Source organism: Bradyrhizobium pachyrhizi (genome assembly GCF_029714545.1).
Classification (GTDB): domain Bacteria; phylum Pseudomonadota; class Alphaproteobacteria; order Rhizobiales; family Xanthobacteraceae; genus Bradyrhizobium; species Bradyrhizobium pachyrhizi.
Map to the genome: position 1 here is coordinate 2,043,961 of NZ_CP121667.1, position 112,116 is coordinate 2,156,076.

Annotated in this window: 112 protein-coding genes and 10 pseudogenes (2 of these 122 cut by a window edge); 66 read left to right on the plus strand and 56 right to left on the minus strand. The window is 60.4% G+C overall.

Translation table 11 applies throughout. From position 1 onward, the window contains the following. From QA639_RS09315 to QA639_RS09345, 7 genes are all read left to right on the plus strand, one after another. Nucleotides 1-265, plus strand: the 3' portion of a protein-coding gene (locus tag QA639_RS09315) for a DUF3618 domain-containing protein (RefSeq protein WP_283089614.1). The gene continues 704 nt to the left of window position 1, outside the view; only the last 265 of its 969 coding nucleotides appear in the window; its start codon lies off the left edge, out of view; its stop codon occupies nt 263-265. Next, complete coding sequence (locus tag QA639_RS09320) at nt 262-804, plus strand: hypothetical protein (protein ID WP_283089615.1); 543 nt, start codon at nt 262-264, stop codon at nt 802-804. The genes QA639_RS09315 and QA639_RS09320 overlap by 4 nt, the downstream gene beginning before the upstream one ends. Next, nucleotides 801-1,196: a phage holin family protein gene (locus tag QA639_RS09325; RefSeq protein WP_283089616.1), complete on the plus strand. Its 396-nt coding sequence runs from the start codon at nt 801-803 to the stop codon at nt 1,194-1,196. The genes QA639_RS09320 and QA639_RS09325 overlap by 4 nt, the downstream gene beginning before the upstream one ends. Then, nucleotides 1,193-1,963 (plus strand): hypothetical protein, encoded by a 771-nt coding sequence (locus QA639_RS09330; protein ID WP_283089617.1) that lies wholly within the window; start codon nt 1,193-1,195, stop codon nt 1,961-1,963. Before QA639_RS09325 ends, QA639_RS09330 begins: the two co-directional genes overlap by 4 nt. A gap of 25 nt (nt 1,964-1,988) precedes the next feature. Then, complete coding sequence (locus tag QA639_RS09335) at nt 1,989-2,453, plus strand: YidB family protein (RefSeq protein ID WP_283089618.1); 465 nt, start codon at nt 1,989-1,991, stop codon at nt 2,451-2,453. Nucleotides 2,454-2,480: 27 nt separating this feature from the next. Then, on the plus strand, nt 2,481-2,741 hold the full coding sequence (locus QA639_RS09340) for a GlsB/YeaQ/YmgE family stress response membrane protein (protein ID WP_028337221.1): 261 nt from the start codon (nt 2,481-2,483) through the stop codon (nt 2,739-2,741). A gap of 68 nt (nt 2,742-2,809) precedes the next feature. After that, the gene (locus QA639_RS09345) at nt 2,810-3,658 is read left to right on the plus strand and encodes an NAD(P)/FAD-dependent oxidoreductase (protein ID WP_283089619.1); all 849 of its coding nucleotides are present in this window, start codon (nt 2,810-2,812) and stop codon (nt 3,656-3,658) included. A 40-nt stretch (nt 3,659-3,698) separates the two neighbouring features. Here QA639_RS09345 and QA639_RS09350 read toward each other — a convergent pair whose 3' ends face one another. Then, nucleotides 3,699-4,967, minus strand: coding sequence for a DUF892 family protein (locus tag QA639_RS09350; RefSeq protein WP_283089620.1), 1,269 nt, complete (start codon nt 4,965-4,967; stop codon nt 3,699-3,701). 370 nt (nt 4,968-5,337) lie between these two features. Between QA639_RS09350 and QA639_RS09355 the strand changes: the two genes are divergently transcribed. Next, nucleotides 5,338-5,490, plus strand: a complete 153-nt coding sequence (locus tag QA639_RS09355) for a hypothetical protein (protein ID WP_160321700.1) — start codon at nt 5,338-5,340, stop codon at nt 5,488-5,490. Between the two features lie 57 nt (nt 5,491-5,547). Here the strand turns inward: QA639_RS09355 and QA639_RS09360 are convergent. After that, a pseudogene (locus QA639_RS09360) lies at nt 5,548-6,195 on the minus strand (YihY/virulence factor BrkB family protein). 380 nt (nt 6,196-6,575) lie between these two features. After that, entirely contained in the window at nt 6,576-6,791 is a 216-nt protein-coding gene (locus tag QA639_RS09365) for a hypothetical protein (RefSeq protein WP_283089621.1), read from the minus strand. Nucleotides 6,792-6,956: 165 nt separating this feature from the next. Between QA639_RS09365 and QA639_RS09370 the strand changes: the two genes are divergently transcribed. From QA639_RS09370 to QA639_RS09415, 11 genes are all read left to right on the plus strand, one after another. After that, a complete protein-coding gene (locus QA639_RS09370) occupies nt 6,957-7,589 on the plus strand; it encodes a phosphatase PAP2 family protein (protein WP_038377906.1) in 633 nt (210 codons plus the stop codon). Then, nucleotides 7,576-8,181 carry a cupin domain-containing protein gene (locus QA639_RS09375; protein ID WP_283089622.1) on the plus strand — a complete coding sequence of 202 codons (606 nt, stop codon included), beginning with the start codon at nt 7,576-7,578 and terminating at the stop codon, nt 8,179-8,181. Before QA639_RS09370 ends, QA639_RS09375 begins: the two co-directional genes overlap by 14 nt. Beyond that, nucleotides 8,178-8,525, plus strand: coding sequence for a DUF3147 family protein (locus QA639_RS09380; RefSeq protein ID WP_028337215.1), 348 nt, complete (start codon nt 8,178-8,180; stop codon nt 8,523-8,525). Before QA639_RS09375 ends, QA639_RS09380 begins: the two co-directional genes overlap by 4 nt. Further along, on the plus strand, nt 8,522-9,004 hold the full coding sequence (locus QA639_RS09385; protein ID WP_283089623.1) for a hypothetical protein: 483 nt from the start codon (nt 8,522-8,524) through the stop codon (nt 9,002-9,004). Before QA639_RS09380 ends, QA639_RS09385 begins: the two co-directional genes overlap by 4 nt. Before the next feature lie 157 nt (nt 9,005-9,161). After that, entirely contained in the window at nt 9,162-10,223 is a 1,062-nt protein-coding gene (locus tag QA639_RS09390) for an ROK family protein (protein WP_283089624.1), read from the plus strand. 147 nt (nt 10,224-10,370) lie between these two features. Further along, nucleotides 10,371-10,547, plus strand: a complete 177-nt coding sequence (locus QA639_RS09395; protein ID WP_283089625.1) for a hypothetical protein — start codon at nt 10,371-10,373, stop codon at nt 10,545-10,547. A 333-nt stretch (nt 10,548-10,880) separates the two neighbouring features. Then, nucleotides 10,881-11,042, plus strand: a complete 162-nt coding sequence (locus QA639_RS09400) for a DUF2934 domain-containing protein (protein ID WP_080667266.1) — start codon at nt 10,881-10,883, stop codon at nt 11,040-11,042. A gap of 23 nt (nt 11,043-11,065) precedes the next feature. Beyond that, nucleotides 11,066-11,473 (plus strand): hypothetical protein, encoded by a 408-nt coding sequence (locus QA639_RS09405; protein WP_283089626.1) that lies wholly within the window; start codon nt 11,066-11,068, stop codon nt 11,471-11,473. Nucleotides 11,474-11,640: 167 nt separating this feature from the next. Beyond that, a complete protein-coding gene (locus QA639_RS41725) occupies nt 11,641-12,291 on the plus strand; it encodes an NAD(P)H-binding protein (protein ID WP_346283720.1) in 651 nt (216 codons plus the stop codon). 352 nt (nt 12,292-12,643) lie between these two features. Beyond that, complete coding sequence (locus tag QA639_RS41730) at nt 12,644-12,919, plus strand: DoxX-like family protein (protein ID WP_346283721.1); 276 nt, start codon at nt 12,644-12,646, stop codon at nt 12,917-12,919. Continuing rightward, nucleotides 12,919-13,443, plus strand: coding sequence for a DUF2269 family protein (locus tag QA639_RS09415; protein WP_283089627.1), 525 nt, complete (start codon nt 12,919-12,921; stop codon nt 13,441-13,443). The genes QA639_RS41730 and QA639_RS09415 overlap by 1 nt, the downstream gene beginning before the upstream one ends. Before the next feature lie 66 nt (nt 13,444-13,509). On the opposite strand, the gene QA639_RS09420 is transcribed toward QA639_RS09415, so the two are convergent. After that, nucleotides 13,510-13,734: a hypothetical protein gene (locus QA639_RS09420; RefSeq protein WP_283089628.1), complete on the minus strand. Its 225-nt coding sequence runs from the start codon at nt 13,732-13,734 to the stop codon at nt 13,510-13,512. A gap of 540 nt (nt 13,735-14,274) precedes the next feature. Between QA639_RS09420 and QA639_RS09425 the strand changes: the two are divergent. Next, a pseudogene (locus QA639_RS09425) lies at nt 14,275-14,706 on the plus strand (alpha-amylase family glycosyl hydrolase). Here QA639_RS09425 and QA639_RS09430 read toward each other — a convergent pair. Then, entirely contained in the window at nt 14,650-15,024 is a 375-nt protein-coding gene (locus QA639_RS09430; protein WP_283089629.1) for a hypothetical protein, read from the minus strand. The pseudogene QA639_RS09425 and the gene QA639_RS09430 sit on opposite strands and share 57 nt — an antisense overlap. Before the next feature lie 161 nt (nt 15,025-15,185). On the opposite strand from QA639_RS09430, the gene QA639_RS09435 reads away from it, so the two are divergent. The 3 genes and pseudogenes from QA639_RS09435 to QA639_RS09445 all read left to right on the plus strand — a co-directional run bounded on the left by QA639_RS09435 (nt 15,186) and on the right by QA639_RS09445 (nt 18,105). After that, nucleotides 15,186-15,578 (plus strand): alpha-amylase family glycosyl hydrolase, encoded by a 393-nt coding sequence (locus QA639_RS09435; RefSeq protein ID WP_244481709.1) that lies wholly within the window; start codon nt 15,186-15,188, stop codon nt 15,576-15,578. 273 nt (nt 15,579-15,851) lie between these two features. Next, nucleotides 15,852-17,398 (plus strand): annotated as a pseudogene (locus tag QA639_RS09440) (FAD-dependent oxidoreductase). A 212-nt stretch (nt 17,399-17,610) separates the two neighbouring features. Beyond that, nucleotides 17,611-18,105, plus strand: coding sequence for a YciE/YciF ferroxidase family protein (locus tag QA639_RS09445; RefSeq protein WP_283089630.1), 495 nt, complete (start codon nt 17,611-17,613; stop codon nt 18,103-18,105). A gap of 391 nt (nt 18,106-18,496) precedes the next feature. Here QA639_RS09445 and QA639_RS09450 read toward each other — a convergent pair whose 3' ends face one another. From QA639_RS09450 to QA639_RS09485, 9 genes and pseudogenes are all read right to left on the minus strand, one after another. Next, entirely contained in the window at nt 18,497-19,057 is a 561-nt protein-coding gene (locus QA639_RS09450) for a DUF4142 domain-containing protein (protein ID WP_283089631.1), read from the minus strand. A 1,004-nt stretch (nt 19,058-20,061) separates the two neighbouring features. Continuing rightward, complete coding sequence (locus tag QA639_RS09455; protein WP_160321699.1) at nt 20,062-20,229, minus strand: hypothetical protein; 168 nt, start codon at nt 20,227-20,229, stop codon at nt 20,062-20,064. A gap of 295 nt (nt 20,230-20,524) precedes the next feature. Beyond that, a complete protein-coding gene (locus tag QA639_RS09460) occupies nt 20,525-20,701 on the minus strand; it encodes a hypothetical protein (protein ID WP_160321698.1) in 177 nt (58 codons plus the stop codon). A gap of 88 nt (nt 20,702-20,789) precedes the next feature. After that, on the minus strand, nt 20,790-21,167 hold the full coding sequence (locus QA639_RS09465; RefSeq protein ID WP_283089632.1) for a hypothetical protein: 378 nt from the start codon (nt 21,165-21,167) through the stop codon (nt 20,790-20,792). 448 nt (nt 21,168-21,615) lie between these two features. Then, nucleotides 21,616-21,882 carry a TubC N-terminal docking domain-related protein gene (locus tag QA639_RS41865; protein ID WP_428841148.1) on the minus strand — a complete coding sequence of 89 codons (267 nt, stop codon included), beginning with the start codon at nt 21,880-21,882 and terminating at the stop codon, nt 21,616-21,618. Between the two features lie 330 nt (nt 21,883-22,212). Further along, nucleotides 22,213-22,386, minus strand: a pseudogene (locus QA639_RS09470) (SDR family NAD(P)-dependent oxidoreductase); the annotation flags it as partial. 16 nt (nt 22,387-22,402) lie between these two features. Then, nucleotides 22,403-22,861, minus strand: coding sequence for a nuclear transport factor 2 family protein (locus QA639_RS09475; protein ID WP_283089633.1), 459 nt, complete (start codon nt 22,859-22,861; stop codon nt 22,403-22,405). A 144-nt stretch (nt 22,862-23,005) separates the two neighbouring features. Further along, nucleotides 23,006-23,479 (minus strand): methyltransferase family protein, encoded by a 474-nt coding sequence (locus QA639_RS09480; RefSeq protein ID WP_283089634.1) that lies wholly within the window; start codon nt 23,477-23,479, stop codon nt 23,006-23,008. 21 nt (nt 23,480-23,500) lie between these two features. Next, complete coding sequence (locus QA639_RS09485) at nt 23,501-24,394, minus strand: NAD(P)/FAD-dependent oxidoreductase (RefSeq protein ID WP_283089635.1); 894 nt, start codon at nt 24,392-24,394, stop codon at nt 23,501-23,503. 116 nt (nt 24,395-24,510) lie between these two features. On the opposite strand from QA639_RS09485, the gene QA639_RS09490 reads away from it, so the two are divergent. Beyond that, nucleotides 24,511-25,194: a TetR/AcrR family transcriptional regulator gene (locus QA639_RS09490; protein ID WP_283089636.1), complete on the plus strand. Its 684-nt coding sequence runs from the start codon at nt 24,511-24,513 to the stop codon at nt 25,192-25,194. 161 nt (nt 25,195-25,355) lie between these two features. Here the strand turns inward: QA639_RS09490 and QA639_RS09495 are convergent, their stop codons facing one another. Further along, entirely contained in the window at nt 25,356-26,795 is a 1,440-nt protein-coding gene (locus tag QA639_RS09495; protein WP_283089412.1) for an IS1182 family transposase, read from the minus strand. Nucleotides 26,796-26,995: 200 nt separating this feature from the next. On the opposite strand from QA639_RS09495, the pseudogene QA639_RS09500 reads away from it, so the two are divergent. The 3 genes and pseudogenes from QA639_RS09500 to QA639_RS09510 form a co-directional block, all read left to right on the plus strand. Further along, nucleotides 26,996-27,731: pseudogene (locus tag QA639_RS09500) on the plus strand (IS5 family transposase); the annotation flags it as partial. A 39-nt stretch (nt 27,732-27,770) separates the two neighbouring features. Next, on the plus strand, nt 27,771-28,511 hold the full coding sequence (locus QA639_RS09505) for an IS110 family RNA-guided transposase (protein WP_410712179.1): 741 nt from the start codon (nt 27,771-27,773) through the stop codon (nt 28,509-28,511). 30 nt (nt 28,512-28,541) lie between these two features. After that, nucleotides 28,542-28,706: a hypothetical protein gene (locus tag QA639_RS09510; RefSeq protein WP_160321696.1), complete on the plus strand. Its 165-nt coding sequence runs from the start codon at nt 28,542-28,544 to the stop codon at nt 28,704-28,706. A 111-nt stretch (nt 28,707-28,817) separates the two neighbouring features. Here the strand turns inward: QA639_RS09510 and QA639_RS09515 are convergent, their stop codons facing one another. The 3 genes from QA639_RS09515 to QA639_RS09525 all read right to left on the minus strand — a co-directional run bounded on the left by QA639_RS09515 (nt 28,818) and on the right by QA639_RS09525 (nt 30,286). Then, nucleotides 28,818-29,147, minus strand: a complete 330-nt coding sequence (locus QA639_RS09515) for a hypothetical protein (protein ID WP_050382897.1) — start codon at nt 29,145-29,147, stop codon at nt 28,818-28,820. 84 nt (nt 29,148-29,231) lie between these two features. Then, complete coding sequence (locus tag QA639_RS09520) at nt 29,232-29,723, minus strand: Hsp20/alpha crystallin family protein (RefSeq protein WP_028337202.1); 492 nt, start codon at nt 29,721-29,723, stop codon at nt 29,232-29,234. A gap of 101 nt (nt 29,724-29,824) precedes the next feature. Then, entirely contained in the window at nt 29,825-30,286 is a 462-nt protein-coding gene (locus QA639_RS09525; RefSeq protein ID WP_050382895.1) for an Hsp20 family protein, read from the minus strand. A gap of 355 nt (nt 30,287-30,641) precedes the next feature. Here QA639_RS09525 and QA639_RS09530 point away from each other — a divergent pair, with 355 nt between their 5' ends. Next, entirely contained in the window at nt 30,642-30,863 is a 222-nt protein-coding gene (locus tag QA639_RS09530) for a hypothetical protein (RefSeq protein ID WP_082190450.1), read from the plus strand. Between the two features lie 224 nt (nt 30,864-31,087). Here the strand turns inward: QA639_RS09530 and QA639_RS41870 are convergent, their stop codons facing one another. From QA639_RS41870 to QA639_RS09545, 4 genes are all read right to left on the minus strand, one after another. After that, complete coding sequence (locus tag QA639_RS41870; protein ID WP_080667258.1) at nt 31,088-31,735, minus strand: HWE histidine kinase domain-containing protein; 648 nt, start codon at nt 31,733-31,735, stop codon at nt 31,088-31,090. Between the two features lie 247 nt (nt 31,736-31,982). Continuing rightward, the gene (locus QA639_RS09535; protein WP_283089637.1) at nt 31,983-32,618 is read right to left on the minus strand and encodes a MarC family protein; all 636 of its coding nucleotides are present in this window, start codon (nt 32,616-32,618) and stop codon (nt 31,983-31,985) included. 158 nt (nt 32,619-32,776) lie between these two features. Then, nucleotides 32,777-33,385, minus strand: a complete 609-nt coding sequence (locus QA639_RS09540) for an NADH dehydrogenase ubiquinone Fe-S protein 4 (RefSeq protein ID WP_346283722.1) — start codon at nt 33,383-33,385, stop codon at nt 32,777-32,779. 373 nt (nt 33,386-33,758) lie between these two features. Continuing rightward, nucleotides 33,759-33,953, minus strand: a complete 195-nt coding sequence (locus QA639_RS09545) for a hypothetical protein (RefSeq protein WP_028337198.1) — start codon at nt 33,951-33,953, stop codon at nt 33,759-33,761. Nucleotides 33,954-34,275: 322 nt separating this feature from the next. Here QA639_RS09545 and QA639_RS09550 point away from each other — a divergent pair, with 322 nt between their 5' ends. From QA639_RS09550 to QA639_RS09615, 13 genes and pseudogenes are all read left to right on the plus strand, one after another. After that, a complete protein-coding gene (locus tag QA639_RS09550) occupies nt 34,276-34,626 on the plus strand; it encodes a response regulator (protein WP_283089638.1) in 351 nt (116 codons plus the stop codon). Nucleotides 34,627-35,362: 736 nt separating this feature from the next. After that, nucleotides 35,363-36,256, plus strand: a complete 894-nt coding sequence (rpoH, locus tag QA639_RS09555; protein WP_283089639.1) for an RNA polymerase sigma factor RpoH — start codon at nt 35,363-35,365, stop codon at nt 36,254-36,256. A 520-nt stretch (nt 36,257-36,776) separates the two neighbouring features. Then, nucleotides 36,777-38,402 carry a chaperonin GroEL gene (gene groL, locus QA639_RS09560; RefSeq protein WP_283089640.1) on the plus strand — a complete coding sequence of 542 codons (1,626 nt, stop codon included), beginning with the start codon at nt 36,777-36,779 and terminating at the stop codon, nt 38,400-38,402. 290 nt (nt 38,403-38,692) lie between these two features. Continuing rightward, nucleotides 38,693-39,187, plus strand: a complete 495-nt coding sequence (greA, locus tag QA639_RS09565) for a transcription elongation factor GreA (protein ID WP_050382885.1) — start codon at nt 38,693-38,695, stop codon at nt 39,185-39,187. A 212-nt stretch (nt 39,188-39,399) separates the two neighbouring features. Then, complete coding sequence (locus QA639_RS09570) at nt 39,400-39,756, plus strand: PRC-barrel domain-containing protein (protein WP_283089641.1); 357 nt, start codon at nt 39,400-39,402, stop codon at nt 39,754-39,756. Between the two features lie 1,755 nt (nt 39,757-41,511). Further along, a pseudogene (groES, locus tag QA639_RS09575) lies at nt 41,512-41,825 on the plus strand (co-chaperone GroES). Between the two features lie 48 nt (nt 41,826-41,873). Next, nucleotides 41,874-43,499 (plus strand): chaperonin GroEL, encoded by a 1,626-nt coding sequence (gene groL / locus QA639_RS09580; RefSeq protein WP_028337190.1) that lies wholly within the window; start codon nt 41,874-41,876, stop codon nt 43,497-43,499. Between the two features lie 1,287 nt (nt 43,500-44,786). Further along, nucleotides 44,787-45,242 (plus strand): Hsp20 family protein, encoded by a 456-nt coding sequence (locus tag QA639_RS09585; RefSeq protein WP_283089642.1) that lies wholly within the window; start codon nt 44,787-44,789, stop codon nt 45,240-45,242. A gap of 213 nt (nt 45,243-45,455) precedes the next feature. Beyond that, entirely contained in the window at nt 45,456-45,773 is a 318-nt protein-coding gene (locus QA639_RS09590) for a hypothetical protein (protein ID WP_283089643.1), read from the plus strand. Next, a complete protein-coding gene (locus QA639_RS09595; protein WP_283089644.1) occupies nt 45,770-45,946 on the plus strand; it encodes a hypothetical protein in 177 nt (58 codons plus the stop codon). Before QA639_RS09590 ends, QA639_RS09595 begins: the two co-directional genes overlap by 4 nt. Nucleotides 45,947-45,966: 20 nt before the next feature. After that, nucleotides 45,967-46,158 carry a hypothetical protein gene (locus QA639_RS09600; RefSeq protein WP_028352357.1) on the plus strand — a complete coding sequence of 64 codons (192 nt, stop codon included), beginning with the start codon at nt 45,967-45,969 and terminating at the stop codon, nt 46,156-46,158. A gap of 187 nt (nt 46,159-46,345) precedes the next feature. Then, the gene (locus QA639_RS09605) at nt 46,346-46,567 is read left to right on the plus strand and encodes a hypothetical protein (RefSeq protein WP_028337184.1); all 222 of its coding nucleotides are present in this window, start codon (nt 46,346-46,348) and stop codon (nt 46,565-46,567) included. 1,487 nt (nt 46,568-48,054) lie between these two features. Next, nucleotides 48,055-48,280, plus strand: a pseudogene (locus QA639_RS09615) (DUF3606 domain-containing protein). Here the strand turns inward: QA639_RS09615 and QA639_RS09620 are convergent. The 4 genes from QA639_RS09620 to QA639_RS09635 form a co-directional block, all read right to left on the minus strand. Further along, nucleotides 48,252-48,602 carry a hypothetical protein gene (locus QA639_RS09620; RefSeq protein WP_283090725.1) on the minus strand — a complete coding sequence of 117 codons (351 nt, stop codon included), beginning with the start codon at nt 48,600-48,602 and terminating at the stop codon, nt 48,252-48,254. The pseudogene QA639_RS09615 and the gene QA639_RS09620 sit on opposite strands and share 29 nt — an antisense overlap. Nucleotides 48,603-49,621: 1,019 nt before the next feature. Further along, nucleotides 49,622-50,557: a PAS domain S-box protein gene (locus QA639_RS09625; protein ID WP_283089645.1), complete on the minus strand. Its 936-nt coding sequence runs from the start codon at nt 50,555-50,557 to the stop codon at nt 49,622-49,624. A gap of 806 nt (nt 50,558-51,363) precedes the next feature. Further along, nucleotides 51,364-51,549 carry a hypothetical protein gene (locus QA639_RS09630; RefSeq protein ID WP_283089646.1) on the minus strand — a complete coding sequence of 62 codons (186 nt, stop codon included), beginning with the start codon at nt 51,547-51,549 and terminating at the stop codon, nt 51,364-51,366. Next, nucleotides 51,549-51,731 carry a hypothetical protein gene (locus QA639_RS09635; protein ID WP_283089647.1) on the minus strand — a complete coding sequence of 61 codons (183 nt, stop codon included), beginning with the start codon at nt 51,729-51,731 and terminating at the stop codon, nt 51,549-51,551. The genes QA639_RS09630 and QA639_RS09635 overlap by 1 nt, the downstream gene beginning before the upstream one ends. 770 nt (nt 51,732-52,501) lie before the next feature. Between QA639_RS09635 and QA639_RS09640 the strand changes: the two genes are divergently transcribed. Next, the gene (locus QA639_RS09640; protein WP_283089648.1) at nt 52,502-53,044 is read left to right on the plus strand and encodes a hypothetical protein; all 543 of its coding nucleotides are present in this window, start codon (nt 52,502-52,504) and stop codon (nt 53,042-53,044) included. 8 nt (nt 53,045-53,052) lie between these two features. On the opposite strand, the gene QA639_RS09645 is transcribed toward QA639_RS09640, so the two are convergent. From QA639_RS09645 to QA639_RS09655, 3 genes are all read right to left on the minus strand, one after another. Then, nucleotides 53,053-53,238, minus strand: a complete 186-nt coding sequence (locus QA639_RS09645) for a hypothetical protein (protein WP_028337870.1) — start codon at nt 53,236-53,238, stop codon at nt 53,053-53,055. A 321-nt stretch (nt 53,239-53,559) separates the two neighbouring features. Beyond that, the gene (locus tag QA639_RS09650; RefSeq protein WP_283089649.1) at nt 53,560-53,844 is read right to left on the minus strand and encodes a hypothetical protein; all 285 of its coding nucleotides are present in this window, start codon (nt 53,842-53,844) and stop codon (nt 53,560-53,562) included. Nucleotides 53,845-55,188: 1,344 nt separating this feature from the next. Beyond that, nucleotides 55,189-55,326, minus strand: a complete 138-nt coding sequence (locus QA639_RS09655; protein ID WP_244481700.1) for a hypothetical protein — start codon at nt 55,324-55,326, stop codon at nt 55,189-55,191. Nucleotides 55,327-56,213: 887 nt separating this feature from the next. On the opposite strand from QA639_RS09655, the gene QA639_RS09660 reads away from it, so the two are divergent. Next, the gene (locus QA639_RS09660) at nt 56,214-56,669 is read left to right on the plus strand and encodes an Hsp20 family protein (RefSeq protein ID WP_283089650.1); all 456 of its coding nucleotides are present in this window, start codon (nt 56,214-56,216) and stop codon (nt 56,667-56,669) included. A gap of 79 nt (nt 56,670-56,748) precedes the next feature. Continuing rightward, nucleotides 56,749-57,072, plus strand: a complete 324-nt coding sequence (locus QA639_RS09665; RefSeq protein WP_283089651.1) for a hypothetical protein — start codon at nt 56,749-56,751, stop codon at nt 57,070-57,072. Between the two features lie 96 nt (nt 57,073-57,168). On the opposite strand, the gene QA639_RS41735 is transcribed toward QA639_RS09665, so the two are convergent. Further along, nucleotides 57,169-57,315, minus strand: coding sequence for a hypothetical protein (locus tag QA639_RS41735; RefSeq protein ID WP_317250079.1), 147 nt, complete (start codon nt 57,313-57,315; stop codon nt 57,169-57,171). A 68-nt stretch (nt 57,316-57,383) separates the two neighbouring features. Here QA639_RS41735 and QA639_RS09675 point away from each other — a divergent pair, with 68 nt between their 5' ends. Continuing rightward, the gene (locus QA639_RS09675) at nt 57,384-57,566 is read left to right on the plus strand and encodes a hypothetical protein (RefSeq protein ID WP_028337866.1); all 183 of its coding nucleotides are present in this window, start codon (nt 57,384-57,386) and stop codon (nt 57,564-57,566) included. A gap of 267 nt (nt 57,567-57,833) precedes the next feature. Continuing rightward, nucleotides 57,834-58,019: pseudogene (locus tag QA639_RS09680) on the plus strand (DUF3606 domain-containing protein); the annotation flags it as partial. Nucleotides 58,020-58,175: 156 nt separating this feature from the next. Here QA639_RS09680 and QA639_RS09685 read toward each other — a convergent pair. The 5 genes and pseudogenes from QA639_RS09685 to fdhD form a co-directional block, all read right to left on the minus strand. Then, on the minus strand, nt 58,176-58,322 hold the full coding sequence (locus tag QA639_RS09685) for a hypothetical protein (protein ID WP_244481699.1): 147 nt from the start codon (nt 58,320-58,322) through the stop codon (nt 58,176-58,178). A gap of 1,768 nt (nt 58,323-60,090) precedes the next feature. Further along, on the minus strand, nt 60,091-60,282 hold the full coding sequence (locus tag QA639_RS09690) for a hypothetical protein (RefSeq protein WP_283089652.1): 192 nt from the start codon (nt 60,280-60,282) through the stop codon (nt 60,091-60,093). A 258-nt stretch (nt 60,283-60,540) separates the two neighbouring features. Beyond that, nucleotides 60,541-60,732, minus strand: coding sequence for a hypothetical protein (locus QA639_RS09695; RefSeq protein WP_283090726.1), 192 nt, complete (start codon nt 60,730-60,732; stop codon nt 60,541-60,543). A gap of 53 nt (nt 60,733-60,785) precedes the next feature. Then, nucleotides 60,786-61,030 (minus strand): annotated as a pseudogene (locus tag QA639_RS09700) (SOS response-associated peptidase); the annotation flags it as partial. A 189-nt stretch (nt 61,031-61,219) separates the two neighbouring features. Then, entirely contained in the window at nt 61,220-62,047 is an 828-nt protein-coding gene (gene fdhD, locus QA639_RS09705) for a formate dehydrogenase accessory sulfurtransferase FdhD (RefSeq protein ID WP_283089653.1), read from the minus strand. A gap of 111 nt (nt 62,048-62,158) precedes the next feature. Here fdhD and QA639_RS09710 point away from each other — a divergent pair, with 111 nt between their 5' ends. Together QA639_RS09710 and QA639_RS09715 are read left to right on the plus strand one after the other, a co-directional pair. Then, nucleotides 62,159-64,483 (plus strand): FdhF/YdeP family oxidoreductase, encoded by a 2,325-nt coding sequence (locus QA639_RS09710; protein ID WP_283090566.1) that lies wholly within the window; start codon nt 62,159-62,161, stop codon nt 64,481-64,483. A gap of 11 nt (nt 64,484-64,494) precedes the next feature. Then, entirely contained in the window at nt 64,495-64,647 is a 153-nt protein-coding gene (locus QA639_RS09715) for a hypothetical protein (protein WP_283089654.1), read from the plus strand. A 26-nt stretch (nt 64,648-64,673) separates the two neighbouring features. Here QA639_RS09715 and QA639_RS09720 read toward each other — a convergent pair whose 3' ends face one another. The 5 genes from QA639_RS09720 to QA639_RS09740 form a co-directional block, all read right to left on the minus strand. After that, nucleotides 64,674-64,955 (minus strand): cytochrome C oxidase subunit IV family protein, encoded by a 282-nt coding sequence (locus QA639_RS09720; protein ID WP_283089655.1) that lies wholly within the window; start codon nt 64,953-64,955, stop codon nt 64,674-64,676. After that, nucleotides 64,952-65,500, minus strand: a complete 549-nt coding sequence (locus tag QA639_RS09725) for a cytochrome c oxidase subunit 3 (RefSeq protein ID WP_283089656.1) — start codon at nt 65,498-65,500, stop codon at nt 64,952-64,954. The genes QA639_RS09720 and QA639_RS09725 overlap by 4 nt, the downstream gene beginning before the upstream one ends. An 88-nt stretch (nt 65,501-65,588) precedes the next feature. Then, complete coding sequence (gene ctaD / locus QA639_RS09730; protein WP_283089658.1) at nt 65,589-67,196, minus strand: cytochrome c oxidase subunit I; 1,608 nt, start codon at nt 67,194-67,196, stop codon at nt 65,589-65,591. Then, complete coding sequence (gene coxB / locus QA639_RS09735; protein WP_283089659.1) at nt 67,193-68,134, minus strand: cytochrome c oxidase subunit II; 942 nt, start codon at nt 68,132-68,134, stop codon at nt 67,193-67,195. The genes ctaD and coxB overlap by 4 nt, the downstream gene beginning before the upstream one ends. Nucleotides 68,135-68,156: 22 nt before the next feature. Further along, nucleotides 68,157-68,510, minus strand: a complete 354-nt coding sequence (locus QA639_RS09740) for a hypothetical protein (protein WP_283089660.1) — start codon at nt 68,508-68,510, stop codon at nt 68,157-68,159. A gap of 120 nt (nt 68,511-68,630) precedes the next feature. Here QA639_RS09740 and QA639_RS09745 point away from each other — a divergent pair, with 120 nt between their 5' ends. From QA639_RS09745 to QA639_RS09770, 6 genes are all read left to right on the plus strand, one after another. Then, nucleotides 68,631-69,287 carry a cytochrome c3 family protein gene (locus QA639_RS09745; protein ID WP_283089661.1) on the plus strand — a complete coding sequence of 219 codons (657 nt, stop codon included), beginning with the start codon at nt 68,631-68,633 and terminating at the stop codon, nt 69,285-69,287. Between the two features lie 62 nt (nt 69,288-69,349). Next, on the plus strand, nt 69,350-72,169 hold the full coding sequence (locus QA639_RS09750; RefSeq protein WP_283089662.1) for a Fe-S-cluster-containing hydrogenase: 2,820 nt from the start codon (nt 69,350-69,352) through the stop codon (nt 72,167-72,169). Next, complete coding sequence (gene nrfD / locus QA639_RS09755; RefSeq protein WP_283089663.1) at nt 72,166-73,521, plus strand: NrfD/PsrC family molybdoenzyme membrane anchor subunit; 1,356 nt, start codon at nt 72,166-72,168, stop codon at nt 73,519-73,521. Before QA639_RS09750 ends, nrfD begins: the two co-directional genes overlap by 4 nt. Then, nucleotides 73,514-74,044, plus strand: coding sequence for a DUF3341 domain-containing protein (locus QA639_RS09760; RefSeq protein ID WP_283089664.1), 531 nt, complete (start codon nt 73,514-73,516; stop codon nt 74,042-74,044). The genes nrfD and QA639_RS09760 overlap by 8 nt, the downstream gene beginning before the upstream one ends. Then, entirely contained in the window at nt 74,041-74,568 is a 528-nt protein-coding gene (locus tag QA639_RS09765) for a c-type cytochrome (protein WP_283089665.1), read from the plus strand. The genes QA639_RS09760 and QA639_RS09765 overlap by 4 nt, the downstream gene beginning before the upstream one ends. Next, the gene (locus tag QA639_RS09770; protein ID WP_283089666.1) at nt 74,565-75,653 is read left to right on the plus strand and encodes a hypothetical protein; all 1,089 of its coding nucleotides are present in this window, start codon (nt 74,565-74,567) and stop codon (nt 75,651-75,653) included. The genes QA639_RS09765 and QA639_RS09770 overlap by 4 nt, the downstream gene beginning before the upstream one ends. On the opposite strand, the gene QA639_RS09775 is transcribed toward QA639_RS09770, so the two are convergent. Continuing rightward, on the minus strand, nt 75,607-76,383 hold the full coding sequence (locus QA639_RS09775) for an SCO family protein (RefSeq protein ID WP_283089667.1): 777 nt from the start codon (nt 76,381-76,383) through the stop codon (nt 75,607-75,609). The two genes, QA639_RS09770 and QA639_RS09775, sit on opposite strands and share 47 nt — an antisense overlap. A 24-nt stretch (nt 76,384-76,407) precedes the next feature. Further along, nucleotides 76,408-78,198 (minus strand): thiamine pyrophosphate-requiring protein, encoded by a 1,791-nt coding sequence (locus QA639_RS09780; protein ID WP_283089668.1) that lies wholly within the window; start codon nt 78,196-78,198, stop codon nt 76,408-76,410. Nucleotides 78,199-78,411: 213 nt separating this feature from the next. Between QA639_RS09780 and QA639_RS09785 the strand changes: the two genes are divergently transcribed. Beyond that, nucleotides 78,412-78,639 (plus strand): DUF6894 family protein, encoded by a 228-nt coding sequence (locus QA639_RS09785; RefSeq protein WP_038378059.1) that lies wholly within the window; start codon nt 78,412-78,414, stop codon nt 78,637-78,639. Here the strand turns inward: QA639_RS09785 and QA639_RS09790 are convergent. After that, nucleotides 78,636-79,364 carry a Crp/Fnr family transcriptional regulator gene (locus QA639_RS09790; protein WP_283089669.1) on the minus strand — a complete coding sequence of 243 codons (729 nt, stop codon included), beginning with the start codon at nt 79,362-79,364 and terminating at the stop codon, nt 78,636-78,638. The genes QA639_RS09785 and QA639_RS09790 overlap by 4 nt on opposite strands. Before the next feature lie 401 nt (nt 79,365-79,765). Between QA639_RS09790 and QA639_RS09795 the strand changes: the two genes are divergently transcribed. Next, nucleotides 79,766-79,921: a hypothetical protein gene (locus tag QA639_RS09795; protein ID WP_283089670.1), complete on the plus strand. Its 156-nt coding sequence runs from the start codon at nt 79,766-79,768 to the stop codon at nt 79,919-79,921. 948 nt (nt 79,922-80,869) lie between these two features. On the opposite strand, the gene QA639_RS09800 is transcribed toward QA639_RS09795, so the two are convergent. The 3 genes and pseudogenes from QA639_RS09800 to QA639_RS09810 form a co-directional block, all read right to left on the minus strand. Further along, nucleotides 80,870-81,067, minus strand: a complete 198-nt coding sequence (locus QA639_RS09800; protein ID WP_283089671.1) for a hypothetical protein — start codon at nt 81,065-81,067, stop codon at nt 80,870-80,872. Nucleotides 81,068-81,419: 352 nt separating this feature from the next. Further along, nucleotides 81,420-81,944, minus strand: a pseudogene (locus QA639_RS09805) (SOS response-associated peptidase family protein). Nucleotides 81,945-82,151: 207 nt separating this feature from the next. Next, nucleotides 82,152-82,688 carry a hypothetical protein gene (locus tag QA639_RS09810; RefSeq protein ID WP_283089672.1) on the minus strand — a complete coding sequence of 179 codons (537 nt, stop codon included), beginning with the start codon at nt 82,686-82,688 and terminating at the stop codon, nt 82,152-82,154. A 238-nt stretch (nt 82,689-82,926) separates the two neighbouring features. Between QA639_RS09810 and QA639_RS09815 the strand changes: the two genes are divergently transcribed. Next, on the plus strand, nt 82,927-83,475 hold the full coding sequence (locus tag QA639_RS09815) for an RNA-dependent RNA polymerase family protein (RefSeq protein ID WP_283089673.1): 549 nt from the start codon (nt 82,927-82,929) through the stop codon (nt 83,473-83,475). A gap of 524 nt (nt 83,476-83,999) precedes the next feature. On the opposite strand, the gene QA639_RS09820 is transcribed toward QA639_RS09815, so the two are convergent. From QA639_RS09820 to QA639_RS09835, 4 genes are all read right to left on the minus strand, one after another. Continuing rightward, nucleotides 84,000-87,053 carry an NAD(P)-binding protein gene (locus tag QA639_RS09820; RefSeq protein WP_198400069.1) on the minus strand — a complete coding sequence of 1,018 codons (3,054 nt, stop codon included), beginning with the start codon at nt 87,051-87,053 and terminating at the stop codon, nt 84,000-84,002. An 11-nt stretch (nt 87,054-87,064) separates the two neighbouring features. Beyond that, nucleotides 87,065-89,281 (minus strand): NAD(P)-binding protein, encoded by a 2,217-nt coding sequence (locus tag QA639_RS09825; protein ID WP_283089674.1) that lies wholly within the window; start codon nt 89,279-89,281, stop codon nt 87,065-87,067. After that, on the minus strand, nt 89,278-93,165 hold the full coding sequence (locus QA639_RS09830) for an AAA family ATPase (RefSeq protein WP_198400068.1): 3,888 nt from the start codon (nt 93,163-93,165) through the stop codon (nt 89,278-89,280). The genes QA639_RS09825 and QA639_RS09830 overlap by 4 nt, the downstream gene beginning before the upstream one ends. Before the next feature lie 1,040 nt (nt 93,166-94,205). Next, nucleotides 94,206-94,847 (minus strand): FAD-dependent oxidoreductase, encoded by a 642-nt coding sequence (locus QA639_RS09835; protein WP_050387525.1) that lies wholly within the window; start codon nt 94,845-94,847, stop codon nt 94,206-94,208. Nucleotides 94,848-95,248: 401 nt separating this feature from the next. Here QA639_RS09835 and QA639_RS09840 point away from each other — a divergent pair, with 401 nt between their 5' ends. The 5 genes from QA639_RS09840 to QA639_RS09860 all read left to right on the plus strand — a co-directional run bounded on the left by QA639_RS09840 (nt 95,249) and on the right by QA639_RS09860 (nt 101,001). After that, nucleotides 95,249-96,235 carry a transporter substrate-binding domain-containing protein gene (locus tag QA639_RS09840; protein ID WP_244482627.1) on the plus strand — a complete coding sequence of 329 codons (987 nt, stop codon included), beginning with the start codon at nt 95,249-95,251 and terminating at the stop codon, nt 96,233-96,235. A gap of 786 nt (nt 96,236-97,021) precedes the next feature. Continuing rightward, entirely contained in the window at nt 97,022-97,960 is a 939-nt protein-coding gene (locus tag QA639_RS09845) for a hypothetical protein (RefSeq protein WP_028333436.1), read from the plus strand. A gap of 124 nt (nt 97,961-98,084) precedes the next feature. Beyond that, nucleotides 98,085-98,912 (plus strand): ATP-binding cassette domain-containing protein, encoded by an 828-nt coding sequence (locus tag QA639_RS09850; RefSeq protein ID WP_050387523.1) that lies wholly within the window; start codon nt 98,085-98,087, stop codon nt 98,910-98,912. Nucleotides 98,913-98,952: 40 nt separating this feature from the next. Beyond that, a complete protein-coding gene (locus QA639_RS09855) occupies nt 98,953-100,497 on the plus strand; it encodes an ABC transporter permease/substrate-binding protein (protein WP_157340850.1) in 1,545 nt (514 codons plus the stop codon). Between the two features lie 93 nt (nt 100,498-100,590). Beyond that, complete coding sequence (locus QA639_RS09860) at nt 100,591-101,001, plus strand: hypothetical protein (RefSeq protein WP_157340750.1); 411 nt, start codon at nt 100,591-100,593, stop codon at nt 100,999-101,001. A gap of 571 nt (nt 101,002-101,572) precedes the next feature. Here the strand turns inward: QA639_RS09860 and QA639_RS09865 are convergent. Further along, the gene (locus tag QA639_RS09865) at nt 101,573-101,788 is read right to left on the minus strand and encodes a hypothetical protein (protein WP_283089675.1); all 216 of its coding nucleotides are present in this window, start codon (nt 101,786-101,788) and stop codon (nt 101,573-101,575) included. Between the two features lie 479 nt (nt 101,789-102,267). On the opposite strand from QA639_RS09865, the gene QA639_RS09870 reads away from it, so the two are divergent. Continuing rightward, nucleotides 102,268-102,483, plus strand: coding sequence for a hypothetical protein (locus tag QA639_RS09870; RefSeq protein ID WP_050387521.1), 216 nt, complete (start codon nt 102,268-102,270; stop codon nt 102,481-102,483). A gap of 363 nt (nt 102,484-102,846) precedes the next feature. Here QA639_RS09870 and QA639_RS09875 read toward each other — a convergent pair whose 3' ends face one another. From QA639_RS09875 to dctP, 5 genes are all read right to left on the minus strand, one after another. Next, nucleotides 102,847-103,515 carry an outer membrane protein gene (locus QA639_RS09875; protein WP_028333430.1) on the minus strand — a complete coding sequence of 223 codons (669 nt, stop codon included), beginning with the start codon at nt 103,513-103,515 and terminating at the stop codon, nt 102,847-102,849. 745 nt (nt 103,516-104,260) lie between these two features. Beyond that, nucleotides 104,261-105,790 (minus strand): class I adenylate-forming enzyme family protein, encoded by a 1,530-nt coding sequence (locus QA639_RS09880; RefSeq protein WP_063779994.1) that lies wholly within the window; start codon nt 105,788-105,790, stop codon nt 104,261-104,263. Between the two features lie 32 nt (nt 105,791-105,822). Beyond that, nucleotides 105,823-107,106: a TRAP transporter large permease gene (locus tag QA639_RS09885; protein ID WP_283089676.1), complete on the minus strand. Its 1,284-nt coding sequence runs from the start codon at nt 107,104-107,106 to the stop codon at nt 105,823-105,825. A 110-nt stretch (nt 107,107-107,216) separates the two neighbouring features. Beyond that, nucleotides 107,217-107,720: a TRAP transporter small permease gene (locus tag QA639_RS09890; protein WP_028333427.1), complete on the minus strand. Its 504-nt coding sequence runs from the start codon at nt 107,718-107,720 to the stop codon at nt 107,217-107,219. A gap of 9 nt (nt 107,721-107,729) precedes the next feature. After that, entirely contained in the window at nt 107,730-108,752 is a 1,023-nt protein-coding gene (gene dctP, locus QA639_RS09895; RefSeq protein ID WP_028333426.1) for a TRAP transporter substrate-binding protein DctP, read from the minus strand. Between the two features lie 377 nt (nt 108,753-109,129). On the opposite strand from dctP, the gene QA639_RS09900 reads away from it, so the two are divergent. The 3 genes in view from QA639_RS09900 to QA639_RS09910 are tightly spaced (at most 10 nt apart) and all read left to right on the plus strand, a layout consistent with a single transcriptional unit that may run on beyond the window. Continuing rightward, a complete protein-coding gene (locus QA639_RS09900; RefSeq protein ID WP_283089677.1) occupies nt 109,130-110,317 on the plus strand; it encodes an ABC transporter substrate-binding protein in 1,188 nt (395 codons plus the stop codon). A 10-nt stretch (nt 110,318-110,327) separates the two neighbouring features. Then, the gene (locus QA639_RS09905) at nt 110,328-111,194 is read left to right on the plus strand and encodes a branched-chain amino acid ABC transporter permease (RefSeq protein WP_028333424.1); all 867 of its coding nucleotides are present in this window, start codon (nt 110,328-110,330) and stop codon (nt 111,192-111,194) included. A gap of 4 nt (nt 111,195-111,198) precedes the next feature. Continuing rightward, nucleotides 111,199-112,116, plus strand: the 5' portion of a protein-coding gene (locus tag QA639_RS09910) for a branched-chain amino acid ABC transporter permease (protein ID WP_283089678.1). 120 nt of this gene lie beyond the right edge of the window; 918 of the gene's 1,038 nt are visible here — the first part of the coding sequence; the start codon lies at nt 111,199-111,201; the stop codon falls past the right edge of the window.

Sequence of the window (112,116 nt, forward strand, 5' to 3'; positions counted from 1 at the left end):
CACCAAGGCGGAAGCTGCCGCAATCGGTAAGGCCAGCGATAGTGCCAAGCGCGCTGCCGGAAAGGCCGCCCAGTCCGGATTCGAGACTGCAAAGGATAGTGTGCTCTCTGCGGCCGATGCTGCCGCAAAGAGCGTGTCCCAGGCGGATCTCGGCAAACACGCCAGTCGCATGACCCAGGATATGTCCGAAAAATTGAAGGAAGCGGCCGACGATATCGTCACGGCGGCATTCAATCCTTCTCGAACCGAAGAGAAACCGTCATGAGCGAATTTGATACCCATTTCCGGCAAGCCGCTTCTCAGGGGCAGGACGAGGCCTCGCCGCAAAATTTCAAGGATCAGATCGCCGATGCAGGCGCCGATGTCAGGCAACGCGCAGGTGATGCGCTGCGGGCTTCAACGGACGCCGCGCGCGACAAGTTCAAGGAGGCGGCCGACGTTGCCGCGGACGTGGCGGAGGGAGCGGCGGATCGCTTCCAGGACAAGGCCGAGGAGCAGCAGCGCTCCGGAGCGGATTTCGTAAACCGGCTCGCGGGAAACATCCGGCAAGCCGCCCATGCATTTGACAACGATGCGCCCTTTGCCGCGCGCGGCATCAACTCCGCCGCCGACTACGTCGAAGACGCGGCCGAGAAAATCCGCAATGGGACCTTCCGCGATCTCGTCGATGGGACGTCCGATTTTGCGAAGCGCCAGCCCGCCGCTTTCCTTGGACTGTCGGTCCTCGCGGGCTTCGCAGCCGTGCGTTTCTTTCGAGCCTCTGGCAAACCGACCTCATCCTCACAAGACGAGGATGCGTCATGAGCACCCAATCCGACCTTCGGACCATCTCAACCCTCTTGGGTGATGCGCTTTCTCAGTTTGCAAAGCTCTTCCAGAACGAAGTCGATCTCGCGAAAGCCGAGCTCGGCGAGAACGTTCAGCAGGTTGGTTGGGCGGTCGGCTTCTTCGCAGCCGGGGCGGTCCTGGTTGTTCCTGCGCTCGTCATGGCCCTGTTCGCGCTGTCGGCCGCCTTGATCGCTAGTGGCTGGTCGCAATCGATTTCCTACCTTGTCTCAGCAGTGGTTGCCGCGGTGTTGGCGGGCGTCCTGTTTGCGGTGGGCATGAACCGCCTTGACGCCCGGAAGCTGGCGCCTCGCGAAACGATGCGGCAGCTCGAAAAGGACAAGGACACCGTGAAGGAAATGGTCCGATGACTGCTACCGAAGTCAATTTTATGCAAAACCTCAGGGAAGCGGTTCGCGAGAATCCGCTTGCTGCTGCCCTCATCGGCGGCGGTGCGCTGTGGCTCTTGATGGGCAACGAGAAGCTGAAGAGCGCGGCGACAGCACCGCTCGCCAACGTCAGCGCCAATCTGCGGTCGAACGCATCCAAATTCACGAACAGTCCGCCGACTGCCCCGGAAATGGATCACAGATTGTCGCAGCACGTTGGCGACGCCCTGCGCGAGAGCACGAGAACCGCGACGGACGCTGTATCGGGCGCTGCAGACACGGTCAAGGACCGGTTCGACGAAGGCGTCGCTTACGCGCGGGAGAATTTCACCAAGGTAAGTGAGGCGCTGCCTCGGAAGGAGACCATTGCACAAGTGCAATCGTCTTTTTCCGACCTGATCGAGAGACAACCGTTGATGCTCGGCGCCATCGGTTTGGCCCTCGGCGCAGCCGTCGCTGGCGCATTCGCCACATCGGATCTCGAAGACAAATGGGCCGGCGAAGTCAGCGACAAAGTAAAAGAGGATCTCAACGCGCGCGCCGGAGCCGTTTCACAAAGCGTCCGCGAGGCCTCCGACACGCTTAAAGCCGAACTCGGTGACGTCGGATCCGAAGCCTTAGAGCGTCTGCAGGAGACAGGCCGTAGCGCTATGGATGCAGTGCAGGGGAAGGTAAGCGCAGCGCACCTCGAACCGAGCGGCGCGCCGAACCGCGACAGCGACGTTCGCATAGTTGGCCAACAAAATTGACATCGGTCCTTTAAGGGAGAAAGCCATGAGCCGCGGAATGCCATCCTTGACGGCTTTGCTGGGTCTGCTCGCTATTGCTGGCTACCAGAACAGGGACAAGCTTGCGGAAATTCTCAGCGGAATCGGATCTGGCAACCAGACCAGTGGACAGCCGCAAGCCGGGTCGGGCGGAGGCCTGCTCGGCAACCTATCGGGCATGCTGGGCGGCGCTGGCGTGGGCGGTCTATTGAATAGCGGGCTTGGAGAGCTCCTCGACCGATTCAAGCAGAATGGCCAGGGGGATGCCGCTCAATCGTGGATCAACGACGGGCCGAACAAGGACATCTCGCCGCCTCAGCTCAAGCAAGCGATTGGACCGGAGATCTTAGCTGCGCTGGAGCAGCAGACCGGCCTTCCGCAGGAAGAGCTGCTGGCGAGGCTTTCGCGTGAGCTTCCGGCGGCCGTGGACAAGTACACGCCCGGTGGCCACCTGCCCGACCGGAATGCATAACCTTCCAGGAATCGCGAGGAGCACATGATGAGTGTGATATGGACGATAATTATCGGCTTTGTCGCGGGGGTCGTTGCCAAGTTCATCATGCCTGGCGACAATGAGCCGTCGGGATTTATCCTCACGACCGTCCTTGGCATCGTCGGGGCATTCGTTGCAACTTTTCTTGGGCAGTCGCTCGGATGGTACCGCCCTGGGGAGGGAGCTGGGCTCGTCGGCGCGATCGTCGGGGCGATCATCGTGCTGCTGATCTACGGGTTTGTCGCCGGAAGGCGCAGGACCATTTGAGCAACTCTGCCGCACGTTCGCAGGAAGAGGTGGACGCGTTGATTGTAGGCGCGGGCCCCGGTGGGCTTATGACCGCAATCTACCTTGGCAGGTTCAAACGAAAGGTCGCGATCATCGACGCGAACGCCAGCCGTGCAGCGTTGATTCCCGAGAGCCACAACCTGCCAGCATTTACACACGGAATTTCGGGTGTCGAATTGCTCGCGCGCATGAGGGAGCAGGTGGCGGCACTCGGCATTCACCTTGTCGAGGGCAGGGTAGATACCCTCTCCAAAGAGACGGGCGGCTTCGTTGCCTCTGTCCGCGGCACCAACATTCGAGCAACCAAAGTCGTGCTCGCGACCGGTATCGTCGATCGACATCCTCCCATGAAGGACTGGGTGAGTGCCGTCGCGCAGAGCCTGCTCCGTTATTGTCCGATATGTGACGCCTTCGAGTCGTGTGGCAAGAGGATAGGAGTAGTCGGGCCGCTGGATCATGCCATCGGCAAGGCGCGGTTTCTTCGCGGATTCACAGAGGAGGTCGTGCTCATTCCAATCAATGACATCCAGGAGGGGAAGGGCTCGTTGGTTGCCAAGACGCACGAAGCAGAGGTGCAAATCACGGCAGCCTTGGCGCGCCTTGAAACGCGTGACGGCCAAATTGTTGCACGGTTGGTCGACGGTTCTTCGGCTGAATTCGACGTGATCTACGCCGCCATGGGGAGCGAGGTTCGTTCGGAGCTTTCGCTTGCGTTGGGAGCAGATCATACAGCGGAAGGATTTTTGACCGTGGATCAGAAGCAGCAGAGCACGATCAGCGGTCTCTACGGCGTTGGCGACGTCGTCAGCGATTTGCACCAGATATCCGTCGCCTTCGGGCACGCTGCCGTCGCAGCCTGCCACATCCATAATGAGCTGCCGCTGAACTATTCGTAGATGCCCGCGGGTATCTAAGTCTAGCCCCCGGCCGGCAATACTATTCCGCCTGCTCGAGCGCGGCGGGCATTCTTGCTACCGACATCAGCGATCGGGCGACCTGGTTGAGTAGCTGATCCGAATTCTCTTCTTCGGCCAGCGACTTCGACAACAACGCGACGACGGCGCTGTGGCGAAGTTGCTGGGCGAGGTTTTTCGCTGTCGTGTAAGCGGAGATCTCATAGTGCTCCACATGCTGCGCCGCGCCGATCAGAGCGAGGTCGGCGGCCGCGTCCTCCTTCTTTCTGCCCTCGGCGATGATTTCCTGGCCTTCCTCGACAAGCCCCATCATGCCCTTGCAAGGTTTCGCGCGCGCGGACTTGCCGAGCCGCTCGAAGCACTCATTGATACGCTTCACCTGATTTTCGGTCTCAACGAGATGTTGCTCGAACAGCTCACGGAGCTGATCGAAGCGAGCTGCCTCCGCCATCTTCGGGAGCGCCTTGGTTAGTTGCTTTTCTGCGTGCAGGATGTCGCGGAGCTCATCGACCAACAGGTCACTCAGGCCGGCCTGCTCGCTCGGGGACGAACTCTCCGCGACGATCGCTGTCGAGACGTCGGGGTCGGCCTGAATCGCCGGGGATTCCGTGAAGACCCAGCCGTTTCCTTCATTCCATGGCCCGCGGGCGTCGATCTCGCCGTGGTCGCCCGTGCCGGTGGAATCGTTGAAGAACTGATCGACCAGCCCGGGCGTCGGCGCGATGCGGCCGATGCTGAAGGCCGGCTTGCTCATGCTCTCGAGCGCCAGCGCGAAGGCCTTCATGTGGGTTATCTCGCGGGTCATCAGGAACTGCAAGGCATCCTTGCTGCCGGCGTCGTCGCAGAAATTGATCAGCCGCTCATAGACGATCTTCGCGCGCGCCTCGGCGGCGATGTTGCTCCGAAGATCGACGTCGAGCTCGCCGGTGATCTTCAGGTAGTCGGCCGTCCAGGCATTGCCTTGGGAATTGAAAAGGTTCACGCCACCGCCGCCCGCGATCGCAATCAGGGGATCGGCTTCGGCCGCCTGGCGATCGAACTTCGCCGGCTGAAGGTGCATGCGGGCGAGGGTGCCCACGATTTCGAGATGACTCAGTTCTTCGGTGCCGATGTCCATCAGCAGGTCTTTGCGGTCCGGGTCCTCGCAGTTCAGACCCTGGATGGAATATTGCATCGCGGCCGCGAGCTCGCCGTTGGCGCCGCCGAACTGTTCAAGAAGCATGTTGCCAAAACGAGGGTCCGGTTCGTCGACGCGGACAGTGAACATCAGCTTCTTGACATGGTGATACATGGAAGGCCTCGGAGTGAGAGGGGATATCAGCCCGAACATTGGTCGCTGGCGTTGGTTCCTACTCACGACGGATTTGCCCTTCCGGCGATTTGCGCCGAGACCGGCCGGCGGTCGCGAAGAGTAGCGCAGAGTTCGACGGGAACATTGGCCCTGGAGGGAATGGTGAGAGTACCTCAGGGACACAGCTCAGTCGTCGCGGGTGCCATAGCCACGGCGCATTTCAAGGCCGGCGACGAGATTTTGAAGAATACTTTTGCGAACAACGGATTCGAGCACTTCCGACCTATAAGTCGCCGTTGACGTTCGGTCCAACGGCCGGGATGGATCCGGCCCGCGTGCCGCTCGAACCTCGCTGACGGAGGAAGAGCGCATGAGCGCCTGGATCGATGTCAATCTCGTAAAGGTCACGATGGAGTACGTGGGCACGAGCGACAGGCCGCGTCAGTACGTCCCAACATTTGATCGGATCGCCGAGTGGGAGTCCGGCGGTGGCAAGCGGCAGAACATACCAGCCGCTGGCTGACGGCACCATCCGCCCGAAGAGTGGCGGTCCGCCCATCCTCTGCAGAGCCGGAAGCCGTCAGTCGCTGCGCGCTGCTCCAAGCGTGACAGCCATTCTGGCGCCCGCGCCCCCATCAGCTTCGGCGAACCGGTCGTAGTATCGCGCGCAGTCTGATGTTCCATCTCCGCGTCCAGCTCGGCTCCGATCAGAATGACGATGGCGGAGATCCAGAGCCAGGTCATAAAGCCGATCACTGCGCCGAGCGAGCCATAGGTCTCGTTGAATTTCCCGAAACTGGACGCATACCAGGAGAACAGGGCGGAAGCACCGAGCCAGAGCACCGCGGCTGCAGCGCTGCCCCAGGTGATCCAGCGCCAGCGCCGCGCCTCGCGGCTCGGTCCGTAACGATAGATAAGTGCCAGCGCCACCGGGCAGGAATCCGGAAACCTGGGCCAGATGCCCGGCGATGGCGGTCGGATCCGAGAACAGGCCGTAGATCGCGACCAGAGCCGCGAGCGCTGGAAAGATCGCCAGCAGGCTGTAGTAGGTCATGCCCGCGGCCAGCGCCAACATCCGGTGCTCGGAGATGTTGGAATAGACCCACAGCAGAATGTCCTTCCATCCGCGCGCCGGGATCTCGGAGGGCGAACTCGCCTGCCGGCCGCGGTCGCTATCGCCTGCCGTTTCGGGGAGCAGCCGTGTCTCGGGACCCGTCTCGCGATGGATTTCTTCCTCCGGGGATTTCGACAGGGCGGCTTTCTTCCGGGATCAGTACGGCAGTCAGGGCCGCTGCCATCAGAAGAGCCACCCCCGAGATGATGGGTCCACCTGTCCGGCCCAGCCGACCGTTCTCGCTCGCCGGCTACAACGTGTCTTCCAATCTTGGCCGCAGTCGTCATTGGCTCGGCGCGGCCCAAGACTGCCCCTTCGGGCAACCGCCGTCATGGCGGAACGTTCCGTTCCTCCGACCCACAGCTAGGCTGGCGGTCAGCTGGCGTTTGAGAAGCTGGGCAACGCGGTGACGAGCTGAGTCAGTGCGAACGGCTTGGTGAGAAGGATGCTGTGGGCCAGGCCGAACCTGGCCCGGTCCTTCGCAGCCGTTCCGGTCATGTACACCACGCGAGCGAGTCCCAGCTGGTCATAGCGCCACTGAGGTTTACGTCGGTCACGAGCGCCCGGAATATGGCGTCGTCGCCGTTGAGAAGCGTGACCGCGTACTCCGCGGAGGAAAGGACTTCCGGAACGAAGCCAACTTCAATCGGTGCGTCCTCCAGCATCTGCCGCACCAACAGGTCATCCTCCGCGATCAAGGCGTTGTTCAATCGCTGTCTCTCGCTCGAGAGTCTACGCGGCAGTGGTCGGCCATGGCGCGAATTGTCGGCTCCCGCTTCGCTTTGCGCGCCCGGATCTCGACCAAAGGACAAAGGGAGGACCTTGTCGGCAGGTGACGCGTTGGAAGGGTACTTACCTTTCCGATCCTTTGAGACATGTTCAAAATAGCTAGCTTGTCAGCAAGGCGCCTTAGCCGTAGGCCAGGCTTTCCGGTCACTGTCCGGCCGACCAGATCGGATGTCGTCGTCGCGCGCTCTATCGCCCGCAACACCGCGCCGGCTCCGGAACTGGTGGCCCGCGCCCTGACCTGGGGCGCCGACGAGAAGGTTCTGCTGGCCCTGGCAGCCGTCGGGTGGCTTGCCTCCCGCGGGTGCGCGACGCCGCTGCGGCGCGCAGGTAACCACGCTTTGCTCGTTACAGTTGCTGCGTCACTGCTGCCCCATGGTTTGAAACTTGTGTTTGAGCAAACCCGGCCAGACCGTCGAACGGTGATTGGGCACGTCCACGGCGTCCCCATTTCCGGCAAACGAGAGGATGCTTTTCCCTCAGGCCACGCGCTGCATATGGGGGCGCTGGCATCGGGGGCCAGCGCGTTGCCGGCTGGCCCCCGGCGGGCGTTTCTGGCGCTTGCGGCCGCGCTGTCGCTGACGCGCATTGTGATCATGGCGCATTGGGCGAGCGATGTCGTGGCCGGCTTCGCGCTTGGCGCGGTGCTTGAACGGGCCCTCCGGCTGTGGACCGGCTACCCGAACGGCGTTTCAACGGAGGACGATCATGCCGACTCTTGAAGACCTGAAGGGATACGTGGAGCGCGCAACCGGTTTACAGCGTCCCGGGAAGCGCAAGGTTATGGATCTCGAGCGGGTGCGAAAACCTCACACTGTCAGGTTCAGGGATGACGGTCTCGTCCCGAACCATCCGCGATGGCCGCTCATTATCTATCGAAACGCTGTCGCTTTCGATAACCGCCTGGATGCCGCGGCGGTGATCGAAGACTTGTTTGAAGCGAACGGATGGGGAGACACCTGGCGGGACGGCATCTACGACTACGTGCATTACCACTCCAGGATCCATGAGGTGCTCGGCGTCGCGCGCGGCAAGGGCCGCGTTCGGTTCGGCGGCAACAAGGGGAGGATCTTCACGCTGAAGGCTGGCGACGTCGCGGTTCTCCCCGCCGGCATGGGCCATCAGGGCCTTGCAGCGGATGATGAGTTTCTCGTCATCGGGGCCTACCCGCCGACCGGCACATACGACGAGTGCACGACCGTTGAAGACCGTCCGCGAGCGCTAAAGACGATTCTAAAGGTGCCGCCACCGCGCAAAGATCCGGTCTACGGGGCCGGCGGGCCGCTCGCCAAACTCTGGAAGCGAGCGAAATGACCGAGTACGTCATCCGCTTCCTCCTCGGGGGCGCCGTCGTATCAGCCTTCGCGATGCTCGGAGACCTTCTGCGCCCCAAGAGCTTCGCCGGCCTGTTCGGAGCAGCGCCCTCGGTCGCGCTCGCCACGCTTGGAATCGCGGTGTACCAGCACGGGGGCAACTACGCCGCCTTGCAAACCCAGGCGATGATTGCGGGAGCGATTGCGCTCGCCATCTACAGTGTGGTCGTCTGCCATCTGCTTGTCCGCGCAAAGCTACGAGCAGTGACGGCTACGTTGCTGTCACTCGTTGCTTGGCTGGTCGCCGCCTTCGGGCTGGTCATCTTCGCTGGAGTTCAGACGTGAGCCCGATCCGGTTTTCGCCGTCATCTCTCAAGGAAGGCCGCTGGTACGAATATCTGATCCGCTTCGCACTCGGCGGCGCTGCGACCGTCTTTACTGGCCTCGTCAGCAGCCGCTATGGAGCAGTCATCGGTGGCGTTTTTCTTGCCCTTCCAGCCATATTCTGCGCGAGCGCAACGCTGATTGAGAAGCATGAAATCCGCCGCAAGCGCGAAGCGGGTCTCGCTGGTGAGCGCCGCGGGCAAATGGCGGCCGCCGTCGATGCTGCTGGCGCTGCGCTCGGTGCGCTTGGCATGCTGGCCTTTGCGGTCGCATTTTCTTTGGCGGCGGACATCAGCATCGCGGCGGCCTTCCTGGGCGCATCATTTGCGTGGCTCGCTAGCTCGGTGGTGGCCTGGTACGTACGGCGCAAGACGCGCTCAGTGCGGAGTGCGCGGACCAAACAAAGAGCTAAGGACACCCCGATTTCGCGAAGCCACTGAAGTTGACCTTACGAGCTTGGCATGACGCGACCGCAAGTATTCGAGCCGCCCCCGATCGGGATGCCGTTGCCTTGCAACCGGCGACGGGGGAGGAACCGTGGCCAGTGGCGCGTGTTGGTTTAAGCCGCTTAGTTGCTCGTGGCTTGTAAGGCTCAGGATGGCGGACGAAAAGAACACTGGCATCGCCGCTCACGGCGCCTCTCGCCTCCCGTGGGTCGAGATCGACAGCTTCAACCTCGAACTGAAAGATGAGGAAGAATTCTTAGGCGATCGCGCCAGCAAGGGGGCCTTTCGAGAAACTCTCGAAACCTGGCGAAAGCCGTTGCGCAAATCCGGCGAAGACCCATTCGGGAAGGAACGTTCTGAAGACGTCAGCAAGAAAGAGCTCGACGCTGCCCTCGGCGGCGACGACCCTGACGCCTCAGTAGTCGTCCATAGCGCCGTTGAGGACTTCGCACAGGAGCTCGCTCAGGTAACGCGCCGCTTCCTCAATACCAGGGCCTGGGACAAAACCGAGCGCATCGTCGTGGGTGGCGGGCTTCGGGACAGCCGGCTTGGCGAACTCGCCATCGCACGCGCCGAAATCCTCCTCAAAGCCGACAACTTCAAGCTCGAGATGCTCCCGATCCATTGTCACCCAGATGACGCGGGCCTTATCGGCGCACTATATCTCGCTCCTTCCTGGATCTTCGAAGCTCACGATTCCATCCTTGCCGTTGACATCGGAGGCACGAACATCCGCTGCGGCGTCGTGGAAACACGCCGTAAGAAGGCGCCGGATCTCTCCAAGGCATGCGTGTGGAAGTTCGAGTTATGGCGGCATGCCGACGACGAGCCGTCCCGTGAGAACGCCGTGAAGCGGCTGGTCAAGATGCTCAAAGGACTGATCGCGAAGGCGGAAGACGAGGGTTTCAAGCTCGCGCCGTTCATCGGCATCGCGTGCCCCGGCGTCATCAAGAGTGACGGCTCGATCGAGAAGGGCGCGCAGAACCTGCCCGGAAACTGGGAGAGCAGCAGGTTCAATTTGCCGGCCAGTCTCGTCGAAGCGATCCCTAAGATCGGCGAGAACGACACGGTCGTCATCATGCACAACGATGGCGTTGTGCAGGGACTGTCGGAGGTCCCATTCATGCAGGACGTAAAGAGTTGGGGCATACTGACGATCGGCACCGGCCTCGGCAACGCCCGCTTTACAAACCGAAATGGGCGCGAACGCTGAAGCTATGGCGAGAACGCTACGGAAGGCCCCCAACAGGCGAGCAAAGGTTAAGCTGCTGAAGGTTGCCCTTGAGTACGAGCAGCTTGTTCTCCGCTCCGAGAAAGCGCAAGCGCGACCTGAAACCAGCCAGAATGCGGTGCCAGCGCCATGAGAACAGTCGACGAATACCTTCAGCTCTCGCTGCACTACAGAAAAGCAGCTGCAAGCACCGCCGACATACACGCGCGCTACCAACTTGAAATGCTTGCCCGGAGTTATATGACGCTGGCTGAATCTACGCGGGTTTTGGAGCAGACAGCGCCCGATCTGAGTCAGGACAAGTAAGGCCGCGGCAAAATAGGGCAAATGTCCTGACGCAAACCGTGGAAGTTTGGATCTGGCCAGTACCCCGGCCGATCTTGCAGTGCCAGGCTGTTCCTTCTCTCGGCGAGGACCCGCGACGATCAGTATCTCGCGCTCGGTTCAAAGAAGTCGACTTACCGCTTGTTAGCGAGGTTTCAACGAAGGAACCCTGCGAACTTCGCGGATTTATCACGAGATGCAAGGATTTTGCGCTCGGCGGAACGCACGCGTTCGGTAGCAGACGGCGTCGCTGGCTCAAACTACGAAGAGGGCGCAGACGCTCACCCGATCCCACAGAGTTGAAGGAGGCACGTGGTGACCCAACCGACTGAAAAGGAAATTGAGAAGCGCGCCTATGAGCTATGGGAGCGAAGCGGCAAACCCGAAGGCAGGGAGGAAGAATTCTGGCGGTTGGCGGAGCAGGAGTTGCGAAACGAGGACAAGTCATCTCCCCTCCGCACCCCAGACAGCCTGTAAACAGAGAAGAAGCGCTTAACCGGATGTCTCATTCCGCAGCAGCCGAAACCATATTGCTGTACTTTGTGCTGCCTCTTTGGTTACTGGCCGGCTTTGCTGATTACCTTTGCCATCGCGCTTCTCGGATTGAGACGACGAGCGGCTATAAGGAAACCCTGCTTCATCTGTTGATGTTGATCGAACTGGCGATACCATTGCTGGCGGCATTTTTTTTGGAAATCAACGCTCTCATTATTGCGGTAATGATCGTCGGTTTTGTTACGCATCAGCTGACAGCCCTCTGGGATACAACATTCGCCAGCCATAAGCGGCGCATCACGCCGATCGAACAGCAGGTCCATAGTTTTCTTGAGCTGATTTCTCATGGCGATGGTTATCGTCATTATCTTGAACTGGCCACAATTCCTCGGCCTTTGGGGGCTGGGATCTGAGCCCGCACGTTACGAACTCGTTCTGAAGCGAGAGCCATTACCTTGGGCATACGTGGCGACGTTCTTGTTCGCAGTCCTGCGGTTTGAGGTCCTTCCGTACATGGAGGAATTCGTTCGAGGCTTACGGTCGCGGAAGAGGGCTTAACTCCGAACGCGGAGGACCATCAATGAAGATTGCCGTCATCGGAGCGACAGGACTGTTGGGTTCCGCTATTGTGGCTGACCTATCCTCGCAAGGCCATTCAATTGTTTCGATGAGTAGAAGCGCCGGAATCGGGTGTCCGGGCGCGGTCTCGATCGATCTCAACGAGGCAACGTCGCCCTCTTACTGGCTGCCCCATCTCGACGGCGTAGAAGCCGTAGTGAATTGCGCCGGGGTGCTCCAAGATAGCCCAAAAGATTCCACGTCGATGGTCCATCATCGGGGGATTGCGAATCTTTTTGCCGCCTGCGAGCAACTCAAAATCCGCCGCGTCATCCATTTCTCCGCAATTGGCGTAGACCGGCAAACCCCCAGTGCGTTTTCAGAAACGAAGTTATCTGGCGACAAGGCTCTGATAGCGCGTGACCTCGATTGGATCATCTTGCGGCCGTCCGTCGTAATCGGTCGAGCGGCCTATGGGGCTAGCGCGCTCATGCGAGGCTTGGCGGCCCTCCCAATGCTGCCGGTGATGCCGAATACGGGACAGCTCCAGATAGTCCTGCTTGAGGACGTCGTTCGAACCGTGCAGCATTTTTACAGTCCGGAGCGCCCACACGGACAGTTGTCGAACTGGTCGGCCCGCATCGCCATTCTTTCCTCGAAGTCATTGCATTGATCCGGGGTTGGTACCGCTGGCCTCCAGCGCACGAGATCCGTTTGCCGAACTTTGTTTCGATCGTAATGTACAAATTCGGTGACACGATTTCGCTGTTGGGCTGGCGGCCTCCGGTACGAAGTACTGCCGAGCGAGAGATCAGGCGAGGGGCGGTTGGCGATCTTGAAGGCATGCAGCGGCTTGGGCTGCGTCCAAGAGGCCTCCCGGAGTTCTTCGCCTCCGAACCAGCTTCAGTGCAGGAACGCTGGTTTGCGCGGATGTATTTGCTCAAGCCAGCAATATTTATTGTGTTGTCTCTATTCTGGATCTCCACCGCCTTTGTCTCCCTTGGTGTCCGGGCTGGGGCTACGATATGGGTCTCACGGGCGAGGGCGGCGTCGAAGGAGCCAGCGCGGCGCTCACGGTGATCGCCGGCGCATTATCCGACCTCGTGATTGGACTCGCCATTGCTTATCGGCCAACCAGCCGGTACGGACTCTACGCAGCCATCGCTATCTCCTTCACTTACGCGATCATCGGGACCATACTTGTGCCCCGCCTATGGGCCGATTCTCTGGGGCCGATGCTGAAAATCTGGCCGATTATCATCCTGCATTTCGTAGGGCTTGCTGTTCTTGATGATCGATAATGCTGTACTTCGTTCTCAAATACTTACATGTCGTCGGCGCCGCGGTCCTGCTTGGCACAGGATCCGGCATAGCGTTTTTCATGCTTGCAGCTCACCTCGGCGGAAAACCCTCCGTTATCGCGGGCGTTGCCCGAATCGTTGTGTTTGCGGACTTTATCTTCACAGCCACTGCCGTCGTTGCACAGCGAATCACAGGCTCGCTGCTTGTGTTGCACGTCGGCTACTCCTTCTGGGAAGGATGGATCGTTTGGTCGATGGTGCTGTATGTCATCACGGGGGCACTTTGGTTGCCCGTCGTTTGGATGCAAATGCGCCTTAGGGATCTTGCCTCAATCGCGGCGACAAAAGGCTCGTCTTTGCCTCCTGAATATCACCGGATTTTCTGGCTGTGGTTTGCCTTCGGCATTCCAGCTTTCATCGCCGTGGCCGCTATAGTCTGGCTGATGATAGCCAAACCTCAACTTGCTTTGTTTGATGTGGGAGTGATTGCCGAGCTATCCTGGACGCTCAAGTCAGTTGCGTAGGGTAGGCACGCGAGAGTGGAGTGGTCGCCGAGGCAAGGCGCAGGCAGGCCGGAGCATGGTCGAGTGCTAGGAGAGCATACCTGTTAGCTCGCCAATCATCTTCAGGAGCGCCTGGTGCTCGGGTGCACCCTTATTGTTGGCTAGAAAATCTGCAAGTGCGACTTTTGTAACGTGTCCCCCAGCAAGTGCATTCGCTTCATGTAAAACGAATACTCCCTTGCCGTCCTGACAAAGCCACCAGCTATCGCCGTTTTCACTTTGATGGATCTTGCGTTGTCGGCTCAGGGACATAGAGATCTCCCACTTGGCCAACCAGTTCAACGGAAATGCGTTCCTAACGGCGGCAGCGTGTGATCCCCGGTGGCTTTCAGTGCTTCATGTGACCTTTAATTCGACAGGGCACAGCCGTATAGGAGCGAACTGTTCATCGTTTCTGCCGCTCCCAGCTACAAGAAAACGGCTCCCGCAGTCGAAGGACGGAAGTTCAATGCGAGAGCCAGCTGCGCTGGCTGCGCGGTACTCTTAGGAACGAACGTCTCTCGCCGGAAATTGAAGAGCCGCCCAGATTGGGTGCGTTGCTGGTCTCGTCAAGGAGTCTGCTTTCCGCGAGAGTAGGGATGCGCCGCCAAGAATCCGCGCCTGTTTCGAATGAAACGTGGTGGCGTACGCGGTCGTGTACGAGATCGCCGTGATGTCTTTTCAGGACAGTAACGGCGACGAGCAAGGGGACCTGGTCGGCCTTCTGCAGCGTGTCGACTACTTGGCTTGGCATCGGCGCGGTATGGCTGACGGCTATCCTACAAGAGTCCCAATCACGACTTCGGCTATGACATTGCCGATTTATGCTCGGGTGATCCCCGTTTCGGCAAGCTGGAAGATGTCGACAACGTGCTACGTGCCCTGCATGATTCGGGCATCCGGCTCATTCTCGACCTTGTCCCCAATCATACCTCCGATCAGCACGCCTGGTTCGCAGAAAGCCGCGCCTCGCGCGACAATCCGAAGGCGGATTGGTAATTGTGGGCGGAACCCGGTGCCCACGGTGGTCCGCCGAGCAACCGGCTTAGCCGCTTCGGAGGAAGTGCTTGGGAGTGGTGTGAGGAGCGCCGGCAGTTCTACTACCATTCATTTCTGCCGAGTCAGCCGGACCTGAATTGGCGAAACCCCGAGCTCCGGGAAGCGATCGCGGCTGTGATGCGGTTCTGGTTAGAGCGCGGTGTCGATGGCTTCCGGGTTGATGCCAGCGCTGTGTTGATCGGATGACCTGCTGCGCGACAATCCGCCTGACCCGGAGGCCAACGACAAGACGCCGCCCCTCAGGCCAGCAGGCTCGTGTTTACGGACGACAGGCCGGAAGCGATGCACTGCATCAAATACATCAGGGGCGTTTCTGGACGAGTTGCAGGGCAGACGGATCGGATCGGCCATTTCTACGGAAACAGCAAGCCGCGCCTGCACCTGCCATTGAACTTCGCACTGCTTGACTCGGAATGGCGCGCGATCTCGCTTCAGGCTACGATCGATGCCTATTTCAATGCGCTTCAGCAAGGTGCCTGGCCGGCCTTCGTGATCGGCGGTCATGACAAGCACCGGGTCGCCAGAAAGGTGCGGCAGGCTCAGGCTCAATTCTTGCGATGCTGTTAATGACCATTAGAGGGACGCCGTTTCTCGCCGGGGATGAGATGGGCTCCGAGCAGGTGCAGATTCCATAGGAGAGGACCCAAGACCCCTTCGAAAAGCTCATGAAGGGATTTGACCTCGGTCACGACCCCGAGCGGGCACCCTTGCGTCGGGATGACACGGAGGGAAGCGGATTTGCCGGTGGCAAACCCTGGTTGCCGTTAAGCCGGGATCGCACCCGCAATATCAAAGGACAACAGAGCGATCGGAATTCGCTCTTGAACCTCTACCGTGAACTCATTGCATTGCGTCGGGAGGAGCCTTGCCTGTCGCAGGGAGAGTATCTGCCACGCCGCGCAAAGAACGACGTCTTTTCGTTCGGGCGCAGGATGAACGATACGGAAATCCTCGTTGGAGAACCACGGCTTTGGGAGCGGGAAGGCTGCGGCGTCCGATTGTTATCTACCGGGCTAGACTGCAAGCAGGAGAAGGTAGCGGGAGACCGATCCACCTGAAGCCGAACCAAGGAGTCATCGTCAAAGTAGGTCGTTGAGCCCGCCGTGGAGCCGACGGTCAGGCAATTGAAATTCCGGCAATGCATGGACCGACCAGAAGATGCGCCTCAGCGCTTTTCGCGGCGTCCCCGCATGCTGTCGTGAAAGAGGTTCTGAGGACAGATATGATCGGGGGAGACGCTGTCCGCTGTGGCCAAGTGGTGCAATCCCGCCGACCCTCCCAATGGAACCCGTTTTCCGCCCTCCCGTTGGCCCTCTTTGAGAGGATGCGTCATGAACGTGCGAGATGAATATACGCAATCGCTCTGGATGGATGTTCCGGTAGTCCAAGCTCCCAGCCTGTCGGGATCCGAGCGGGCGGACGTGGTTGTGGTCGGTTCTGGCATTGCGGGGCTGTCGGTGGCCTATGAGCTTGTTAGCCGCGGGCGTTCCGTGATCGTGCTGGATCGCGGCAGCATCGGCAGTGGCATGACAGCGCGCACGACCGCGCATCTCGCTACGGCGCTGGACGACTATTACAAGGAACTCGTTAGCGTGCGCGGCGAGGAATGTGCGCGCCTCTATTACCAGAGCGTCATGGCCGCCATCAGCCGAGCCGAAGCAGTCCAGGATCTCGAAAACATCGACTGCGATTTTTGCCGGATCGACGGTCTCTGGGTCCCGGCACCGGAGACACCGAGGTCCCTGCTTGATGAGGAACTCGAGTGCTGCCAGCGGCTCGGAATTCCCGTCGAGGACCGCATGGCGCCGACGCCGTTTCACTCCGATGGCATGGTGCGTTCGTTGCGCTTCCCCGGGCAGGCGCGCTTTCATCCCATGAAATATCTCGCGGGTCTTGCAAGCGCCCTGCAGCGCGCCGGCGCAAAACTTTACGCCGACAGCTGTGTCGAGAGCATCGAGCAAGCTGGACGATATCGTGGTGAAAGTTTCGTCCGGGCACGAGGTGCGGGCCACCGACGTAGTGGTTGCGACGAACTCTCCGGTCAATCTTGAAGTCGCTATTCACACCAAACAGGCGCCGTATCGCACTTACGTCAACGTGGGGAAGCTGCCGGGCGGCGTGCTGGCCGACGCGCTCTATTGGGACACGCTCGATCCCTACCATTATGTCCGCCTGCAGCCGCTCTCTACCGATGAGGTTCTCGTGATCATCGGCGGTGAAGACCACAAGGCCGGCGAGGCTGATGACGGCGAGCAACGCTTTGCGGTCCTGGAGCACTGGGCGCGCGAACGATTGCCCGACCTGGGTGCGATAACCCATCGCTGGTCGGGACAAGTCCTGGAGCCGATAGATTTCGTCGGCTTCATCGGCCGCTCGCCGGACGAAGAGCATGTTTTCATTGTCAGCGGCGATTCCGGGCAAGGCATCCCCAACGGTCTTGTCGCCGGCATCCTGATCGCGGACCTGATCACCAGCGGCTCCAATGCGTGGGAGGACGTCTACTCGCCGGCACGGAAGATCTACAAGAACCCTCGGTGAATACATCAGCGAGAACATCACGCCGTTGAAAAATTTCGCGGAGTATCTTTCGGCGAGCGAAATCGCTTCCGTCGAGCGGCTGCGTTCTGGCGAGGGCTGTTTGGTGCGTAGCGGATTGCAAAAAGTCGCAGCATGCCGGGACCAGAAAGGACAGCTGCACTTGCATTCCGCCAGCTGCACGCATCTGGGGTGCGTTGTGCACTGGAATTCACTGGAGCAATGTTGGGATTGCCCCTGTCACGGATCGCAGTTCGCACCAGATGGCACCGCGCTCAATGGACCTGCAGTATCTCCACTTGCCGAGCTCGAGAAGCCGGCGCACCACCAGGCCGCGGAATAGCTCCGGTCGGCCACTGCAGGAACTCTAGTGGCGGAAGCCTGGTGTCTCCGACCATTGTTCTGGTGCTAAGGGCGGATGAACCCCTTAGTGAAAGGCCCTCGAAAAACGGGGCCTTTTTAGTGCCGCCTTTTGGTGAGTGATTAGCAGTACCATGCCTCTCGGAACCTTTGACGAAAGGCGCTGTTGGCTCGTGTACAAACAAGGAGGAATCCATGCCGGGCCAGAATAAGACACTTGAAGACCTCTTCCTGGAGACCCTCAAAGACATCTACTACGCCGAAAGGAAGATACTCGTTGCGTTGCCGAAATTGGCAAAGGCCGCGAGTTCTGACCAACTGCGCGCTGCATTTGAAAAACATGCCGGCGAAACCGAGGGGCAAGTTCAACGTCTGCAGCAAGTTTTCAAGATGATGAAGCAGGCTCCCAAGGGCAAAACCTGCCCGGCGATCCTCGGGTTGGTCGAGGAAGGCGAAGAAGTGATGGAGGATTTCGAAGATTCTCCGGCGTTGGATGCGGGCCTTCTCTCGGGTGCTCAGGCGGTTGAGCATTACGAAATATCGCGTTATGGCACGTTGATTGCCTGGGCTGAGCAGCTGGGTATGAAGCAGGCAGTCCAGCTCCTCGAGCAGACGCTTGAGGAAGAAAAGAAAACGGACGCTGTGCTAAACAAGCTGGCGCAAGCCGCGATAAATCGTAAGGCGGCTTAGTCCCCAGTCAGCTGGCCCGCTCCTGGGCCAGCCCAGGTGGCGCACGCGTCGTCGAGGCGGCATAGCTGTGCCGTGTCCTTCTCTGTGGGGCGCCAACCCGATTGAACCCGCTTGGCGTGGTGCTGGCAGTGGCCGAAGTTCTTCAACCGCTGCTGGTTACCTTTGCCAAAGGGCAAGCGGGCAACAAACCGCTGATGTTAGCGCTTGCCACTGCCGAAATAGCGGCATCGATACAGTTGCAGCTCTCGCTAAAAGGTGAGAGCCGCCGCTGTCCCCGCCAAGCGACGATCTCGCAAATCCTAGAGTATTCAGTCCTCACAATGTCACCGGCCGTCTCGGCATCGGCAAGAAAACCGGGAGGGAGCTGCGGAACAGCGGTCCCCTTCTGCCGCTATTTCTTGCCCTCGCCGACCGTAGGGGCGGGCTTTTTGTCGAGATCCTGCGCCATCTCAAGGTGATGCTTCAGCGCGCGCAGGGTCTTACCGGCCCAACCCTTGAGGTCTGCGTTGTCGCCGCCCTTTGCGTAACGCTCGAACAGGTCGACGGCATCCTTATGAGCGCTGACCTGCATCGAATTGAACTCGGAGCTGAAGTCGTTACCGTTGGCACCGTTGAGCTTGTCGAGCTTGCTTTGATGCGATGAATCGAGCGTGCTGGGCAGTTCGGCTTTCACCTTGCCGCTGGAAACCAATCCCTTCAACTCAGTGCTGGTTTTGGTGTGGTCCGTTACCATCTGGGAAGCGAAGGTCTTCTCCGCCTCATTGCCCTTCTGTTGTGCGAGTTTGCTGGATTCGATTTCAAACATATCCGATATCGCGACCTGCTTGACAAAATCCACCGTCGAGGGGCTGACCCCGAGCACGGAATTGATGCCGGCCTTCTCGCTGACGGATTGCGCCAGTCCCGGCGTCGCCAGCAAAATGCACGCGATTGCTAGTACGGTTCGTCTCATGTGTATCTCCATCAGCTTGCGGTCTTTCAGTTGACGCCCTTGCGAAGCGCCAGGTGATGACGCGCGAAAAGAGAACTTTCCGAGGTGTTCGCACTGCGGCAGGGAAGTTCTGTTTTTCCATAGCATCTTTGATTCTAAGCAAAACGCTTACACGCGCGTCTATCCCTACTCCTGCGGCAAGTTGATCTGGCAGACTAAAGTTCCTCCCGTTGGTTGGCCTGCTGTGTAGGTTATTTCCCATCACCAGCCAGGCTCTGCCCGTAGGCGTTGGTGGCTGAGAGACCGAGCGCGCTCCCGCCTGCACAAAAAGGGAGGCGCGTAATGGAACACGCGCAGCGCATTGAGGCGATCCAGGCTCGCATGGCTGAGCAAATCGAGACTATCGCACGAGCCGTTTGCGAGGATAAGGAGCCGCTGACCGCCGAACTAGTGCTTAGGGCGCTCGCTACCCAGATGGCGCATGAAGACGCGCGTCCAGCCGGTGTGGTCCTAGTTAAGGCGCGCGAGAAAATTAGGACAGCTTGTGCTGGCGCACTTCCCCAGTCGTCATATTCAGCGTCGGAATATGCTCAGGGGGTAGCTGTCGCTAGCGCGTGAGGTCGCAGCGAGCCAGATTTGGACCCGCCGTCATCGATCGTCACGCGGACTAGATGAACCTCGGTCGCCTGTTGCATAAGCAATAAAAGCGGCATCGAGGGAATCGTTTCAAAAATCTTCACATAAGCTAGTGCTGCAACCTGGAATGGGACACTGCTCCTGACACGCTTGAGTAAATGCGGAGATCAAGACCGGAGCGCAACCTGTTTGCATGTTCAGGCTCACTCATCATGACGGTGTCGAATACAGCTTCATGGGTTGGCGGCGATATCGTTCGTAGCGCTCATCGTAGGCGTCGGCGCCCTGTTGATCGGATGAGCCTGTCATCTCATAGATGATCCAACCGCCTTGGCCTCAGCGTGTACCCCCTCGCTGGGGCCGTTCTTTATGTTGGCATGTCGGCGCGGTTAGGCGAACAGGTCTTTGCCCGGCTGCAGCATCCGCACAAACGTCCCGCTCTCATGGTACTCGAGCCAGCCCTGATCCTTGGCGTACTCCAAGCCGGCCCAGTACTCAGCCGGCGTCGCCTTGTCCTGGTACAGCATCGGATAGTTGATCTTTGTAGATCCGGCCATCCTGTACGGGCTCGAAAGCCGCGCGTGCTCCATGATCCTGCGGGCGGCCTTCTCGGGGGTTGGAGTAGGGGCGGTCGCCGATGTATTTCATCGCCTGTATGTTTAGTCCGCTGATCGAGGCAGCTTCACATAAACACTACAAATTACAGCGATTGCGATAGGGTTTAGGCCCAAGACGATGATGCCCGAACGATATAAGATTTCAGCCATGGCGTGCCCCTGTGCGGTCGGCAACTCAGCTTTGGCTAAGAGACTTATAGCATAAGTTGCGCCAAGAGCGCGTGACCCAAATGAACTATCGATCCTTGTTGCGCCCGAAGCGCTCTTTCGCCGCGTCCTGGTTTTGGTGCCAGTGCTCGATGCTCTTCGGGCTCAGGCCGGAATAGAACCGCTCCCAAGCCGTCCGGAACGCGGCTTTGGCGCTCTCCAGATCGGGCCCGCCGGTCGCGTAGGGCGGCACGGGCAGCGGCACCGCGATGCTATAGGTCCAGAAGGGCGGGCTGCGCTCGGTTGCCAGCCTGATCCGGCCGATCGCCCGGTGGGGCGGAGAAACAATTCCATTAGGAATACGGCCGACGAAACGGCACTACCTCGCCATCCGCGGCGCGGATCACCACCCGGGCCAGCTCCATGACGGCAAAATCTTGGTCTTCGAACCTGTCCGCCACGCCCTGACGGTTCATTTCGTGGACGATCGCCTCGGCGACCTTCGTCAGGCGTGCAGTTTCAGCTGGGCTGTCTGTCAGGTGCATCAGGTCCGCATCTTTCGAAACGGGCACCAGGTCTACGTCTGCTGCGCGGATGACGATGTGGGCCACCTCAAGGGGATCGAAGCCCAGGTCGGCGACTCCTTCGGCGACACCTTGTCGATCCAGCTCAGCAACGATCGATTCAGTGACCTTCATCAGTCGCGCCGTTTCTGCAGTGAGGTCTACCATCGGCCTGTTCTCGAGCTTCGGGTAACCACGACCTTCCTCTCTGGTCTGATTCTAAATCTATGTCCGTTGGGGCAGGTGAGGTCAGATATCGCACGAGACGCAAACGCGGCCCCCTGAGCAGAAACGGTCACCGCAACATCACCGCAAACCGGGCACAGGTACTTTTTGTCCATAGGGACTGTCGGAGACGTCACGCTCATCGAACATCCCATCGTTGGGGTCATTCGACGGTTTCAGCGGCGGTGCTCGATAGCATACGCTACGCGCCGTTCGGCGATGGTACAGCAGGGGACCCGTAGGCATCGTGATCGGCGATGACGCTGCAACTTCCGTCCTCTCGGAAGAACAGGCAGTTGCCCGCGACTTCCAACCCCGGCCAATCCGAGATCGACGCATACTCACCACGCCACCTTAACGAAACGGCTCATGCATTCGCGCTGTGCCGGGATTATCGGCAACGGAACCTCCTTGGAAATTGTCGGCAGGAGCGCTCCTGTCCCATCCTCGCGCTCGATGGGCAGGGAATCGGCCGGACCGCTCTTCGGCGTCTCCGCCTGCCGCAAGCAGGCGAGCAGATCTTGCTTTCGGTCGGCCAGTGCCGCGCGTAACTCTGCGTCAAGCGCGCCAGCGGGGCGCTGCACTTAAGGCGCTCCCCTTCGATCCATACTCTGACGTTCCGCTCGCGGAGAATCGATAAAAGCCTGGCTGTTTCCATGTCAGGTGCCTGGCCTTGGGATAGCCCGACCTGAGCCGGGCAGACGCTATCCCAAGCTTTCTCTCGGCGAAGGGTTCATGATCAAGAGGGTCGCAATATAACCCAAAGGAGGGTGCCGTTCTACGCGAGCGGGTTTTTGTCCGCCTGCGTTATCCGCACGTAGCTCCCGCTCTCTTGGTGGATAACGAAGGCGGTCGGCCCGGCCGAAATCAGCAGCACGGGCGCCAACTGCCGGGAAAATGGCGCGCCAGCCGGGAAAGAGCTGGTGCCTGTCAAATTGAGTTGCGGCAATGGCGATGAGGGCGAGGCCAGAGAGAGCGCGCAGATCGGGCGCATTGATCGAGGCGTCAGGCGGTTCGAGAAGGCGGCCATCTTGTTCGCCAGGCCCGCGACCACCACCGCCCTTCCTTTTGAGAGCGCCGCGATACCGCTCGCGGCGACCGGACGCGGCTTCATCGTGAGAAGACGCAGCAAGGGCGAGGCAGTTGCGCTGATGGCGGCATCACACGAATGATCCGCGTTAGCTCACGATTGGTCCAGCCGTAGCTTCATCCAAACCGGCACGAGCTTGGATAGCGAGGCTTCGTTCTGCAGCCTGCGAGTCGAAGTATTCCTCAATCGAATAAACCTTGCCCCATCGCAACTTGAAGACGTGGACGCCCCTGTTCACATACGAGCTTTGGCCGTCAAGTAGCCTCGCGTTGGCCCGCCACTTGACGAACACTGTGGTATTCCATGGCCAACCCGTCACCTCGACCTGCTCAATATCTATGTGAAGCTTCGGGAAAACACGGCCCATGCGCTCGAACCACTGCTTCACCGATTGCTTTCCATGTCGCTCACCCCCCAGCGCATGATCTCCGGCAACCCAGTGATACGCGTTTGGTGTAAGGCCCTGTGCAGCATCATCCCAACGCTGGTTGTTGACATGATCGAAGCTCCTGCGGATCTCTTTTTTGACAATTAGACTGTAGACCATTGATGCCCCCTGTTGTTGGATGGCCGACGGCTCTGCAAAACGGATGGATACTTTCCAGATACTGAAAGCTGCTCCGGGTAACGACGGCGATCTGTAGGAAAAGCTGGCTGACGGGTGGCCACGCAGACGGCAGCGGCGCAATAGTCAGAGCCAGCGGCGAACCTCGGCCTTGTAGCGGCGGTAGTCGTCGCCGAACTTCGCTTCGAGATAGCGCTCCTCGCGAGCGATCACCTGCGCCTGGATCGCGATCAGCACCAACGGGAGCAAGGCGAAGGCGATCGGCCCGTCGAAGCCGATCGCAAGGCCGGCATAGATAAGCGCCATGCCGAGATACATGGGATTGCGGGTCCACCGATAAGGGCCGGTCGTTGCGATGATGGTCGTTGGCTGCGACGGCGGAACGTTGGTGCCCAGCCGCCGGAACAGCCCCGCCGCCGCAAGCACCATCGCCGCGCCGGCAACGAACAGCAGCGCGCCCGTCGCGACCAGCAACCGCCAGTCGATGCCGAAAGAGCGGAGGATGACGAACCGCTCCGCCGCCAGCCCCAACAGCAGCGCTCCCAGATAGACGAAGGGCGGAGGGAAGCGCACATCCGCGCTGTCCGGTTCGACCGCCATGCTCATCTCCAATCTGTGCTCTCAAACCACCATCGACTGCTGGGCGAAGATACCCGCCATCGCACCCTGCGATGATGCCTGGGTGACCGAGGGCAAGAAGGGCGTGGTGAGGTCGCCGGCGGCGTAGATGCCAGGCGTGCTGGTTTCGCGGCGCTCGTCGACCTTGAGGACGATGCCGGCGGGCGTAGCCACGGTGGCAAGGCCCAGCGATTCATGTAGGCTTGCGGACGGCTTGTTGCGAGGACTGGCGAACAGGATGTCGACCGCGACATTGCGGCCGGTATCGACATTGACGGTGGTGATATGGCCCTCATGATGGGCGATCTCGATGATTCGGCCAACGACGGCAGGTACGCTGCGGCGCGCCAGATCGGCCTGGACATCGGGCGGAATGTCGTGACCATCAGCGAAGAGCGTCAACTTGTCGGTCCAATCGTGGAACAGCCTGACCTGATTGTGCGACTGCGGGCCGGACCAGACGAGGCCCCAATGCTGGCCGGCGACTTCAAAGCCGTCGCAATACGGGCAGGGCACGATGGACGTGCCCCAGGTTTCGGCGTAGCCCGGAACATCAGGCATCTGGTCGGCGACGCCATAGCTCAGGATCAGACGACGCGCCCCAAAGCTTTCGCCATCGGAAGTGAGGACGTTGAAATCGTCGATGGCGCCGGAGACACTGTCGGCCCGGGCACTGACCAGCTTGATCGTGGGATAACGCGCCAACTGCCGTCGCGCCTCGGCCAGGATGCCTAGCGGGGGCTTGTGATCGTGGCCGAGCAGGCCATGCGAGTGGCCGGCGAAGCGGTTGCGCGGCAGACCGGTATCGAGAACCGTGACCTTGCGGCGGGCACGGCCGAGCTGCAGGGCGCCGGCGAGACCGGCAAAGCTGCCGCCGATGATGATGACGTCATCCATGGTGATGGGCTCCATTTGGAGGACAGGTTGAAACCTCCCCCTTTGGCTTGCATATTTCAGAAACTGCGTGGTATCGTAATTCATGAATTAGAATACTGTCAAGTACTGGAATTGTCGTGACCGAAAACAGCCAGGGCCGGCGCGGCCGACCCGCCAACGAGGCGCTTGGCCAAACGATCGTCGACGCCGCGCGCGAACTCTTTGTGGAGTTGGGTTTTCAAGCGACGACATTGGACAAGGTCGCCCAGCGAGCGAAGATATCTAAGCTCAGCATCTACAGACACTTCGAGAACAAGGAGGCGCTATTCGGCGCGGCCATGGCGGCCGGCTGCCATCAGTTGTTTGCACCACAGGCCCTTCTTGAAGGCGTCGACGGCTCGGTCGAAGATCAGCTCATGGCAGTGGGATCATCACTGCTTCGCACGCTGTTGAGATCAGACGTCCGCAGTCTCGAAGCCATGGTCATGGCCGACAAGACGAGTCAAAACTCGTTAAGCAAGCTCCATTTCGAAGCCGGCCCCGCCCATGTCATCGCCGAAATCGAGGCCCTGTTGCGTCAGTTGCATGCTAAGGCGGCTCTGAACGTGCCCGATCCTCTCCGGTCGGCCCGCTTGTTTGCTGCGCTTTTCAAAGGATCCGATCTCCTGATGATCGCACGCTTCGATCAGGCGAGAGCAGAGGACGACAACGAAATTGAATCCTATTGCCGGTCGGCCGTCGCCATGTTCATCGCCGCGCACGGTGGCAACGACCACGTGGGCGGATATTTGCCGGCCCAAAGGTCAAAAAACAAAATTTGAATCGTACGTGACCGAGTCGGCCAGCAGGTCAAAGGCCGGCCAGCCAATCACGAAAATTGACCAGTCGGCCGCACGGTCCGACTAACGTCCCCTTTGGGTCTTGGCCGTGTAAAAACGGTCTCAAGAGAGGTCGGTTCTGAGAGCCAAGAGCCGAGGGTGTCTCAGGCGGCGATCGCCGCGATCAGCGGCTTGGTTCCGATGATGTTCATGACCCGTGTGAGGTTGTAGGCCAGGACGGAGAGTGCCATCTCGGCGGCGACCTTCGGAAGGGTTTTGGTGAGGAAGTGCGTCGCTCCCATGCGGGCCTTCATCGTGCCGAACGGATGCTCGACTGTTTCTCGACGCTGGCGCATGGCCTGTGGATTTGCATCAAGGCGCTGCTGCACAGCTTCGAGCAGATGCTCTTGCTCCCATCGTGGAATCCGCCGCTCTGGCCCTGTCGTGCACTGGGATTTGAGCGAACAGTTCTGACAGGCTGTGGTCCAGTAGCGCCTTATCTCCTTGCCATCTTCCTCGCTCGTGAAGCGATATGGCAGTTGCTCCCCAGCCGGACAGCGATAGGCGTCTTCCTCCGGCAAATAGACAAAGTCCTGCTTGCCGAAACGCCCATCTGACTTGGCGCCCGACGTTTGCGGCTTGGGCAGAGTTACCGTGACGCCGGCCTCGTGGCACGCGAGGATCTCCAGGCTGCTGAAGTAGCCGCGATCGGCCACGGCCTCGAGCGTCTCGGTCTTTAGAACGGCCTTCGCCTGCTTGGCCATGCTGGCTAGTTGGGCCCGATCTGAGCCGCTGTTCGTGACCTCATGTGCCACAATCAGATGATGCTCGGTATCGACGGCAACCTGCACGTTGTAGCCGACGACGCCGGAACCGCGGCCACTTGTCGCCATCGAACGGCTGTCTGGATCGGTCAAGGAGATTTGCTGGTCGGGCGAAGCCAGCATCTGCTTCTCGTAGACGGCAAGCTTGCCCATTTCCTCCTTCAGCTTGGTCAGCTTCTCGCTGAGCCTCGTCACCTTCGCGGCCAGCGCCTCGCTCGGCTCCTGTCGGTCGGCCGTGTCAAGTTGGCTCAGATAGCGCGAGACGCTCTCCTCCAGCTGCGCACGCCGCCGTTGCACCTTCGCCCGCGTGAAGTTCTTGTCCCGGTTGTTCACGGCTTTGAACTTGCTGCCATCGATGGCGACGCTCGCCGTCGCGAGAAGGCCCATCTCACGGCAGAGTTCGACGAAGCGCGCACAGACCTTGCGTAGCGCCAGGTCATTGTCCTTGCGGAAGTCCGCGATCGTCTTGTGATCGGGAGCGAGCCGACCCAGCAGCCACATGACCTCGACATTGCGTCCGGCCTCTCGCTCCAGCCGTCGGCTCGACTGCACCCGGTTCAGATAGCCATAAATATAAAGCTTCAGGAGAGCCGAGGGATGGTACGACGGCCGACCGGTCGTCGCCGGCTCCACCCCTTCGAAGCTCATCTCGGCCAAATCGAGCGTGTCGACAAACACGTCGATCACGCGAACAGGGTTGCTCTCGTCAATGAAATCGTCGAGGCATTCGGGCAGTAGCGTCGACTGCCCGCGGTCCGCCCCCGCAACGAAGCGCTTCATCAATTCCCCCCGAAGAATCGCGGGAGAATCATAACAGCGGGCAGCGTTTTCACACAGCCAGGGTCATTTTCGACACATTCAACGAGGGTTGTCGGCTTGTTGACGTCCGCTTTGCCACGAAACGGCCGAACCTGGGCCGGGCCAGAAGCGTTGCGTTTGGACCGACCCCATGATTCAAACTTCAAATTGGGGGTCGAATCATGCGCTACGAACTCGCCGACTATGAATGGCTCGCCATCAAGCCGATGCTGCCGAACAAGCCGCGTGGCGTTCCTCGGGTAAACGACCGACGTGTCCTCAACGGCATCTTCTGGGTCCTTCGATCCGGGGCACCTTGGCGTGATCTGCCGGATCATTTTGGCCCCTACACGACCTGTTATAACCGTTTCGTCGCTGGCGGCGGGCTGGTGTCTGGGGCCGCATTATCGACGCACTTGCCGCCGCCCACGACTCCGCAGTCCAGCTGATCGACACATCCATTGTCCGCGTGCATCAGCATGGAGCCTGCATCACACGAAACCAGCGCCAATCGATGGGTAGGTCACGCGGCGGCTTGACGAGCAAAATTCATGCGGTGGTCGATAGCAATGGTCTGCCGGTGCGGCTGGCGCTGAGCCCCGGTGAGGCCCACGACGTGCGGCTTGCCAGGAAACTGCTGTCTCGTCTGAAAGTCGGGTCAATGTTGCTTGCCGACCGTGGCTATGACGCCGATTGGATCAGGGACCTTGCCATGAAGAAGGGCGCGTGGGTCAACATCCCGCCGAAAAGCAATCGCAGCGATCCGATCTGTTCAGCCCCTATCTCTACCGCGCTCGTAACCAGGTCGAGCGGTTCTTCAACAGGATCAAACAACGTCGTCGGGTGGCGACGCGCTACGACAGGCTCGCTGCCAACTACCTAGCCTTCGTTCAACTCGCGTCGATCAGGCTATGGCTATGCCTTAATGATGGGGTGGACGCCCCGCCGACGGCATCAATGTGCCAAAGTGGAGGTGTTGAGCACCACTTAAGGGAGGCGTCCGTGTCAAAGGTTACCACGATCGGTCTGGATATTGCCAAGCATGTTTTTCACGCTCACGGCGTGGACGGACGCGGTCTCGCGTTGTTCAGCAAGCGGCTCAGCCGGGGAAAGGTGCTCGATTTCTTCGCGGCTCAGCCTAGCTGCACTGTCGCGCTGGAAGCATGTGGCGGAGCGCACCATTGGGCTCGCCAGCTTACTCAGCTTGGCCATCAGGTTCGGTTGATCCCACCGGCCTATGTAAAGCCGTTCGTGAAGCGACAAAAGAACGACGCGATCGATGCCGAGGCAATTTGCGAAGCCGCTCAGCGGCCGAACATGCGGTTCGTTGCCGTGAAGAGTGAAGAACAACAGGCGGCAGGTCTAGTATTTCGAACCCGCGACCTGTTGGTGCGGCAGCGAACTCAGCTCATCAACGCCGTACGAGGACACCTCACGGAATATGGTTGGATCGCTCCGAAGGGGCCGTCCCATATGGCAAGGCTCGCCGATCTGATCGAGGAAGAAGAGGTGATAAATTCGCTTCCCGACGCGGCCCGCGCCATGTTCCGTTTAATGCTTGATGTGCTCACTGACCTCAACGACAGGATTGCGGATCTTGACAAGGAAGTCGCGCGGCGAGCTCGAGATGGCGGCGGCATTGCGGCTGGCCTGGGAACGATGAGGAACATCGCGGCGCGAGGTGCATTTTTACGATAGACCGGGGGGTGACGCGTGTTGGAGTGTGTCATGCGTGATGTCGCCGAACTACTTGAGCGGAAGCGCGTCCTGCTCGACCGGCGCGAGGACGCCGCACCGAACATCCTCGCCCAAGTCGAACGGGAGCTCAGGGAAATCAACGAGGAGCTTGCCCGGCTCGAGGACCTGACGGCCCCGGCCACTGCTACCCCTTAGCTAAGCGGACGGCCGGAGGCTTTGCTCCACCTAAGAGGGCGACAAAGGGCGCGACCCACGCCGCCGCCGTATTGCCAAGCAGCACCATGGTCAGAACGGTTTGCGTGAACATCATGCCGATCTCCGCAATGCGGCGGCCCATGGCCGCCGCAGGCGCATCGGGACACCGCCGGGGCGCGGCGGATCGTCGCCCTCGCCATCGAGGCGGCGCAGCGCCGCGAGGATGTCGGCGAGCCGGATCGGGTAATCCATGCCCGGGATCTCGCGCAGCGATGGGCAGGATTCGACCGCGAACATGTCGGATGCCCACGACGACAGGATGACCCGCTTTTCAGGCGCGGACAGCTTGTCGTCATTCAGGACCGCGTCCGGAGACGCATAGTGCGCGGCCGGATGAAACAGGAAGTCGAGCTTGCCGGAGTTCGTGTTGGCATTGGTCATCTGTTGCCTCCCTTTACGCTCCTTTCGTGGGACGGTGTTGCAGATCGATGAGCCGGCGGCCGACGCCGCCGGCCGTAATCGTACCTATTGGGCCTTGATGGCGATGCGCTTGACGCCGGCCCGCGGGTTTTCGGACTTCGGCAGCGAGATCGTCAGGACGCCGTTCTTGAACGAGGCCTCCGCCTTGTCCTCCTCGACGCCTTCCAGCGCAATCTGCCGCTCGAAGGCGCCGTAGGTGCGCTCGGTGAAGTGCTTGCCTTCGTCCTTACGCTCGTCCTTCTTCTCGCCACGGATGGCCAGGACGCCGTTTGCGATTTCGATCTGCACGTCCTTCTCCGTCATGCCGGGAAGCTCGGCCGAGATCGTCACCGCCTTGTCGGTGTCGCTGACCTCGAGCTTCGGCCAGCCGAACCGCCCTTCCATCAGTGGGGACAGGCTTGGTGCGCCGAAGCCGCGGAAGGCGTCGTCGAACAGCCGGTTCATCTCGCGGTGCAGCGTCATGAACGGATCATAGGTGCCGCGCGAGGGCACAAGCTCCTGGCTTTTCGACCAGGGAACGAGATCACGAATTGCCATGGTTCTTCTCCTTCAGATGTCTTCTCTCCTTCATGCATGCGGCGAGGGAGCGCGGACGCGCATCGGCGCGCCGCGTTCCACCGTCATCACCTCGATCGCGGTCAGGCCGCCTGCTTCTGCTCGATCTGCGGCGAGGAGGAGTTGCCGGCCGCGATATTGATTCTGCGCGGCTTCATGGCCTCGGGCACTTCGCGGACCAGATCGATGATCAGGAGGCCATCCCGGAACGAGGCCTGCTTCACCTGGACGTAGTCGGCCAGGTTGAACACGCGCCGGAACGGACGTGCCGCAATGCCCTGGTACAGGTATTCGCCGGCGGCCTTCTCGGGCTTCCTGCCCTCGATGGTCAACGCGTTCTGCTCGGCTGTGACGGTGATGTCGTCGGCGCCAAAGCCTGCGACCGCCAGCGAGATCCGGTAGTGATCTTCGCCGGAACGCTCGATGTTGTAGGGCGGGTAGTTGTCCTCGCTCGTGTGGCGCAGCGCGCCGTCAACGAGGCCGGCCAGGTGATCGAAGCCGATGGTGGAGCGCCACAGGGGCGCGAAGTCGAAGGTGGTCCTCATACCAAGTCCTCCAAAGAGCAAGATGGTTACGAAGGAACGCTAGACGACAGGTCCGAAAACCGGACGCCCGGCGCCCGCACCGGACCCATGACGGCGTCCGATACACCGCTCCCGCGGCAAAAAACGACTTAGAAAAACGACAAGCCGATTCAAGAGGGACCGCGAAAATTTTTCGACGCCCTGGATGCCGCGCCGCATCATGGAGCTCGCGCAACGCAGCGACGTTAAGGGTTGCTTACAAGGCAGGCGGCCGCCGCTTGACAGCGGGAGCGACCTGAATAATTTTTCTCCACCGGGAATTCATTCCGTTTCTCGAAACCGAAAAGGACAACAACGACCGTCTGGAGCGGCGACAATGTTCAATGAAGATATTGCCCGTATCCGCGCCCGCCGCGGTAACACCCGCAGGTATGCACGCCTGCTGAAGACCAGGCTTTCGGACCTCGAGCGTCAGTATATCGAAGGTCGATTGTCAGAGGAGTGGGCCGCCTCGGGGCACTGGTCCGAAGCGTTCCCTGTCTCGTTTACCATGCCCAAACATCTCGGCGCACCCCCGAGCGCGGAGGCGTCATTATGACCAACTTCCCCTCTCGAACCGGAGACGACCGCTTCGCGGCATTCGACATCGTGCTGAAGAGGCGCGGCCGCGGCAGGTGGAAATGGTCCGTCTGTGCGGCCGGAGGAGAGACCATCCTATGCGGGTCGGAATGCAGTCGCCCGGCCGCGCGGTACAAGGCACAGAGTGCGCTCTTTCTCCTGCTGTGCGCCAGTGCCTCGCGTATTCCCGCGTTGCCGCCTGCGTCAGCATCGGAGATCTTCGAGGCGAGCGCTCGCAGGCCGCAGAGCCGGATCACGATCGAAGGATTGCGCCAGCCGAGAAAGTGCTCGGAAGATATCGAGAGGCTCCGTTCGGCCCATGCGGCCGCCGCTGCGTCCAAGGCGATGGCCCGGCGCCTTGTGCGTCGGACCCTTCGCCCATCTGGAGGCATGGGTGCATCCGAGCTCTAGGGAGCTCGGAGAGGCGGGGAGATCTACATCGAAGCCCGACGGTCGGGATGGCCTGTCGTCGGGGAAAACAGAGCTGGAAAGGACGGCCGACCGACCGAGACCCGAGGGATCGTCAAGGCTGCAGCGCGCGGGTGCTGCATCCAGTTTTCCGCCAGCGTATGGATGCAGCTCGTCTTCGACGACCTTCTTCGGACTGGCGCCGGTCCAGCGCGAGGCCGAGAACAGCCGTCGCACGTTCGTCAGCGCGGCGAGGCGACCGTGAAAGGCCGCCCGGAATTCATCGGCGGTCTCCGCTTTGGCCAGACGCAACTCGCCTGGATCACCGCAGGGAGATTGTTGGCGCGGTGGTCGACTTTGTGGGTGAGGAGCATCATCCTCTCCTCCGCTTGCTTGCGCGAGGTAATGTCGACCAGCATGTTGACCGCGCCGACCAGCCGGCATCGCGTCCCTTCCAGTTCTCCGCAAGGCCAACTCGGGTTTACGAGCGCTGCACTAGTCTAGAAGCCCAGCGCCGCCGGGGAGCTGGGAGCATTGCAGACGGATAAATGCGCGGGTCAGTGCTTCCCCCAAGCAATAGCCCCCAGAGCGCCTACCGGGTTCCAAAGAAGGCAGGATCCGTCCGGCCTCCCTACCGCCCGATCGTCCGCGACCGACATGAAGCCAATGTTGCAGCTGGCTTGGCAGCATCTCAGCCCGCTAATCCGGGCAATTCGCTCCGAAGGCCGGTCATAACAAAGTTCACGCCTATTGCCGCTACAATCAGCGCCATGATGCGCGTCATAACGTTAATTCCGGTCTTGCCGAGAAATCGCTCGATAGCAGCGGCCGTCCAAAGTGTCGACCCGATCAGGAATGTCGCGATGATCGACGCTGCACCAAGTAACGCGGTGGAGGACCAGCCAGGGTTGTCGTTGGAGAGTGTGATGATGATGCTGACTTCGGCCGGACCGACGAGCAAGGGAAATGCGAAGGGCGTTATCGCCCGACCGTGGATATCCACCTCACTGCGGTCGACTCCGCTGGGTGGCTGCATGAACTTCCCATACTGCGCCTGAAACATCTCGAGCGCGATCACCAGCGCGAGTAACCCGCCCGCGATACGAAAGTCGTCGAGACCAACATTGAAAAAATTGAGTATTTGCTTGCCAAGGACGGCTGCTCCAACAAAAAAGATCGCGACCGCAGTGCATGCTAAAACGATGATGCGATGGATACTGGCACTTCCCGCCTGTCGCGTGATCGTCAGAAAGATTGGAATGGCTCCGACGGGATTGGTCAACGCGTAAAGCAGTATCGTGATCCCAATGAATTGGTTCCAGAGCATAGCTGTGCCTACCCCGAGAAGCTCTGCTCCGCACTTCTCGTCGCAAGCTGCGCTCGACAACAACTCTCCGATCCGACGCCTCGGAGTGCGTCGCAAGATGCGGGACGCCCGTTCGACCCTCGTTTCGTATCCATGGTCAAAGTGCTTTGAGAAACCTCTCAGCGAAGTGTAGCTCGCTCATCACACATACGATTCGGAGCGGACCCTCGGCAATTCAAAAGATCTAGAGACGTCGGTCCGGAAAGCCTGCTGCGGCTTGAGTTCCTCAAAGATCGGGGCATGATCCGGCGCATGCTGTAAGGTCGGCCAGCGCTCCCATATCTAAGAGGTTTCCGACGTGGATTAGAAATCACTGCGCAATCAACCTTGCAACGCGAAAATAGGCCGCCCTCTGCGCCGTCGGCTGGACAGTCTAGGAGTGTGTATTGCAGCTCTTGTCGGTGGGCGTAGGCGACTGCCGCTTCTGCCGAGGGAAACGAGAGTTCCAGTTGAGCGAGCGGATCGTCGTCCTCCGTCCAACCCATCAGCGGCTCGATCCTAAGCGGCGTGCGGCGCTCGAACCTTAGCCTCCATTCCCTTTTTTGCTTGGGCGCCGAAGTCATGACCGAAGGCGCCGCCTTGTATATGATCGCTTGAGCGCCAGCGAGAAGTGTAGATGATGCATAGCCCGGCATTTTGTTTTTCTCCTCAAAGTCATTTTTGAGCCATATGTCGGTTTGTGCGTTTTCATTCATGGCAGCAGCGCAGCACGCGGGCGTTCGCGACATCGTATTCGAATGCGACAGACATCTTTATTTGCGTCAGGTCCGCGAGTTCGGACTGAAGTCGAGCAGTAACGTACTCAAGCCAGAGCCGATCTAGAATCGACCTCCGACGTTTCAAGTTTCGGTAACGCTTGCGAGGCCTGATCCATCAATTGATTGACCGTCACACTCGTTTGAGCGCGGCGCAACGAGCGCTTGGCATCAATGACACGGCCGGTGAAGTGGAATTTGACCAAGTTCCGCAGCGGCTTCTGTTTCAGCGTCTCGTCACCAGGATCGACAGCATTGGCATCCCTGGATGACGGCCGCCGCCGAGTAGGTCCGGCGGCGTCATCCGGGAATGCTTGGTAGCTTCCACCTCGCACCGTCCGAGGCGTCACTCGATGCCGCTTCTCAATAGAGCTCGCGCCACCTCGAGTTCGCTGATGGCCTGACGCAACGCTTGGCGGGCCTCTCCTTTGTCGCCTTCTGAGCAAGCAATGCTTAATCGCTTCAGATGTCGTGCTGCCGTTTCCGCATGCGCGACGATATCAGCGGCGCCGACGAAGCTGGAAGTCTTTTTCTTGTCCATGACCTACCTAGATCATCAAGGAGACACTCCGGTTCGGGAGAGCGGCGAGGCGTGCCGCGGACGCCAACTCCGCAAATGCCCGAGTCACAACCGTTTGGCTTGTGCGGCTATGTCGCCGACAGCGTGCCGGCTTCGTTCCACCGATCCGGCCAGATCGGTCTACGAAAGTCTCCGACGATGTGATTTGTTCTGCAGAAATTAGAAACGTCCCGGTCGGTTTCAAGTGCTTCTTGAGCGGAGAGCAGAGTATTGTTGGGAACGGCGCAGCGCTGAGGCGGTTTCTGCTCGTTGCGGAGAATATGAAAGCGTTGAGGACCGATAGGTGCGAATACTGGTCGTCGAGGATGATCCCCTGATCCGAGAATTGGTGGTCGATGTATTGCGCGCTGAAGGCCATAACGTCATCCAGGCCGCCGACGGCGAAGAGGCCTTGGTCTGGTGTAGCCGTAAGATTGCGGACGTGTTGATTACCGACATCCGGCTCCCTGGCAAGGTTGACGGCTGGCAGATCGCCGAGCGGTGCCGCGAGAACGACCCGGATCTGCCGGTGATATACGCGACGGGATCCTCTCCGGTGACGCCGCGCCCGGTCTCCGGCAGCCTGATTTTGGAGAAGCCCTATCATCCCGACCAACTCGCGCAGGCCGTGAGGGACGTTACCGCATCGAACTAGATCTCACTCCAGACGGCCGGAAACCCGGCGAACGGCAGCCAACTCGCTCATGTGGGATATTGTCTGGCTTAGGTTGGGCCGCCACGGGCGTTTCGTTCCGCCGGCCGTACCCTCGACCACATGTCTATTCGCCCTGGACCGGGAGCGACCTGCATGCGCGGCTGCCGCTCGACGAACCGACCATATCGCCCGGCTTTGCCTGCCCGGCCCATCCTGGGTTTACCGGCGATGCCCGACCCCGAATTCTGCGCCCCGTGTGGCAGCGGCTTCGTCGTTTGAGCCCGAAGCCAGCGCAGATAGGGCAGGCGCGAAAGCGTAGGCGCTGGCAATCCACTTCGTGGCTTTTCCTCCGAAGCTGTTTTGCGGAGCGCTCAGATATGCTTTGGCTTCGATCCGACTTTTAACTGGAAGCTCCGGAACAATTTCATTTCATCGAAGTTTTGGCATCGCCTTACCTGCCGTCGCTCGTCCCTAGGGCGCAGCAGTACGGGGATACTGTCAACCGGCTCTTGGGGGATTTGGCTATGGGCTCCATCAGCACTTCCCGGCGCTGCGGCCAGCGGATCGACCATCTGCTGGGTTCGCTCTATTGGAAATCCGGCCATCGCTTCGCGAGAGGCGGCATTAGGCGTCTTTCGAAATTGCGAAGTAAACTTAGGTCTGTTGCGGGCAGGATGGCCGCAGAAATCGCACCCACGTCTCGATAGCCACGCGAATTGGAGAAGGAGCGATCGTCATGTCGAACGTCGCAACACTGCCGTCTCTCACGTCGGAGGAAGGGCTCTCTCGCTACCTCGTGGAAATTCGGAAGTTCCCGCTTCTCTCCGCGGAGGAGGAGTTTACCTGCGCGAAGCGTTGGCGCGAACTGGGCGACCGCGACGCAGCATACCGTCTCGTCACCAGCCACCTCCGGCTGGCTGCGAAGGTCGCGATGAAGTACCGCCGTTACGGGCTGCCGATCGCGGACCTCGTTTCGGAAGCCAATCTGGGTCTGATGCAGGCCGTCAAGCGGTTCGAACCCGATCGAGGCTTTCGGCTTGCAACCCTTGCCTTGTGGTGGATCAAGGCGTCGGTCCAAGACTACGTCGTCAGATCTTGGTCGCTCGTAAAGATGGGAACCACTGCAGCTCAAAAAAAGCTGTTCTTCAACCTTCGTCGGCTCAAGAACAGGATATCCGCTTTTGAGGAGGCCGACATGGCGCCCGACCAGGTAAACTATGTGTCCGAACAGTTGAAGGTGGCTTCGCGGGAAGTGATCGAGATGGATCGGCGGCTGCGTGGCGATCTCTCACTCAACGTTCCAATCGGCCAAGAGGACACGCTGGCTGAGTGGCAGGACCGCCTGATCGATCCCTCGCCGAGCCCGGAACGCCTGCTGATGGACGAGGATAATAACCGCCGGCGGCTGGGCGCGCTCTCGGAGGCACTTCAGACGCTGTCCGCGCGCGAACGCGCAATTTTGCAAGCAAGGGTGCTCACGGACGAGCCGAAGACCCTGGACGAACTGGCACGGCAGTATCGACTGTCCCGCGAGCGGATCCGCCAAATTGAACAGCGCGCACTCCAGCGGGTGACGTACGCCGTGCGGGTGCGATTGACAAACGCTCCGGCGCCGACCTGCTGTCAGTGAGAAGGTCGTGTTGGAAATGGCGAATCTCAATAGCCGCGCATCGGGGTCCCTTCAACGTCCCGAATAGGAGGTCGTGCTCACGGAATAAGTGCTTGGTGCCATGCCGAACATCGGGGCTTCGGTATGATCGCCGGCGTTGTGCGTTGTATTCAATTGCGGGGCACCTACCGCACTTCGCCATGATGGCTTCTGACTTTTCTATCGACGTGACACGTACGTTCGGGTCCAACAATCGTCCGGTCGGCGCTGTCCAATCGGACGGAAGCCGTGTTGCGCGTTCGCGGCGCATCCCGCGCGCCAAATATTCGCGTGCTGAGGCTTGAAACCGACCTTTCCTCCCCTAGGTGGTTTGTCGCTGGGACCGTTCCGACTCAGTTCTGTGAGACATCGCAGACCTACGAAGGAGGAGGTGCATTCCGTCAGTGGGAGCGCGTGCCGACGCGTGGCATTGCCGCTAAGGAGGAGACGGAGGGCTGTAAACGGATCTTTGGAAGCGGAGGAGAAAAAGGAGGATCTCGCCATGGCTGCCAAGGAGGTGAAATTCGCTGCGGAAGCTCGCGACCGAATGCTGCGGGGCATCGATATCCTGGCAAATGCAGTCAAGGTCACGCTCGGTCCGAAGGGGCGCAATGTAGTCATCGAAAAGTCGTTCGGTGCTCCTCGCATTACGAAGGACGGGGTCACCGTCGCGAAGGAAATCGAGCTCGAGGACAAGTTCGAGAACCTGGGCGCGCAGATGGTGCGCGAGGTCGCGTCCAAAACGTCCGACGTCGCGGGCGACGGCACGACCACTGCAACCGTGCTCGCGGAAGCCATCGCAAGAGAGGGAGTCAGATCGGTCGCGGCCGGCATGAATCCGATGGACCTCAAGCGCGGCATCGATCTTGCGGTCGATGCGGTCGTGGACGACCTCAAGGGGCATGCCAAGAAGGTGACCGCCAACGAGGAAATCGCGCAGGTCGCTACGGTTTCCGCGAACGGAGATGCGGAAATAGGCAAGTTTCTAGCCGACGCCATGATGAAGGTAGGCAATGACGGCGTGATCACCGTCGAGGAAGCCAAGAGCCTCAACACAGAGCTCGAAATCGTCGAGGGAATGCAGTTCGACCGCGGCTACGTTTCGCCCTATTTCGTCACAAACGCGGAAAAAATGCGGGTGGAGCTCGACGACGCCTACATCCTGATCCATGAGAAAAAACTGTCCGGACTGCAGGCGATGCTGCCGCTGCTGGAGTCCGTGGTGCAATCGGGCAAGCCCCTGCTCGTGATCGCCGAGGATATCGAGGGTGAGGCGCTGGCCACTCTCGTGGTCAACAGGCTTCGCGCCGGCCTGAAGGTCGCCGCTGTGAAAGCTCCGGGTTTTGGCGGGCGCCGCAAGGCCATGCTCGAGGACATCGCCATCCTTACCGGCGGCAAGATGATCGCCGGAGATCTCGGCATCAAGCTTGAGAACGTCACAGTCAGTATGCTTGGTCGCGGCAAGAAGGTGGTTGTAGACAAAGACAACACGACCATCGTCAACGGCGCCGGCGCGAAAAAAGATATCGAGGCGCGCGTTGGCCAGATCAAAACGTTGATCGAGGAAACCACCTCCGACTACGACCGCGAAAAGCTTCAGGAGCGGCTCGCCAGACTGGCAGGAGGAGTCGCTGTTATCCGCGTGGGCGGCGCCACGGAAGTCGAGGTCAAGGAGCGCAAAGACCGGGTCGATGACGCGCTTCACGCCACGCGCGCCGCAGTCGAGGAAGGTATCCTTCCCGGCGGGTGCGTGGCGCTGCTAAGGGCACAGGAAGCGCTTAAGGGTATCAAGGTCGCAAACCCGGATGAGAAGGCCGGCGTTGACATCATTCGCCGCGCGATCCAGATGCCGGCGCGGCAGATCGTGCAGAATGCCGGCGAAGACGGCTCATTGATCGTCGGCAAGTTGCTCGAGAATGATCAATACACTTGGGGCTTCAACGCCGCCACCGGCGAGTACGAGGACCTGGTGAAAGCCGGCGTGATCGATCCGACGAAGGTCGTTCGCACGGCGTTGCAGGACGCCGCTTCGATCTCCGCGTTGTTGATCACGACGGAAGCACTGGTGGCGGACAAATCCAAGAAAGCCGAGGCACACGCGCCCACCGCGCCCCCGATGGACTACTAGGCGTCAGTCAGTGCAGGCATCTAACTCAAAGTCGGGAGAAGATCCGTGGCAGATCCCTTAGCGCAGGTCAAAATGGGGACGGAGGCACTCGCTCTCTGCATTGCAGGCGTCTTGTGCGAACGTGAGCCAGCCCTTTTGGCAGCATTCCGAGAGAGCGCAGAATTGCTCTATCGCGTCCTTGATGATCGCGGGGATCATGAGGCTGCGGCGATGGTTAGCGCATTTGGAAGAGCGCTGGCGGATCCCTCCTTTAAGCGTTCTGCGAACTAGTCGACACAAGTAACAAGGCGATGACAAAATTTCCAATAACTGCTGCGGGTCACGCTGTCCTTGATGCCGAACTCAGACACCGCATCCGAGTGGCTCGCCCGGACCTTGTTCAGAGAATTCGGCAGGCGATTGCCGACGATGCTAACCTGATCGAGAACTCTGAATATCAGGCGGCCCACGCAGAACAGGAACTGAATGAAGCGCGAATCGCCGAATTGGAGGACAAGCTCGCGCGCGCTGACATTATCGATGTATCGAAGCTGTCCGGCCATGCGATCAAGTTCGGTGCCACCGTGACGCTGATCGATGAGGACAGTGGCAAAAAGCGGATCTGGCAGATCGTCGGCGAGCCCGAGGCAAACGCAAGCGCTGGCAGGATTTCCGTGACTTCACCGATCGCCAGGGCTCTAATCGGTAAGAGCAAAGGTGAAACCGTTTTCGTTGAGACACCGGGCGGCGGTAAGACGTATATGATCCAAAAGGTCGAGTGGCTTGAGGGCGGTCGAAGCGAGTAGAGCGGCGCATGACCGACTACGTAGTTGCAGACTGCATTTGTCGGCATCGATGCCGAAAATCCGTCGTGCTGCCTGCTGTTGTCGAAGGGGCCTCGGCTGATGCGGTGCCGGCCACGAAACTATGGGTTCGCCACTGAACTCAAGAAGACAATGGGCGAGGATAACAGAAGCCAACTCATGCCAAAGCTTCATCTCAAGTGATGGAGGGCGAGATGATGGTCAAGGCCACGACTGGACCACATCAACTCATCGCAAGCGATCACGTCGTGGGCATGGCAGTGCGATGGCCCAATGGTGCCGTGCTTGGTCACATCGAGTGGTTGATGATCGACAAGGCATCGGGGAAATTGTTGTATGCCGTGCTCAGTGTTGGCGGGTTTTTCGGCTCCCGCACCAACCTGATTCCCTTGCCTTGGGGCCGGTTGCGCTACAATCCAAAGCTCGATTCTTGCGAGCTCGACATCGAGGACGACGAGTTGAGGCGCGCACCGTCGTTCCGAGCCGACGAGGATTTTGACTGGGGTGACCGCACGCAGGAAGCGGCATTGCACCGCTTCCACAAAGCGTAGCTCATCCCCTCGGCCTGCGCCAGCCATGTCAAACTAGCTCGGCGCGTGGTGCCGGATTGCACTCGAGTTGGCGATCCTGCCGTTGTTTCGTCAACGGCCGGAAAGACCTTCCGGTGCCGTTGACGGTCACTACCAATGGTGCCAGCGGCGGTGCCACCATGGCCGGCCGACGTAAAAGCCCGGGGGCCGATAGTAAACCGGGGGCGGCGGATAATAGGCGTAGGCGCCGTAGAACGTCGGACGCCACCAGCACGGCCCCACGGATTACAGATCCAGCGGACCTGCTCAGCGTTGGGCTTGCTCTTGGCAATCTGATGCGCCTGCGGCAGGCCATTCGGCATTGCCATTGCGCTCGGCGTGAAAGCCAAAGCCGCAATGGCGATCAGAGCAGCCTTCCCCTTCATAAGATCCTCCTGACTAAAAAGGCTACAAACGCCGACGCGCGCCGGAGGTTCAAGCGGATGGCCACTTTTCACGTTTTTGAACGAGCGTTTAAGCGGCAGATTGAACGGACATCGTTCGCTTCCAACGGCGCGCCTGCAAATATCTCGAACGATCATCGCGCGACCAAATCCGCGCGATGAAACTGCGCTGCCCATGCTCGCAATTTAGGACGAGCACCCCCTGCAAATATCGCGGATCAGGTCCTTCGCGCGGAAATCCGATGTCCCGTTGAGGCGCTTCGCATCGATCCTCCGGCGAGCGATCGTTCCGTCAGACGGCCTGGCGCGAAGCGTTGCGGTGGGCTGAACTTGCTGCTTCGGGAGCGCCCGTTCCTTGCCCGCAACCTGAGTGATGCTAGACGCTGCGGCCAAGAGGGCGGACGCAACGAGCCAACGACGCATAGCTTGCCCTCCCGGTTAGCGTTTGCTCTTCCAAGCCTGAAGCCTGGTAAGCCAGTCTTTGAACGAACTGGAGAGCCAGCTCAGCTGCCTCACCATGCCTGGGATGATCTCGTTCCAGTGGGGCCAAGACGGCAAATAAGGGGTCTTCATTGTCCCATCCTCCTGCAACTAACATTGTGCGAGGAACAAATCCTCGGAGCTCGCCAATTCCACATGGGATTCGGCGGCGATCGACTTAGGAGAGCTGGCCCATTTTTCAAGACCGGCTCGCAGTAGAGCGTCTGGCCGGGCGGCGGCGCGCGGCCTGAGGCAGATCATCTCTACGACGCCCCAACAAGGTTGAGGTGCTTTTGACCCAACTGTTGCCGATCGTCGCCGGCAGCAAATCGAGGAGCACGACCTCCTGAAGGGTGCCGCCGGTCAGGACAAGGAAGATGCTCCTCGTCCAAGGCTCAAACCACATGAAGATCCACGGAGGGGACGAAGTACGTTGACGAACCGTTTCTGTCCTGCTCTCGGTCCACAGCCGGAATTGCCGGATTGATGGCAGGATCCTCTGGACGAATCCATGAAGCTCGCCCGGGTCGGCGCCCAACTTCACGCATCGGTCCTCAGGCACGCCTTGCACTTGTGCGGAAAGCTTCCTGAGCTTCTCAAGCCGGGCAAGCCGACCCTCCGGACTACTTGGAATGACGGTCGTTTACAGTTTGCACGAACCTGCGGCAGCGGTGAGGCGTCGCGAAGCGTCGAAGGTCGCCATCGATAGTAGTTTAGCAGTCGACCAAATGGACTGCCAAAATTTTTTGACCGCCCTCTTGAAGCCCCCTGCCACGAACCTAATTCCTTTCCCGCCGGGGGCCGGTTCCGGCCCCGGTCTATGACATCGCTACACCCATTAAGGAGGATGTGCATGCATTTCCGTCCATTGCACGACCGCGTGCTCGTGCGCCGCATCGACGCCGAGGAAAAGACCGCCGGCGGCATCATCATTCCCGACACAGCAAAGAAGAAGCCGCAAGAAGGCGCGGTCATCGCCGCGGGTCCCGGCGGGCGAAACGAACAAGGCCAGTTGGCCCGCTCGACGTGAAGGTCGGAGATCGAGTCCTGTTCGGCAAGTGGTCAGGCACCGAGGTCAAGATCGATGGCCAGGATCTGCTGATCATGAAGGAGAGTGATCTTCTCGGCGTCGTCGAACACCACGGCAAGCTGAAGAAGGCGGCGTAAGGTCGCAAAAGAAGCTGACAGTCATCGAATAGAAAGGAGATCAGGATCATGGCTGCCAAGGAAGTCAAATTTTCAACCGAGGCCCGCGAGCGCATGCTGCGGGGCGTGGACACGCTGGCGAATGCGGTGAAAGTCACCCTCGGCCCGAAGGGGCGCAACGTGGTGATCGAGAAGTCATTTGGCGCGCCGCGCATTACCAAGGATGGCGTTACTGTCGCCAAGGAGATCGAGCTCGAAGACAAGTTCGAGAACATGGGCGCCCAGATGGTGCGCGAGGTTGCGTCGAAGACCAACGACCTCGCCGGTGATGGCACGACCACGGCGACTGTTCTGGCGCAAGCCATCGTCAAGGAAGGCGCGAAATCGGTCGCGGCCGGGATGAACCCGATGGATCTCAAGCGAGGCATCGATCTCGCGGTCGACGCCATCGTCAACGACCTCAAGACCCACGCGAAGAAAGTCACGTCTAATGACGAGATCGCTCAGGTCGGCACTATCTCCGCCAATGGTGACAGCGAGATCGGTCGTTTCCTGGCCGATGCGATGCAGAAGGTGGGCAATGAAGGCGTGATTACGGTCGAGGAGGCCAAACACCTCAACACCGAGCTCGAGGTGGTCGAGGGCATGCAGTTCGACCGCGGTTATGTCTCGCCCTATTTTGTTACGAACACCGAGAAAATGCGTGTCGAGCTCGAAGATCCCTACATCCTGATCCACGAGAAGAAATTGTCCGGCCTGCAGTCGATGCTGCCGCTGCTCGAAGGGGTGGTCCAATCCGGCAAGCCGCTCCTCATCGTGGCCGAGGACGTTGAAGGCGAAGCCCTTGCGACGCTTGTCGTCAACCGTCTGCGTGGCGGACTTAAGGTCGCGGCCGTGAAGGCGCCGGGCTTCGGCGATCGTCGCAAAGCGATGCTTGAGGATATCGCGATCCTCACCGGCGGCACCGCAATCTCCGAGGACCTTGGCATCAAGCTCGAGAACGTAAAGCTCAACATGCTCGGCCGCGCGAAGAAGGTTGTGATCGACAAGGAGAACACGACCATCGTCAACGGTGCCGGCGCCAAGAAGGACATCGAGGCGCGAGTCGCGCAGATCAAGGCCCAGATCGAGGAGACCACTTCCGACTACGATCGCGAGAAGCTGCAGGAGCGGCTGGCGAAGTTGGCGGGCGGTGTGGCGGTCATCCGCGTCGGCGGCGCAACCGAAGTCGAGGTCAAGGAGCGCAAGGACCGTGTCGACGATGCCCTTCACGCGACACGTGCTGCTGTTGAGGAAGGCATCCTTCCCGGTGGCGGCGTGGCGTTGCTGCGTGCGCTGAAGGCGCTCGATGGTATCAAAACGACAAATTCGGACCAGAAGGCGGGCGTCGACATCGTTCGTCGCGCGATCCAGGTCCCGGCCAGGCAGATCATCCAGAATGCGGGTGAGGACGGCTCGCTGGTCGTCGGCAAGCTCCTCGAAAGCAGCAGCTATAGCTGGGGCTTCAATGCGGCGACCGGCGAATATCAGGACCTCGTGAAAGCCGGTGTGATCGATCCGGCCAAGGTCGTGCGAACCGCCCTGCAGGATGCGGCTTCGGTGGCCTCGCTGTTGATCACTACCGAAGCGCTGGTGGCCGACAAGCCCAAGAAAGCTGAGCTTGCTTCAACGGCCGCGCCACCAATGGACTTCTGACAGGAGCCGCGCCCGGCCGCTTGCGTGGCGGCTGGGCGCGATTTTTGCCGGTCAAGGAAACCGAAGATAGATAGGAAGGCATACAGACGCCGCTGCTCGCACGCGGTCTCAAGCTTCGTAACCATCGCATGGGTTAATATTAACGACAGGAGGATGAGATGATCATGGATCACACCATTGGCTCCGCTCGTGCGGAGAAGCGCAAGAACTCCACACAGCGCTTATGGCGCCGTCTTCTGACGGCGTCGCTGGCATCGGCGCTGGCGATGCCATCTTTGGCTGCTTGGGGGCTGAATAGTCCGCCCAGAACGACCGCAATACCCGCTGACGTTCGGCCATCGCCGCCGATTGCGTACCTCGAGTCAATCCGCTGAATGCAGTGGGAAACGAAAGCTCCAAGGCTGAGGATCGACATACTGATGTCGCCCAACGTGACGCCGTGGAGCATCCTGCAACCTGGGCAGGATCGGACCCAACGATGTCCGACCCTTAGCTGACCGCCGTTGAAGTGGAAAGTAGCGCAGGGACTTTGGGCAAAGACCCTGTGCTATTAACCTGTGGTGATGCCGACAGAAGTCGCGCGCCTTTTGAAAGGCCAAAGAGCTTTGGCGACAAGCCTCTGAGATTGCGATAGCGCGGCCAAGGGTCGGTTGTTGACGCTCGCCTTGGACTGCGAGACGAAGGCTAACGAACTGCGAAGCCGGCTGGCAACCTCGCGGTCGGCCAAGGATAAATCGTCCTCTTAGACGATGTTGTCGCCTCGTGTTTTGGCAGGCTGGCAAAGGAATGTTGGTCGCTGTTTATGGTTTCGCGCGATCGCGTCTAGGCGCATGATCGCCTCCAAAACCTTCGCTTGGTCATGCCGATCTTTGCAGCGAGCCGTAGCTGGCTGTGACGGGCCGGTATGCTTCTTCTCGGTCGCCATGATCGCGCCAGCTCCGAGCGCAAGCGAGCACCTCTGAAGTATCGAGAAGGGAAGTTTTCAGCTCTCAGCAGGGCATCGATCGGATCAGGAAGGGGCGGCATCCATGCGGCCTATTGCATCGCGGTAGATCGGCGCGGCAAGGTTTCTGGAGCGCCGCCAACGGAATCATCATGAGTGGCCGGCGAGGATCACCAATTTTTTTTGAGTGGCTCTTGACGCGATCAATCTGCTGCCTAATTTTTGCCGCGCTACCCCAACTTAACGGGGCGGTGTTTGGGTGCCAATCCGGACCCAGACCAGACGGGCACCGGTCGTGTCCCCGGTGCCGTTCATATCCATCTTGCTCCCTGGAGGATTTGGCTATGCGCACATACGACTTCTCTCCTCTCTTCCGGTCAACCATCGGCTTCGACCGTCTTTTCGATCTCGCCGAGATGACCAATCGGTCGGGTGAGGAGGACAACTTTCCCCCCTACAACATTGAACGGCTGGCGGAAGACCGCTATCAGATTGCACTCGCGGTCGCAGGCTTCTCGTCCGACGAGATTTCGGTGACGGCCGAGCAGAACGTACTTACCGTCGAAGGAAACAAGGTCGAAAAGACCGAGCGCGAATACCTCTACCGTGGCATCTCTACCCGGAGGTTCAAGCGGCAGTTCAGCCTGGCCGATTACGTCCAGGTCAAAGGCGCCACATTCGACAACGGGCTCCTCAAGATTGAGCTTGCGCGCGAAATCCCCGAGACCATGAAGCCGCGGCGGATTGCGATCAATGCAGCGCAGACGAGACCGCCGCGACAGCTCGAATCTGCGGCCTGACCCGGCCCGAGCTGCGTGCCGGAAATCGGTACGCAGCCTTCACATCGATATCGTCTACAGGACGGAGGCAGCCATGCGGCCGACGACCGCGCTTACCTGTCTGAATGATCTGAAGCCATCATTCCAAAACCAACGAAAGTTCGAGCATCCGCTGGGAGGTAAGCACCTCGCATGCGCTCGACAATGCGTCGCCTTGCAGCCTAGGAGCCTGCCATGACCGATATCAAGCTACCAAAGCAAGTCGTGGACAGGATTGAAGCCCGGCGGTCGTCAAGGTATTGCTCGAAGGAGACGCAACATTCCAGATTGATCGACCAGCGCCTTGAACAACTGCGAGAGCACCGAAACAACATCCGCCGTTATCGCTGGCTTATGGGTACGCAGCTCTTCGACTTGGAGCGTCAGTTCATCGAGAGGCGCCTCGCCGAGGAGCTTGATGTCATGCAATGTGTGGCATCTAGCGTCCCGCCTCTCGGCGCACGCCCGATGTCGATCCGGGCCGCCGAGACATCGGGAGAAAACCACCCATGATCGACCTTCAGGCGATACTCATTCGCGGTAGCGAGAAGATCATCGGTCATTACCAGTATCTCCTTGATACCGCGACCTCGGAACTGGAGCGCGAGGGCTTTCGCCAACGCATCCACGAGCAGCAACTGCTGGACAAGCTTCGCCAGCCTGAGCTGCGCGCCCGCGCGGCGTGATGGAAGGATTGTTCGGCAGTATGAGTGAGCTGAAGAGTTTACCCTTGGACGAGGCTATCCGACTTCGCTGGGTCTTGCGGGATATTCGCGCCAAACGCTTTGTCGTCAGTCCGCTGGATCCGGCCGACGTTCAGAAGCTCAATCAGATGGGGTTTGTCGAAATTCAGGATACGCTCCCTGTCCTGACGGCCGCGGGTATGGCTGAGATTTGAAATGCAAAAGTTGACCCTCCGCGATGAGCGGATTGCGGAGGTTGAAAGATACACTTGCTTCGCTACTAACCGTCGTATGGAAAGATACAAAGGTGCCGAGCAACTGTAATGGAGTAGTAACTGCGCGCATCGTTGGTCTGCGGCGGAGAATATTGATCATCGACCTGCGCAGGCTCAGGAGTAAAAGATGTCGATCTACCTGCAGACGCAAATCCGCGAAATGAAGCCAACAGAGATTAGCCGTATCGTGACAGCTTACGAACGAACTTTGCATGCACTCTGTGTCAAAGACGGCGACGACCCACTGACGGAAATGATCGCGAAGACGGTCATCAAGGTCGCACAAACGGACATTGCGGACCCTTCGGAAATATCCGCCCGGGCGATCAAGGTACTGGAAATCCGGTAGTGGATGCGAAGCCGAACCAAAGGGAAGTGTCCCGCATGATACTTACTCACGCTTCGGCGATGCAGGCTTGTCCGATATGTGCTCCGTTAAGCCAAGCCGACTGTCGCCCAGTAACGCTGATGGTTGATGAAAATCGTTCGACTGCGTAGCTTGGTCCGCAGCTGACTCTGTTCGGATGCAAGACTTTAATGGCCAAGCGACGCATTTTGACAATCCGACGAGAAGTCTTGTGTGGCCGCATCAAACGATGCGCTGCTATCGCCTTAGAACTTCCGCTAGGCAGCGTGCGAACAGCTCTAGAGAATCTCGAGCGGGAGTATCTGCGTGACCTCGACGCACTGCAGCAGCGGGAGATCTGGCGACGCACTGCAGCAGCGGGAGATCTCGCTCCAGCAAACGGGCAAGAGGTCGATACCATTTCGAACCGAAGCGGCTCGCTTGTATCTTGCCCGCGCAGCGAGGCGACGAAGGAAGGTGACGCGCCATCACTCGGCAAAAGGAGGCACGGACATTACTAAGCTCGGGAAGGGTAGTGCAGAAGGTGATCGCTGACGCGCCTGCAAATGCGCTGTCGTGCGACCTGAGGGCTGAACACGCTCATGGCCGGCAGACCGCCCACAAAGCGGTGACCAGAGAGTCAGATCTCCCCGCGTGGGTCGAAACAAGCCGAATAGAGCTAAGACCTTCTATGTGGGCGCTAACATGGTCTTGCGCGGCCGAGATGAGAGTTTCTACGGCGGATCGATTGCACTAGGGATGCTTCGGATTTAGGTGCAAGCCAGTTTCGATGATCATCACCTGGGTAATCCCGTCTTCAGGGCGGACTCACGATCCATGGAAATCGCTTGGTCCGATCATGGCCACCCTTGGCGATCACCTGGACGCGATCTCGGTCGTGCACGAGACGCAGGCGATAGCCGTCATACTTGATCTCATGAAACCACTAGGGCCAGGCCGGAACCAGTTTCCAACGTCAGCAGTCACGAATTTAAGCATGCTAGGTGCTGAGGGACAGTTTTGCGAGTTAAGCCCCGTCCTCTCTTGGAACTTTTCCGCTCATTCGGTTTTCTGCATTTTTGGTACATCAACGTCAGCTTTGGAGAGAGGAGCTATGAAGCGGCGGCGCAGAGTAAAGCAGATATACCCCCTTGAAGAACGCCTTACCAAGGAAGCCAGAGAGCTACGCAGACGGGCTAAGGCACTCCCCCCAGGTCGAGAGCGCGAGTCGCTGCTAAGACGAGCGAGGCACGACGAAACCACTGCCCATTTGGCGGAGTGGCTTCTGTCCGCAAGCCCGCGTGCGCCGATCTAAGGAGGCCACACCATGCAAATGGATCACCACCATTTCGATGGCGTGGAAGTCGCCTTCGTCTGCGCTGCGGCGGTGTCGTTTGCAGTACTCATCGCCAGTATTACTTGGCTTTTCATGCGATGAGATCTCCCCGATTTTCCGGATGGGATCTGGCGGCGCGATTTGGAAGGCCTGAATGGCGAAGAAAGCGAAGAAGCAGGCCGCGTGCGGCCGCAAGCAGGATCGTGCGCGTCACCGGCGGTCAGGATTACGAGGTGAGCTACGAGGCGAGGAAAACCCGGAAGTCGGCGGCGTCGAAGAAGGCCGTCAAGAAGGTCGGCAATAGCCGCAAGCGAGTTGAGCGCCTGGCTCGGGATGGCGATGAAAAAGTCGCTAGGACGGTACCTTCGAAGCGTCGTTAGCAATGCGTCGCTCGCGGCAGAGCGGCATAGGAGCGATGAACGTGCCCCGGCGCTTGCCCCCGAAGACCCGGGGTACATTCGCGATCATCGCCGTGAACCGGATGAAGCGCTGCTTTCTCCACTGGGATTTCACGCCGGATATCTTGGAGCACTGAGTCGCCCAGCTGCGCACTGGCCCCGGCTTCTGCGATCGCTGGGCCATTTCCTTTTCGGGAACAAAGTTGCAATCGGCGACGTTTAGGCACCGCTTGGTTTTAGTGGTTTCCTTGGCCTCAGCTGGTGCTCCCTCGCTGGGGCCATTTTCTTTTCTGAGCGCAGCCATGACGAACGCCGAGATGTGGATTCTCATCATCGTAGTTTTGGGCGTCATCGGCGTAGTGTTGGTTGGGGATCTTATCTTTTCTTGACGGCTACAGCTTCTTATCGGTTGCTGCGGCATTCGCGAATTAGGGCACGCTATCTGAGTTGCCTATGCAAATGCAGGGAGAGCTTTTCCGTGGCATCCTGTAACCGTGTGTCATCTCACCACATGTAATATCGTTCTGGCACTCGTCGTCGGCGTTGGGCTCCTCCTCTAATAGCCGATCCCTTAGGTGATGACGTCGACCCGGCCCCAGCGGGGTAACCCCTCGCTGGGGCCGTTTCCTAAAAAGCCTCCAACTGGCGCTGGCCTCCGTCTGGGACACTTCGCCGCTCCGTGATTTTACGGAATCAGCATCCGTGCCGTTTGATTCTAGGATTTCAAGTGCCGGGGCTAGTTTTCATTCCGAAGCAATTTTCATTTGTCCGGCAAGGGGCCGTCGCGTGATCGGCCCCTTTTTGATTCAGCGGGTACCCTCGCTGGAGGTATCAAAGTCCGGGCTTGCGAATCGAATTGGGCCTGGCAGGATAGTTGCGCCTATCTGGCAGCGTCGGCCCCAGCACTGGCCCGTCGGCCCCCAGAGTGTTGGGCCATCATTTTGGTTGGACACTCCGTCGAACGTACCAGTGAACTTCGTAAATTACGAAGCGCGATTCACGAAGGTTAACGACGCCGCTCCTGAAACATTGCAACGGTCGCCCTCCTGACAGGGAGAATAGCCATGGAAGACATGAACGGAGTGGAGCGGACATTTGCGTCTGTTACGGTGCTGGGTGTCTTGGTTCTCATCGCCAGCATGACCGCATACGCGTTTAGCTAGGCCGTGTACCTATAAACCCGGCGGCGTCATGTGACTGGTGAGTACGTCCGCTTTACTTCTATAGCGACCATTGCGACCAAGTTCGTGGGGCAGCGCAATATGTCGCGATGGGCCATGAGGAGAGTTGGTGGCTAAGAGCAGCGGAGCCAAGCTATTGGGATTACGTCGGAACGGCGATTTCGCAAACTAGTCCTTCCGCGCGCCAGTCAAAGAGCACCTTGCCGCCAAGTGGGGCGATCGTTCCTTCGATGAGGCGACTACCAAAGCCCTTGCGTTCGGGCGCAGTTACCCTCGGACCGCCCAATTCGGTCCAGCGAAGCATTAGCTGTCCATCCTCGGTGCGTGACCACGCCAATCTAATCCGGCCTTTCGCGTTAGATAGCGCTCCATACTTGGCAGCGTTGGTTGCCAATTCATGTAAAACCACAGCAATCGCCTGCGCAGCGGTGGGTTCTATTACGGTTTGCAGCCCCTCCATCACGATCCGCTTGTCGTGGCCTTCTTGGAGATAAGGGGCGAGCTCCTGCTTGGCGATCGCCGAGACTTCTGCTCCGACCCACCGCGTTTCAACAAACAGCGAGTGAACATTTGCCAACGCTTGGATGCGCCCGCTGATCACTTCCTTGAGGCTCTCGGAGCTGTCAGACCGAGAAAGATTGATAATTGCCTGTACGTTCGCGAGGATGTTCTTGCTTCGGTGCTCCGCCTCGCGAGCCAGAATGCTAATCTGCTCCTGAGTTCGTTTCTGCTCGGTAATATCTCGAGCAATCTTTGATGCGCCAACGATGTTGCCGTGGGCATCTTTGACGGGAGAAACGGTCAGCGAAACGATGATTGAGCTACCATCCTTACGTCGCCGAACAGTCTCAAAATGGTCGATGCGCTCACCTCGTCGAATGCGAGTTAAAATCTGACGTTCTTCGCTTTGTCGGTCCTCCGGGATCACAAGTGTAATAGGCCGGCCGATCGCCTCGGCGGCCGCGTAGCCGAAGATGCGCTCTGCCGCCTTATTCCAGCTTGTAATAATGCCATCGAGATTTTTGCTAACGATCACATCGTCACTGGATTCAACTATGGCGGCCAGCAGATTGGCCAAGCGCTCGGCACGTTCCAGGGCCGGCTCGCTGACGAGAGGTTCGCGTTGAAGTCCCGACTCTCTTTTTGGCGCCAAGATAAGCCCCCAAAACCAGATGCTGCACTGCCGTTGGTGCCCCAATCATAGCACCGAACGCAAAGGCAAGAAGGTCTCCATTGGCACGGTTTCAGCGGTAATTGTCGATCCCTTCTACTCCGTAAGCGTCCAACCGGGGCCTGCCCGGCGCATTTACTTGGCGTGTCAGGAGCCATGTCCCGCTCCAGTTCCGGCCTTATCTTATGTGAAGATTTTTGAAACCGAATCCCTCGATGCCGCTTTTATTGCTCATGCAAAAGGCGACCGAGGTTCATCTAGTCCGCGTGACGACCGATGACGGCGAGGTCCAAATCTGGCTCGCTGCGACCTCGCGCGAAGAAGCCGTTGACCGAGTGCTGGACGCTATCCCGGAGGGATGGGCTGTTAGCCTCATCCATTCAGCGACAGCTCGCCGCCGATCACCTCCCTATCCTCATGGCGATCGGAGAAGTGCGCCGGCATCAGGTGTCCTGAAGAAACGGCTCAGCACTTTGGGGGTGGCCTAGGGCCGGTGCTGAGGCCAGTTGTAGATCGGGCGCGAACCCGACGAGCCATTGTTAGCACGCTCCCCGACTGCTACTTTGTGCGCGGAACGCAGGAACTCACCATAGGACGGAAGCATCTGATTGACGCTTCTGGTCAACCAACCGCCCCCGACTGCCAGAAGAAAACCCGTATCGGCTCGTCTCGCCGACTATGACGGTGGGGCGGAGAAACAATTCCATCTCAGGCTACGGCCTTGGAAACGGCACCACGTCGCCGTCCGCTGCGCGGATCATCGCCCGGGACAGCTCCATGACGGCAAAAGCTTGGTCTTCGAGCGTGCACGTCACACCCTGACGGTTCATTTCGTGGACGATCGCCTCTGCGACCTTCATCAGTCGTGCGGTCTCAGCTTGGGTATCTGTCAGGTACATCAGGCTGCTTTCGAAACGGGCACCACGTCTACGTATGCTGCGCGGATGACGAAGCGGGCCACCTCAAGGGGGGCGCAGCCGAGGTTGGCGACAGTCTTGGCGACCCCTTGTCGATCCAGCTCGGCAACAATCGCCTCGGTCACCTTCATCAGGCGCGCCGTTTCTGCAGTGAGGTCTACCATTGGTCTGTTCTCGAGCTTCGGGCAACCACGACCTTGCCACCTGGTGTGATTATAAGTCTGCGTCCGTTGGAGCAGGTGAGGTCAGATATCGCCCGAGACAAAAACGCGGCGCTCTGAGCAGAAACGGTCACCGCAACCTGACCGCACACCGGGCACAGGTATTGTTTGTTCATAGGGACTACTGTTGAAGACGTCACTGGAGATTGGATCACCACGAAGTCGTTCTCGATCTGTCGCCGCTGATCACGGTTCGGCGCATGATGAGCTGTTCGGATAGAGCGGTGGGGACCGATCCGAGAATCCTCGGCTGGGGAGCTACGAGGCGCGTCTGTCTCCGAGGTGCTCGTCAATGGTCCTCTTTGCTGCGGCAATCGCTTCTCGCGAACTTTGATAGGTCATGGTTCTAATGGTTTGGCCCCTGCGGTCGAGAGGCGCGATCTCAACCAAGAATCCGCCGCCGGGTTGCTCGACGACCACTAGCTGGTGACCCGAATATTCAAGTTCGTCTGCCACTTCGGCGGCCTCCGCCGGTGCATCAAGACAACAATTGTTCTGGTGACAGGGTTCCGACGATGCACGGGGACTTTCTTGCGGCCGGGTTTAATGCGGAGTTCGTTCGCAATGCCACAAGCTGGCCGCGCTTGAACGGGTACGAGAAGGTCTTTTCCCGGGCTGCGCGATCTTGACCGACGCCTTGCGTTGGAGCGGCCGCTAATACGCAATTTGTCGTGCTATTGCGGGCTGCACCAGCAAGCGCAGTAATTCAGCCCATGCGAGACTTTCCCACCAAGATCACGTTCGTCGAGATGCGCGAAACGGGGGCAACGCGCGTCATTGTTTTCTGCAAAGACTACCGCTGTTCTTACAACGTCACAGTGGATGGTCGGTCGCATTCGACCTTATATTGCTGTCCGGCAACCGGGCAGCCTCGTCAGCCCTCAAGCAGGCGGCGCGATCAGACCGGGGCCGTCAGCTCCGCCGCTGTTCCGGCGCTGGAAGGTATCGCAAAGCACCGACAGGCCGCCGCAGACCCCAGCGCATCCACCACGGCGACCGATGCCACTGAGTATCGCTCCGAGGCCTATTGGGATGCCGACGACCATCAATCGGCATGCTGCCATGCGGAGAAAGACGCGGCATGGAATCTGGCTCCAACGACTCCCACCATGGCCAACGTCGCGGCGGTTCTCGAGTACGTGAACCGGTACGAAGACGCGGGCGAGGAATGGCCCGGCACCGACACGATCGGCCCGGAGGGCTGGCACTACAAGCTAAGGCAGACGATGGCCGTTGCAGCCGTCAACTTAGCCTAGCGACCGGTTCACGCCCCGGCGGGTTTCCCCCTTAACGCAATTTCCATTGTTTCCGGCGGTCGACCGCGGCGCGCACTATGTTCGGTCATGGCTTTCACCGCCTCATCTTCGTCGGCGCAAAAAGCGATGCTTCGCCGATCGGCAAACACGAGCCACTGGCGAAGGCCAACTTCCCTGATGACGTACTCGGTCATTTTCGAGCGTCCTGCAGCGAGTGGACCGCATCTTATGCAAACGACGTTGCTGTTCCATTAATCAGAAGCCGGCCCAGCGCTATCGAAGGCGCGGGCCTTGCCGTGACGGGTGCCGCTGTTCGATAAGCCGATTCCGGATCATCTGCCTGACTGGGGGGCGGCCTGGATCTGATCCCAAAAAGTACGCCGCCGGGCTTGAAATGCTGCATCCCGGCGGCGGCCTTCCAGCTGGCCCTGTAATCCCCGCAACACAGCGGTAGCAGGGCGGTCAACACACGCGAGTGATGCAGATCAATCCTACCGACGGGCTTTTGCGCGAAATCACCAGCGGCGATAACCGCCGTGATAGCCGTAACCCCTATGATAGCCGTAGCCCCTGTGCACGTATCCGTAACGACGGACGCCGTAGCCACGATAGCCGTAACCGTAGCCGTACCGCCTGTAGACGGGCGCCGTGCGCACACAGCCGTTCGGGCCGCAGACTACGGCGACGTTCTCGACGTTTGAAGCGGGAGAAAATGTGGCGAGCGGCATCGCCGACGCGCTTGCTGCCGCAGCAAGGCTGCCGAGCGCAGCAAGTCCAACAAGTGCAAATTTAAGTTTCATGGTTTCCTCTCGTGTCTAAGGCCCCCAAACTGTAGGAAGTTGAATGTGAATGCTGGATGAGCAGGCCGGCCGTTTTTGCGTGACGAAAATGCGGCGCGCTTATGCTCTGCGCGGGATGTCCCCAGCGGCCCCCTAGCAGCATCCGGAACGAGGAGGGTGCCAAGGTCCAGACTAGCTAAATGCGATAACGAGCAGGCCCGAGCACAACAGCACAAGGCAGGTCGTGATTAGCGCGAGGAGTCCATCAGACACAAAGTCATGGTTATGCATGATACACCTCCCTGTCGCGGATGGAGGCTGGTCCGAATCTATTAAAGATTTCGGAATCGGGTTTTGGTGAAGGCGGCTAGCTATTGTCTTTGCTGCCCTTCACGAAACCCGTGTGGATCATCGGAATAGTTCCAAGAAAAGACGCCGCCGGTCTCAAAAATACGCGCCCGGCGGCGTTGCCTTCCTGATCTGAGATACTGAAATCCCCAGCGTCAATCTGACTGCACGGCCCGTGCCCGCTCGGCTCATCTCCAGCTGGCGAGATGAACGGCCGAATTTGTGTCCGGCTGGGGAGCGCCCATCGTGGCCCATACGGCAATGCCGATGGCCAGCGCGACCAACATAGTCTTGGTAATGATTTTATTGCCATTCATCCTGGAGACGCCTCTCTCACGCGTGCAGTCGCCAAATCTCAAAAGTACGCCGCCGGGCCCGAAATGGTTTGTCCCGGCGGCGCCCTGTCATTCCCGGCGCTGGGGCCCTGAAAATCCAAGTATCGGTTACCTAGCAGGCCTTTGCGTCAAACGACTGTTGCTTGGCTCACACAGACGTTTGGAAGAAGAGCCGGTGCCTGGGCCGCACGCCAGCTCCTCCCGAAACGGACCGCCATGTGTCATCCCCAACGTCCCGTCCCACAGAAAAGCGTGCGACCCTCTGGTCGCTGATCTCCCAACGACCCCTGTAAAATCGACATCGGTTTTCGGCGCTGGCGGGATCTGGCGGCAAGTCGTGAAGACAAACTTGGCCTTGCTGCATTGCCACCGGTCACCGAGCGCAACATTACTTGTGGCGGGACGGGGCGCAGCCAATACGAAAAGGACGGCGGCGCAGGCCACCAGATTTGCGATCACCAGCACGCGTACTTTGCGAATCCGCCGTGAACCCATCGCCGTCGCTCCTTTCGAGAGAAATGGCGGGGCTAGGCACCGTTCTTCGAGCTGACTTCGCGACGTACGCAAATTGGCTTCGTCGGGAACAAGCGGCAGTACCCGGAGTCATGCATATGCTCCCGCGACAGATTGCCCAACGGTCGGCAGTTAAAAATTGAATTTAAGCATGCCCGAGAGGTAAGTATCAGATTTTGCGAATCTGCGCCGCTTGGTTCGCCAGCCCCTCCGCTAAAATCTCAGCTTGTTCTTTGGTTAGCTTCTCGGCAAAGGGGCCATCTTTTCTTATCTGCGCTGGCCCTTTGAGTTCGCTGTCGTAGACCATCCAACCAGTGCTTCCTTTCCGAACGAGGAAGCGGCTTCGCATCGGGCGTCCAATTAATTCCATTGCAACTACCATCCGTGAAATACCAACCCGGTAATTAACGTCTAGGGTGTGGGCGCCCAGTCATTGAACTATGTGAATTGGCGGCGATCAAGTTCGCAGTGAACTGGAAGCGGCCCCAACCTGGGAGCCGCCAACCCGAGCGATACGGGTTTTCTTCTGGCAGTCGGGGGGCACCTTGGCTGACTAGAAGCGTCAATTAGACGCTATGCCGTCTCGATGGTTCCTTGCCCGCCGGGCGTTCAGGGAAAAAAATCCAGCGAGATTCACAGACGTTATTTCCGGAGCCGGGCCTCATTTGGGAGGCTCCTAGCAACGGGGCACGTAATTTTCATTTCGTATTTTTTCAGCCCTGATAACGACGATCGCTGCTTCTCGGCGGACAGCGGCTCGGCGATCCGACTTGACCCCAGCATGATCCGGATGCTGGGGCCTTTTCGATTAGGAACGAAGTGGATGCAGTGGCATTGGCTGCCCTGTTCTGTGCCGCATCGCTACCGGCACTGAGAACGTCCAGTAAACTGGCCCCAGCTTCCACGGTCGCCGGGGCCGCTTTTCGGGGTGCCCTTAGTCCTTCGGCCGGTGCCGACGAATTTGCGCCCCCCGGCTTTCACGTCCGCGTTCGGCTGATGCGCTTACGTATCCAGCGGTCCTAACCGCAAAAATTTTTTCGACCGGGTTCTTGACAGGGCATCTCCGATTTTTATTTTTCTCGCGCCAGCCCCATCGCGGAGGCTGGGGCCTGGTCGCCCTCGGGGCCAGGCGAGACGGGCACCGGTCGTGTCCGGTGCCGTCCATATCCATCTTGCTCTATGGAGGATTTGGCTATGCGCACATACGACTTCTCTCCCCTGTTCCGGTCGACCATCGGATTCGACCGGCTCTTTGATCTCGCCGAAGCAGCCCACCGGGCCGGCGAAGATCACTACCCGCCCTACAACATCGAACGGCTGTCCGAAGACCGCTATCAGATCGTGCTCGCGATCGCCGGTTTTGCGCCCGACGAAATTTCTGTTACGGCGGAGCAGAACGTTCTGACTGTCGAAGGCGTCAAGGTCGAAAAGGCCGAGCGCGAATACATCTATCAGGGCATCTCGACGCGCAGGTTCAAGCGCCAGTTCAGCCTGGCCGATTACGTCGAGGTCAAGAGCGCGGCGTTCGACAACGGGCTTCTCAGGATCGAGCTGGCGCGCGAGGTGCCGGAGGCGATGAAGCCGCGACGCATCGCCATCAATCCGGCATCAAACACGGCGCCCCGACAGCTGGAAAGCGTCGCCGCATGATCGAAACGGCGAAGCCGCGTCCGACGAACGGGACGCGGCTTCGTCTTCTCAGCAACTCGTCTTTCGAACGGAGGCATCCATGCGGCCGACGACCGCGCCTGCTCATAACGTTATTGGCTTTCATCTGCCGATTGGCGATTACCACCAATATGAGACCCCGCACGATGTGGTGCGGGATCCTCGCCTGAGCCTCGCCGAGAGGCGCGCTTTCTTGGCATCCTGGGCCTCGGACGCCAGCGCTGTAGCGTCCAATCCCGCCTTGCGGGCACCCAAGGGGCTCAAATCGCCCGTTCCTGTCCGCGACATCCTCGACGCGCTTCGCGCGCTCGACGGCGATCCGCGCCATCCGCCAGGCGGCCGGCCTGCCCGCCTGCGCTCCGTCGACCGCTGCCTGGCTGCATAGGAGCGCGAGATGACAGACATCAGGCTACCGAAGCAGGTCATCGACCGCCTCGAGGGACGCTGGCGGTCAAGATTTGGACAGGCAAAGCGCCGGAGCTCAGAACTGTTCGACCACCGGCTTGAACAGCTGCGCGCTCACCGCAACAATATTCATCGGTATCGGCGACTGCTGCAGACCCAGCTCTCCGACCTTGAGCGTGAATTCATTGAAAGACGGCTCGCCGAAGAAGTCACGGCGATGCAAGGCCTCGCGGCCGACATTCCGCCACTTCCCTCCTCGTTCGATCGCGCGGCTTGCGAGGAGATCACGTCATGAATGGGCTGCAACAACTGCTCATAAGAGGCAGCGAAAAAGTCATCGGTCACTATCAATTCCTGCTGGATAGCGCGACCTCGGAACAAGAGCGCGAACGCTATCGACGGAGGATCGAGGAAGAACGCCGGATACTAGGCCGGTTGCTCGATAGCGACGTTCAATCGACATGCGCCGCGTGAAGCATCGCGTTCGCGCCGGGCTGGCGCCGGTAGGCACGACTGTAGCGCTGCTCGACAGGCAGGGCAGAAATGACCAGACTGTGTCTCAGTCGGCCTTGCGGCGCGGCTTGGCGGGCGCCTTCTTCGCCTTGGTGGATTTCGCGGGCGGCGCCTTGCCACCGCTCTGGATGCTCTGCTTCAAGGCGTCCATCAGGTTGAATACGCTGCTCGGGTCGGGCTCGTTGTTCCCCGATTTGCCGCGACGGAACTGCGGCGCGATTGGGAGGCCTGAATGGCGAAGAATGCAAGAAGCAGATCGCGCGTGGTCGCAAGCAGGACCGTGCGCGCGTCGCCGGCGGGCAGGATTACGAGGTGAGCTATGAGGCGAAGAAAGCCCGGAAGTCGGCAGCGTCGGTGAAGAAGGCCGTCAAGAAGGTCGGCAACAACCGCAAGCAAGTTGAACATAGGAACGGCGCCTTCGATGCGTCGTTAGCAATGCGCCGCTCCTCGGCAGAGCGACATCGGACGAATGAACGTGCCCCGGCTCTTGCCCCCGAAGATTCGGGGCATGTTCGCGAAAGGCGCGGTTTCGTCAGTTAGAAGGGGCGCAGTCTAGCGCCCTGATCTGACCTATTGCGTTGAAGGCCAGCATCGCTCCGTTTTCTGACTTGTCAGCCCCTCGGCTACAATCTCAGCTTGTTCTTTGGTGAGCTTCTCGGCAAAGCGGCCATTTTTCTTTATCTGCGCTGGCCCCTTGAGCTCGCTGTCGTAGACCATCCAGCCAGTGCTTCCTCTTCGAACGAGGTACCGGCCTCGCATCGGTCTGCCAATAAATTCCATTTGCAACCACCACCTGTGAAAACTCGCCCCGCGATTTGTCCGTGATGAGATGACACTCATTGAACTATGTGAACGAGCGGCCATCAAAACAAAAGCGGCCCCAACCGGGGGCCGCCAACCCGAGCGATACGGGTTTTCTTCTGGCAGTCGGGGGGGGGGCACCTTGGCTGACCAGAAGCGTCAATTAGACGCTATGCCGTCTCGATGGTTCCTTGCCCGCCGGGCGTTCAGGGAAAAAAATCCAGCGAGATTCACAGACGTTATTTCCGCAGCTGGGCCTCATTTGGGAGGCTCCTAGCAACGGGGCACGTAATTTTCATTTCGTATTTTTTCGGCCCTGATAACGACGATCGCTGCTTCTCGGCGGACAGCGGTTCGGCGATCCGACTTGGCCCCAGCATGATCCGGATGCTGGGGCCTTTTCGATTAGGAACGAAGCGGATGCATCGGCATTGATCGGCCTGTTCGGTGCCGCATCGCTACCGGCATTGAGAACGCCCAGCCACTGGCCCCAGCTTCCACAGTCGCTGGGGTCTTTTTCTTCGAATGTTTCTCAGGTTGAATTTCGCAGCGCCAAGAGCCGTTTCAAGGGCGCTCTCGAATAGCGCCTGCGCTTGCTCGAACATTTCGAGCAATTCCCGAGCCTCTGCCTCATTATAACACGTGCCCCTCGCAATCCGCTCGCGTTGGTTTGCCACAATGCGACGCCCATCCTGAACATGCTTTTCTGCGACTGTTATTTGCTCATCTAAAGTTGGCATGAGCTCTGGCCTGCAAATCTTCGGCTCCACCCATATTATCCGGTTCCGGGCGACAGAATAAAATGGCAATTGCAAAGGGAGGCGCTAACGTTGGTTTGTCGGGTTCGCGCCCGACCATCCCACTGGCCTCAGCGCCGGCCTCAAGGCCCCCAAAGGTGCTGGGGCCTTTTCTATGGCTGCTAGGAACGAGCATGGCCGAAGCTTGTTCATCTGACGAATGCGGCACATCAGCCCGACCAAGCCGCATTCTGACAGTGTGAGTGGAAAGCCCCATGGCCCCAGCGTGCTCCCAAGCGCTGGGGCCTTTTCGGTTCGGAACAACTTGCAACTAACGTAGTTTAGGATCGGTACGACGAGGAGTGGGACTAACCTACCGGCCTCAGCGCTCTCCCGGGCGCCGGGGCCGTTTCTTATGACACGGTCCCTGACATGCTTAAGTGAATGCGGAAACCTCCAGCCGGCCTCACCCGCAAGACACCGGGGTGGCAAACTTCAAAGAGCATTGCTAATCGAGGCGCGGGGGTCACGCCCCCGACATCAAAAAGGAACACTTGGCCCCGGCTTCCCGCTGGGGCCGTTTTTTGTTAGGCAGCCGATTCGCTTGTGCAAATACTGGAACATGGGCGCTGGCACAGACTACACATGTTCAGGTTCGATCACGTTGATGGTGTTGAGTCCAGCTTGCTTGGCGACGCTATCGTTTATCGCTCTCATCGTCGGCGTCACGGCTCTTCTGATCGGCTGAACTGGCGTAACTCCTCATGGATGATCCAAGCAAAGAAAAAAGTCCGGCTCGCGCCGGACTTCGTAGTTCAGGCCGAATTTCGAGATAGCGCTGCTTTTCGCCTGCCGCGACGTCGAGAGCCTTTCAGCACCTCATTCACGCGACCGGGATTGTCTGCGGCGATGGATGGAGAATGGAGAGGCCGCCAACTGAAGCGGCCTCAGCCCAAAGGCGAGCGCAACCATTCGGTCATCTGGGCGGCAGCGTCGTTCTGCCGGGCCTTCTTCAGCAGCATCTCTTTCTCGATACCTGGGGGAAGAGTCTTAGCTTCTTGACGCAGGCTCTTGGCCTCTTCGGTAAGACGCTCTTCGAGGGAAGTGATCTGCCTCACGCGGCGGCGGCGCTTCTTCATGGCGCAGCTCCGTTTCTTGGTTTGTCACAATGAGCGTCAACCAGCGGGTAGGAGCGCCGTTCCTAGAGTGGTTTCCTTGGCCTCAGCAGGTGCTCCCTCGCTAGGGCCGTTTTCTAGCAAGCCGCCAACTGGGGGCGACTCTTCCGCGTCGTTGTTTTGCGGAACGGGGCGATTGTCGGACTTCCTCGCCTCCAATTTGATCAGCTTTAGTCTGGCACTCAGTCGGCGCAACCTGGCTCGTGCCCGCTTGGCTGGGTATCAAGTTGGACGCCCACGGTCCTGCGCTTCGCCATATTTGCTTTCCTCTTGCGGGAAAGGCTCCAGCGTCTTGCGGCCGAGGAAACTGTCTGCCGGCAGCTTGAGTAGATCAACCGCCCGCGCCACGATCTCCTCAACAAGCGCGATCTGCTTGGTAATTGCTTCAATATGCGATGGAAATTTGACCGGCATAGTCACGCTCTCCGGTGATGACGTTATAACGCGCCAAACACATAGGTTGCTAGCTAGGCGGCCGATCGATCCTCCTTGTCCGGTCCGTCGCCCAACGACCTTGAGCAGCTCGTCGGGCAAGGGACGCTGCAGCGCCTTGGCCTCGTCCCACGGCGCGCGCATCCAGACGTCGCGCTCTTCAGCGGTGGATCAGCGGCATCCCCTTCGGGTGAATCGGCGCCACGACGCTGTTCGGCTCGGTGGTCAGGAAGCCGTAGACCAAATGCGGGCCGGGCACCGGTTTGGCCTTGGTGCCGCGGTGGATTGCCAGTTATGAATGGGTGGGACGAGAAGTGGTGCATTCTCATTCTGCCATGTGCCTTTGAGTTCTTCCCAACCTGCAAGGCGCGGACGGGTTCGTTGGCCGGATGTCTGGCTGCCCGATCGTTGCTCGAGCTTCGCTTCAGGCGCGACGCTTTCCGTGACTGGGGACTTCGGTCATTATAGACTATCCGCGAACTGCATCCGGATGGCTGAAGATTTCGAATGCGCTTCCACGCGCAACAGCAATTAAGGTAATTCCGCACGCCTCAGCCGCGCGGACCGCGAGCGCCGTCGGAGCCGACACCGCAACGAGCATGGGACAGCCGATCGCGGCAGCCTTTTGTACAAGCTCGATGGAGACGCGACTTGTCAGGACGATCGCGCCTTCGCCGGCGGAGATGTTGGTGGAGGCGAGCGTGCCAGCGAGCTTGTCCAACGCATTGTGGCGACCGACATCCTCGCGGACTGCGACCAGTTCTTGATTGGGATGGAAGAAGCCGGCCGCATGCGTGGCGCGCGTCGCGCGGTTGAGCCTCTGGGCGTCCGACAATGCGAGCAGGGCGCTCTCGACTTGCCGAGCACGGATAGTGATAGACCTCGTCAAGTGCGGCGCCGGACGCATGGCGTCCGCGAGGCTTTCGATGCCACAAAGGCCGCAGCCGGTCGGACCCACTAAGCGCCGCTGGCGCCGTCTGAAACGCTGTTCGCTAGTGCCGGCAAGCCACATGCGCAGCTCAACGCCTGACGGCCCTGAAATGATGTCGAGGGACTTCAGGCCAGAGACATTGTCGATGATGCCTTCGGTCAGGCTGAAGCCCAGCGCAAGATCCTTGAGGTCGGCGGGAGTCGCCATGACCACGGCGGCCGTCGTGCCGTTGTATACCAACGCGACGGGACACTCCTCTGCGAGAGTTCGCTGCGCTTCCAAGCCATCTTGATCTCTCCGCAGCGTCTCGACGGTGGGGTCTGGTAGGTGATGAAGGCTGTCGTTGGAGATCGGCAATTTCCGCATGGACGATCCTTGCCAGCACGACGCCCGGGACACGCCAAGGTTCCTGTCGCGCGAGGAACCTCCGCTTCAAAGGTCGGTTTCTGTCGGTACTTGTCGAGCGCGAGATCAGCCATGAAGCAAAAAGTGACAGTGAAGCAATACGCCGGACCGGCCGGTGGTTGGGGGTCTGTGAAGGCCGTCGCGGGTATGCTGACCCAAGAGGAGGTCGCGATCCTCGGCAGCGAAATCCTGCTCAAACAGAACAAGTCCGACGGATACATGTGCGTCAGCTGCTCCTGGGCGAAGCCGGCAAAACCCCGTCCGTTTGAGTTCTGCGAAAACGGCGCCAAGGCCACCGCCTGGGAGGTGACGAACAAGACGGTCGAGGCCGAATTCTTTGCAAAGCACACGCTCTCGGACTTGCGCGGCTGGTCCGATCATGCACTCGAGGAGCAGGGGCGCCTGACCGCGCCGATGCGCTATGATGTGGCGTTGGACAAATATGTTCCGGTGAGCTGGTCGGAGGCATTCCAGGAGATCGGCCGAGAACTGAATGGGCTCGATCCGCGTTCCGTGGTGCTGTACACCTCCGGCCGCGCCTCACTCGAGGCAAGCTACATGTATCAGCTATTTGGCCGGATGTACGGCACCAACAATTTCCCCGACAGCTCGAACATGTGCCACGAGAGCACGTCGGTGGCATTGCCCCCAGTGATCGGCGTGCCGGTCGGGACCGTACGGCTGCCGGACTTCGAGCAGACAGACTGCATCCTGTTCTTTGGTCACAATACGACGACCAATGCGCCGCGGATGCTGCATCCGTTGCAAGAAGCGGCGCAACGGGGTGTCCCGATCATCACCTTCAATCCGTTGCGGGAGCGTGGTCTGGAGCGCTTCACCAACCCGCAAGACCCGATCCAGATGGTGGCGGGCGGCACCCGGATCAGTTCGCAATACCATCAGGTGAGGTTTGGCGGTGACGCCGGCGCCATCATAGGGATCTGCAAGGCCGTGATCGAAGCGGACGACGAGGCGCGGTCGAAGGGTCACGAACGTGTTGTCGACGTCGCGTTTATCGAACAGCATACACGCGGGTTCGACGCATTCGCGGATTTCTGCCGCGCGCAGTCGTGGATTGATCTGGAGCAGACGTCCGGGTTGCGCCAGGCAGCGATGTTCCAGGCGGCCAGCACCTACATGGCTGCGAACGCCGTCATCGCGAACTACGGCATGGGCGTGACCCAGCACCGGCACGGCGTCGAAACCGTGAAGATGATCGTCAACCTGCTGCTGTTGCGCGGCAATATCGGTAAGCCCGGCGCCGGGATCTCTCCGATCCGCGGCCATTCCAACGTCCAGGGCCAGCGCACCGTCGGCATTTCCGAGAAGACCAAGTTGGTCCCGCTCGACAAGCTGAAGGAACTTTACGCATTTGAGCCGCCGCGATGGGACGGCCTGACGACGGTGGACGCCTGCAAAGCAATCCTCAAGAAAGAGGTGCGCGGTTTCGTCAGCCTCGGTGGCAATTTTATCCGCTGCATTCCGGAACGATCGCTGATGGAGCCGGCCTGGAGCAGGCTTCGGCTATCGGTCCAGATCGCTACCAAGCTGAACCGAACGCATCTCGTCCCTGGAGACGTAACTTTTCTGCTGCCGTGTCTCGGCCGGATCGAGATAGACCAGCAGGCGAACGGCCCGCAAGCCGTTGCCATGGAGGATTCCACGGCCTGCATTCATGGCTCGAGAGGACAACGCAAGCCAGTAGCGGAACGGCTGTTGTCCGAACCGCGGATCATTGCCGAGATGGCGAAGGCGACGTTGCCGCCGAATCCCAAGCTCGACTGGGACGCCTGGGTCGACAATTACGCGTTGGTCCGCGACGCGATCGAGCGGACGTATCCGGATCAATTCAAGGATTTCAACAAGCGCATGTTTGAGCCAGGTGGCTTTCCGCGGCCACTCGGCGCTCGCGAGCGGAAATGGAAGACGCCGAATGGCAAAGCCAATTTCACGGTTCCGGAAGCCGCTTTCGACATGCCGCCGGCCGGGGACGGTGTCTTCGAACTCATGACTACCCGCGCCGATGGTCAGTTCAACACGACGATCTATAACGAGAACGACCGCTTCCGCGGAATCTACGGCAGCCGCGAGGTCGTGCTGATGAACGCCGACGATATGGCCGAATGGGGTCTCACCCAGGGCGATCTGGTCACACTGGAGACGGCGGCCGATGACGGTGTCGAACGTCGTCTCGGTGGACTTCAGGTCGTTCCCTACGACGTTCCCCGTGGTGGCATCGTTGGATATTATCCGGAGTGCAACGTCCTCGTTCCGCTCTGGCATTTCGCCGAGGGCAGCAAGGTCCCGGCGGCGAAGTCGGTGCCGGTGCGCATCAGCCGCGATCCGGTGCCCGAATTGACCGACACCCATGAAATCCCGATCACCACGATCGAGTGAGAGGAGGCGACATGCCCAGGGAAAACGATCTCGAAGGACAGCAGGATCAGGGCGGCAAGCACGGCGGGCAGAAGGGAATGCCAAAGCCGGAGCCCAAGCCGAAGGGTGATCAGCCCGATCTGCTGAAGCGGCAGGGCTCGACGCATCCGCCAACACAGGAGTGAGGCCGGCAGGATCGCGGCTGGCTGCATCACGCCGGTGTGCGCGTCATGAAATCCATCAAGCCAAGCCACAGCAATATGCCGAGCCAGAACAGCCCGGCACCGGCGAAGACCAGAAGCCGAGCGCCGCGATCCCACAGTTCCATGAAGAACACCGCGACGATGGTGGCCTTGATAGCGGCAATCGCAATCGCCGCTGCGAAATTGAAGGAATCGAGCGGCAGATAGGCCAGGGTGACCGTCAGCGCGAGCAGTGCCAGCAGGGCAAGCCAGGAACCAACGAGCTTAAGCGGTGGCCGCCAGTTCATCATGTGCCGCTCCGTCCGGGCAGATAGATCAGGGCAAACAGGACGATCCAGACCACGTCGACAAAATGCCAATAGAGTGCGGCGGAATGCAAGGCAGCGCGCATGCGCGTGCTAGCGGAGCGGCGCAGCAGGACGGCAAGCGTCGCGAGAACAGCGATGCCGATCACCATGTGAACGGCGTGAATCGACGTCGCGACGAAGTAGAAGATGAAGAACAGTTCGACCCCATCGGCGAGCGGCGCAACGTAGCTGAAGTCCACGCCGGGAACGAGGTGCTCGTGATATTCGCCGGCATATTCGGCCGCCTTCAGGCCAAGGAACAGCAAGCCAAGCAGCATGGCGCTGACGAGCATGGCGATACAGATCCGGCGCGCGTCGGCCTGCAGCGCATTGACCGCGCAAGCGACAAAGAAGCTGGAAGTCAGCAGGATCGCCGTATTCGCCGTGCCGATGACGATCCTGGTGTGGCGGCCGGCCTCCGCGAACGCGGCCGGATTGGCGTGCCGGTAAACGAAATAAGCAAACAGCAGCCCGCCGAACAGCAGCACTTCGGTTGCGAGAAACACCCACATGCCGATCTCGGCGGTTTCATCGCGATGTTGAACGGAGGCGTATTGCGGAGCGAAGGCGCGGCGCTCAGGCATTCTGCGGCTCCGCGGCAAAGTCGGGCCCATATTGATAGGGCGCACGGGTCACGACGGGCTGTGACTTGAAATTGAACTCGGGCGGCGGGGACGGGGTCTGCCATTCCAGGCCCGGCGCATCCCATGGGTTGGCCGGCGCGCGCCTGCCAAAAAACAGAGAATAACCGAGATAGAACATCGGCAGCAGATAGGCCGCCGCCAAGATCGTCGCGCCGCCGGAGGACAGCACGTTCCACACCTGAAATTCCGGCGGATAGACGTGATAGCGGCGCGGCATACCTTCGGCACCGAGCACGAATTGCGGGAAAAAGGTCAGGTTGAAGCCGAAGAAGATCAGTACCGCCGCCGTCCGCGCCCAGTATTCGGAGTAGAGCCGTCCGGTGATCTTGGGCCACCAGTAATGCAGGCCGCCGAAGTAGGCCGTCACCATGCCGCCGACCATGATGTAGTGGAAGTGGGCCACCACAAAATAGGTGTCGGTCGCGTGTACGTCGAAGGCAAGGCAGGCCAGGAACAGCCCCGTCAGACCGCCGATCGTGAACAGGCCGAGGAAGGCGAGGGCGTAAAGCATCGGAGCGTCGAAGCGTAGCGATCCCTTGTGCAGGGTGGCGGTCCAGTTGAACACCTTGATCGCCGAAGGCACCGCCACGATGAAACTCATGAACGAAAACACGAGACTTGCGAGCAGCGACTGGCCGCTGACGAACATGTGGTGGCCCCAGACCAGAAAGCCGACGGCCGCGATGGCGAGGCTGGCCCAGGCGACGAATTTGTAGCCGAACACCGGCTTGCGCGAGAAGCAGGAGATCAGTTCGTTGACCACCCCCATGCCGGGCAGGATCATGATGTAAACGGCCGGGTGCGAGTAGAACCAGAACAGATGCTGGAACAGCAGGGGATCGCCGCCGATCTTGGGATCGAAGATGCCGACGCCGAGGAAACGTTCGGTCGCCAGCAGGACCAGCGCGATGGCGAGCACCGGCGTCGCGAGCACCAGGATCACCGACGTCGCGTAGAGCGACCAGATGAACAGGGGGAGGCGATACCAGGTCAGGCCCGGCGCGCGCAGCCGGTGAATGGTGACGATGAAATTCAAGCCGGTGAGGATCGAGGAGAAGCCGGCGATGAAGATACCGGTCACCGCGACGATGACGTAGCTGTTGGAATAAAGCGTCGAGAACGGGGTATAGAACGTCCAACCCGTGTCGATGCCGCCGGCAAGGATTGCGAACAGCGTCACGCTTCCGCCAGCGATGAACAGGTACCAGCTCATCAGGTTGAGGCGCGGGAAGGCGAGATCGCGGGCGCCAATCATCAGTGGCACGATGAAGTTGCCGAGCGTGTTCGGGATCGAGGGGATCAGGAAAAACCACACCATGATGACGCCGTGCATGGTGAAGAGCCGATTGTAGGTATCGGACGAGACGAGATCGGCCTGCGGCGTAGCGAGCTCGATCCGGATCGCGGTGGCGGCCGCGCCGCCGATGAAGAAGAAGAAAATCAGGGCGGCGAAATACAGGATTGCGATGCGCTTGTGGTCGGTGGTGAAGAACCAGGAGCGCAGCGTGTAGGCGGAGTTGAGATAGTCGGGCTCGGTCATGGTGCACGATCCGCAAGCGATTTGATGTAGGTGACGAGCCGCAACAACTGGTCCTCGCTGACCTTGCCTTCGAAGGACGGCATCACCGGCTGATATCCGGCGGCAACCTGGCTGCGCGGCAGCAGGATCGAATCCCGGATGTACTTGTCGTCGGCGGTTACCGTGGAACCATCCGAGAGCGGCACGGGCTTGCCGTAAAGTCCCTCCAGCAGCGGTGCGTGCACGCTGCTGTTGGCGGCGTGGCAGCCGCTGCAGCCGAGCTCGCGAAACAGCGCGCCGCCTTCACGAGCCAGCGAGTTGGCGGGTCCCTGGTCGTTCAGCCATTTGGCATAGTCCGCCGGCTCCATCGCCACGATCTCGCCGATCATGCCGGAATGGTCGGTGCCGCAATATTCGGCGCAAAACAGGTGATAGTGACCCGCCGTGACCGCTTCGACCTCGAGGCTCTGGTAGCGGCCGGGCACCACGTCGTGCTTGAGACGAAGCGCCGGGATGAAGAAGCTGTGAATGACGTCCTGGGATGCCATCACCAGCCGGACCGGGCGATTGACCGGCATATGCAGGCTGTTGATCTCGGATTGTCCGCCGGGGTGCTGCACTTTCCACATCCATTGCTTGGCGACGACAAAGACCGACAGCTCTCCGTGCGGTTTCTGGTAAATCTCGAGGTACACGCTGGCGCCCCAGACAAACAGCAGGAGGAAAATCACCAACGACGCCGACGTCCAACCGACCTCCCAGTGCCAGCTTTTCTTGACCCGATGTCCGCGATCGGTCGGGTTGCCAGCCCGGTAACGCACGCAGAACACGATGAGCAGGAAGAACAGCAGGCCGAGCACCAGGGCGCTCGCCAGGAGCAATCCTGCAAACAACAGATCGACGTCGCCGCCATAGGGTGAGACCCCGGGCCTCCAGAACGGGATCCATTGGCGCCACATCGTGCTCAGCCGCACGTGCGGGTCATCGGGACGGCCATCCGGGCAGGCCGGTCTCCAGCAGCCGCTCCATCGCACGCCTAACGGGGATCCGGACCACGCCGCGGCCGCGATCGATCCAGCCATAGCTGTCCGCAAATTGGCGATCGGCTTCCCGATGCCGGCGCAGTTCGGCCGCCGGATCGAGCGCAAGCGGCGGCGCCTCGGCACTGAGCGCAGGGCGCGTCACGGGGTTTCGACGATCGATCGACCGCGAGAAGGCGAAAGGCATGAGAAGCGGTGTCGCCACGACGAACAGTCCGAGGCCAAGCGCCAGCCAACCCACGAGGACGGGATCGACATCGGACCGCTCGTAGTTGGTATCGGGGCTGTCAGTCATTGGGGGACCCGAAAGGCACGGAGACCAATGCCAAGCATGGGCGCATGTTCCAATCCAGGAACGATCCTGTTTGGCCCGCATTGGGATCTGACGTGCTCATGGCGATGATCCGGCGACCGGATGACACAGATATTCTCTCCTGCCGCGGATACCTGGCTGCGCCTGTCCATGGTAGCCGGTGTGGCCGTTCTGGGCGGTGGTCTGGTCGGCGTGATCGGATTTGCGCACTCGGCCTTTGAGACGTCGACCGATGTCCGCCCGCACCAGCCGGTTCCGTTCAGCCACAAGCACCATGCGGGCGAACTCGGGATCGACTGCCGCTATTGCCACACGGGCGTCGAAACGAGCCCGCAGGCAGGGCTGCCACCGACTGCGACCTGCATGACCTGTCATTCGCAGATCTGGACCAATGCCGCGATGCTTGAACCGGTCAGAGAAAGCCTCGCCGACAACAAGCCGATCGCCTGGACCCGCGTGGCGAAGCTGCCCGACTACGTCTTCTTCCGCCACGACATTCACATCGCAAAGGGCGTGGGTTGCGAGAGCTGTCACGGGCGCATCGACACCATGCCGCTGACCTATCGCGCCAAAGCGTTGACCATGGAGTTCTGTCTCGATTGCCATCGCGATCCCGCGCCGCATCTGCGTCCAAAAGATCATATTGCCGACATGACGTGGCAGGTCGGCCGCGATGCACGCAAGCAGGGCGAGGCGATCGCTGCGCACGAAGGCATCCGCTTCGGGCAGCTCACCCATTGCTACGTCTGTCATCGATGAGGCGCCCCGCGACAAAGCCGGACCATCCACGTGGCCACGTCCTCTGGTCGAGCCTTGAGGAGTTGTCGGGCGATCCCGCGTTTGAAGCGTGGGTTGATGCAGAGTATCCGGTCGCCGCAACCTTTGGCCCGACGGCGCGGCGGACGTTTCTGAAGCTGATGGGCGCATCCTTTGCGCTTGCCGGACTAGCAGGATGCGAGAAGAGCCCGTTCGTCGCGGCGTTGCCCTATGTCGAACAACCGCAGGGTACGGACGTCGGAGTTCCAAAATACTATGCGACCGCGGTGACGCTGGATGGCTATGCTCAGCCGGTCATTGCGACGACCTATTCCGGCCGGCCAACCAAGCTGGAAGGCAATCCGGATCATCCGGCGACACAGGGCCGCAGCGACGTATTCATGCAGGCCGCCGTGCTCGGGCTCTACGATCCCGACCGCGCGCAAGCACCTAACCGTCGCGGTGAGCCTGTGACGTGGAGCGACGTGCAGCATCACATCGGCCTGTTGCGCCAGCAGTGGCGGCAAAGCCAGGGCGAGGGGGTCGCATTGTTGCTGGGTCATTCGACTTCGCCGACGCTCATTCGCCAGATTGAAGCTCTGGTTCGCGAGTTTCCCAAGGCCCAGATCTATGAGCACGCCGCGGTTGGCGGCGGACGAGGACTCGATTCGACGAGAGCGGCCTATGGTCAGCCGCTGCAACTTCGCCCACAATTCGAGAACTGCGACGTCGTCGTCAGTCTCGATGACGATTTCTTGGGAGCGGGACCTCACCAGGTCGCCAACGCGCGCGCCTGGTCGGCGGCGCGACATCGCACCGCCGACAAGCCTGGACTTGCGCTGTACATGGCGGAGGCCGTGCCGTCCACGACAGGAGCGATGGCCGAGGCGAGGGTGGCGGTCGATGCCTCCCGCACCTGGCTCATCGCCCAAGGACTCGCCAATTCATATGACGTCGCCGGCGCCGCAAAGCCTGATCTTTCGGAGAAGGAGCAACGATGGCTCGATCGCGCGGTCCATGCGTGCCGGTCGGCGCGAGGCCGAGCGCTCGTGACCTGCAGCCGCTTCGGTGACGACGCGACAGCGTCCTGGGTGGCGCGAACGAACGAGGCGCTCGGCGCGACTGCGCTGCTCGGCGCTGCGGCGCCTGTCCCCAATGTCGCGAACGCCAAGAGATTGAGCGATTTGGTCAACGACATCGGCCGCGGCGCTGTGGAAACGCTTATCATCATTGACGCCAACCCGGCCTATACTGCGCCGGCATGGCTGGCTTTCAGGAACGCTGTTGCGAAGGTCAGGTCCTCGGTCCATATCGGCATCCATCGGGACGAGACAGGGGCGCTTTGCGAATGGCATCTGCCATTGACGCATACGCTGGAGAGTTGGAGCGACGCGCGCTCGATCGATGGAACGGCCACTATCATCCAGCCCACGATTGCACCCTTCTACGACGTCCGCACCGTTCATCAGGTCATGGCGCTGCTGCTGGGGCAGTTGGACCCGTTGCCGGAAACGCCGGTTCGGGACACGTGGCGCGCGGCGCTTGGCGACGATTTCGAGACGAAGTGGACGCGTTGCCTGCACGACGGCTATGTCCCGGAGCAGAGGGCGGCCCCACCGAACATCCACGCGGCGGCAACCGCCGTGGTCCCGCCGCTGCCGGATGACGGACTGGATATTGTCTTCCGGCCCGATCCGACGATCTGGGATGGCAGTTTCGCCAATAATGCCTGGCTGCAGGAGTTGCCGAAGCCGCTGACCACGCTGACCTGGGGCAACGTGATTTCAATCGGCCCGGCGCTGGCCATGCGAAAGGATCTGACCAATGGCGATCACGTCAGGATTAGGGTCCGGGATCGATCGATCACCGGACCTGTGTGGGTCCTGCCAGGCCAGGCCCCGAACACGGTCGCGCTCACGCTCGGCTACGGCCGGAGCAAAGCGGGTCGGGTTGGCGATGGTCTCGGCTACAATGCCTATGACGTCCAACCGATCGACCAGCCCTGGCAGACCAAGGGCAGCCTGCACAAGCTGGGAACCCGCGAGACGCTGGCCGTCACGCAACTGCATCACCGCATGGAGGGCTTTGACTTCATCCGTGAAGTCAACGCAGCCGACACCGATCATCCCAAGCAGGAGACGACGCAACCGAGCCTCTATCCGACAAAGCCTTCGGCGCAAAACGCCTGGGGCATGGTGATCGACCTCGATGCCTGCATCGGATGCAATGCCTGTGTGGCCGCCTGTACGGCCGAGAACAATGTGCCAGTCGTCGGCAGCGAGCAGGTCAAGGTCGGCCGCGAAATGCAATGGCTGCGGATTGCGCGCTACTATACCGGCGACGTCGAGGAGCCGCGCAGTTTCTTCCAGCCGGTGCCCTGCATGCACTGCGAGCAGGCCCCCTGCGAGATGGGCTGTCCGGTCCATGCCACGACGCACAGTCCGGAGGGCATCAACCAGATGGTCTACAACCGCTGCATCGGCACCCGGACTTGCTCGAGCTACTGCCCCTACAAGGTGCGCCGCTTCAACTTCTTCGACTATCGCCCTGCGTCCGATGCGCCGGAACATGCGGCACACAATCCGGACGTCACGGTGCGCTCGCGCGGCGTGATGGAGAAGTGCACCTACTGCACGCAGCGGATCGAGGCTGCGCATGTCGCGGCCGACAAGGAGAGCCGGCCGATCCGCGACGGCGAGGTGGTGACCGCCTGCCAGAGCGCGTGTCCGACCAAGGCGATCGTGTTCGGCGACATCAGGAATCCCGACTCCGAGGTGTCGCGCCTGCGCGGTGACGGACGGCACTACGTGTTGCTGGAAGAGCTGGGAACGCGACCGCGCACAACCTATCTGGCACGCTGGAAACCCCCGGAAGGCCAGAGATGACCGATCGCACCGCCGATATCCTGCCGCAAGACCAGAGCCTCGGGCGGGTCAGCGATCAGCTCACCGGCATTCCCCTACATTTCCCGGCGCGCCGGCGCTGGTGGATTGCGATGATCATCGCATCGGCGCTGCTGCTCCTCCTTGTGATCTCCACAACCGCGCTGTTCACCCGCGGTGTCGGCATCTGGGGTATCAATATTCCCGTCAACTGGGCATTCGCGATTCACAATTACGTCTGGTGGCTGGGCATCGGTCACGCCGGAACGTTGATCTCGGCGTTGCTGCTCCTGACTGGCAGCGAATGGCGCAATTCCCTCAATCGTTTTGCCGAGACCATGACGCTGTTCGCGGTGATCTGCGCCGGCATCTATCCGGTGCTGCATCTTGGGCGTCCCTGGTATCTGTACTGGATGTTTCCCTACCCCGCGACGATGGGGGTATGGCCGCAGTTTCGCAGCCCGCTGGAATGGGACATCTGGGCGGTCTTGACCTATCTGACCGTATCGCTGGCGTTCTGGTACACTGGTCTCATTCCGGACCTCGCCGCCGCGCGCGACCGGTCGAGGAAGCGCGGCTGGCAGATTTTCTTCGGCATCACGTCGCTCGGCTGGCGCGGCTCGGCCCCGCATTGGCAGCGCTGGCAGCAAGCCTATCGCGTCACCGCGGGGCTTGCGGTGCCACTGGTCGTCTCGGTGCATAGCGAGGTGTCGCTCCTGTTCGCCGCCGGCCAGATTCCCGGCTGGCATTCGACGATCTTTCCGCCATACTTCGTGCTCGGCGCGGCCTTCTCGGGTTTTGCGGTGGTCGCAATCATCGCGATCGCGCTGCGGTCCCTTTTCGGTCTAGGCAATCTGGTCACCGATGACCATCTCGACGTGCTCGGCAAGGTGCTGCTCGCGTGCGGCCTGATGACTGGCTACGGTTACCTCTTCGAAGTTTTCGACGCGCTCTACTCCGGCGGAGCGCACGAGATGCGGACGCTGTCGGACCGGCTCACCGGCGCCTATGCCTGGACTTATTGGGGCGCGATCGCCTTCAATTTCGTTCCGCTGCACGGGCTGTGGTGGCGTTCGGTGCGGCGCAGCGGCTGGATGCTTCTGTCGATCTCTATCTCGGTCGCGATCGGAATGTGGCTCGAGCGCTACATGATCCTCGTCACCAGCCTCTACCGCGACTTCCTGGTCTCGTCATGGGGCGCGTTCACTCCGACCTTCTGGGACTGGTCGACTTATCTTGGAACGATCGGCCTGTTCCTGGTGCCGTTCCTGCTTGCGATCCGCTTCATTCCCATGATTTCGATTTTTGAGACCGAGGAGCTGTTGCACAAGGAGCAGGAGGAGGCTCATGGCTGAGCACTCCTTCGGCCTGCTCGGCGAGTTCGCTACCCCAGAGGCGCTGCTCGTGGCCGCGCGCAAGGCCCGCGAGGTGGGCTATTGCAAGCTCGACGCGTTCACGCCGTTTCCGGTTGAGGGGCTGGCGAAGGTACTCCGTCTGCCAACGCCCCGGATTTCCATCGTTGGTCTCGCTGGTGGTCTCGCGGGCGCCGCCATCGCGCTGCTGATGCAACTCTATGTGAATTACGACTATCCGCTCGATGTCGGAGGGCGGCCACTCTACGCACTCTCGGCTTTCGCCGTAGTTGTGTTCGAACTGACGATCCTGGTGTCGGCACTCGCGATGATCGTCGCCATGCTCTGGCAAAACGGCCTGCCGCGGCTCAATCATCCGATCTTCAGCGCCCGTCATATCGCCCGCGCCAGCAAGGACCGGTTCTTTCTGTGCGTGTTGGCCGAGGACGCAGCGTTCGATTCCGAAAAGACGGCGGCTTTCCTGCAGAGCGCTGGGGCGCTGTCAGTGGAGCTCGTGTCGTCATGAAGGGCGCATGGCTTCTTACGTCGGCCTTGCTGCTCGCCGGGTGCGACCAGAACATGGACGCACAGCCTCGTTACAGTGAGTACGGCCGCGCGCCGCTGTTTCGCGGCAGCGCATTGCGCAACCCGCCAGCGGGCGCGGTCGACCGCGACGCGCTGGCGGAACAGGCCGCTGTGCGGACCAAGCCGCCATTGACAGCGGCGCTGCTGGAGCGGGGCCATCAGCGCTTCGACATCTTCTGCTTGCCGTGCCACGGCGCCAATGGGGACGGCAACGGCATCATCGTCGAGCGCGGCATGCCGCGTCCGACCAGTTACCATGCCGAGCGGCTGCGGAACGCCGAAGACCAGCATCTCTTCGACGTTATCAGCAACGGCTACGGCGCGATGTATTCCTATGGCGCGCGCGTGCCGCCGCGGGATCGCTGGGCGATCGTCGCCTATATTCGCGCGCTGCAGCTCAGCCGTCATGCGTCGATCGACGATGTGCCGGCCGACCAGCGCGGCAAGCTTGTGGAACCACCATGATCGGACGCGGCCTGCGCGATCGCCGTTTGATGATTGCCGTCGTCGGCACGGCCGGCATGCTGGTTGCTGGTGCGTTCGCGGACCATCGTTCGACCGCCGCGGCCTATCTCGTGGCCTGGATCGCGGTCAGTGCGGTTCCGATCGGGACGCTCGGCGTGCTCATGGCGAGCTATCTGGTGCGGCGGGCGTGGACGGAGGAATTGCAGCCGGCAATGACGGCGATCTGCGCCACCCTTCCTATTTTCGGCGTGCTCTTCCTGCCGGTCCTGCTCGACCTCGCTACGCTCTATCCTGCGGCCGGACTTGACCCGGCGCTACCGGCCTTCAAGGCGGTCTATCTCGCTCCGTGGTTCGTGGCGGCGCGAACGGTGGTCTATTTCATCGTCTGGACCTGGCTTGCCCTCAAGTTGCAGGCGGTCTGGTCGGACCCGGATCGCATGGCGAGGACGGCGTCCGGTGGACTGATCGTCTACGCGATCTCCGTATCGTTCGCCGGTGTGGATTGGATCGAAGCGCTGGAGCCGCAATTTCATTCATCGATTTATGGCCTGCTGTATCTCGGTATGGTCTTACTGGACGGCGTCGCCGGCGCTATCGGCCTTGGACTTCTCCTGTGCGGCATAAGGCGGGCTGGCGGCTACAGCGCGCTGCTGTTGTCGACGATCCTGCTCTGGGCGTATCTCCATGCCATGCAGTACATCGTCATCTGGTCGGGTAACATTCCGGACGAGGTGACCTGGTACATCGATCGCGCGTCGGAGGGCTGGCAGTTCGGCTTGGCCCTTCTGGCCATCGGTCAGCTCGTGGTTCCGTTCTTTGCACTGGTGAGCCGTCGCGTCCGCGCCGATCGCCGTTGGCTACTCGGACTATGCGCCCTCACGCTCGCGATGCGGGTTTGCGAGGCTTCGGTCCTGGCATTCCCGGCCATCGATGGTCTCCACGGCTGGCTCACCGGCATCATGCTGGTGGCCGGTCTGACCTTGCTTATGGGGGTGTTGGCCTCGGGCGTAGCGTTCCGCCTGCGCCATGGCAGATGGCTCAACTTCGCGCCATCTCGCGTTCGCGCCGAAGTAGAGCGACGATGAGCAGGCCGAGCAAGACCAACGTCGCAAGACCGGTCGCCTTGAGCAGGCGACCGACCGCGAGCGTGTAGAGACCGCTTGCGGGATCAAATCCGTAGCACATCAGCCTGACATGATCGATCCATCCGCCGATGCGCCCTTGACCGGCTTCGACCAATGCGAGGCGCAGATTGGCGGGATCGAGCCCGAGACCGGGCAGAGCGCGCGCAATGCGACCGTCGGCCGTCACGACAAAGGCGGCCGCGGGATGCGCGTAGCGGCCGTGGTCGCGGTCGTACACCGCTTTAAATCCGAATGCTCTTGTCAGTGCCGCGATATCGCTGGCATCGCCGCGCAAGACGTGGGTGGCGTCGCCCAGCGCTTCGAAGCCGACTTGCGCCTGCTTCAGCTCCTTCGCGTTCACCGCGGTAACCTGCGGGTCGAAGCTCACGACGTTCAGATCGAAGTCCTGACCGGGACCCAGGCCGGACTGCCGGAGCGCATCCGAGACGGTGCTGACCACCGGGCCGCACAACGTATCGCAGGTGAAATCTGCGAGGACCCACACGCTTGGCTCGCCGGCGAGCCATTGCCGGATCGGCCGTACGACGCCGTTTTCGTCCCGCAGGCGGACGCTCAGAGGTAACACGGCGCCGGGCCGGGGCGATGCCTCGACCCCGGCGAGATCGGACCTGGTCAACTCGGCGCGCGCCGGCGCCAGCGCTGCGCAGACCAAACAAACGGCAAGCATCATCTGGCGATGCATCGCTCCTGGCCTTCATTTCTCCTTGCCGGGCAACACGGTCTCGAGCAGCTGGCGCGCTGCGCCGCGGATGACACCGACTTCGTTCGGGTCGCCCTTGGCGAGCGCGATCGAGAAGTTCTTGGCTTGCTCGAGCGTGATATGCGGCGGTAGCAGGGGCACTTCCGGATCGGTCTTGACTTCCAGGACCACCGGAATGTCGCTCGCGAGCGCCTGCTCCCAGGCCGAGCCGAGCTGTGCGGGGTCGTCGACATAAATCCCCCGCAGCCCGATCAGGTCGGCGAAACGCGAATAAGATACGTTGGGGATGCGTTGCGATGCCTCGAACTTGGGATCGGCATTGATGATGCGCTGTTCCCATGTCACCTGATTGAGATCTTCATTGTTGAAGACGCAGACGATCCAGCGGTGATCGCTCCAGTCGCTCCAGTATTTGGTGACCGTGATAAGCTCGGCCATGTTGTTCATCTGCATGGCGCCGTCGCCAACCAGCGCAATGACGGGACGATCGGGCGCTGCATACTTGGCTGCGATTGCGTAGGGAACGGCCGCGCCCATCGATGCCAGGCCGCCCGACAGCGAGGCGTTGAGGCCGGGACGCATCTTCAGATCCCGAGCAAACCAGTTGGCGCAGGAGCCGGAATCGCTGGTGATGATCGCGCGATCGGGAATGCGCGGCGACAGCTCCCATGTCACGCGCTGAGGATTGACCGGCTTGGCCGGCTGGTGCGCGCGATCTTGCAATGTCTTCCACCAGGTCCGGACATTGTCCTCGATCGTCTTTCGCCAGCTGCCGTCGCTCTTCTGCTTCAGGCGCGGAAGCAGCGCGCGCAGCGTCTCCGCGGCGTCGCCCACGAGGCCAATCTCCATCGGAAAGCGGATCGAGAGCATGCTGGCGTCGATGTCGATCTGGACGCCGCGGGCCTGGCCCTCCTTGGGCAGGAACTCGGAATAGGGAAACGCCGAGCCGATCATCAAGAGCGTGTCGCACTCCATCATCAGGTCGTAGCTCGGCTCGGTGCCGAGCAAGCCGATCGAGCCCGTCACCCATGGCAGGTCGTCGGGCACCACGGCCTTACCGAGCAACGCCTTGGCGCATCCGGCCGACAGCCGGTCGGCGACGGAGGAGACCTCGTTGGTCGCGCCAAGCGCGCCGGCGCCGACGAGCATGGCGACCTTCTTGCCGGCGTTGAGAATGTCGGCGGCGCGATCGAGCTCGGCCTCCCCCGGAATGATCCTTGGCGGAGTGTATCCGACGCCGGACCGCAGCGTGCCGTGCGCGCGCGGCGGATCCTCGTAATCCTCTTCCTGCAGATCATTCGGCAGGATCAGCGCGGTCACGGTGCGCCGGGCGAGCGCAATGCGCGCGGCGCGGTCGATCAGATGGCGGACCTGAGCGGGCGAGGAGGCCTGCGCGACATACGCGCTGGCGACGTCCTTGAACATCGAGACCAGGTCGAGCTCCTGCTGATACTGCCCGCCCAGCGCGTTCCGCGCCTGCTGGCCCACGATGGCTAGCACCGGCTGATGGTCGAGCAAGGCGTCATACAGACCGGTGATCAGGTGTGAGGCACCGGGGCCCGACGTCGCGATGCAGACGCCGAGGCGGCCGGAAAATTTGGCATACGCACACGCCATGAACGCCGCCATCTCCTCGTGGCGCGCCTGGATGAAGTCGATCTTGCTTTCGGCGCGATTGAGCGCGCCGAACACGCCATTGATGCCATCGCCGGGATAACCGAAGAGATGCCGCACGCCCCAATCCTGGAGGCGCTGCACTACGAACTCGCCAACGGTCTTGGACATCTTGCAAATCCCAAAACTTGACTGTGAGCGATGAACGGCGGGGATTGGCAGCCGTTCCAAAGCGACCCGTCCCTCAAGTAGAAGGCGGTTGGCCGCCATGATGCAAAAGCGAAAGGCGGCTAAGTAAACGTGAGTCTCCCTAAGGCAGCACGAGCGACCTTTCGCAAGCGCCGCTCGTAAGGAACCATGACTTCCTTCGGGCATTGAGGGACGATGAGTAGATACTATTTCCACATTACGAACGGCCACCCATTCGACGATCCCGCCGGGGAGGAATTGCAGGACGAGCAGGCCGCTTGGCAGCAGGCGCTCCTGACTGTTCGGGATATCGAGTCCAACCTTGGCCTCGACGCGTCAAACCGCTGGTCCCTTGTGGTCAAGCGAGAAGACATGCCGGTTTTTCAGATCGAGGTCACGGCCAAACGCCTCGGCTCAAGTTAGCTGGCGGGCTGCAAATGAAGGTAGGTCGGATCGAATCCGGCCAACTCCTCCAGCCTGCCGTGATCCAGGATACGGTATTGCGAGCGCTCGACCTGCATTATGTTGCTCTCACGCAGTTCTTGCAGCACGCGGTTGACGTGTACGGTGGAAAGTCCTAGGCAATCACCCAGGTCGGATTGCGTGATGGGGAAGGCAAAGCTGCCGTCGCTGGTCCGGCCAATGGCCTTTAATCTCCTGTGCATTTCGGCGAAAAGATGTGCCATGCGTTCGACCGCTGATCTGCGGCCGACATTCACGATCCATTCCCTGAAAATCGAGGCGTCAATCAACGTTTCGCGCCATAGAGCTGCCGCAACGTTAGGCCGCTCCCTGCTCAAGCTCTTGATCGCCTCGTGTGGAATGAAGCCTAGCGTGCAAGGCGTAAGCGTCGAGAAGTCATGATCCATGACGTTGAGGTGCAGGCTCTGCAAGTCGGGAATCTCGCCAGGAACGTGTAGCGATAGAACTTGCCGTTTTCCATCGGGAGTCACCTTCGCGCGAAAGGCAAAGCCCTCGGCGAGCAGGCAACTTTCCCTTGTCCGACTTCCGTCGGCAACAATGATCTTTTGGGCCGGCAGCTGTTGCTCGCGGATTGGAAGCCGCTCTATGGCTCGGATGTCCTGACCGTCTAGTCGATTTGAGACAGTCAACTTTGTGATCAACGTCGTCGGTAGAGTCGAGGGCATCCGCGTTCTTCATACTTAAAACATGGAACGGGCGAGGAGCTTGCTTTCTTCACAAGCTATCGAGGGAGAGCATCACAGCTCGCGACTACCGACGCCCGAAACCCTCTGCGCCGGTGCCAAAGGCCAACGATTGTTAATCGAAATTGTTCCTCGTCATTGGCGAAGGGTGATCTCGCCCGTTTATCAACGTCCGAAAGTCGCTGTGGGGTGGAGGCTTCGTCCAACGGCGCGGTTCGCGGAAATCCGAGTGTCGAGGTGAATTTTGGGAAAGTAACTAAGGTTGTAGAATCTATCGTGCTCCAGGCCTACGTTCGATCCGTCACCGTGCGGCCCAAGGTATCTACCGGTGATGAGATCGCCCATCACAACGCTCCCGCCCCACGCAAACAGGGATCCGCGCCATGAAGAAGCGGCGTCGCTTCAAACAGACAGAAACCCTACAAGAACGGCTTGCGAAGTTTGCGGCCGAAGAGCCCGGCCCAATGATGAACCAGCTTCCCACATTGCCGACAATCGAAGACCCGGACGTGTTCACCGGGATCGAGCTGCGCTCCTGAAGAGCCGAATAAACTGCGCCGCAGTTGGAGCAGGCAAAATGAATGGTGATTGATGGGGCCATCGACCGATCCAACGGCAGAGCTTTGCGCCCGTTCCTCGGATCGATCTACCGCCCAATGGGCGCTACGAGGCGCGCCTGTGTCCCGGGTGCTTGTCAATCGTTCTCTTTGCCGCGGTGATCGCTTCCCGCGAGCTTTGATAGGTCATCGTTCTAATGGTTTGCCGGCCGTTGAGAGGCGCTATCTCAACTAAGAATCCGCCGCCGGGTTGCTCGACGACCAACAGCCGGTGTCCTGAATATTCAAGTTCGTCTGCCACTTCCGCGGCCTCCGCGATTGCTCTGACAACAATTGTCCTGTGGGCTGTGTTCCAACGAGACGCAGGGATCTTCTTGCGGCGCCGCCGAAGCTCTCACCGCTCTCCGGGCCACCAGGTCGATTGCGGGCTCATGGCGGAGGATCTTCGTGGTGCGCAACGCCCATGGGCAAGGTCTGCGAATCCCTTGACCGACCAATGGTAGGCACCACGGTAGGACAGCCGCCAAGGTTCGTGGGATTGCTGATCACGCCGATAAGCGTTGAAATCGCGCTCCTATGAAGGATGCCCTACCAAGATCACGTTCGGCGAAATGCGCGAAACGGGCGCAACTTGCATCATGGTCTTTTGCAAAGACCATCAATGTTCGCACAACGTCCAGACGGACGCGTCGAAATGGCCGGACGAGATGCGCCTGTCAGATCTCGAGCCGCGGTTCACCTGCACAGTCTGCGGCAAGCGAGGCTCGATCATTCGGTCGGTCGACGTGCCGCCAAGGATAGGGACGGGCGGTTAATGGAAGTAGGTCAATCCTCCCGCCACGATCGCTAGGACGAAAGCGAAGGCGGCGGCTCCGATAATCCAAGGCATGTCATGGCGTTCTCTGGGAGTCATCCGCAATTGCCCTTCCGTTAGGGATGGAGAAGCGAAAGCAGGCGTTGGCGGTTCTGATCCTGGTCGAGCTGATTTTTGCGCATCACTTCAAGCTCAGCTTCGACCTTAGTGGTGTCTTCATTCAACCGTTTCAATTCAATCAGCAGCGCCTCAAGCTCCGCGAGCCGCCTTTCGCCTTCGATCACATCGATTTCGATCTGCCTCAACTCGTCCATGATCGCATCTTTGTACATCGTCGCGCTACGACTCGCAGGCTGCACTGACAAATGACAAACGACGTGGAAGCTCTGCTGGTTTCTTAGGTTCTTGCGAACAGATCTTTGCTAGTCTGAATCACACGAGTGAATGTGCCGCTCCGGCGGACGGGCTCGAGGCAAAAATAATCTGCGTTAATGATGGACCGCATCTCACGTAGTAGGCTAGCTTCCCCTCAAGAAGTGAGAAAAACGCTATGCAGGGAAGTGCCCGCGTCCTGAGAGAACTGCAGTTCTGGCTTACCATGCTGTTGAGCTTGTCGCCGCTGTGGATCGCGGCTGGTCTTTTGCTCTTCTTGAGCCATTGAGACCTTTAGACAGCCGACAAACGGTCCTCTTTGTCGGCGCCACGCATCACGATCTTGAGTGCTCCGTCGGGCAGCGGCCGCTGACTGCCTTCGCCTCGTCCCACGGCGCGCGCATCCAGACGTCGCGCTCTTCCTCGGTGGTCAGGATCACCGGCATCGCCTTGGGACGGATCGGTGCCACGACCGGGCACCGGCTTGGCACCGCGATCGCCGGCGTACTCGGTCCAGATCCCGGCGAAGGCAGTCAGCGGCCGGTCGTCGCCCAGCGCAAACCAGACGACGTCCTTCTCGCCGGTCTCCGGGTTCGGCTCCCGTGCGTATTCCGAGAAGCTGTTGAACGGCACCAGGCAGCGGCTTTCCGGCTTCAGCCAGCGCTTTCGGTGCGGCGACTTGACGTTGCGGATGTTGGTCACCGGCGGGCCGCCATACTGCGGCGGCGACGGCATGCCCCAGCGCATCAGAACCATCTCGCGACCGCCGGCGCCATCGCGAATGACCGGCGCCGGATAATCCGGGAACGCGCCCGGCATCGCCGGCAGGTTGCCGACACAGCGGTTGACGAGACGGAAGAGGCCGGCGATCGTCGGGTACTGGCCGAAATAGGCCACGCGCCAAACCAAAACAGGCCGCAACACTGGAACGACTCCAGAACGAGAAAATTATGCAAGGGAGAGAAGCGGACAGCGAAGGCGCGTTTGAGTCCCCCCAATTGCCCCGCAGACGCGCACTCGTTTGTATCAGCCCCAGCGCGACCTTGCCCTGGTGCGCTGGGACCGTTTTTGATCCGCCATTTGCGGGCGTGAAAATCCTCTGCGAGGAACGATCCAATTGGGCATCTGCTGGACGCGCTTTGGCACCTCAGGCGATGCGTTCATCCGGTGAATGGATCCGGTCCCTGCCAGCCCAGTCCATTCACCTAATGTCCCAGCGTCTATCCCCCCGGTAGCGCTGGGGCTTTTTATTGAGAAGCTGGCTACTCGCAGATGCGAAATATGCGAAGCGCCGTCGCCGAAGGCGTCGCGGATCGCCGTGCGGTAGGGATGGAAGCCGCCCGTTGAAAACTCGGGCTGGCCGATCACGCGGGCGCGCAGATCATGCAGAAAGCCGAAAGTCCATCGTGCTTTCGGTGTTACGCTTGCCGACGCCCAGCTAATGATCGCCTTTTGCGTCCCGGCCATGCCGATGAAAACGTACTGATCGCCCTTGGCGTTGATTTCGTGGCGATGAAAGAGGCCGCCAACTGAGGCGGCCTTAATCGTCCCAAATGCGCTCACCGCACTGGCATTGATAAAGCCGGACGGTTCTGCCCTTCTGAATATCGAGTATGGTTTGCGCTAGGCAAGCGAAGGCGGCGCAAGTTGGACAAAATGTTCGCGATCTGAGGTCGGCTCCGCCGACAGCTGTTCGTTATGATGCGTAGTCACTTAACTGGACCTCTACTCTGGATGGAGCAGTTGGAAGCGGCGGCATGCGACTGGTCAGGTACGGCTGGTCCGATATGTCGACGACTACTTGCTCCTGTTCCAGCTACGGCAGGATGCGGAGACGATGACGGCGGCCTTGGCGGAGCGACTGGCCAAGTTCGGTCTTCATCTCCATGAGGACAAGACGCGGCTGATCGAGTTCGGACGGTTTGCTGAAGAAAACCGTCGGCGCAAGGGCAGGGCACGGCCGGAGGTGTTCGACTTCCTGGGCTTCACGCATTACTGCGGCGAGACCAGGGACGGACGCTTTCTCCTCTGCCAGAAGACCCAAAGGAAACGGATGATCCGCAAGCTGAAGGAGCTGCGCCAGGAGATGAGGCGACGAATGCACCAACGGCTCCGCGACCAGCACAGGTGGCTGGCTGCGGTGCTGCGCGGGCACTACGCCTACTTCGGCATCCCCGGCAACAGCACCTGCCTCGGTCGCTTCCGTCTTCAGATAATGAAGGCGAGGCGGCGGGTCCTACTACGGCGAAGCCAAAGGCCGAAGCTGTCGTGGCAGCGGTTCAACGCGATCCTGAGGGTCTTCCCGGTACCGATCGGGCATGTACGCGACTGGCGTCACCAAATGGTCTGATCAAGTTACTCGTCAGAGGAGCCGGATGCGGGAAAGCTGCACGTCCGGATCTGTGAGGGGGGCGTCGAGCGATCGACGCCTCTACTCGACCTAGTAGCGGAGCACTCTAAGCGGGCGAAGGATTGCGTAGGAACGGCGACTTTTGACGAACTACCAAGGGTTCACGTCGCGACTTATGCTTCTCCGCGATAGGAAAACAGGGCTTCGGAAATAGTGGGTCTAGCGATGTAGCGGACCCCCGCTACCATGCGGCATTCGTCATACCGTCGCGGTTCATTGCCTTATCCAGCCTCCAAAGGGATGGTGCTTTCCACGCGGTCCGCCGACTCGGGGGCGGGCGCGCTCTGCGGCCAAGGCACGAGTAACGAGTGAAAGGCTGCCTGGCGTTCGGCTGTCGGGTCCGGGGCGCTGCATCCTCATGCTCGACTCTCGCCGTTTTGATGGCTGTCGTCATCCTAAGGGCTTCGTGCGAGTGCAGTGTCTTGGTGACCATTGAGCGAATTAGTGGCGCCAATTCCCGGCCGTCAGCGTCGTACCAAGATACGGCCCAGCAATGCCGTGCTGTACTCGCCGGTGGCCCTCGCCAGATTTCTTGCGCTCGAACTCGGCTGCCCGGCCGGAAAGTTGAAGGGCAGGCTGAGCGTCCAAGGCGCGATGAACCGGAATCCCCAAGAGTCGTCCTTTTGCGGCGGCTTTGAGATCGGTGCGAGTTCGATCTCGTCTGCCTTATGGGCGAAAGGCGAGGATAGCGCGATCTTGCCTTTGATGGGTTGAACGACCGCGCCGCCTAGACCGTATTTCAGCGTCGAGTAGACGAAATTGCCATCCGGCTGGACGCCGACCAGCGGCTGATCCAGTTTGTCGCGGAGTTGCTTGATGACGAGATAACTGTCGATGCCACCGGGCACGCCGTCGCGCTCGAACCAGGTTCTTATGGTGCCGGATGAGCTTCGCATGGAGAAGGAGTCATTATCATCCTGGATTCGTGCGACCTGTTTGTTGAAGCCGTAAAAATTCTGGCCGATCAACGTGGCTGCCAGCGAGCTCACGAACAAATGCGGCATGTAGCTGAACAGGACGTTCTGCAATGAAGGTGCGTTCTTATGGATAACGTCGGGAATCAGCTGGGCGATTTCGAGGTAGTGCGCGCCGCCGAAGGGTAGTGGTCCCGGACGCACGTTGCGTTGCCGGGCAAAGATCAGGACGACATGATGCGGTGGCTCGGGAATATTCTCCGCTGTCTTTTCCGTCTTGCCCTCTGCATCGGACGACGCGCCGTGATGCGCTGTCTTGATCGTGCTGTGGGGCGCTGGAGGTTCGAGGAGTGTCAGCCCATCGGGTAGCATTTTCTCGAGTTCGCAGCGCGGCCGTTGTTGGACGACGCAGAACGCCTCGATTTCGCCGGTACCGGCGACGGCGTTAGTGGCAAGCTTGCGCAACAGGTCCAATGCCGGCAACAAGGCGGTTGGCAGCGAAACGTCGTCGAAGTCGTTGGCGTTTGGCATGGCAATATCTACTCCTGCAATTGCGGCTGCCGCGGCGCGGCCCGCCATGACCGATGCTTCAATACAACCCGCATTAATACCGGTACGAACCCAGTCGCCGGCGAGAAAGAGATTGTCGACCCCCGAATTGCCGGCCTCCATGCGTTTGAACACGCTGCCGGGAACCGATAACACATATCGGTCCGAGGGATTGATGTTCACCCTCGGATATTGCGCGAAGAACCGCCTTCGAGTGGGTGGGGAATAAGCACGATAGTCGAAGAATCGCTCCCAACGAATGGCATGGCCGGGGCCTTCAATTCCGGGCCATAGGAAGTGAAGGTCGCTCTCGACCCAGCGCAGCATCCTTCGCCTTTGCCGCGCGAGCATCCTGGCCGGATAGCTGTGTTTGCAGAACGGGGGCGGCGGATCCAGGGGATCGTCGACCAGGGAGCCAACGAAATATGCCAACCCCTTGGGAGACGGTTGAGGCCATTTTTCCAGTGGCAACATCAGGCTGAGGTCGGCCCAGGTATCGAGCGGCAATACGAATCCCGAAAGAGCCGTTCGATCCTGCTTGCAACCGAGCTCGCGCATGCCGACGCTTGTCCATGCTTGAAAGGCTACCGTCGCCGTCGTCTTGATGGCATCGACCATCTCTCGCCAGCCGGGCGTGTGGCAGATCAGGTCGCTGCATATCGTGCAAAATGCGCCGATGCCGATGCCGAGCACGACATCGTCGAAATCCCTCCCTCGCAGCAGCTTTCGGGGAGGGTCGACGCCGGGCCACTTCGTCCATGCCGATTCCAGGTCTATTCTTTGGTCCCGCAGATCCTGTCCTTGGACCAGCTGACAGTAGTCTGGATGGGAAGGCCAGCTCGGGATTGTGCCATCTGCGCCGATCCAGATCAGCGGATCGTAAGAATTGCCGGAGTGGGTGGTCGCCTGCACGGTGGTGTCGATGAATTCGATCGAAGCTTTGTCTTGAGACAGTCCGATGTGCTCGACCTTGGTAAAGAATTCGAACTTGACATGGCGTTTCGTGAGGACCTGGTAGAGCGGAGCGAACAGCAGCTCGCCCATGGTCGCCTTGAGAAGGTAGAAGAACGACCCGCGATATGTGAAGAGCAGCTTCAACAGGATGCGGGTGCCGGTGCCAGCCGCCACATTCCTGCAGGGAACGACATTCCCGTGTTCCGTGTGGCTACCGAAGAACCCGAACACATAATCATAGCAGCCACGGACGATGGCGGAATCCAGCGTCGAATCCGAGCAACCGTTCGACCTCATCCAATCGGTCCACTCCTGATGGTCGATGCAGTCGAAGCCCTGCCACAGCACGCCGTCGCTCAACATGCCGATCGCGATCGTCAGCGCGACCTCCGCCACGATCTCGCGCGGGTCGCGAGACATGGCGGCTGACGCCGGCTTGTCGCAGAGCTGAGTCCGCGCATGCCTTAGTATCGTCTGTAGTTCGGCGGCGTCACTCGGGCTGACCGCCCTGGGATCCTGCGGCAGGATATCGATCTTCGCCCGCGCCGTTCTGAACGGACCGTCGGTCGTTCCGGCCGCCACGGCGGAGTGCTGGGTCCCCGCCGGCCATTGGTCGGTGAAACCAGCGATCGACTGGCTCTGCTGCACCGAGCATTCGAGCAGTGAGCGCAGAAAATCGACGAGCGATAATGCGGGACGCGGTGTGCCCGGAATTCCTTCATGGGGTGGAATGTCGATAGTCCATGAAGTCCAACCGGAATTGAACGGCTCCATGAGCACGGATCGATCGAGGCCCTCGAAGGCGTTCTCGCGTGACCCGAACGGCGGGCTGAGATCGAGATCGATCATCGCGGCATAAAGCCGGTCGACCAGTTCGAATGCGTTATCGTAAAAACCGGTCCAGACATGAAGTCCGTGTTCTTCGGCGCGATATCCTTTTTCCTTGTCGCGGCCGACCGCTCCCTTGCCGCCAAGCCGCCAGCCGATCGTGTAGACGGTGATGTCGAACAGCTGATGCTGGGGATCCTGCTCCGTCAGCTCGAACGCCGCGCTGAGCGCTGCGACACCGCCTCCCAGGATTGCAATCTTTCTGCGCGCCATGCGGCCGATCCTCATTCAGCGGGAGCGGGCGCGCAGCTGCGCATAAAATCACAGAGAGACACATATTGTCGGGTAGCGTGAAGGAAACGCTCGCCGGGAATTTCGAGCTCTGCGCCGATGATCGCGCGCGCCGCCTGCATTCCCGAGATCACGGCTGTTTCAACGCATTCGGTGTTGAAGCCGGTGTCGATCCAGGTTCCGGCGAGGTACAGGTGCTTGAAGCCGGACTCGTCGGTCTTCAGGCGCCAGGCGCTGGTGCCGGCCGCGGTCGCGACACAGCAGTCCCAGGGACTGATATTGGCTTTGACGTGCTGCGCCCTGATGCGGCGATAGTCGTCGCGATCCTGGTCGTCGTAGAGCACGGTCCAGTCAAACGCACCGTTCGTCATCACCTTCGGCCAGATGAATTTGGCCTTGTGCTCGAGCCAATCCAACGTCTTGAGATAGGCCAGCAGATTTGCCATCTCCTGGGCATGCCGGCTTGTCCGCGGCGCTGCGTACAATTTCGAAGGGAAGACGTCACAGAGGTAGTGAAGCGAATAGGGAGGGTCGCGGCGCTCATATCGCAGGAGCTGGGACATGTCCGCCCAGATGTCGAGAGGATTGGGGCCTGACACCAGCGCGGGCTTTTGTCCAGACCAGCCGAGGCCGGCAAGCGAGCGCGTGCTCCAGAGCTGAACTGCGATGCTGGGCACCAGGCGAAGCTTTGCCGCCATATTCCAGAAGCCGGTGCTGTAGTTGTAAAGGTCGTCGAACGGCTCGTGCTTTTCTTCAATGCTAAATAGGCCTGGTCCTGGTCCGGGCGGTCGCTCGACACTCTTGTTGCCCGTGAACTTCTTGAAAGCGCCGAGCGGTATCGCCAGGACGACATCGTCGAAATCGTCGACTCGTGTCTTTACGTCGGTGTCGACCCGCTCGTTGCACCAGAACGATTCAAAATCAACGCAGCCGTTCGGGGGCGCGTCGAGGTGAAGCCAGTCGGGTTGGCTGCTCCAGCCGAACAGTCCATGGCCAATCGGCATGGTCCATTCATAGCCGCACTTCGGTATCGCCTGCACGTCAAAGTGCAGTGAATCGACAGATCGCCCATCCGACGAGACCCTGATATCGGTCAGTTTGTGAAAGAACCGAAACTTGACGTCTCGCTGCTTGAGTATCTCGAACAGGGGAGCGACAATCACTTCGCCTGCACCGGCCTGCAGCTCCCACGCCACGGCTCCTTGATAGGTTCCGAGTGCTCGAAGCAGGACCTGCACCGCGGTTCCTGCGCCGTAGCTCGCGTTGGCGATGTCTCCGTCCGGATACTGAAACATCGTGTCGTAGAGCGCTCTCACCATTGGCGACTGCTTGACCAGTGAGGGTTCGGCGCCATGACGAACCAACCAGCGGCGAAAGTCCTCGCCGTCCATCTGCTGGATGGATCGTTGCTCAATCACGATGTCGTCGAAAATGCCGTCCACCAGCGGCCACGCTAGTCGCAAGGCCTGGTCGAACAAGTGACCAGCTGCGGTATTCGCAAAGGTCATATGACAACTGGCGCCAGCAGCGCCCTGAAGCACCCGGCGGACTAATTCCATGTCCGCGCGGCCAAACGAGATCATGTCTTCGTCGAGATGCGACAGCCATGCCGAGGCAATCTCCAGACAGGTTCTTGCCGTCACCACACCGAGTAGTCTTGAGGGTGGAAACAGCGGATCGTCGCGCATTTTGATCGTTTCGATCGAAACTTCGTCGAGCTTGACGATCGGCGAGTCTGACCCGAGCGCATAGTCGTGGAAGTCTATCAGCAGTCCTATCGCGTGCGACAGACAATTGGCGATGCTGAGGTCAGCCGGTTCTCTGCCGGGTATACCGATCTTCTTCGATGTCGGAAAGTTGACGTCATACACCCTCGGCTTGGCCCCATCGGGATCGCCGATCGGCGTGTAACCCTGTGGGAGAATCAAGGTGTTTAATTCGACTTTCGCTCCTTCCCGCGGCAAGTTCTGGTAGACCTCAGCCAACATCTGGAAGGCGTTCAGGTAGTGGCCGAACCAGATATGCAGGCCATGCTCGATGTTGCGGCCCTGCGCATCGCGCCCGCTGGCGCACTTGCCTCCGAGCCGCCATCCCAGCTGATAGACCGTGACGTGATATTGCTTGCGCAATTCCGGTGTAAGGCTGAGCTGATAGGCGGCGGAAAGTCCCGCCATTCCGCCGCCCACGATGATGATGCGGCGTTGGCTCAAGCCTGTCTCCATTGCGACGACGGCGATGGATGGACACGTTTCAGTTCGGCGAGCTCCTTGGCGGCGCCGAGGCGTTCAAAGATGTCGGCCGCCTGCCGCAGGCGAGACTCACGCTCAGGATCGCTCGCGCTGGTCGCAAGGCCGGTTCGATAGATCGCCTGCGCCTGCTCGCGGGGGGTTTGCAGCAGCTCGGCCACTTCGCCGGCGCGCTTCCAATTCTCGAGCGCCCGCGCCGGTTGACCGGTCAGGAAGCACAATCGGCCGTTCATTAACAGACTGTAGAGACGGCAGATCGGCGATGTTCGAGCGAGCCGGGAAAGCTCCCGGCACGCCAGCTTCGCCTGGCTTTGAATGTTCGAAGAGACCGCGCCGGAAGCTTGCTCCCAATGGCTCAGTAAGACATCGGCGATTCCTGCCGGCCCGAAGGCATATCCGCCCCACACAACGCCGCATTCGCGCAAGATTGGAAGTCCCCGTTCCGCAAGCTCAAGGGCGACCGCGGCCTCGCCACGCCCGAGATAGCCGGCCGCGGCCACGCCCGTGCAAAGCAATTGTTCGGTGCGGATCAACCGCTGGCCCGCCAGCGCCTTCAGTTTGTCGAGGCATCCGTTATCGGCCCCGCCCCGGGTGATGTCGATCAATGCCCGTAAGGAAAGACTCCAAGCGCGAATCTGCGGCGGGGAATCGTCGGAGAGTTCCGCGAACAGCCTGGCAAGCCGCTCGTCGGCGAGCGAAATATATCCCCGCAAAAGCGCTATGAAGATCAACATCGTCTCGCTGTTCTGCGCACGTTTTCGGTCTCCTAGGCGCTCGTAACAACGTCTTGCATGCTCGCCATGCGCCTCGGCATTGTCCCATTCGGCGAGGCCATAAGAGAGAACGCCGAGCACGAGACGGACCCGCGCGATCTCGGGCAGCGAGCCGTAATCTTCCGCCAGTTGGATCGCGCGCGCTGCGTAACTGCGGCCGATCCCCACCATGCCGGACATCCCCATTCCGAGCGCTAGCGCGCTGTATCCTCGAATCGTCTCCGGGGTCGCGCCGCATTTTTCGGCCAGGTTCAACGAGGCCAGGGTTCCGTTGAGCACGGCCAGCGAGTCATTCTGGTAGAAATACTGCTCCGACAGAAATTCGTGCATATGAGCGACGCGCTGCATGTCGGACCTGTCCTGCTCAGCCAGGACCACTTGTTTCGACGAAGTAAACCGTAACCTCAACTGGGTTGCGGCGTTGCGAATAAGCGCGCCGATTCGTTCGGTCTTGCTCGCCGGGAGACGATGACCAAGCAACTCCATCGCGCGGTGGTAGTGGTTGGCGGAGCTCTCGTAGTCCGACAATTCGTGACAAGCGTCACCGAGGATGACCTCCCAAGCCGCCTTGCGGCTGCGTCCGATCTGGATTGCTTCGCGCTGCGTGAGATCGAATAGCTTCTCCACGTAACGGATCGCTTCGCGGTTTGCCGAGTTGTTGCGCGACTGTTGCGCCGCAAGCTCGAGGTAAGTGATCGCCCGCAACGGCTCGCCGCCAAGTTCGAGATGCCTTGCCAGGCGCGCATAATTCGGTTGCAGCTCCTCGGCGTGATGCTGCTCGATAAAGCCGGCAATCCGCCGATGGAGGGTTTTTCGCTGCGCAAAAGACAAAACATGATAGGCAACCTCCATCGTTATGGAGTGCCTAAACACAAAGGAAAGTGGCCGCGTCTCGCGATCGAGTTGCAGGAAGTCGAAGTCGATCAATCGGCGGATGCATTCCGCCTTGGTGGCAGCGGACAACTCCGGGACGATTTGATCCAGCAACTCGGAGGAGAAGGCGTCGCCGACTGCGCTGGCGGCCTTGAGCACCAGCTGGTCGTCGAGCGATAGCAGGTCGATCCGGCTGACGATTGCGCGTTCAACGCTCGTCGAGAGCGAGATACTGGAATCGGCGAGGCTCTGTTCATCGAACGAACATATCCCCCGCGTAACCTGAATCTTTCCAGTGTCCCTGAGCGCGAGCGCGAGCTCCTCGCTGAAGAACGGATTTCCACTGGCATGACCGTAGACATATCGCACCAGTTCCGGCGGAACCTCGGACGATCTCAGGCGCCGTTTCACCAGCAGCCGCACGTCGTCGCGCGACAGCCGGTCGAGCCGCAGCTGCAGCGATGAGGCGAGTTCGACGGCAAGACGCTGCTCTGCGATGGCTGTCGTCTGGGTCCGCTGAGTAACCACGATCAGGAAGTCCGAAAGCCGGCGCGCGACGGCGCCAAGCAGTTCGATCGAGGGGCCGTCGAACCAGTGGACGTCCTCCATCAGGAGGATGCGAACGCTCGATCGGCGTAGGATGAAGATCACGAGTTCTTCGATCGCGCTCGCGCGAGCCGAGCCGACGATCTGTTCGGTGAAGGCGAATTCGGAAAATCCCAGTGGAATGACTTCTTCGAGCAGCGGAAGCCAATTCAGCAGCGACTCGTTTTCGAGCAGCGCTTCCGACAATTCGCGTCGAACCCGCGGTCCGTCGCCCGGTCCTTCAAACTGCAAGATCTGCCGCAATACGGCGCGCCACACGAAATAGGGCGTCGATCTTTCGATCGCCGTGGCATTTGCAACCAGGACGGCGTGATTGTCGGCCTGCGCCGATCCGATGAAGTCTTCGAGCAGGCGCGATTTTCCGATGCCGGCTTCGCCTGCAATGAGGACGAGCTTACCGGTTCCTGTCTTCAGACCGTCGAGACAGCTCCTGAGCATCGCGGTTTCGCTGACGCGGTCGATGATGGTGCGCCGGGGTGGAGCATGGAAATCGTCGGTTACTGCCGCCGGACTGAACGCCAACATCGATGCGCCCGTCCCCTTGACCTGGAGATGTGGCAGCAGATTGAACACGATCCTGCGCCCGACGGCCTGGGCCGTCGTGGCGTCGCAGACGATGTCGCCTTGTGCGGCCTCGGCGAAATGCGCGGCCACATTGATCGCCTGCCCAAAAATCCCGAATGTCCTTTGATGGAGGCCGCCATAATTGCTGCAGAACAGGCGGCCGGTCGCCAGGCCGACAGAAATCGGAATGGCCTTCGCCTCCAGCTGGCGACGGAGGCGCAGACACGCCTCGACTGCCCTGAAGGGATCGTCTTCGTGGGCAAGCGGAGCCAATCCGAAGACGAGCGTAAGAGTCAGGCCCTTGTCGTCCATCAGGACCTGATGAACGGTTCCCTCGAGCCGTTCGGCGATTTGCTGGACGTCAACGACGAAGGCCTGCAGTCTCGTCAAGAAATCATCATCGAAATTGAAATCGGGGAGGCCGACCCGCGCCACTGTGAGCGTGCGAAACTCGCCGACCCAGTCGCTGGCATCGGCTTTGCCCGTGTGGCTTCCGAAGATAGTGCCGTCTATCGGTGCGACGGCATCGGGCGAGTTCATTCCAAGGAGCCGTGCCCCATAGGGCATGGGCTCGAGTTCGCACGAGCCCGTCAACAGCCGCGCGGCGTTTGCACACAACGCGATGTCGCCGATCGCGGCTTTCTGATAGGCGAGGCCGATGCTGTAAAAGGGTTCTCCGGCTGCAACATAGTGCCATTTGTCCTGCCAGCCGCCGAGCCTGCAGAAGAACACTTCGCCGGTTTCCACCGCCGTACGCGCACTGATCGCTTCTCGGCCCGGCCCGGCGGTCATGGCCTGTCGCAGCGCAAGGCCGCAGCGCACGGCCTGCGCGGTCGCGACGGCAGCGTCCGGATCGACCCAAATCGCGAGAATGGCGTCGCCGGCGAAAGCGACGATGTCGCCTCCCTCTGAATCAATCACGTCGGCCAGTATGGCAAAGCAATCGTTGATGAAGTAGGTAAGGCTTTCAGCGCCGTCGCCGGCAGCTCGGTCGGTCTTCGCTGTGAAGCCGGCAATGTCGATAAGTAGCACCGCCGCGGTCCGGGCGTCCGCGCGAGGGTTGTTGGTCCACTCCTGAGACCGGAGGCGTGCATTCACCCATTTTGGCGTGTGGGCGGCTTGCTCCCTCGCGACAGCTCCGGCAGGCATTGCACGACCTCGGCTCAATGGAGCCGGAATGGAACCCTGTCTTGGAGAGAAAATCAACAAACCTGCGGTTCTCGGACCGCCGGAGACCGTCAGCGGTCTTGTCCAATTGCTTTGACACTATGCCTTTATGTCTAAAAATGCCTTTTATCACTTCGGTGGCATGCGGGCTGTGGGGTGGCTCACAATGATCGTCAAACTTCGGGTCCGTTCGTGATCCGGAAAGAACGCGACCACAGGCGATGACTTGTCACTCACACGCCGAGCAGATGTGGGCTTGAGCGAGGCTCGGTGTTTTCATGTCGACGTGCACATGAAGGGCTGGCCGAGCCGTGTGCATGACGCGGCGCGAACGCGCGCCAAAGGACGGTCACTGACTCTCTTAGCTTTCGACGCTTTGCTTTCGTCCCAGTCTTCATGAGGCTGCGCCTTCTGAACAAGCTCGACTTCCAAATTGAGGCTCAACCTATTGAAAACACTGGAGCGGAAAATGACGTGGCGATCCCGGCAGGAGGGATATCTCAAGCAAATTCAATGGCATGGACTGGATAACCCCGCGAATAATGCCGCCATTGCCCAGCGTTTTCGTTGTGGTGGCTGCCGTGTTCGTCGCTGAAAGGGATATTGAACAAAACGGACTAGCCATTCTGCCTGTCGCGGGGGCTGCCCGACTGCAGGGATTGGATGGTTTTCAGTGCTGTGGGTTGACCAGGATCGGCTTACTGGTCGGGACTGCTAGCCCGTCTCCGTGGGCCGTTCGAACGTCGCGATACTTGCCGAAATTTGCGGAAATCTCCCTTGCGACGGGCGACCGGGAAGGTTCCCAACCTCTCCCGACTGGGTCGCAGGCGATACATTCTCGAACCGGTGCGCTTGCGAGCCTATGCTCAAGCCGATCTGTCCTGCCGCCATCACCGCAGCCCGCGTCAAGATCCCTCCGTAGGTGGGGTAGGCTCAGCCGCGACGTTCAGCCGCTTCGTATCTGCGACCCAACCCACCGCCACAACCGCAAGCGAGGCTTCAGCATCCAACCGGGCTCCATTCTTCGTAAAGACCATGCGCACGCCAGCGGGTGTCTTCGCGAACGCCTCGATGGTGCCGAAACTCTCGTGCACCGCTATTCCCGATTGCCGCAGGGCGATCGCGGCCGCAGCTGAAATGTCAGCGTCTTCCGTGGCCAGAATGCGCGGACCGGCTTCGAACAGCTGAACGCGTGAGCCGAATGCATTGAAGATCGAGGCAACCTGAACACCCGTCGCACCTGCCCGACGACGATCATGGATGGCGAGACCGAAGTCAGGGCCCATGCATCGCCGTGGGTGCCTGTCAGCTCGAAGCCGGGGGATAAGCAGTAGCCGGCTCTCTCCGCCGGTGCAAATGATGATCTTGTCGGCGGAGATCCGCAGTCCGGCGCTCGTCTCGATCGTGTTCTTGTCGATGAAACGAGCTGCACCTGCATTCTGGTGGACAGAGCATCTTGCCGTGCAGTTGCAGTTGAAGGATAGCGCCGCGAGCTGACGCACCAACCGGTCAACCGACCATGCTGAGAACGCAGCTTCGGCCGTCACCCGCAACGTCGACGATCGAGCGTCTGCGTTGTGGAATCCAACCTGAGGTCAGTTGGCCCTCCGGACATGGCCGAAGACTCCTTCGCCATTGTTTTGACGGACAGGTGTGTGACGAAGTGCTGCCAAGAGAGTAGCGGTGCTCTGGTCGGCAATCCCGGTATGCATCGAGGTGAGCAATGAGTTCATTCGAGGCTTTCCCGTTAGCTCTGCACGACCGCGACTTGGGAGGGGTCTCGCGTGAGATGGCTGCCCACAGCGCCAGGCGGGGAGATCCAATCTCGCAACGCAAGCGGACGTCGATTCGACCGGTCTGGTTATGCATCTTGACGCTGGCGGTGGCCGCGTTCGGCTCCGGCGCCCTTCACGCACAAGCTGCCACGGCCCCTGACAGGGAACTAGTCGTGGCGACCAAGCAGGCCCCTCCATTTGCCATCAAGCAGCCGGATGGGAGCTGGAGCGGTATGAGCATCGCGCTCTGGAAAAGGATCGCCGATCAGGCACACCTACGTTTTCGCCTGGTCGAAACCCAGGGCGTGCCGGATTTGCTGGACGGCGTCGCAAACGGCAGATTCGACGTTGGCGTCGCGGCGGTCACAGTGACTGCCGAGCGTGCGCGCAAGGTCGATTTTACACAGCCGTTTTACAACACCGGGCTCGGCGTTGCGGTGCCGGTCAACGAGAACCCCTGGGTCGCGATCGGACGGGCGCTTCTCTCTTTCGGATTCTTCCAGGCCGTCGCGGTGCTGCTTGGTTTCGCAATGGCGGTCGGATTCCTTATCTGGATGCTGGAACGGCGCAAAACCGAGCACTTCGGTGGCGGCGCCAAGGGACTCGGCTCCAGCTTCTGGTGGTCGACCATCGCCATGACGCAAGCGGGGGCCGCTCAGAATGCTCCGACAACCCTCCCCGGCAGGATCGTCGCAATGGGATGGATGATCGCTTCCGTGATCGCGATTGCGGTGTTCACCGCCGGTATCACCTCCACCCTGACGCGCAGAGGGCTCGAGGGCGCCGTTCACGGCTTCAACGACCTGCGTTCCGTGCGCGTCGGCGCGGTCGCGAACTCCGCGACTGCCGACTACCTCGCTCGTCAGCGGCTTTCGTTTCGAACGTTTCCGGACATCCAAGGCGGCCTCTCCGCGCTGGGGCGCGGGACAATCGATGCCTTTGTTCATGACAAGCCGTTGCTGACCTGGATGGTTCGCAGCGACTTCTCGGCCTCGGCTCGCGTCGTCGATACCAGCTTCAGCAGCGAGAGCTATGCGATCGTACTGCCCAAAGACAGCGCCTTGCGGCCGATGCTCGATCTCGCCGTACTCGATCAAATCGAAGGTGATTGGTGGCAGCAGACAGTGTTCGAGACGCTTGGAAACGCTCAATCTCGCTGACGATACCCTGCGAGGAGCCCGGTCCGTTCAGTGCTGTCAGGCTCTCATCGTTGGAGCGGAACCGACAAAGTTCCGAACATCGGCCTCGCGAGCGATGCAAACCGTCAATAGCCCTGTGCGCATGCGCGAGTTGCTGTTCCACCAAATCAGCTTCAAGCTTGGTTCATCCTCGGCGTGGCGACTTGGCGCATTTTCTAACATGGCCCCCAAACCACGTGCGTGAGTTGCCGTTGCCGAGGAACTGCTCCAGCGCGCCTTATCCGTAGGCCGAGTTCGATCCATCGGCCAACTACGCGGGCCAATCATTCCCATCTGAGCGGCCTTCCTATTGGCGCGGTCTCAACCTGTTGTCGGCAACTGTGCTGGTGCGAGTGCATTCCATGCTTCTGCGAGATGTTCTCCGGCGCGGCGACTGGCGCCACCGGTCACGCAACGCGAGCGTGATATCCCAACTGTCGCGTCCGTGCCTGACCAGCATTGTCGACTATCGAGGCCGGCTGCCCGCACGCTTTCATTCGTGCAGCATTAGAATTGATTTCTTTCTCTGCCGGAGCGACCGGCGTGTTCGGCATAATCCTGACCGCACATCAAGCCGCCCCAACCAGCGATGGTTTCGAAAAAGAGGCCGCGTTACACGCGCGGGCACATCGGGTCGCAGCGCAGTTCCACGAAGCGAGGTTGAAAAAGCGCAATGGGTTTATGCGTCGGTCAATCTCTACAATAAGGTATCAAGCACTTGAACGCAGCAGCCGTCGAGTGGCTTGTAAGTTGAAATAGGAGACCGGGTTGCAAACACATTTTTCGCGCATCAATCAGTCCAAGGCCGTCTTCGATGAAATTTATGCCCTGGATGATCCCAGGGCGTATTTCTCTGTCCTGGGAGATTTGGATTACATGATCCCGGACGTGGCTGAGCCGGTTGTGCGCCAAATTCTGGCAGCGAAGGTTTCGGAAACCGGCGTCAAGCCGACCGTGCTTGATGTTGGCTGTTCATACGGAATCAACGCAGCGGTGCATCGGTTTCCACTGACTTTCGGGGGCTTGCGCCATCGCTACGCCCGACGCGAAATGAGGGCGATCGGTTCTGAGACATTGGTGCGTCTCGATCGCAATTTTTATGCGGCCTGGCCGGATGTCGGTCTCGCGCGATTTATCGGTCTCGATGTATCGGCGCCGGCGATAAGGTATGCAACGGGTGTTGGTCTGCTTGAGCAGGGCATTGTCGCAGATCTTGAAACGGAGGCGCTCTCGACGGACAGCGCGCACCTTATCCGATCCGCGGATGTCATCATGTCGACGGGGTGCATCGGCTACGTCACCGAGAAGACGTTCAGCAAGATTCTCGATGCGACGGAGAAGCGTCCATGGATCATTTCGTTCGTGCTACGAATGTTCCCGTTCGATTCTCTAGCCGCGACGTTTGCGAAGCGTGGCCTTGTGACGCAGCGTCTTGCCGGCGCGACTTTTATCCAGCGTCGTTTTCGCGATGCTGAAGAGTTTGAAAGTTGCTTGGCCAGCCTCGCGGCTCTTGGCATCGATGCCACCGGTCTTGAGTCGGAAGGGCTGTTTCACGCCGATCTGATGTTGTCCCGGCCTGAGGCGGATGCGCGCGCCGCTCCCCTGGAAGACATTGTCACTGTTGCCAGCGGTAGGGGGCGTCCGATCGGACCCCGTTATGTCCATGTTGAGGGTGACGACGGCCCGCAGGTCGCGCTGGAGCCGTGACGGGCTCGCTTTCCGAAGATGGGCGTGGGTGTGACCCAGGAACCCGTGCACCCAAGTGGATCATGCCCTGACTCCTGCTTGGCTACTTTCTGCCAGTTCTGCAGTCTACAGGGAGGCCCTGTTCATGACAGCTTCGCCGATTTCGAATCCGTCTAATTCCGCGCCGTATATCGAGATCGATGCCGTATCAAAATCCTACGATGGGGGGCGGAGTGTTGCTGTTTCCAACGTATCGCTCGACGTACAGCAGGGTTCACTGGTCGCGCTCGTGGGCGGCTCGGGATCCGGCAAGACCACGCTATTGAAGACCATCAATCGACTGGTCGATCCTGACGTTGGAGAAGTCAGGATCGACGGAGTGCCTGTAAGCGAAGCCGAACCGCCGATGCTGCGGCGGAGCATCGGCTACGTCTTTCAGGGGATCGGTTTGTTTCCGCACATGCGAGTTGCCGACAACATTGCCGTAACGCTCAAATTGCGTGGCTGGCAGGCGAGCGAGATCGAAGCGCGGGTGGCCGAGATGCTGGATATGGTGGACTTGCCGCAGGATTACGCCAGCCGCTTTCCGCACATGCTGTCCGGAGGTCAGCGCCAACGGGTCGGCGTCGCGCGTGCAATCGCCGCCCGACCGCGCATTGTTCTGATGGATGAGCCGCTGGGTGCACTCGATCCTGTCACCCGCGACAGCCTGGGTTCTTCCTACCGCGAGCTGCACGACCGGTTCGGCATGACGACGCTGATGGTGACCCATGACATCCAGGAAGCTGCGTTGATGGCTGATCGAATCGTCGTCATGAAGAACGGCCGCGTACTTGCGGACGATACGCCGCACACTTTGATGATGGGCTCTGGTTCTGACGATCCGGACGTGACCGCCTTGATGGAAGTGCCGCGACGTCAAGCGGAGCGCATCGCCGCGCTTGCGACTCAGAACGGACCTGCCCGTGCCTGATGCCGGCGCTGAGCTGCTTTCCAGTGCCCGATTAGACGCCTTGTTCGACGCCTGGCGCCTGCTTCCCACCTATCTCACACCGCATATTGTACTTTGCGCCACGGCGCTTGCGCTTGGACTACTCGTCAGCCTGCCGCTGGCTGCCCTCGCGGCGGAACGACCATGGCTACGCAGGCTGGTGCTTGCGATCGCGAGCTTGATCCAGACCATACCGGGACTTGCGTTGCTCGCACTGTTCTATCCGTTGCTCCTTGCGCTCTCGACATTGACGGCACGGCTCTTCGGCTTCGGCATCCCCGCGCTGGGATTCCTGCCGACGCTGATTGCATTGACGCTCTATGCGATGCTTCCGATTTTGCGCAACAGTGTGGTTGGCTTGAATGGCGTCAGTCCTGCTATCGTCGAAGCGGCAGAAGGCGTTGGTATGACGCCTCAGCAGATTCTGACACGCGTCAAGGCGCCGCTCGCCACGCCCGTCATCATGGCCGGGGTGCGGACTGCAGCTGTATGGACGATTGGAGCAGCCACGCTTTCCACGCCCGTCGGCCAAACCAGCCTTGGCAATTACATCTTTACGGGGTTGCAAACCGAGAACTGGGTTTCCGTGCTGTTCGGCTGCATCGCCGCGGCCGGGCTTGCTCTGATCACCGACTTCTGTCTCGGTCTCGTGGAGACAGGGGCGTCTGAACGCAGCAGGAAGCGTGTGGTGTTCGGTATCGCCGGACTTGCCCTCGGCACGCTCGCCGGTTTCACGCCGCTGCTCTCGAACGAAGCAGAAACCTATGTCATCGGCGCGAAGAGCTTCTCCGAACAGTTCATTCTGGCGAACCTGATGGGTGACCGGCTGAAGGCTGAAGGAGTCGGCGTAACGCGCAAGGATGGGCTCGGTTCGGCTATCGCCTTTCGCGCGCTGGCTCACAATGACATTGATGCTTACGTCGATTACTCCGGCACGCTCTGGCGCAACGTTATTGGTCGCACCGATATGCCGTCGCGCGAGGAGATGCAGGCGGAGATCGTCCGCTGGATGAAAGCGGAGCAGGGCGTCACGGTGCTTGGCGCGCTTGGTTTCGAAAACGCCTACGTTCTCGCGATGAAACGGGAGAGAGCGCAGGCACTAAACGTCACCTCGATTGCCGATCTTGCTCGTGTTGCACCTCAACTCACCATCGGCGATGACCTTGAGTTCCTGGGGCGACCGGAATGGCGCTCGCTCAGGAATGCCTATGGTCTGTCGTTCAGAACGCGACGCTCGTTCAATCCGACGATCATGTATCATGCTCTCGAGGCCGGCGAGGCCGATGTCATCTCCGCGTTCTCGAGCGACGGGCGTATCGCGGCGCTTGATCTTCTCGTGCTGGCTGACCCGAAGCACGCGATACCTTCCTATGATGCGCTGATCCTCATCGCGCCGAAGCGCGCCGCCGATGCGCGGCTGAAGCGAGCACTTGCTCCGCTTGTCGGCTCGGTTCCCGTTGAGGCTATGCGCGCCGCTAACCTCTTAGTCGACGGTGATACGGACAAGGCGTCTCCGGAAGAGGCAGCGCGAGCCTTGGCAAAGGCCGTGCATTTGCAGTCACGATAAATACGAGAACACGATCAGGAGCGTTCTCGTTCGAGGCTCGACCATCGCCGATGAGTCGCGCTCGAGGTCCCGAACGAAATTGCGCGTCTTGCAATGAGCGATCAGTTCGGCAGCGTGGTCGGGCGCCGTTGGCAATGCTTTTGCGGTGACGCGAAGCTCCGGTCCAAGCTGGGGGCATTCGGATTCATAATGACGCCACGAATCGTTGTCACGAACGTACAACCGTATTTGGGGATGACAATGCGGGCAAAAAGAGTGGAAAGGGCGGTTGGTTCCAACCAATCGCTACTCGAGCTGCTCCAGGCAGAACTTGCAGCCCTCAATTCGCAAATCGAAGCGATCGAAAAGACACGGGCAGAAGCGCAATCGATCGACGAGTTGAGAGAGTGTGCGATCCGCGCTTGTCGACGGATCGACGAGATTCGTTCCGTCGTTGCCGCCGAACAGTCGGACGACGAGCCCAAGAGCGCGACTCCTGAACCTCCGTCTACGGTTGCTCGTTGAAGCATGTTCGAGGCGCGCTGGTTTAAGTATCGCCGGCCGCGTAGTCGCTCCTGGAATGGCTCTGCAGTGACTTCGTCCGAACCCCGGGTTCCTGGGCGGTAGACGCGATCAAGGCGCTCGCCAAACGGGGGGCGGCGATGCTCCGCTCGCTCGTCTGCGGCGGGCGGCGGTCGTCCTGAAAACGACGACGAATCTCGGCCCGCGCCCATGCGCTTGGGTACCACCCTAACCAAAATCGTCCGTTAGATCCCAACAGCCGCGCGTGTCGCAATCAGCCAACTTCCGGGTGTAGCGCGATCAGCAAGATCGCCACCGCGACCAGTGCGAGCCAGCATTCAGCGGCGATGATGGCCCATTCGGTGCCTGTTCGAGTTTTCATTGGCGCCACCCTTTTTCGACGGCTCCGACGTGAGTCTGAGGGGCTTCAACGTCGAAGCCGTCTTCGCCAGTGCTTCGGACTATCCGAGTTTGATGCGCTGCGGGGCTCGGCTGATCCGAGCGATGATCAGATCACACTCGGCCTTGGATAGAAGTGCACTTTGTGCCAACACAACCAGTTCCGCTGCCCGTCCTATCGTGCGGCACCCAACTGTGTTGCTGCGAGTGCATTCCAAGCCAGGCCGAAGCTCAGTCCGATGGACGACACTTGATCCGTGTTAAGCGCAAGCCTGATTTCCCATCCGCGTCCATGCTGGCGTGAAATCAAAACCTCGGACGACCCAAATCCGCGCACGTCGCGTTTCCATTCGCGCAGCATTAGAATCAATTCCTTCTCTTCCGCGCTCACTTCTATTCTCGACATCGCCATCACCGCGCATCAAGCCACCCCAACCGGCAAAGCTATTGAGCACCGCAACGCCGCGTCAACACGCGCGCGTGCATATCCGACAACGGCACTGCATGGCTGTGGCCCATCTCGCAAGCTCCGCTGACACAAGCGACGGCCCCGACGTGCTGTCTGAGGGCCGCGCCGGAGCCGTCTTTGCCAGTATTTCGGATTGGCCGAGCCGATGCGCGTGCTCGGTCGATCCGATGCACGCAATGAGATCACAACCGCCTCGTGATGGGATGTGCAGTCCGTGCCAACAGCACCGGTTCCATGGTCACGATTGCATCATAATCAATCAACAACCAAAACGCCCACGCGTGTTGCTGTTCCATCGAATGCGTTTCACTTTGGATTTTCCTCGGCGGTGGTGGGCGACTCATGATCCAGCACTGGACTCGCAAAGTGTGTCGGCTAGCACTCGCCGGGGAACGGAGGCCATGATGAAACGCTGCGACCGCAAGCGCTCCGACATGACGCCGTGCGTGATTACCGACGGCGCGGATGCCTATAGCTTCGAGAGCGATCAGGACACTCACCCGATCTGCGTTGGCTGCGGTCGCAGCCCGCAAGTTACAGGCGTGGCGCCACCCGCCGATTGGGCTGAGCAGGTTGCCGACTATCTGAAGGCCGTGCAGATCAGGCATCGGCGCTGAAGCCTCGCGGCGCGCGGCGCCCATGCGGCAAATCCGACCGGCCTGCCCAAATCAACCAGCCTGGCCGAACCGCTCGCAACGGGCCTCCTGTTCGCGCTCCATCAGCCCGATGAGCGTTAGCTGCCATCGTCCTCTGGAGGTCAGTTCCATGACGCATTGATCGTCGTGCGTCATGTCGTCACTGATCGGTCCGTTGAGGATGCTCGGAGTAGTGCGCGGTCGCCTCGTATTGGCCCTCACGGCGTTGCGTCAGTCGACCGCGCTGGAGGCTTCCAATCTGGGAGGAACCACCGCTCCAACGAAAAAGCTCCGGGCCTTTGTCTGGGCCCGGAGCTTTCATGTCGCTTGGAGTTAAGCGAGCGATCAGTACCTAGCGACGGCCGGGCCGCCCAGGTTGAACCTGTAGTTCAAGCCCGCCTTGATGGTGTGCTGGTCGTTGCGGAAGCTGCCGATAAAGCCGAGAGAATCGGACACGTTGACGGTGCCGAAGTCATAGTACTGGTATTCGAGCTTGCCCGACCAGTTCTGGGTAAACATGTATTCGAGACCGGCACCGACGGTGTAGCCGTCACGGCCGCCGTCGCCGCCGAAGCCGTTTGAGAAGCGCGTGTCAGCCCAGGCATAGCCGCCCTTGACGTAAAGCAGCGCCGGACCCCAGGTGTAGCCGAGGCGGCCGGTTACCGAACCGAGGCCGCGATTAGCGAAGCTCGAACTGGTATCCAGAAAACTGTAGTTGGCTTCAAGACCCATCACCCAGTTCGGCGCGAACTGGTAATCATAGCCAGCCTGCACGCCGCCCATGAACACACCGTCGTTGCCACCGCCGAAGCCGGGGGCGAGGACGTTGTCGTTGCCACCGAACGCACCACCGACGTGACCACCGATGTAGAACCCGGTCCAGTTGTAGATCGGGGTCGGAGCAACATAGGGCGGAGCCTTGGTGTAGGGCTGAGGCGCGAGATCAGCCGCGGAAGCGGGCGCGACCGCGCCGAGCGCGATCATGCTGGCGGTGACAAGCAGAATTTTCTTCATCTTTTTCATTCCAACTTTCTTGTACTAGCCCGGCCCCAAGTTCATCGCCTATCAGACACGTGCGGAATTGCTGTAACCTGGCTGCAACAGGCGGCGCCAAACGCGGGCCGCTCACGGCAAGGACAAGGAACGCTTGGCGTTAGGCGAGCTCGGAACTTTCGTGACGCGGGTTATGCATTGCAGATCACATTCCAGCGCAACGCGCCGGTGGATAGATGGTTGTGTTCGCATGGAACTGGGGCGAGCCCGAAGACGAATGAGAGCGAAGCGCGGGCCTGCAGTGCTTGTCGAGCCAAAAGGGAGACTCACTGTCGGGCTTCTGTCCCGCAGCGGAACGAAGTGGGAGGCCCGACGCATACCAGCCCCGCGTCGCAGTCTTTTTGCGTGCACGCAACACCCGCCCGATATCTCTGGCGGATTGATCCAGCGATAATGCAGGGCAGCGTCCCGATGATGGGAGTCCCGAACCGGGCTGCGTCAATTACCGGAGAGGATGTAGCGTCAGACTCGGCCGATGAGCCACGAGCTAAGGCCAAGGGGGCGATGACGACTCCAACTATTGGGGCAAACGCCACATAATGGCGACAGGTCATCGATTGGGGCGCTACGTAAGCCTTCTCGTTCGCTGGACGGCGCCGTTCTCGTGAAACCGGCGTGCTGTGCGTTCCGCCGGAGTAAAGTGCCCGTAATGCGGCCACACTCTCTGCGCCTGCAACGCGAACTCGGCTTCGTCGCTCGCGCTGAACTAGGAGCGCTTTTCGAGCCGCGGCCGCGGCCCTTCGGTGATGCGGAACCGGGACAGCACGTCGGTGCGAATGGCGCCGCGGAGGATCTTGCCGATCCCATTGCGCGGCAATTCGTCGAGGGCAATCAGCAGGCGCGGGCGCTTGTAGTCGGTCATGGTCGGCACCACGCGATTGATACGCTCCTCCCAGCCTGGCGCAGGATTTTCCACCGCCGCCAGAATGACCTCGCCCCAATAGTCCGAGGGAATGCCGACCACCGCGACTTCCGATGGCTGCAGCGCCGGCGCAAGCAATCGTTCGACCTCTTCCGGCGCTACTTTGTAGCCGCCCGACTTGATGACGTCGGCGCTACGGCCGGTGAGGTGCAGCCGGCCGCATGCATCGAGATAGCCGAGATCGCCGGTTTCGTGGAATTCATTCGGTGCGAGCGCGCTAAAACCATCGGTGGTGAGATACCCGGTCATCAGGTGTTGTGCACGGATCAGAACCTCGCCGTCGCCGCCCGCCGCGGCCGGCCGGCCGTCCTCGCCGCGGATGACGACCTCAACACCAGGAGCGGGCCAGCCGACGCAGGCGTCCTCGCCTCCGGATGCATACCAGGACTCGGTCTCCTCGGCTTCGAGCACCGTGATCGGATTGAATACCTCGCTCTTGCCATAGGTGACCCGCACCACCGGGCCGAACATCTCCCTGACGCGCACATAGAGCGTGGGCTTCAGCACCGCCGTGCCGCAGAAGATCGTGCGCAGCGACGAGAACTGGCACGTGCCCGCGGCGGCCACGATCTTTGCCAGCACGGTCGGCGGCGCAAACATCGCATCGCATGCGCCGCGTGCGAGGATATCAAGTACGCGCGGCGGGTCGACGCCGTCGAGCAGTGTCACGGCCGCACCCGACGACAGATAGGCATGCGTCATCAACGAGGAGCCGTGCGAGAATGGTGTCATCAGCAGGACATTGCTGCCGGTACCCGGCCGGAACGGCAGGTTCGCCCGCAGCAATATGTTGGCCGTCCAGCGGCCGATCTGGGTGTGAACCGCGCCTTTCGGGCGACCGGTGGTACCAGAGGTGAAGACGATACGCGCCGGCGCGTCGCCGTCGACCTGCGGGAAGGCGGCCGGATCCAACGCGGTCCGTTCGATGCTTTCGACCTCGATGATGTTCGGACCGCCGGCAGTCCTTTCGGTCGCGATGGCCGCGCCGGTGATCAACAGGCGAACGTTGGAGACCGCGAGGCAGTAAGCGCGTTCGTCGCTGCTCAGCGCAGGGTTGATCGGGACTTCGACGGCGCCCGCCAGCATGACGCCGAAAGTGGCCGCAACGGCGTCGGCGCTGTTGCGGAACAAGGTAGCCACGGCATCTGTCGGGCCGACCCCGGCCTGGATCAGGGCATCCGCAACGCCGGCGGCTTTGGCGAACAACTCCGCATAGGACGTTGTGCCGGCGGCGTCGACGACGGCCGGCCTGTTGCCGTAGCGGAGCGCGAGCGCGGAGAATTCGCCGGCCCAATGGATCGATTTCGATGACATGCTCGAGCTCTCCGTCGAGACGATCCGCGTTGCTAGCCCGCGCCGTAGACCAGATTGGGCAGCCAAAGCGAAAGCTGTGGGACATAGGTGATGATCGCAAGGCACAGCAGCAGCAGGCCGAGGAACGGCAGAACGCCGCGCACCACTTCGGTGACCGGCGCCGTCGAAATCGTGGCCAGCACGTAGAGGTTCAGTCCGACCGGGGGATGAACCAGTGCGATCTCCATGTTGTGGGTGAAGACGATCGCGAAATGGACGGGATCGATTCCGAGCGGTTTCAGCGCAGGCGCAAGGATCGGCATCACCACCAGCAGCGTGGCGGCGACCTCGAGAAAGCATCCGAGCACGAGCAGCAGCACGTTGATCGCGAGCAGGAATTGCCAGGGATGAAGCTGGTTGTCGAGCGTGAACTTCACCAGCGAGGCCGGGATGCCCGAGTCCGTCATCCAGTGGCCGAACGCCAAAGCGGTCGCGACGATGATCATGATCGTCGCGGCGCTCTTGATTGCCTCGGCGATCACCTCGAGCGTCTGGCTGACATTAAAGCCGCGATAGAAGAACAGGCCGACGAGAAGAGCCACCGTGGCCGAGACCGCGGCTGCTTCGGTGACCGTCATCAGGCCGCCGTAGATTCCGACCATCACGATGAAAGGTACGCAAAGCGCGGGCAGGGCATTGAGGCTCATCCGCACCAGTTCGGTGCGTGGCACGGCCGGCTCGCGCGGCAGCTCGTATTTGTGCGAGTAGTAGAACACCCAGCCGAAGAACATCGCTGCCTGCAGCAGCCCGGGCATGATGCCGGCCAGGAACAGGCGCGGCACGGACTGCTCTGCGATCAGCCCGTAAAGAATCAGCGACAGGCTGGGTGGAATCACGATGCCGATCGTGCCGGAAGCGCCGACCACGCCAAGCGCAAAATGACGCGGATAGCCGCGCTCGATCATCGCCGGCACCAGAATGGTGCCCATGGCGAGCGCAGTCGCGACCGAGGAGCCGCAGATCGCGGCAAACAGGGTACATGACACCACCGTCACGAGACCGAGCGCGCCCCGCAATCGTCCGAACCAGGCGATCGCGACATCGACCAGTGCCTTGGCGACGCCGCCGCGCCGCATGAATGCGGCAGCCATCACGAACAACGGCAAGGCCATCAGTGTGCTGGAATTCATTTCATCGGCGATCTTCTGCGCGATCGCCACCAGAGGCTGGTCGCTGAAGCCGAACAGGACCGCCGCGCAGAGACCCAACACCAGAAAGATCGGCATTCCCGCGCAGAGCAGCCCGAAGAACATCAGCAGGAAAAGCATCGTCCACATCGTGTCGGTCTCGTTGTTGCTGGACCTGAAGCGTCCCGATGCGGGACCACGACGGTCAGTTTGCCGATGGCAGATCGGTCATCAAGACGGCTGACGTCGCCGCCGATCGCTCAGTGATCGTGAACGGCGATGACCATGGTGGCGGGATCGAAGCGGAAGACGAGCAAATATAGCTTGATGACGTAGCGCAACAGCATCAGCACGGCGCCGGTCAGGATGGCCGAGTAGTAGATCCACATCGGGAATTCGAGGCCCGTGATGCTGCGCTCGTCGAGGCTGCGGGCGACGTCGGAAACCTGGAAGCCGCAATAGGCCAGGCCGCCACAAAACAAGATCGCGACACAGCAGTTGAATGCCTCGACCCATCTTTGCCCTTGCGGCGGCAACAGTCGCAGGACGACGTCGGGCCTGACATGCCCATCGGTCCGGACCAACTGGCTCGACGCCAGAAACACCGCCCAGACCGTCAGATAGACCACTACCTCCTCGCCATTGATGAAAGCGAAATTCTTGTTCACGTAACGGCCGATGACCTGAGCGGTCCCGACCGTCAGCGCGGCGGCACCAAGAACTCCTATCAACAGGAGTTCAAGCCTGTTCCAGATCTTCATCATGGGTGGCAATCAATGGCCGACGGTCGTTACATCCGCCTGCACCTGCTGCAGCAAGGCGGGCGAAATCCGCAACTCCTTCGCGATGCCGTCCTGCAAAGGCAGCATCTTGGCGCGGACCTCAGCGAGCGCGCTCTCGGACGGCGAAACGAACACGATGCCGTTCTTTTCCAGCGTATGGCGCGCCTCGGTCTGAGCCTCTTCCATGCTCTTGCGGTAGGCCTCGATGTTCTCCTGCCAGAGGTCGACGACCAGCTTCTGGAGATCCGGCGGCAGCTTCTTGTAGAAGCTCTCGCTGATCATCGGCACGTAGAACCCGACGAATTCGCGATCCGCAAAGCCATACTTCACGCCGGATTCCCAGAGCTTTGCGCTGGCAAGGCTTTCATCGGTCGAGCTCAGCCCGTCGAACGTGCCTTGCGACAGCGCCAGCGGAACGTCCGGCCAGGCTGTGACGTTCGGTGTTGCATTGAAGAACTTGGCCCGCGCCGATTGTCCGGCACCGCCGGAGTTGCGGATCTTCATGCCGGCCTGATCGGCGAAGTCGCGGATCGGCTTGTTGGTGCTGTAGGTGTTTTGATATCCGAGCTGCAGCCAGGGGCCGAGCAATTTGACATCGAGCTTGCTCTCGAATTGCTTGTTGATGATCTCGCCGATCTTGCCGTCGGCAGCAGCATAGACCACCGGATAGGGCTGCCCGAAAAATGCCGGCAGCTGGAAGACGTCTGCATCGGGGACGAAGCCGGTCAGCACCCAGGTGCCGGGGATCGCCATCTCGACGGCGCCCTGACGCAGCGCCTTCACCACGTCGCGGTCGCGAAACAACTGGCCGCTGTGGAACAGCTCGGTCGTGATCCGGCCGCCGGATTTTTCCTGCAGCTTCTTCAGGTAGTCGGCGGCAGACAATGTCCGTCCGTGTGTCGCCGAGGTGTCCACCGAAGCCCGCAGCTTGAACTGAGGTTCGGCTGCTAGCGCTCCCTGGCTGCACTGAATCGCAAGCACGGCAAGCACGGCCGTCACGGCGCCCCGCATCATCGAGTTTCTCCCCTTGGCCGTCGTCTTCTGTGCGCGACGGGTCACGGAAGCTAACGGCCGGGCCAGGTTGATTCAAGTGGAACGTTTCATTGTGCGGGTGTGTCAGTAGCGGCGCGTCGTTGGGAGTTCTGATGGATCGTTCGATCGATAGCGTAAGATACTGTTATTATTTGCATTTATTGCATGTTCGGAACGATGACTCATCTCAAGCATAGCTGATCTGCTCTATTTTTCATGAAACGTTTCATTGACAAGGCAGCCTCCGCGCGCCTAGCGTCCCGGCGCCGAGCGATACGCGCGGCCCCGGAGCGGAACGCTTCGGGTTTCCACGCAACAAGTGGACGGCGCATGAGCCGCAACAAATTACGGGGGGAGTGATGAGCACTACGCGGAGAAATCTGCTGTTGTCCGGCATCGCCGTCGGCGCTGCGCTGGCCAGTTCGAATGTCTCGGTGATGGCGGCGGGACAGGAATTGACGCTCGGCGTCGTCGGCGTTCTGTCGGGTCCCGCTGCGCAATGGGGCCTCGCGCTGCGCGGCGCGGTCGAACTCGTCGCTGCCGAGGCCAACCGGGACGGCCTGATCAAGGTCGACGGGGCGCCATGCAAGGTCAACGTCGTCGCCATCGACAGCAAGTACACGGCCGAAGGCGCTGCCGCTGCAGCCAACACGCTGGCAGGGCAGGGCGTCAAATTCATCATCGGCCCGATCGGCTCGCCCGAGCTCACCGGCGTGAAGCCGATCGCCAAGCGCAATTCGATGCTGGTGATGGGCAACGGCTACGCCAAGGATGCACTATCGCCGCAGTTGCCGCTGGTCTTTCACATGGGGCCGGGTCCTTCGGGCTGGGCCGAGCCGATCATCAAGATCGCCAAGCAGAAGTTCGGCATGAAGAGCGTGGTGCTGGTCGCGCCGAACGACCAGGGCGGCACGGATATCGCGAGCGTCGACGCCGACGCATACAAGAGAACCGGCATCACCGCTTCTGAAGAATATTATCAGCGTGGCACCACCAATTTCGCGCCGATCGTGACCCGGATCGTGAACGCGAAGCCTGATGCCGTCGATCTCGCTTCATCGCCACCTGGCGACGCCGGCATCATCGTGAAGCAATTGCGTCAGGCTGGCTTTGAGGGACCGATCGGACGTCTCGGCGGTCCGGGATACACCGAAATCTCCCGCGTCGCCGGTGGCGATGAGGTGCTGAAGGACTTCTATTGGTACGAGCCGGTTCTCATTGACGAGAAAGTGCAATTGATCGCCGACGAGTACAAGAAGCTGCTCGGCGCCGAGCGGCCGGAAAACAATCTGTTCTTTCAGTGGGTCTCCGCCGCCCGCATGGTAACCAAAGCCATCGCCAAGGCCGGTACCATCTCGGACACGGCCAAGGTTGCCGAGGCCCTGCGATCGTTGCCGGTTGAGGATCCCAATATCGGTCCCGGTCACTGGATCGGGCAGGATTTCTTCGGCATCAACCAGGAACTGTCGTTCCCGTTCGGCGTCGGGCTAGTGGAAAAAGGCAAGCTGCAACCGACCATCAGGGTCGAAGCGGCCGGCGGCAAGTAGCGGGTACTCCGTGCAAGGTTTTGTCGCCACCTGCCTCATCGGCATCAGCCTGGGTGCGCAGTACGCGCTGCTCGCCCTCGGCTTCACCCTGATCTTCGGCATTCTCGGAGTCGTCAATTTCGCACATGGCGGCTTCTACGTTCTCGGAGGATATCTCGCCTATTCCGCGGTGACCTATCTCGGTATGCCCTACGCGCTGGCGGTGATCTGCGCGGCGCTGGGCACCACGCTGCTCGGATTCCTGTTCGAACGCTTCGTGCTGGATCGCGTGATCGACGATCATCTGGCGACACTGATGCTGACGCTCGGCCTCTATTTGATGATGTCGAGCGGCATATTGGTGGTGTTCGGACCGCAATCTCCGGCCTTCGCCTTTCCATTGACCGGTGTCATTCACGGCCATGGCTTCTTTGTGCCGATCGAGAATCTCGTGGTGCTGGGCGTCTGCATCGTCGGAATCCTGTCGATCTACGGCCTGATCTATTACACCGATTTCGGTCGCGCGCTGCGTGCGCTGGCTGATGACCGCGCGGTGGCGACGGCGCAGGGACTGCGTCCGGCGATTCTGTTTCCGGCCGCCTTCGCCCTGGCGACGGGGCTCGCCGGCCTCACCGGCGCGCTGGTCACACCGATCCTGTCGCTTGCGCCGCATATCGGCGATCCTGTGCTGGCGACGTCCTTCCTGATCGTCATTCTCGGCGGTCTCGGTAGCGTCGGTGGTGCGACAGTCGCGGCTTTCATCGTCGGCATGGCGGAGGCGTTCTCGGCGGTCTATCTCGGTGGCTCGAAGGGCGCACTCGCGCTGTTCGTGCTCGTCCTGGTCATGCTGGTCGTCAAGCCATCGGGTCTGTTCGGCCACCGGGTTCGGGGAGCTTGAGCACATGACAGCCCGCACCCTTTCCAAGCGCGGCGACCTGGCCGAGGCAGCAAGCGTCGTGGTTATCGCGGCCGCTTTCGTAGTTCCCTGGCTCAGCCAGAACCCGATGGTCTATTCGCTGGCCAACCAGATGCTGATCGCGATTACGGCCGCGTTCAGCGTCTACATCATGCTCCGCATGAATCTGATGACCTTCGCGGTGCCGACCTTCATGGCGATCGGCGGTTACACCGTCGCGATCCTGGGGCTTCGTCACGGCGTGACCGATGTGCTGCTGCTGGGGCTTGCGAGCTTCGTGGTGCCGGCGCTGTTTGCACTGCCGCTCGGTGCGCTGGTGCTCCGTCTGACCGGCGTCTATTTCGTGCTGGTCACGTTCGTTCTCACCGAGATCACGCAACTGTTGCTGTTTGAAACGCCGGGGTGGACCGGCGGGTCCAATGGACTGGTCGGCATGCCGGCCGTGACGCTGTTCGGGCTGGAGCTCGCCGACAACCGCGCGGTGCTGCAAGTCACGATCGGGCTGGCGCTCGCCGGCGCTATCGTCACCGCTGCGGTGACCCGCACGCTGCGCCAGCATTTCGCGGCGATCGAGGAGAACGAACTGCTCGCCCAGAGTCTCGGCCTCGTCGTCTGGCACTACAAGGCGTTCGGCTTCGCCATCGCGGCGGGCGTATCCGGGCTCGCCGGCTTCGCTCTCGTCAACATGCTGCTCACCGCTCATCCGACCTCGTTCAGCGCGCTGTCATCGGTCAACTACATTGCCTATGCGATCATCGGTGGGAAGAGCAGCATGCTTGGCCCGGTTGTCGGTGGCGCTCTCCTGATCTGGGCGGGAGACGTTTTCGCATTGCGCGGGGAGTATTCCCAGTTCCTGTTCGGCTTCCTGATCGTGGTGGTGGTGCTGGTCGCGCGCGAGGGCGTC

What these genes read in the sequence shown, in the direction of transcription:
- QA639_RS09320 (WP_283089615.1), top strand. Translation starts at nt 262, where the DNA reads ATGAGCGAATTTGATACCCATTTCCGGCAAGCCGCTTCTCAGGGGCAG.
- QA639_RS09325 (WP_283089616.1), top strand. Translation starts at nt 801, where the DNA reads ATGAGCACCCAATCCGACCTTCGGACCATCTCAACCCTCTTGGGTGAT.
- QA639_RS09330 (WP_283089617.1), top strand. Translation starts at nt 1,193, where the DNA reads ATGACTGCTACCGAAGTCAATTTTATGCAAAACCTCAGGGAAGCGGTT.
- QA639_RS09335 (WP_283089618.1), top strand. Translation starts at nt 1,989, where the DNA reads ATGAGCCGCGGAATGCCATCCTTGACGGCTTTGCTGGGTCTGCTCGCT.
- QA639_RS09340 (WP_028337221.1), top strand. Translation starts at nt 2,481, where the DNA reads ATGAGTGTGATATGGACGATAATTATCGGCTTTGTCGCGGGGGTCGTT.
- QA639_RS09345 (WP_283089619.1), top strand. Translation starts at nt 2,810, where the DNA reads ATGACCGCAATCTACCTTGGCAGGTTCAAACGAAAGGTCGCGATCATC.
- QA639_RS09350 (WP_283089620.1), bottom strand. Translation starts at nt 4,967, where the DNA reads ATGTATCACCATGTCAAGAAGCTGATGTTCACTGTCCGCGTCGACGAA.
- QA639_RS09355 (WP_160321700.1), top strand. Translation starts at nt 5,338, where the DNA reads ATGAGCGCCTGGATCGATGTCAATCTCGTAAAGGTCACGATGGAGTAC.
- QA639_RS09370 (WP_038377906.1), top strand. Translation starts at nt 6,957, where the DNA reads ATGTTCAAAATAGCTAGCTTGTCAGCAAGGCGCCTTAGCCGTAGGCCA.
- QA639_RS09375 (WP_283089622.1), top strand. Translation starts at nt 7,576, where the DNA reads ATGCCGACTCTTGAAGACCTGAAGGGATACGTGGAGCGCGCAACCGGT.
- QA639_RS09380 (WP_028337215.1), top strand. Translation starts at nt 8,178, where the DNA reads ATGACCGAGTACGTCATCCGCTTCCTCCTCGGGGGCGCCGTCGTATCA.
- QA639_RS09390 (WP_283089624.1), top strand. Translation starts at nt 9,162, where the DNA reads ATGGCGGACGAAAAGAACACTGGCATCGCCGCTCACGGCGCCTCTCGC.
- QA639_RS09395 (WP_283089625.1), top strand. Translation starts at nt 10,371, where the DNA reads ATGAGAACAGTCGACGAATACCTTCAGCTCTCGCTGCACTACAGAAAA.
- QA639_RS09405 (WP_283089626.1), top strand. Translation starts at nt 11,066, where the DNA reads ATGTCTCATTCCGCAGCAGCCGAAACCATATTGCTGTACTTTGTGCTG.
- QA639_RS41725 (WP_346283720.1), top strand. Translation starts at nt 11,641, where the DNA reads ATGAAGATTGCCGTCATCGGAGCGACAGGACTGTTGGGTTCCGCTATT.
- QA639_RS41730 (WP_346283721.1), top strand. Translation starts at nt 12,644, where the DNA reads ATGGGTCTCACGGGCGAGGGCGGCGTCGAAGGAGCCAGCGCGGCGCTC.
- QA639_RS09415 (WP_283089627.1), top strand. Translation starts at nt 12,919, where the DNA reads ATGCTGTACTTCGTTCTCAAATACTTACATGTCGTCGGCGCCGCGGTC.
- QA639_RS09420 (WP_283089628.1), bottom strand. Translation starts at nt 13,734, where the DNA reads ATGTCCCTGAGCCGACAACGCAAGATCCATCAAAGTGAAAACGGCGAT.
- QA639_RS09430 (WP_283089629.1), bottom strand. Translation starts at nt 15,024, where the DNA reads ATGACCGCCGATCACGAAGGCCGGCCAGGCACCTTGCTGAAGCGCATT.
- QA639_RS09435 (WP_244481709.1), top strand. Translation starts at nt 15,186, where the DNA reads ATGAAGGGATTTGACCTCGGTCACGACCCCGAGCGGGCACCCTTGCGT.
- QA639_RS09445 (WP_283089630.1), top strand. Translation starts at nt 17,611, where the DNA reads ATGCCGGGCCAGAATAAGACACTTGAAGACCTCTTCCTGGAGACCCTC.
- QA639_RS09450 (WP_283089631.1), bottom strand. Translation starts at nt 19,057, where the DNA reads ATGAGACGAACCGTACTAGCAATCGCGTGCATTTTGCTGGCGACGCCG.
- QA639_RS09455 (WP_160321699.1), bottom strand. Translation starts at nt 20,229, where the DNA reads ATGGCCGGATCTACAAAGATCAACTATCCGATGCTGTACCAGGACAAG.
- QA639_RS09465 (WP_283089632.1), bottom strand. Translation starts at nt 21,167, where the DNA reads ATGGTAGACCTCACTGCAGAAACGGCGCGACTGATGAAGGTCACTGAA.
- QA639_RS41865 (WP_428841148.1), bottom strand. Translation starts at nt 21,882, where the DNA reads ATGGAAACAGCCAGGCTTTTATCGATTCTCCGCGAGCGGAACGTCAGA.
- QA639_RS09475 (WP_283089633.1), bottom strand. Translation starts at nt 22,861, where the DNA reads ATGGTCTACAGTCTAATTGTCAAAAAAGAGATCCGCAGGAGCTTCGAT.
- QA639_RS09480 (WP_283089634.1), bottom strand. Translation starts at nt 23,479, where the DNA reads ATGGCGGTCGAACCGGACAGCGCGGATGTGCGCTTCCCTCCGCCCTTC.
- QA639_RS09485 (WP_283089635.1), bottom strand. Translation starts at nt 24,394, where the DNA reads ATGGATGACGTCATCATCATCGGCGGCAGCTTTGCCGGTCTCGCCGGC.
- QA639_RS09495 (WP_283089412.1), bottom strand. Translation starts at nt 26,795, where the DNA reads ATGAAGCGCTTCGTTGCGGGGGCGGACCGCGGGCAGTCGACGCTACTG.
- QA639_RS09505 (WP_410712179.1), top strand. Translation starts at nt 27,771, where the DNA reads ATGTGCCAAAGTGGAGGTGTTGAGCACCACTTAAGGGAGGCGTCCGTG.
- QA639_RS09510 (WP_160321696.1), top strand. Translation starts at nt 28,542, where the DNA reads ATGCGTGATGTCGCCGAACTACTTGAGCGGAAGCGCGTCCTGCTCGAC.
- QA639_RS09515 (WP_050382897.1), bottom strand. Translation starts at nt 29,147, where the DNA reads ATGACCAATGCCAACACGAACTCCGGCAAGCTCGACTTCCTGTTTCAT.
- QA639_RS09520 (WP_028337202.1), bottom strand. Translation starts at nt 29,723, where the DNA reads ATGGCAATTCGTGATCTCGTTCCCTGGTCGAAAAGCCAGGAGCTTGTG.
- QA639_RS09525 (WP_050382895.1), bottom strand. Translation starts at nt 30,286, where the DNA reads ATGAGGACCACCTTCGACTTCGCGCCCCTGTGGCGCTCCACCATCGGC.
- QA639_RS09530 (WP_082190450.1), top strand. Translation starts at nt 30,642, where the DNA reads ATGTTCAATGAAGATATTGCCCGTATCCGCGCCCGCCGCGGTAACACC.
- QA639_RS41870 (WP_080667258.1), bottom strand. Translation starts at nt 31,735, where the DNA reads ATGCCGGCTGGTCGGCGCGGTCAACATGCTGGTCGACATTACCTCGCG.
- QA639_RS09535 (WP_283089637.1), bottom strand. Translation starts at nt 32,618, where the DNA reads ATGCTCTGGAACCAATTCATTGGGATCACGATACTGCTTTACGCGTTG.
- QA639_RS09540 (WP_346283722.1), bottom strand. Translation starts at nt 33,385, where the DNA reads ATGTCGCGAACGCCCGCGTGCTGCGCTGCTGCCATGAATGAAAACGCA.
- QA639_RS09545 (WP_028337198.1), bottom strand. Translation starts at nt 33,953, where the DNA reads ATGGACAAGAAAAAGACTTCCAGCTTCGTCGGCGCCGCTGATATCGTC.
- rpoH (WP_283089639.1), top strand. Translation starts at nt 35,363, where the DNA reads ATGTCGAACGTCGCAACACTGCCGTCTCTCACGTCGGAGGAAGGGCTC.
- groL (WP_283089640.1), top strand. Translation starts at nt 36,777, where the DNA reads ATGGCTGCCAAGGAGGTGAAATTCGCTGCGGAAGCTCGCGACCGAATG.
- greA (WP_050382885.1), top strand. Translation starts at nt 38,693, where the DNA reads ATGACAAAATTTCCAATAACTGCTGCGGGTCACGCTGTCCTTGATGCC.
- QA639_RS09570 (WP_283089641.1), top strand. Translation starts at nt 39,400, where the DNA reads ATGATGGTCAAGGCCACGACTGGACCACATCAACTCATCGCAAGCGAT.
- groL (WP_028337190.1), top strand. Translation starts at nt 41,874, where the DNA reads ATGGCTGCCAAGGAAGTCAAATTTTCAACCGAGGCCCGCGAGCGCATG.
- QA639_RS09585 (WP_283089642.1), top strand. Translation starts at nt 44,787, where the DNA reads ATGCGCACATACGACTTCTCTCCTCTCTTCCGGTCAACCATCGGCTTC.
- QA639_RS09590 (WP_283089643.1), top strand. Translation starts at nt 45,456, where the DNA reads ATGACCGATATCAAGCTACCAAAGCAAGTCGTGGACAGGATTGAAGCC.
- QA639_RS09595 (WP_283089644.1), top strand. Translation starts at nt 45,770, where the DNA reads ATGATCGACCTTCAGGCGATACTCATTCGCGGTAGCGAGAAGATCATC.
- QA639_RS09600 (WP_028352357.1), top strand. Translation starts at nt 45,967, where the DNA reads ATGAGTGAGCTGAAGAGTTTACCCTTGGACGAGGCTATCCGACTTCGC.
- QA639_RS09605 (WP_028337184.1), top strand. Translation starts at nt 46,346, where the DNA reads ATGTCGATCTACCTGCAGACGCAAATCCGCGAAATGAAGCCAACAGAG.
- QA639_RS09620 (WP_283090725.1), bottom strand. Translation starts at nt 48,602, where the DNA reads ATGGCTGCGCTCAGAAAAGAAAATGGCCCCAGCGAGGGAGCACCAGCT.
- QA639_RS09630 (WP_283089646.1), bottom strand. Translation starts at nt 51,549, where the DNA reads ATGTACCTGACAGATACCCAAGCTGAGACCGCACGACTGATGAAGGTC.
- QA639_RS09635 (WP_283089647.1), bottom strand. Translation starts at nt 51,731, where the DNA reads ATGGTAGACCTCACTGCAGAAACGGCGCGCCTGATGAAGGTGACCGAG.
- QA639_RS09640 (WP_283089648.1), top strand. Translation starts at nt 52,502, where the DNA reads ATGCGAGACTTTCCCACCAAGATCACGTTCGTCGAGATGCGCGAAACG.
- QA639_RS09645 (WP_028337870.1), bottom strand. Translation starts at nt 53,238, where the DNA reads ATGACCGAGTACGTCATCAGGGAAGTTGGCCTTCGCCAGTGGCTCGTG.
- QA639_RS09650 (WP_283089649.1), bottom strand. Translation starts at nt 53,844, where the DNA reads ATGAAACTTAAATTTGCACTTGTTGGACTTGCTGCGCTCGGCAGCCTT.
- QA639_RS09655 (WP_244481700.1), bottom strand. Translation starts at nt 55,326, where the DNA reads ATGGTCTACGACAGCGAACTCAAAGGGCCAGCGCAGATAAGAAAAGAT.
- QA639_RS09660 (WP_283089650.1), top strand. Translation starts at nt 56,214, where the DNA reads ATGCGCACATACGACTTCTCTCCCCTGTTCCGGTCGACCATCGGATTC.
- QA639_RS09665 (WP_283089651.1), top strand. Translation starts at nt 56,749, where the DNA reads ATGCGGCCGACGACCGCGCCTGCTCATAACGTTATTGGCTTTCATCTG.
- QA639_RS09675 (WP_028337866.1), top strand. Translation starts at nt 57,384, where the DNA reads ATGAATGGGCTGCAACAACTGCTCATAAGAGGCAGCGAAAAAGTCATC.
- QA639_RS09685 (WP_244481699.1), bottom strand. Translation starts at nt 58,322, where the DNA reads ATGGTCTACGACAGCGAGCTCAAGGGGCCAGCGCAGATAAAGAAAAAT.
- QA639_RS09690 (WP_283089652.1), bottom strand. Translation starts at nt 60,282, where the DNA reads ATGAAGAAGCGCCGCCGCCGCGTGAGGCAGATCACTTCCCTCGAAGAG.
- QA639_RS09695 (WP_283090726.1), bottom strand. Translation starts at nt 60,732, where the DNA reads ATGCCGGTCAAATTTCCATCGCATATTGAAGCAATTACCAAGCAGATC.
- fdhD (WP_283089653.1), bottom strand. Translation starts at nt 62,047, where the DNA reads ATGCGGAAATTGCCGATCTCCAACGACAGCCTTCATCACCTACCAGAC.
- QA639_RS09710 (WP_283090566.1), top strand. Translation starts at nt 62,159, where the DNA reads ATGAAGCAAAAAGTGACAGTGAAGCAATACGCCGGACCGGCCGGTGGT.
- QA639_RS09715 (WP_283089654.1), top strand. Translation starts at nt 64,495, where the DNA reads ATGCCCAGGGAAAACGATCTCGAAGGACAGCAGGATCAGGGCGGCAAG.
- QA639_RS09720 (WP_283089655.1), bottom strand. Translation starts at nt 64,955, where the DNA reads ATGATGAACTGGCGGCCACCGCTTAAGCTCGTTGGTTCCTGGCTTGCC.
- ctaD (WP_283089658.1), bottom strand. Translation starts at nt 67,196, where the DNA reads ATGACCGAGCCCGACTATCTCAACTCCGCCTACACGCTGCGCTCCTGG.
- coxB (WP_283089659.1), bottom strand. Translation starts at nt 68,134, where the DNA reads ATGTGGCGCCAATGGATCCCGTTCTGGAGGCCCGGGGTCTCACCCTAT.
- QA639_RS09740 (WP_283089660.1), bottom strand. Translation starts at nt 68,510, where the DNA reads ATGACTGACAGCCCCGATACCAACTACGAGCGGTCCGATGTCGATCCC.
- QA639_RS09745 (WP_283089661.1), top strand. Translation starts at nt 68,631, where the DNA reads ATGACACAGATATTCTCTCCTGCCGCGGATACCTGGCTGCGCCTGTCC.
- nrfD (WP_283089663.1), top strand. Translation starts at nt 72,166, where the DNA reads ATGACCGATCGCACCGCCGATATCCTGCCGCAAGACCAGAGCCTCGGG.
- QA639_RS09760 (WP_283089664.1), top strand. Translation starts at nt 73,514, where the DNA reads ATGGCTGAGCACTCCTTCGGCCTGCTCGGCGAGTTCGCTACCCCAGAG.
- QA639_RS09765 (WP_283089665.1), top strand. Translation starts at nt 74,041, where the DNA reads ATGAAGGGCGCATGGCTTCTTACGTCGGCCTTGCTGCTCGCCGGGTGC.
- QA639_RS09770 (WP_283089666.1), top strand. Translation starts at nt 74,565, where the DNA reads ATGATCGGACGCGGCCTGCGCGATCGCCGTTTGATGATTGCCGTCGTC.
- QA639_RS09775 (WP_283089667.1), bottom strand. Translation starts at nt 76,383, where the DNA reads ATGATGCTTGCCGTTTGTTTGGTCTGCGCAGCGCTGGCGCCGGCGCGC.
- QA639_RS09780 (WP_283089668.1), bottom strand. Translation starts at nt 78,198, where the DNA reads ATGTCCAAGACCGTTGGCGAGTTCGTAGTGCAGCGCCTCCAGGATTGG.
- QA639_RS09785 (WP_038378059.1), top strand. Translation starts at nt 78,412, where the DNA reads ATGAGTAGATACTATTTCCACATTACGAACGGCCACCCATTCGACGAT.
- QA639_RS09790 (WP_283089669.1), bottom strand. Translation starts at nt 79,364, where the DNA reads ATGCCCTCGACTCTACCGACGACGTTGATCACAAAGTTGACTGTCTCA.
- QA639_RS09795 (WP_283089670.1), top strand. Translation starts at nt 79,766, where the DNA reads ATGAAGAAGCGGCGTCGCTTCAAACAGACAGAAACCCTACAAGAACGG.
- QA639_RS09800 (WP_283089671.1), bottom strand. Translation starts at nt 81,067, where the DNA reads ATGGACGAGTTGAGGCAGATCGAAATCGATGTGATCGAAGGCGAAAGG.
- QA639_RS09820 (WP_198400069.1), bottom strand. Translation starts at nt 87,053, where the DNA reads ATGGCGCGCAGAAAGATTGCAATCCTGGGAGGCGGTGTCGCAGCGCTC.
- QA639_RS09850 (WP_050387523.1), top strand. Translation starts at nt 98,085, where the DNA reads ATGACAGCTTCGCCGATTTCGAATCCGTCTAATTCCGCGCCGTATATC.
- QA639_RS09860 (WP_157340750.1), top strand. Translation starts at nt 100,591, where the DNA reads ATGAGCGATCAGTTCGGCAGCGTGGTCGGGCGCCGTTGGCAATGCTTT.
- QA639_RS09870 (WP_050387521.1), top strand. Translation starts at nt 102,268, where the DNA reads ATGATGAAACGCTGCGACCGCAAGCGCTCCGACATGACGCCGTGCGTG.
- QA639_RS09875 (WP_028333430.1), bottom strand. Translation starts at nt 103,515, where the DNA reads ATGAAGAAAATTCTGCTTGTCACCGCCAGCATGATCGCGCTCGGCGCG.
- QA639_RS09880 (WP_063779994.1), bottom strand. Translation starts at nt 105,790, where the DNA reads ATGTCATCGAAATCGATCCATTGGGCCGGCGAATTCTCCGCGCTCGCG.
- QA639_RS09885 (WP_283089676.1), bottom strand. Translation starts at nt 107,106, where the DNA reads ATGTGGACGATGCTTTTCCTGCTGATGTTCTTCGGGCTGCTCTGCGCG.
- QA639_RS09890 (WP_028333427.1), bottom strand. Translation starts at nt 107,720, where the DNA reads ATGATGAAGATCTGGAACAGGCTTGAACTCCTGTTGATAGGAGTTCTT.
- dctP (WP_028333426.1), bottom strand. Translation starts at nt 108,752, where the DNA reads ATGATGCGGGGCGCCGTGACGGCCGTGCTTGCCGTGCTTGCGATTCAG.
- QA639_RS09900 (WP_283089677.1), top strand. Translation starts at nt 109,130, where the DNA reads ATGAGCACTACGCGGAGAAATCTGCTGTTGTCCGGCATCGCCGTCGGC.